The sequence below is a fragment of the Enterobacter sp. CC120223-11 genome (genome assembly GCF_900215375.1).
In the GTDB taxonomy this organism is placed as follows: Bacteria; Pseudomonadota; Gammaproteobacteria; order Enterobacterales; family Enterobacteriaceae; genus Scandinavium.
In genome coordinates this window covers 1-115,343 of the sequence record NZ_OBEF01000008.1, presented here as the reverse complement: position 1 = coordinate 115,343, position 115,343 = coordinate 1, and the positions used below count along the sequence as shown (strand labels likewise).

At 53.9% G+C, this 115,343-nt stretch carries 88 protein-coding genes and 5 pseudogenes (1 of these 93 running past the window's edge); 53 read left to right on the top strand and 40 right to left on the bottom strand.

Annotated features, from left to right (window positions below; genetic code table 11):
- From guaD to CRO87_RS22720, 8 genes are all read left to right on the top strand, one after another.
- Positions 1–439, top strand: partial view of a guanine deaminase gene (gene guaD / locus CRO87_RS11410; RefSeq protein ID WP_097163064.1) — the 3' end only. Its footprint begins 890 nt before the window's first position; the window shows 439 of its 1,329 coding nt (coding positions 891–1,329); its start codon lies beyond the left edge, outside the window; the stop codon is at positions 437–439.
- Positions 436–1,857, top strand: coding sequence for a xanthine dehydrogenase small subunit (xdhA, locus tag CRO87_RS11405; RefSeq protein ID WP_097163063.1), 1,422 nt, complete (start codon positions 436–438; stop codon positions 1,855–1,857). Before guaD ends, xdhA begins: the two co-directional genes overlap by 4 nt.
- A complete protein-coding gene (xdhB, locus tag CRO87_RS11400) occupies positions 1,847–4,213 on the top strand; it encodes a xanthine dehydrogenase molybdopterin binding subunit (protein WP_097163062.1) in 2,367 nt (788 codons plus the stop codon). The genes xdhA and xdhB overlap by 11 nt, the downstream gene beginning before the upstream one ends.
- A complete protein-coding gene (gene xdhC, locus CRO87_RS11395) occupies positions 4,197–4,964 on the top strand; it encodes a xanthine dehydrogenase accessory protein XdhC (RefSeq protein WP_097163061.1) in 768 nt (255 codons plus the stop codon). Before xdhB ends, xdhC begins: the two co-directional genes overlap by 17 nt.
- Positions 4,965–4,996: 32 nt before the next feature.
- Positions 4,997–7,042, top strand: coding sequence for a peptidyl-dipeptidase Dcp (gene dcp, locus CRO87_RS11390; RefSeq protein WP_097163060.1), 2,046 nt, complete (start codon positions 4,997–4,999; stop codon positions 7,040–7,042).
- Between the two features lie 441 nt (positions 7,043–7,483).
- Positions 7,484–7,900 (top strand): hypothetical protein, encoded by a 417-nt coding sequence (locus CRO87_RS11385; protein WP_141398693.1) that lies wholly within the window; start codon positions 7,484–7,486, stop codon positions 7,898–7,900.
- Between the two features lie 49 nt (positions 7,901–7,949).
- Complete coding sequence (locus tag CRO87_RS11380) at positions 7,950–8,351, top strand: Exc2 family lipoprotein (protein WP_097163058.1); 402 nt, start codon at positions 7,950–7,952, stop codon at positions 8,349–8,351.
- Between the two features lie 125 nt (positions 8,352–8,476).
- Entirely contained in the window at positions 8,477–8,629 is a 153-nt protein-coding gene (locus CRO87_RS22720; protein WP_176504302.1) for a hypothetical protein, read from the top strand.
- Positions 8,630–8,886: 257 nt separating this feature from the next.
- Here CRO87_RS22720 and mgtS read toward each other — a convergent pair whose 3' ends face one another.
- Positions 8,887–8,982: a protein MgtS gene (mgtS, locus tag CRO87_RS11375; protein WP_097163057.1), complete on the bottom strand. Its 96-nt coding sequence runs from the start codon at positions 8,980–8,982 to the stop codon at positions 8,887–8,889.
- A gap of 112 nt (positions 8,983–9,094) precedes the next feature.
- On the bottom strand, positions 9,095–10,081 hold the full coding sequence (ftrA, locus tag CRO87_RS11370) for a transcriptional regulator FtrA (protein WP_097163056.1): 987 nt from the start codon (positions 10,079–10,081) through the stop codon (positions 9,095–9,097).
- Positions 10,082–10,264: 183 nt separating this feature from the next.
- On the opposite strand from ftrA, the gene CRO87_RS11365 reads away from it, so the two are divergent.
- From CRO87_RS11365 to zinT, 9 genes are all read left to right on the top strand, one after another.
- On the top strand, positions 10,265–11,119 hold the full coding sequence (locus tag CRO87_RS11365; protein ID WP_097163055.1) for a 5'-methylthioadenosine/S-adenosylhomocysteine nucleosidase: 855 nt from the start codon (positions 10,265–10,267) through the stop codon (positions 11,117–11,119).
- 113 nt (positions 11,120–11,232) lie between these two features.
- Positions 11,233–11,628 carry a rhodanese-like domain-containing protein gene (locus CRO87_RS11360; protein ID WP_097163054.1) on the top strand — a complete coding sequence of 132 codons (396 nt, stop codon included), beginning with the start codon at positions 11,233–11,235 and terminating at the stop codon, positions 11,626–11,628.
- A 147-nt stretch (positions 11,629–11,775) separates the two neighbouring features.
- The gene (locus CRO87_RS11355) at positions 11,776–12,879 is read left to right on the top strand and encodes a cobalamin-independent methionine synthase II family protein (RefSeq protein ID WP_097163053.1); all 1,104 of its coding nucleotides are present in this window, start codon (positions 11,776–11,778) and stop codon (positions 12,877–12,879) included.
- A 204-nt stretch (positions 12,880–13,083) separates the two neighbouring features.
- Complete coding sequence (gene urtA / locus CRO87_RS11350; protein WP_097163052.1) at positions 13,084–14,355, top strand: urea ABC transporter substrate-binding protein; 1,272 nt, start codon at positions 13,084–13,086, stop codon at positions 14,353–14,355.
- A 199-nt stretch (positions 14,356–14,554) separates the two neighbouring features.
- Complete coding sequence (gene urtB, locus CRO87_RS11345) at positions 14,555–16,120, top strand: urea ABC transporter permease subunit UrtB (protein WP_097163051.1); 1,566 nt, start codon at positions 14,555–14,557, stop codon at positions 16,118–16,120.
- Entirely contained in the window at positions 16,120–17,193 is a 1,074-nt protein-coding gene (gene urtC / locus CRO87_RS11340) for an urea ABC transporter permease subunit UrtC (protein ID WP_097163050.1), read from the top strand. The genes urtB and urtC overlap by 1 nt, the downstream gene beginning before the upstream one ends.
- Positions 17,193–17,990, top strand: coding sequence for an urea ABC transporter ATP-binding protein UrtD (urtD, locus tag CRO87_RS11335; RefSeq protein WP_097163049.1), 798 nt, complete (start codon positions 17,193–17,195; stop codon positions 17,988–17,990). Before urtC ends, urtD begins: the two co-directional genes overlap by 1 nt.
- Before the next feature lie 9 nt (positions 17,991–17,999).
- Positions 18,000–18,698, top strand: a complete 699-nt coding sequence (gene urtE, locus CRO87_RS11330) for an urea ABC transporter ATP-binding subunit UrtE (RefSeq protein WP_097163048.1) — start codon at positions 18,000–18,002, stop codon at positions 18,696–18,698.
- 70 nt (positions 18,699–18,768) lie between these two features.
- Complete coding sequence (zinT, locus tag CRO87_RS11325) at positions 18,769–19,407, top strand: metal-binding protein ZinT (RefSeq protein ID WP_255252509.1); 639 nt, start codon at positions 18,769–18,771, stop codon at positions 19,405–19,407.
- 38 nt (positions 19,408–19,445) lie between these two features.
- On the opposite strand, the gene CRO87_RS11320 is transcribed toward zinT, so the two are convergent.
- Entirely contained in the window at positions 19,446–20,342 is an 897-nt protein-coding gene (locus CRO87_RS11320) for an SDR family oxidoreductase (RefSeq protein WP_097163046.1), read from the bottom strand.
- Between the two features lie 99 nt (positions 20,343–20,441).
- Between CRO87_RS11320 and CRO87_RS11315 the strand changes: the two genes are divergently transcribed.
- The gene (locus CRO87_RS11315) at positions 20,442–21,263 is read left to right on the top strand and encodes a helix-turn-helix transcriptional regulator (protein ID WP_097163045.1); all 822 of its coding nucleotides are present in this window, start codon (positions 20,442–20,444) and stop codon (positions 21,261–21,263) included.
- A 7-nt stretch (positions 21,264–21,270) separates the two neighbouring features.
- Here the strand turns inward: CRO87_RS11315 and ydeE are convergent, their stop codons facing one another.
- Positions 21,271–22,464 carry an efflux MFS transporter YdeE gene (gene ydeE, locus CRO87_RS11310; RefSeq protein ID WP_097163044.1) on the bottom strand — a complete coding sequence of 398 codons (1,194 nt, stop codon included), beginning with the start codon at positions 22,462–22,464 and terminating at the stop codon, positions 21,271–21,273.
- Between the two features lie 197 nt (positions 22,465–22,661).
- On the opposite strand from ydeE, the gene eamA reads away from it, so the two are divergent.
- Positions 22,662–23,561 carry an O-acetylserine/cysteine exporter gene (gene eamA / locus CRO87_RS11305; RefSeq protein WP_097163043.1) on the top strand — a complete coding sequence of 300 codons (900 nt, stop codon included), beginning with the start codon at positions 22,662–22,664 and terminating at the stop codon, positions 23,559–23,561.
- Positions 23,562–23,601: 40 nt separating this feature from the next.
- Here eamA and marB read toward each other — a convergent pair whose 3' ends face one another.
- Genes marB through marR form a run of 3 tightly spaced genes read right to left on the bottom strand, consistent with a single transcriptional unit; the run spans position 23,602 to position 24,689 of the window.
- Entirely contained in the window at positions 23,602–23,820 is a 219-nt protein-coding gene (marB, locus tag CRO87_RS11300) for a multiple antibiotic resistance protein MarB (protein WP_097163042.1), read from the bottom strand.
- Positions 23,821–23,849: 29 nt separating this feature from the next.
- Positions 23,850–24,233, bottom strand: coding sequence for an MDR efflux pump AcrAB transcriptional activator MarA (marA, locus tag CRO87_RS11295; protein WP_097163041.1), 384 nt, complete (start codon positions 24,231–24,233; stop codon positions 23,850–23,852).
- 21 nt (positions 24,234–24,254) lie between these two features.
- Positions 24,255–24,689, bottom strand: coding sequence for a multiple antibiotic resistance transcriptional regulator MarR (gene marR, locus CRO87_RS11290; RefSeq protein ID WP_097163040.1), 435 nt, complete (start codon positions 24,687–24,689; stop codon positions 24,255–24,257).
- Between the two features lie 259 nt (positions 24,690–24,948).
- Between marR and CRO87_RS11285 the strand changes: the two genes are divergently transcribed.
- On the top strand, positions 24,949–25,617 hold the full coding sequence (locus CRO87_RS11285; RefSeq protein WP_097163039.1) for a MarC family NAAT transporter: 669 nt from the start codon (positions 24,949–24,951) through the stop codon (positions 25,615–25,617).
- A gap of 87 nt (positions 25,618–25,704) precedes the next feature.
- Here the strand turns inward: CRO87_RS11285 and CRO87_RS11280 are convergent, their stop codons facing one another.
- Positions 25,705–26,898 carry a sugar transporter gene (locus CRO87_RS11280; RefSeq protein WP_097163038.1) on the bottom strand — a complete coding sequence of 398 codons (1,194 nt, stop codon included), beginning with the start codon at positions 26,896–26,898 and terminating at the stop codon, positions 25,705–25,707.
- A 203-nt stretch (positions 26,899–27,101) separates the two neighbouring features.
- On the opposite strand from CRO87_RS11280, the gene CRO87_RS11275 reads away from it, so the two are divergent.
- Complete coding sequence (locus CRO87_RS11275) at positions 27,102–27,905, top strand: PhzF family phenazine biosynthesis protein (RefSeq protein ID WP_097163037.1); 804 nt, start codon at positions 27,102–27,104, stop codon at positions 27,903–27,905.
- Positions 27,902–28,690 (top strand): PhzF family phenazine biosynthesis protein, encoded by a 789-nt coding sequence (locus CRO87_RS11270; protein WP_097163036.1) that lies wholly within the window; start codon positions 27,902–27,904, stop codon positions 28,688–28,690. Before CRO87_RS11275 ends, CRO87_RS11270 begins: the two co-directional genes overlap by 4 nt.
- Here CRO87_RS11270 and CRO87_RS11265 read toward each other — a convergent pair.
- Entirely contained in the window at positions 28,687–29,565 is an 879-nt protein-coding gene (locus tag CRO87_RS11265) for a LysR family transcriptional regulator (RefSeq protein ID WP_097163035.1), read from the bottom strand. The genes CRO87_RS11270 and CRO87_RS11265 overlap by 4 nt on opposite strands.
- A gap of 105 nt (positions 29,566–29,670) precedes the next feature.
- On the opposite strand from CRO87_RS11265, the gene sad reads away from it, so the two are divergent.
- From sad to CRO87_RS11225, 8 genes are all read left to right on the top strand, one after another.
- Positions 29,671–31,056: a succinate-semialdehyde dehydrogenase gene (gene sad, locus CRO87_RS11260; RefSeq protein WP_097163034.1), complete on the top strand. Its 1,386-nt coding sequence runs from the start codon at positions 29,671–29,673 to the stop codon at positions 31,054–31,056.
- A 100-nt stretch (positions 31,057–31,156) separates the two neighbouring features.
- A complete protein-coding gene (locus CRO87_RS11255) occupies positions 31,157–32,746 on the top strand; it encodes a methyl-accepting chemotaxis protein (protein WP_097163033.1) in 1,590 nt (529 codons plus the stop codon).
- 48 nt (positions 32,747–32,794) lie between these two features.
- Positions 32,795–33,721 (top strand): glutaminase B, encoded by a 927-nt coding sequence (gene glsB, locus CRO87_RS11250; RefSeq protein ID WP_097163032.1) that lies wholly within the window; start codon positions 32,795–32,797, stop codon positions 33,719–33,721.
- A 162-nt stretch (positions 33,722–33,883) separates the two neighbouring features.
- On the top strand, positions 33,884–35,320 hold the full coding sequence (locus CRO87_RS11245; RefSeq protein WP_097163031.1) for a GGDEF domain-containing protein: 1,437 nt from the start codon (positions 33,884–33,886) through the stop codon (positions 35,318–35,320).
- Positions 35,321–35,514: 194 nt separating this feature from the next.
- Positions 35,515–36,507 (top strand): diguanylate cyclase, encoded by a 993-nt coding sequence (locus CRO87_RS11240; protein WP_097163171.1) that lies wholly within the window; start codon positions 35,515–35,517, stop codon positions 36,505–36,507.
- Between the two features lie 66 nt (positions 36,508–36,573).
- Positions 36,574–37,554 (top strand): sensor domain-containing diguanylate cyclase, encoded by a 981-nt coding sequence (locus CRO87_RS11235; RefSeq protein ID WP_097163030.1) that lies wholly within the window; start codon positions 36,574–36,576, stop codon positions 37,552–37,554.
- Positions 37,555–37,626: 72 nt separating this feature from the next.
- A complete protein-coding gene (locus tag CRO87_RS11230) occupies positions 37,627–38,151 on the top strand; it encodes a GNAT family N-acetyltransferase (RefSeq protein ID WP_097163029.1) in 525 nt (174 codons plus the stop codon).
- A 115-nt stretch (positions 38,152–38,266) separates the two neighbouring features.
- Positions 38,267–39,718: a tagaturonate reductase gene (locus CRO87_RS11225; protein ID WP_097163028.1), complete on the top strand. Its 1,452-nt coding sequence runs from the start codon at positions 38,267–38,269 to the stop codon at positions 39,716–39,718.
- A 177-nt stretch (positions 39,719–39,895) separates the two neighbouring features.
- On the opposite strand, the gene CRO87_RS11220 is transcribed toward CRO87_RS11225, so the two are convergent.
- Entirely contained in the window at positions 39,896–41,020 is a 1,125-nt protein-coding gene (locus CRO87_RS11220) for a Fic family protein (protein ID WP_097163027.1), read from the bottom strand.
- Between the two features lie 166 nt (positions 41,021–41,186).
- Between CRO87_RS11220 and CRO87_RS11215 the strand changes: the two genes are divergently transcribed.
- Positions 41,187–42,101 carry a bestrophin family protein gene (locus CRO87_RS11215; RefSeq protein ID WP_097163026.1) on the top strand — a complete coding sequence of 305 codons (915 nt, stop codon included), beginning with the start codon at positions 41,187–41,189 and terminating at the stop codon, positions 42,099–42,101.
- Positions 42,102–42,110: 9 nt separating this feature from the next.
- Complete coding sequence (locus tag CRO87_RS11210; protein ID WP_097163025.1) at positions 42,111–42,566, top strand: GNAT family N-acetyltransferase; 456 nt, start codon at positions 42,111–42,113, stop codon at positions 42,564–42,566.
- A gap of 143 nt (positions 42,567–42,709) precedes the next feature.
- Here CRO87_RS11210 and tam read toward each other — a convergent pair whose 3' ends face one another.
- On the bottom strand, positions 42,710–43,471 hold the full coding sequence (gene tam, locus CRO87_RS11200; protein WP_097163023.1) for a trans-aconitate 2-methyltransferase: 762 nt from the start codon (positions 43,469–43,471) through the stop codon (positions 42,710–42,712).
- A gap of 109 nt (positions 43,472–43,580) precedes the next feature.
- Here tam and CRO87_RS11195 point away from each other — a divergent pair, with 109 nt between their 5' ends.
- A complete protein-coding gene (locus CRO87_RS11195) occupies positions 43,581–43,880 on the top strand; it encodes a hypothetical protein (RefSeq protein WP_097163022.1) in 300 nt (99 codons plus the stop codon).
- 85 nt (positions 43,881–43,965) lie between these two features.
- Positions 43,966–44,580, top strand: coding sequence for a DapH/DapD/GlmU-related protein (locus CRO87_RS11190; RefSeq protein WP_097163021.1), 615 nt, complete (start codon positions 43,966–43,968; stop codon positions 44,578–44,580).
- Positions 44,581–44,631: 51 nt separating this feature from the next.
- Here the strand turns inward: CRO87_RS11190 and CRO87_RS11185 are convergent, their stop codons facing one another.
- The 3 genes from CRO87_RS11185 to CRO87_RS11175 form a co-directional block, all read right to left on the bottom strand.
- Complete coding sequence (locus CRO87_RS11185) at positions 44,632–45,906, bottom strand: Glu/Leu/Phe/Val dehydrogenase (protein ID WP_097163020.1); 1,275 nt, start codon at positions 45,904–45,906, stop codon at positions 44,632–44,634.
- A 635-nt stretch (positions 45,907–46,541) separates the two neighbouring features.
- The gene (locus CRO87_RS11180) at positions 46,542–47,180 is read right to left on the bottom strand and encodes a TetR/AcrR family transcriptional regulator (protein ID WP_097163019.1); all 639 of its coding nucleotides are present in this window, start codon (positions 47,178–47,180) and stop codon (positions 46,542–46,544) included.
- Positions 47,177–48,388, bottom strand: coding sequence for a TCR/Tet family MFS transporter (locus tag CRO87_RS11175; RefSeq protein WP_097163018.1), 1,212 nt, complete (start codon positions 48,386–48,388; stop codon positions 47,177–47,179). The genes CRO87_RS11180 and CRO87_RS11175 overlap by 4 nt, the downstream gene beginning before the upstream one ends.
- 165 nt (positions 48,389–48,553) lie before the next feature.
- Between CRO87_RS11175 and CRO87_RS22895 the strand changes: the two are divergent.
- Positions 48,554–48,709 (top strand): annotated as a pseudogene (locus tag CRO87_RS22895) (SAM-dependent methyltransferase); the annotation flags it as partial.
- Positions 48,710–48,740: 31 nt separating this feature from the next.
- Here CRO87_RS22895 and fhuE read toward each other — a convergent pair.
- Positions 48,741–50,915: a ferric-rhodotorulic acid/ferric-coprogen receptor FhuE gene (gene fhuE / locus CRO87_RS11165; RefSeq protein WP_097163017.1), complete on the bottom strand. Its 2,175-nt coding sequence runs from the start codon at positions 50,913–50,915 to the stop codon at positions 48,741–48,743.
- 293 nt (positions 50,916–51,208) lie between these two features.
- Here fhuE and CRO87_RS11160 point away from each other — a divergent pair, with 293 nt between their 5' ends.
- From CRO87_RS11160 to CRO87_RS11140, 5 genes are all read left to right on the top strand, one after another.
- Complete coding sequence (locus tag CRO87_RS11160; protein WP_097163016.1) at positions 51,209–52,264, top strand: YncE family protein; 1,056 nt, start codon at positions 51,209–51,211, stop codon at positions 52,262–52,264.
- A 117-nt stretch (positions 52,265–52,381) separates the two neighbouring features.
- Positions 52,382–53,566: a PLP-dependent aminotransferase family protein gene (locus CRO87_RS11155; protein WP_097163015.1), complete on the top strand. Its 1,185-nt coding sequence runs from the start codon at positions 52,382–52,384 to the stop codon at positions 53,564–53,566.
- A gap of 113 nt (positions 53,567–53,679) precedes the next feature.
- Positions 53,680–55,422: a cytochrome c biogenesis protein DipZ gene (locus CRO87_RS11150; protein ID WP_097163014.1), complete on the top strand. Its 1,743-nt coding sequence runs from the start codon at positions 53,680–53,682 to the stop codon at positions 55,420–55,422.
- A gap of 16 nt (positions 55,423–55,438) precedes the next feature.
- Positions 55,439–56,119, top strand: coding sequence for a peptide-methionine (S)-S-oxide reductase MsrA (gene msrA, locus CRO87_RS11145; RefSeq protein WP_097163013.1), 681 nt, complete (start codon positions 55,439–55,441; stop codon positions 56,117–56,119).
- Positions 56,120–56,217: 98 nt separating this feature from the next.
- A complete protein-coding gene (locus tag CRO87_RS11140) occupies positions 56,218–57,741 on the top strand; it encodes a lytic transglycosylase F (protein ID WP_097163012.1) in 1,524 nt (507 codons plus the stop codon).
- Between the two features lie 33 nt (positions 57,742–57,774).
- On the opposite strand, the gene CRO87_RS11135 is transcribed toward CRO87_RS11140, so the two are convergent.
- The 10 genes from CRO87_RS11135 to CRO87_RS11090 all read right to left on the bottom strand — a co-directional run bounded on the left by CRO87_RS11135 (position 57,775) and on the right by CRO87_RS11090 (position 66,070).
- Positions 57,775–58,020, bottom strand: a complete 246-nt coding sequence (locus CRO87_RS11135; RefSeq protein ID WP_097163011.1) for a DUF2543 family protein — start codon at positions 58,018–58,020, stop codon at positions 57,775–57,777.
- 249 nt (positions 58,021–58,269) lie between these two features.
- A complete protein-coding gene (locus CRO87_RS11130) occupies positions 58,270–59,157 on the bottom strand; it encodes a hypothetical protein (protein WP_097163010.1) in 888 nt (295 codons plus the stop codon).
- Between the two features lie 95 nt (positions 59,158–59,252).
- Positions 59,253–59,768 carry a fimbrial protein gene (locus CRO87_RS11125; RefSeq protein WP_097163009.1) on the bottom strand — a complete coding sequence of 172 codons (516 nt, stop codon included), beginning with the start codon at positions 59,766–59,768 and terminating at the stop codon, positions 59,253–59,255.
- An 11-nt stretch (positions 59,769–59,779) separates the two neighbouring features.
- Positions 59,780–60,289: a fimbrial protein gene (locus CRO87_RS11120; protein WP_097163008.1), complete on the bottom strand. Its 510-nt coding sequence runs from the start codon at positions 60,287–60,289 to the stop codon at positions 59,780–59,782.
- Positions 60,290–60,317: 28 nt separating this feature from the next.
- The gene (locus tag CRO87_RS11115) at positions 60,318–61,076 is read right to left on the bottom strand and encodes a molecular chaperone (protein WP_097163007.1); all 759 of its coding nucleotides are present in this window, start codon (positions 61,074–61,076) and stop codon (positions 60,318–60,320) included.
- A gap of 20 nt (positions 61,077–61,096) precedes the next feature.
- Positions 61,097–61,690 carry a fimbrial protein gene (locus CRO87_RS11110; RefSeq protein ID WP_097163006.1) on the bottom strand — a complete coding sequence of 198 codons (594 nt, stop codon included), beginning with the start codon at positions 61,688–61,690 and terminating at the stop codon, positions 61,097–61,099.
- Positions 61,691–61,712: 22 nt separating this feature from the next.
- Positions 61,713–62,432 (bottom strand): molecular chaperone, encoded by a 720-nt coding sequence (locus CRO87_RS11105; RefSeq protein WP_097163005.1) that lies wholly within the window; start codon positions 62,430–62,432, stop codon positions 61,713–61,715.
- Between the two features lie 23 nt (positions 62,433–62,455).
- Positions 62,456–64,927, bottom strand: coding sequence for a fimbria/pilus outer membrane usher protein (locus tag CRO87_RS11100; protein ID WP_097163004.1), 2,472 nt, complete (start codon positions 64,925–64,927; stop codon positions 62,456–62,458).
- 30 nt (positions 64,928–64,957) lie between these two features.
- Entirely contained in the window at positions 64,958–65,497 is a 540-nt protein-coding gene (locus tag CRO87_RS11095; RefSeq protein ID WP_097163003.1) for a fimbrial protein, read from the bottom strand.
- 27 nt (positions 65,498–65,524) lie between these two features.
- Positions 65,525–66,070 carry a fimbrial protein gene (locus CRO87_RS11090; protein WP_176504300.1) on the bottom strand — a complete coding sequence of 182 codons (546 nt, stop codon included), beginning with the start codon at positions 66,068–66,070 and terminating at the stop codon, positions 65,525–65,527.
- A 464-nt stretch (positions 66,071–66,534) separates the two neighbouring features.
- On the opposite strand from CRO87_RS11090, the gene CRO87_RS11085 reads away from it, so the two are divergent.
- Positions 66,535–67,329, top strand: coding sequence for a winged helix-turn-helix domain-containing protein (locus CRO87_RS11085; RefSeq protein WP_097163001.1), 795 nt, complete (start codon positions 66,535–66,537; stop codon positions 67,327–67,329).
- Positions 67,330–67,343: 14 nt separating this feature from the next.
- Positions 67,344–67,820 carry a hypothetical protein gene (locus CRO87_RS11080; protein WP_097163000.1) on the top strand — a complete coding sequence of 159 codons (477 nt, stop codon included), beginning with the start codon at positions 67,344–67,346 and terminating at the stop codon, positions 67,818–67,820.
- Positions 67,821–67,860: 40 nt separating this feature from the next.
- Here CRO87_RS11080 and CRO87_RS22560 read toward each other — a convergent pair whose 3' ends face one another.
- The 5 genes from CRO87_RS22560 to CRO87_RS22555 all read right to left on the bottom strand — a co-directional run bounded on the left by CRO87_RS22560 (position 67,861) and on the right by CRO87_RS22555 (position 73,891).
- Complete coding sequence (locus CRO87_RS22560; RefSeq protein ID WP_141398692.1) at positions 67,861–69,114, bottom strand: hypothetical protein; 1,254 nt, start codon at positions 69,112–69,114, stop codon at positions 67,861–67,863.
- Positions 69,115–69,139: 25 nt separating this feature from the next.
- Positions 69,140–71,530, bottom strand: coding sequence for a TcfC E-set like domain-containing protein (locus tag CRO87_RS11070; RefSeq protein ID WP_097162998.1), 2,391 nt, complete (start codon positions 71,528–71,530; stop codon positions 69,140–69,142).
- 80 nt (positions 71,531–71,610) lie between these two features.
- Entirely contained in the window at positions 71,611–72,141 is a 531-nt protein-coding gene (locus tag CRO87_RS11065) for a CS1 type fimbrial major subunit (protein ID WP_097162997.1), read from the bottom strand.
- A gap of 68 nt (positions 72,142–72,209) precedes the next feature.
- Complete coding sequence (locus CRO87_RS11060) at positions 72,210–72,956, bottom strand: hypothetical protein (RefSeq protein WP_097162996.1); 747 nt, start codon at positions 72,954–72,956, stop codon at positions 72,210–72,212.
- 548 nt (positions 72,957–73,504) lie between these two features.
- The gene (locus CRO87_RS22555) at positions 73,505–73,891 is read right to left on the bottom strand and encodes a hypothetical protein (RefSeq protein WP_141398691.1); all 387 of its coding nucleotides are present in this window, start codon (positions 73,889–73,891) and stop codon (positions 73,505–73,507) included.
- A 282-nt stretch (positions 73,892–74,173) separates the two neighbouring features.
- On the opposite strand from CRO87_RS22555, the gene CRO87_RS11055 reads away from it, so the two are divergent.
- Entirely contained in the window at positions 74,174–74,368 is a 195-nt protein-coding gene (locus CRO87_RS11055; RefSeq protein ID WP_097162995.1) for a hypothetical protein, read from the top strand.
- Between the two features lie 260 nt (positions 74,369–74,628).
- A pseudogene (locus CRO87_RS22890) lies at positions 74,629–74,811 on the top strand (hypothetical protein); the annotation flags it as partial.
- Between the two features lie 629 nt (positions 74,812–75,440).
- On the opposite strand, the gene CRO87_RS11040 reads toward CRO87_RS22890, so the two are convergent.
- The 3 genes from CRO87_RS11040 to CRO87_RS11030 form a co-directional block, all read right to left on the bottom strand.
- The gene (locus tag CRO87_RS11040; RefSeq protein ID WP_097162993.1) at positions 75,441–76,523 is read right to left on the bottom strand and encodes a porin; all 1,083 of its coding nucleotides are present in this window, start codon (positions 76,521–76,523) and stop codon (positions 75,441–75,443) included.
- A 49-nt stretch (positions 76,524–76,572) separates the two neighbouring features.
- Positions 76,573–77,940 (bottom strand): magnesium transporter, encoded by a 1,368-nt coding sequence (gene mgtE, locus CRO87_RS11035; RefSeq protein WP_097162992.1) that lies wholly within the window; start codon positions 77,938–77,940, stop codon positions 76,573–76,575.
- Positions 77,941–78,664: 724 nt separating this feature from the next.
- Entirely contained in the window at positions 78,665–79,219 is a 555-nt protein-coding gene (locus CRO87_RS11030) for a LuxR C-terminal-related transcriptional regulator (RefSeq protein ID WP_176504299.1), read from the bottom strand.
- Between the two features lie 333 nt (positions 79,220–79,552).
- On the opposite strand from CRO87_RS11030, the gene CRO87_RS11025 reads away from it, so the two are divergent.
- From CRO87_RS11025 to CRO87_RS11015, 3 genes are all read left to right on the top strand, one after another.
- Complete coding sequence (locus CRO87_RS11025) at positions 79,553–86,029, top strand: Ig-like domain-containing protein (protein WP_176504298.1); 6,477 nt, start codon at positions 79,553–79,555, stop codon at positions 86,027–86,029.
- Between the two features lie 227 nt (positions 86,030–86,256).
- Positions 86,257–91,500 (top strand): Ig-like domain-containing protein, encoded by a 5,244-nt coding sequence (locus CRO87_RS11020; protein ID WP_176504297.1) that lies wholly within the window; start codon positions 86,257–86,259, stop codon positions 91,498–91,500.
- A gap of 64 nt (positions 91,501–91,564) precedes the next feature.
- Positions 91,565–92,083: a hypothetical protein gene (locus CRO87_RS11015; RefSeq protein ID WP_097162988.1), complete on the top strand. Its 519-nt coding sequence runs from the start codon at positions 91,565–91,567 to the stop codon at positions 92,081–92,083.
- Between the two features lie 96 nt (positions 92,084–92,179).
- Here the strand turns inward: CRO87_RS11015 and CRO87_RS11010 are convergent, their stop codons facing one another.
- Positions 92,180–92,824 carry a response regulator transcription factor gene (locus tag CRO87_RS11010; protein ID WP_097162987.1) on the bottom strand — a complete coding sequence of 215 codons (645 nt, stop codon included), beginning with the start codon at positions 92,822–92,824 and terminating at the stop codon, positions 92,180–92,182.
- 390 nt (positions 92,825–93,214) lie between these two features.
- Here CRO87_RS11010 and CRO87_RS11005 point away from each other — a divergent pair, with 390 nt between their 5' ends.
- Positions 93,215–96,043: a response regulator gene (locus tag CRO87_RS11005; RefSeq protein ID WP_176504296.1), complete on the top strand. Its 2,829-nt coding sequence runs from the start codon at positions 93,215–93,217 to the stop codon at positions 96,041–96,043.
- A gap of 22 nt (positions 96,044–96,065) precedes the next feature.
- On the opposite strand, the gene CRO87_RS11000 is transcribed toward CRO87_RS11005, so the two are convergent.
- The 4 genes from CRO87_RS11000 to CRO87_RS10985 all read right to left on the bottom strand — a co-directional run bounded on the left by CRO87_RS11000 (position 96,066) and on the right by CRO87_RS10985 (position 101,887).
- Positions 96,066–96,716 (bottom strand): response regulator transcription factor, encoded by a 651-nt coding sequence (locus tag CRO87_RS11000; RefSeq protein WP_097162985.1) that lies wholly within the window; start codon positions 96,714–96,716, stop codon positions 96,066–96,068.
- Between the two features lie 85 nt (positions 96,717–96,801).
- A complete protein-coding gene (locus CRO87_RS10995) occupies positions 96,802–98,340 on the bottom strand; it encodes a TolC family protein (protein ID WP_097162984.1) in 1,539 nt (512 codons plus the stop codon).
- Between the two features lie 6 nt (positions 98,341–98,346).
- Entirely contained in the window at positions 98,347–99,600 is a 1,254-nt protein-coding gene (locus CRO87_RS10990; RefSeq protein WP_097162983.1) for an HlyD family type I secretion periplasmic adaptor subunit, read from the bottom strand.
- Between the two features lie 79 nt (positions 99,601–99,679).
- Positions 99,680–101,887 (bottom strand): type I secretion system permease/ATPase, encoded by a 2,208-nt coding sequence (locus tag CRO87_RS10985; RefSeq protein ID WP_097162982.1) that lies wholly within the window; start codon positions 101,885–101,887, stop codon positions 99,680–99,682.
- A gap of 480 nt (positions 101,888–102,367) precedes the next feature.
- Between CRO87_RS10985 and CRO87_RS10980 the strand changes: the two genes are divergently transcribed.
- Entirely contained in the window at positions 102,368–105,877 is a 3,510-nt protein-coding gene (locus tag CRO87_RS10980; protein WP_097162981.1) for an ATP-binding protein, read from the top strand.
- Positions 105,878–105,967: 90 nt separating this feature from the next.
- On the opposite strand, the gene CRO87_RS10975 is transcribed toward CRO87_RS10980, so the two are convergent.
- Positions 105,968–111,037, bottom strand: a complete 5,070-nt coding sequence (locus CRO87_RS10975) for an Ig-like domain-containing protein (protein ID WP_097162980.1) — start codon at positions 111,035–111,037, stop codon at positions 105,968–105,970.
- A 496-nt stretch (positions 111,038–111,533) separates the two neighbouring features.
- Here CRO87_RS10975 and CRO87_RS10970 point away from each other — a divergent pair, with 496 nt between their 5' ends.
- Together CRO87_RS10970 and CRO87_RS22775 are read left to right on the top strand one after the other, a co-directional pair.
- Positions 111,534–112,043, top strand: a complete 510-nt coding sequence (locus tag CRO87_RS10970; RefSeq protein WP_097162979.1) for an NlpC/P60 family protein — start codon at positions 111,534–111,536, stop codon at positions 112,041–112,043.
- 459 nt (positions 112,044–112,502) lie between these two features.
- Positions 112,503–112,733 (top strand): annotated as a pseudogene (locus CRO87_RS22775) (hypothetical protein); the annotation flags it as partial.
- 205 nt (positions 112,734–112,938) lie between these two features.
- Here the strand turns inward: CRO87_RS22775 and CRO87_RS10960 are convergent.
- Complete coding sequence (locus tag CRO87_RS10960) at positions 112,939–114,090, bottom strand: fimbrial protein (protein WP_176504295.1); 1,152 nt, start codon at positions 114,088–114,090, stop codon at positions 112,939–112,941.
- A 202-nt stretch (positions 114,091–114,292) separates the two neighbouring features.
- Here CRO87_RS10960 and CRO87_RS22330 point away from each other — a divergent pair.
- Both CRO87_RS22330 and CRO87_RS22885 read left to right on the top strand, forming a co-directional pair.
- Positions 114,293–114,370: pseudogene (locus CRO87_RS22330) on the top strand (IS66 family insertion sequence element accessory protein TnpB); the annotation flags it as partial.
- A 429-nt stretch (positions 114,371–114,799) separates the two neighbouring features.
- Positions 114,800–115,166: pseudogene (locus tag CRO87_RS22885) on the top strand (hypothetical protein); the annotation flags it as partial.
- Between the last annotated feature and the right edge of the window lie 177 nt (positions 115,167–115,343).

Below are 115,343 nucleotides of genomic sequence, written 5' to 3'. Positions count from 1 at the left end.
CTCAAACCTGTTCCTCGGCAGCGGCCTGTTCCGGCTGCACACCTGCTGGCATAAGCAGGTAAAAATGGGCATCGGTACCGACGTCGGCGCGGGAACCACCTTCAGCATGCTGCGCACGCTCGGCGAGGCCTACAAAATCGGCCAGTTGCAAAGCTATAAGCTTTGCGCGAGCGAAGCGTTCTATCACGCGACCCTTGGCGGGGCACGAGCGCTCTGCCTTGACGATAAGATTGGCAATTTCGCGGCCGGTAAAGAGGCGGATTTTGTGGTGCTCGATCCAGCTGTTTCCCCTTTGCAGCAACTGCGGGACGCGCGCTGCCACGACATCTACGAACGCCTGTTTATGCTGATGACGCTCGGGGACGATCGTAACATCGCTCAGACGTGGATTAACGGCGAATGTGCCTGGCGGCGCGATACGCTGGAGGTGGCCGCATGACGCAATTTTTGCTTAACCAGCACGTTATTTCGATTGAAAACGTCGACCCAAATCTCACCGTCCTGAACTGGCTGCGCAACGACCAGCGGCGCTGCGGGACCAAAGAGGGCTGCGCCTCTGGTGACTGCGGGGCCTGCACGGTGGTCGTCGGCACGGCTGAAGAGGGAAAAATTCGCTACAGCAGCGCCAACGCGTGTCTGCTGCTGGTCGGCCAGCTGCACGGCAAGCAGTTGCTGACGGTTGAGGACCTGGCACACCACGGCGAACTGCATCCTGTGCAGCAGACTCTTGCCTGCGGGCACGCTTCGCAATGCGGTTTTTGCACGCCTGGCATTGTGATGTCTACCTTTGTGATGTGTAAGCATGCTCCTCAAGCCGACAGCGCCACCGTGGCGCACCATCTGGGTGGTAACCTTTGTCGCTGCACGGGCTACCGGCCCATCGTTGAAGCAGCGATGCAGCTTCTGAAGTCGCCTGTCACAGATTCGTTCCCCGAACATGAGGCAGAAACCGTGCAGCGCCTGCAGGGCATTGGCGCGCAATCCAGTGAGAATTTGCTGATGCCGGAATCGCTGGACGCGCTGGCGGCGGCATATCTGCACTACCCGCAGGCGCGGCTGCTGGCGGGCGGCACCGATCTTAATCTGCTGATTACTCAGGCGCATCAGCGTCACGCAAGGCTGATATCACTGGCGCGCGTCAGCGAACTGAACGACATCGAATTGCAGGGCAATCGACTGACTATCGGGGCAATGACCTCGCTCGATCGTTGCCAGCGTGAACTGAAAACAAGCCTTCCGGCATTCAGCGAAATGCTGGATCGCTTTGCCTCCTGGCAGATTCGCCAGCAGGGCACGCTCGGGGGGAATCTTGCCAACGCCTCACCGATTGGCGACTGTGCCCCGGCGCTGCTGGCGATGGAGGCAAGACTCCGCCTGCGCTGTGGCTCACAGACGCGCGAAGTACCGCTGGCAGAATTTTTCACAGGCTACCGACAGACGCTGCTTCAGGCGGGTGAGTTCATCACGCATATTCTGATTGATGACGTGACGTTGTCACGAGGCTTGCGCCTGTGGAAAGTCTCCAAACGTCGGGAGGATGACATTTCTGCCGTGTTTGCGGCCATCAATCTTGATGTTGAAAGGGGCGTCATCGTCCGCGCAAGAATCGCCTTCGGAGGCATGGCGGCCACGCCCGCAAGGGCTTACCGCTGCGAAGCGGCTTTAACAGGACAGCCGCTAAACCAGGAAACCTTCACCTCAGCTGCAAAAGCGCTGACGGCAGAGTTTTCACCCCTGAGCGACTTCCGTGCCAGCGCAGATTACCGTCTGCAGGTCGCACAAAACCTGCTGAAACGCTATCTCCTGCAAATGACAACGACGGCGCACGCCGTGGAGGTGAAAGACTATGTCCGTTAAACCCCCGGTGGTTTCAGAAGAGGTGCTGAAGGCGCAGTTTCAGGCTCAGATGGCGGGCACGGCGGGAAAGTCGCGCGTCCATGAAAGCGCCGAACGCCACGTCAGCGGCGAGGCGGAGTATATCGACGATAAAACGTCGCTGGCCGGTATGCTGCACCTCTGTCCGGTCCTGAGCGACTGCGCCCATGGCCGCATTCTGAGCATCGATACCGCTGCTTGCCTGGCCGTACCCGGCGTGGTTCGCGTGCTTGGCTGGCAGGATGTGCCCGGCGAGCTGGATATTGGCCCGCTGGCGCCCGGCGATCCCCTTTTTGCCAGAGATATCGTCGAATACCATGGCCAGGTGATGCTGATGGTGGTGGCGCATTCGCCGGAAGCCGCACGTGCCGGAGCCTGCGCCGTCAGCGTTGAATTTGAGCCACTGGAAGCCATCCTGGACGTGGAAGAGGCACTGGCGAAAGGCCATTTTGTCGAGCAGCCGCACGTGCAGCAGCGCGGCGATGCGGATGCGGCGCTGGCCCATGCTCCACACCGTTTGCAGGGGCAGTTCCACATTGGCGGCCAGGAGCATTTCTACCTGGAAGGCCAGGTGGCGCTGGCACTGCCCGGTGAAGATGCCACGATGCAGATCTGGTCCTCCACGCAACATCCCACTGAAGTGCAAAAACTGGTGGCCTCGGTTCTCGGCGTGACGCAGAGCAAAATCACTGTAGATGTACGGCGCATGGGTGGCGGCTTCGGCGGGAAAGAAACCCAGGCGGCGGGCATTGCCTGCCATGCGGCGCTGGCGGCGCGGCTGACCGGTCGCCCGGCAAAGCTGCGGCTGTCGCGGCGGGACGATATGCGCCTCACCGGCAAGCGCCATCCATTCTTTGTCCGCTACGACGTGGGGTTCAACGCCGAGGGCGTACTGCAGGGCGTGGTTATCGATCTGGCAGCTAACTGCGGCTATTCGCTCGATTTGTCGGGATCCATTTGCGACCGGGCAATGTTTCATGCCGATAACGCTTATTACCTCGGTGATACGCGAGTGACCGGCTACCGCTGCCGCACCAATCTGGCCTCTAATACCGCGTTTCGCGGCTTTGGCGGGCCGCAGGGAATGGTCGCCATCGAGCAAATCATGGATGCCATTGCACGCCATTTGCATCTCGATCCGCTGGTCGTGCGGCAGCGGAATTTTTATACGGACGAAGGACGCAACGTTACCCATTACCATCAGACTGTGAAGCAAAACCTGGCGCAGACGGTGACGGGTCAACTGGCCGACAGCGCAGAATACAGCACGCGGCGGGCGGAAATTGCCGAATATAACGCGCAAAGCCCGGTGCTCAAGCGCGGGCTGGCGCTGACGCCGGTGAAGTTCGGCATCTCTTTCACCTCCAGTTTTCTGAATCAGGCGGGCGCGCTGATCCTGATTTACAGCGATGGCACGGTGCAGCTCAATCACGGCGGCACGGAGATGGGCCAGGGCCTGAATACCAAAGTGGCGCAGGTGGTTGCCAGCGTGCTGCAAATTCCGCTGGAGACGATTCAGGTGACGGCCACCAGCACAGGGAAAGTGCCCAACACTTCGCCCACAGCCGCGTCCTCAGGGGCCGATTTAAACGGTAAGGCGGCGGAGATTGCCGCCCTGACGCTTCGCCAGAGGCTGACCGACATGCTCTGCCAGCAGCATGACTGTGCGCCTGAGCAGGTCGTCTTCTCCGGCGGGATCGTGCAGGTAAAATCACAATACTTCAGCTTTGCTCAGGTGGCGATGCAGGCCTGGCTGAACCAGGTGCCGCTCTCCGCAACGGGCTTCTACAAAGTGCCAGGCATTCACTATGACCGTCAGGCCGGACGCGGCGAGCCGTTTTATTATTTCGCCTGGGGCGCGGCCTGCTCAGAGGTGATTGTCGACACGCTGACTGGCGAATATCGCCTGCTGCGCACCGACATTCTGCACGACGTGGGCCAGTCGCTGAACCCGGCCCTTGATATCGGGCAAATCGAGGGCGGATTTATGCAGGGCGCAGGCTGGCTCACTACCGAGGAACTCCGCTGGGACAACAAGGGACGGCTGCTGACCGACGGACCGATGAGCTACAAAATTCCGGCGGTGAACGATATGCCAGAGATTTTCAATGTCTCCCTGCTGGAGGCCCATGCCAATAGCGAGGAGACGGTGTATCGCTCAAAGGCGGTGGGCGAACCGCCGTTTATGCTCGGCATTTCCGTCTGGTGTGCACTTCAGGACGCGATTGCGTCGGTGGCGGATTATCGCGTGCACCCGCATCTCGATACCCCCGCGACGCCGGAGCGCGTGCTGGCTGGCGTGAGCAGGCTGGAGGTGTGGGATGGACGACTGGCTTGATGTGCTGCTGCACCTGAGAGCGCGGCGGGTGCCCGCGGTGATCCTGACGCTGTTGCAGGACAAGGGCTCGGTGCCGCGTGAAGCGGGCACCAAAATGGTCGTAAGTCAGGATGACAGCTGGCTCACCATCGGCGGCGGCAACCTGGAATTTCAGTGCATGGCGATTGCGCGAGAGATGCTGGCGAGTGGCGTCAGCACGCCCCGACAGGAGACCTTTGCCCTGGGGGCGCGCACCGGGCAATGCTGCGGCGGTATGACGCAGGTGCTGTTCGAACCCTGGGGACGCGCGCTGCCGGAGATCTTCGTTTTCGGTGCCGGGCACGTCGGCCAGGCGCTGGTGGCTATTCTTGCCACGCTGCCTTGCAGAGTAAACTGGGTGGATGAACGGCAGTCGCAGTTTGGCAGCCCCCCGGCGGGCGTGAACTGCATTCACACGGATGACCCGTGCGAAGTAGCGAGCCACGCCCCGGTTAACAGCCTGTTTGTCGTCATGACTCATCATCACCCGCTCGATCTTGCGCTGGCAGAAACGCTGCTGCGTCGGGGGAGCTACCGCTATCTCGGCGTGATTGGCTCACAGACCAAACGCCAGCGCTTTGATTATTTGCTCGAAGGCAAAGGGATTGGCCGCGACAGGCTGCAAACCATGCGCTGCCCAATGGGGCTGCCGGATGTGAAGGGCAAACTCCCTGCGGAGATTGCCGTGGCGGTGGCGGGTGAAATCATTGCGGTTTATCAAGGGGTTGCCTAATCTAAGGAAAATCACGCGTTCTGGAGTAAAAAATGTACTCTGAAAATCCTTTTTTGACCGTCAGCCTGCTGCCGTACCAGGCACCCCGTTTCGATCTGATTGAGGACGAGCACTATCGTCCGGCGTTTGATGCAGGCCTGCGCCGCAAGCGCGAAGAGATTGCCGCCATTGCCGGGAGCGCGCAGCCAGCCACTTTTGAGAATACCTTTGTGGCGCTGGAGAAAAGCGGGGCATTGCTCAATCGCGTGACCTCCGTTTTCTTCGCGATGACCAACGCTCACACCAATGACCGACTTCAGCAGCTTGATGAGCAGTTCTCCGCCGAACTGGCGGGGCTTGCCAATGATATTTACCTCAATGATGCGTTGTTCGCACGCGTCGATGAACTGTGGAACAAGCGTGACGCTCTGGGGCTGGATGCCGAATCGCTGCGCCTGATAGAGGTTGTGCATCAGCGTTTTATCCTTTCCGGGGCGAAGCTCAACGCAGAGCAAAAAGCGCAGCTGCGAGAGCTGAACACCGAAGCCGCCACGCTCAGCACCCGGTTTAATCAGAGCCTGCTGGCTGCCGCCAAATCCGGTGGGCTGGTACTCGATTATCGTCATCAGCTTGATGGCCTGACCGAAGAGGAGATTGCCGCCGCGGCCAGCGCTGCGCAAGAGAAGGGATTGACCGACCGCTGGCTGATTCCGTTGCTGAACTTCACTCAGCATCCGGCGCTGGCCCAGCTTCGCGACCGCCAGACCCGCGAGAATCTGTTTAAAATGGGCTGGGTGCGCAACGAGCAGGGTGACAGGCACGACACCCGGACGACGGTCCTGCGCCTGGCGGCCATCCGCGCCCGGCAGGCCGCGCTGCTCGGCTATCCTGATTACGCCAGCTGGAGCATGGCTGACCAGATGGCGAAAACACCTGAGGCCGCCTTTACCTTTATGCGCAAAATTGCGCCTGCGGCGCGCGCGCGTGCCGAGCGTGAACTGGCAGATATTCAGCATGTTATCGACGAACAGCAGGGTGGGTTTACCGCGCAGGCCTGGGACTGGGCCCGCTACGCCGAGCAGGTACGGCTGGCACGATTCGCGCTAGATGAAGCCAAAATCAAACCTTATCTGGAACTGAACAACGTCCTGACGGAGGGCGTATTCTGGACGGCTTCCGAGCTTTTTGGCATTCGCTTCGTTGAGCGTTTTGATATTCCCGTTTACCACCCGGACGTGCGAGTGTGGGAAATTTTTGATGCGAACGGTGAAGGGCTGGCGCTGTTCTATGGCGATTTCTTCGCCCGCGATTCAAAGGGCGGCGGCGCGTGGATGGACAACTTTGTGCCGCAGTCGACGCTGCTGGAGCAGCAACCGGTCATCTACAACGTCTGTAATTATCCGAAACCGACGGCGGGGAATCCTGCGTTGCTCAGCTGGGATGACGTGGTGACGCTGTTCCACGAATTTGGTCATACCCTGCACGGGCTGTTTGCGACCCAGCGCTATCCGCGTCTGTCTGGCACAAATACGCCCCGTGATTTTGTCGAGTTTCCTTCGCAAATCAACGAACATTGGGCGCGGCACCCGGACGTTTTCGCGCGTTTTGCTCGCCATTATCACAGCGGAGAAGCCATGCCCGAAGCGCTACGCGACAGCATGATGCGCGCGGCGACCTTCAACAAAGGCTACGACATGACCGAGCTGGTGAGCTCTGCAATGCTCGATATGCACTGGCACAGCCTGAACCCGGAGACGGTGCCGGACGATGTCGATGCGTTTGAATCAGAAGCCATCAGGGCCGAAGGACTCGATCTCGCCGCTGTTCCGCCACGCTACCGCAGTAGCTACTTTGCGCATATTTTTGGCGGCGGCTATGCGGCGGGCTATTACGCCTATGTCTGGACGCAGATGCTGGCGGACGACGGCTACCAGTGGTTCGTGGAGCAGGGTGGCCTGAGCCGTGAAAACGGCCAGCGTTTTCGCGAGGCGATATTATCGCGCGGCAACAGCAGCGATCTTGAGGCGCTCTACCGCGACTGGCGCGGGCACGATCCGCGCCCAGAGCCGATGCTAAAAAATCGTGGACTGAGTGAATAGCATCGAGTCCTTGCGTAAGGATGAATAAAAAGACCCTGTGGGGTCTTTTTTTATGTCCGGAATAGTTTGCCTGCTCGCGAATAATATTTTTAATTATGGCTGAACGTCTCAGTGATTTTCATTCGAAACTGGTGGGTGAATTATTTGTTATTCTCCGGTATTGTACGGCAGGTCATTGAAACAGGTCATGTGATGTTTATCTTTACTCCACAAACAGAGTGAAAACAATGAATCAACAAAATGGCGGGGGAAATAAAAACTCATTTAAAAACAAAGCCATAAAAACATATATTTCGCTGGGATATTAACTGGTTATTCATGTGTGAACTCAATATGCTGCATTCAGCCAATGCAGGCTGAAGCATTTCCTTGCGCCATAAAAAGGATAGATAAATATTACTGGATTGACAGGCGCACTATTTTAATAAAGCTCAGGGTTAAATGATGAATAAAACGTTAATGATGTTAGCCACAACCGCGCTCGTGGGCGGCATGTTTTCTTTACCCGCATCTGCCATCAGTGAAGCCTATCGTGCCCAGCTGGAAAAATCGGGCTGCACACAGGTTAGTGATGCTAACGGGACGTGTAACACACACCATTCAAAGAAACAAAATCAGCACGCACAATCACAGGCCGATCATAGAAATGGCCCTGCTGAACCGCAGGCCGCCCGGGAAGTGGCCCGTATCATGGACTCGCATATTGCCGGAAAAAATCAGGGGCAAGCCGTCGATTATATGCATACCGGCGGCTGGCGCCCTCTTAATGAAGAAGAAACACGCTGGGAAAAATCTGGATTTATTGCAGAGTTTGATCTGACGTCAAAAGGCAAAGTGACGGGGGTTGCAGTTCGTTAATTATCCGAACAGAATTGCAACGTGTAATTTCACACAAGGAAAAATAATAATGAAAAAGTTGATGACAATAGTCGTGGCTCTCAGCCTGGCTGGCTGTGCGGCAAAGAGCGCGCCGGAAAAACATGCCTGGTATTTTAGCCAGCACACGACCGGTACGCTGAACGGTAATTTTGTTACGCCGCGTAATAAAATCTACAGCATGAATTTGCCGCAGTTTAAGACGCAGTATCAACAAGGGGTGGCGGATAAAGCCAGCGGTAAAGATCAGGCTTATGCCAACGCCTTTGCGGCATCGATCCGCAAAGAGGCAGAAAAACCGCATCAGGTGGACGTGACGTTTGCCAGTAATACCAGCGATAAATGGCAAAGCACTGTTGAATACAAAGACGCCCAGCTGTGGTTCGATGAACTGGCGAAAACTTACCTGGACGGTTACAACGGCGTTCAGTAAGTCTCATCTTTTTCAGGCGCACGCTTTGTGCGCCTGCTCTCATGCTCTTTACACTCGCTGCCAATCTTTGACATAACAAGGCAAACTACTGGCTATAATCTCCCGGCAACTTGTTGAAATAATAGATGAAGACAACTACTGCCGGAGGATGTAATGAAGACGATGACGGGTTTACGCCGCACGACCAGGCGCTGGACAAATCAGCCTGCCGCACAGGATATACAAGAGAATTTAGCGCGACGCTGCTGGCCAGGACAGCGCGTCAGCCAGAGCAATAAAAAAGCGTGGAAAAGCGCGTGAGAGCCATAAGATAGCTCGTTTAGTCTTTATTGAAGTAGTGCGTGGTAATCTCGCTTCACGATGCTGGCAGGCAAGGAATAGCCTGATAGCTGACTAACCAAAACACAAATCTATCCATGCAAGCATTTACCGCCACACCGTTGGCGGTTTTTTTTCGCCTTTTTTCCGGCAAACAAAAAGCCCCTTGCGCAATATGCAGCAAGGGGCTGTTAAGGGTGGGGATTGTCAGTGTTCATCAGTCATCCCATTTGTGGCTGAAATATGCAGCAAGAAAACCCGAAAATACGATGATTCCTAACACTGCAATAAAGACATGCATATTACCCAGCATGGTAAACCTCCATTAAAAGTTAAATTAAACGATAAATCCTCACTTACCTGTTTTTAGCCGCGATGGACACAGAATAACCGGATGAACCTAAACGAATCGTTAATTATGTGAACTATTTTGTTAATTGCGTAAATTTTTTGCGAAAGGCCAGAGGGCTAATGGCGAACTGCTGTTGAAAATGATGGCGCAAGGCGCTGGCGCTGCCAAACCCGTTATTCAACGCTATCTGTTCAATGCTGAGGCGGCTCTCGCCGAGCGCCTGCTGAGCGCGCTGTAACCGTTCATTGAGCAGCCAGCGGGCAGGCGTGATGCCTGTGGCCTCCCGGAAACGACGCAGCAGCGTGCGAGGGCTCATGCCCACGCGCAGGGCGAGCGATTCCAGCGTGTGCGTTTCGGCAAGATGCAGATGCAGCCAGTCGAATAGCTGGCCGAGGCGTTCACTTTCACGGCTGCGGGCCACCGGACGTTCGAGGTGCTGAGTCTGGCTGCCGTCCCGGTGCGGCTGAACCACCAGCCTGCGCGCCACGCTGTTGGCGACCTCCACCCCGAAATCTTCCCGCACCACGTGCAGGCACAGATCGATCCCCGCCGCACTTCCCGCGGAGGTCAGCAGCCCGGCATCGCCAACGTACAAAACATCTTCCACAACCTGAATCGCAGGGTAGCGATGTTGAAGTTCTTCGGTATATCGCCAGTGGGTAGTGGCCTGTCTTCCATTCAGCAGGCCGCTGGCGGCGAGCACAAAAACGCCCGAACAAATCGACATCACCCGGCAACCACGCTGGTGAGCCACACGTAGCGCTTCGCAGAGCGCTTCGGGCACCGGCATGTTCGCCCCGCGCCAGCCGGGAATGACAATTGTGTCGGCCTGTGCAAGCAACTCATAACCGCCGTCGGTCATCAGCCGGATCCCACCCGTTGCCCGCAATTCTCCTTCATCGACCGCTGCCACCGCGAAGCGATACCAGCGTTCGCCCAGCTCCGGGCGCGGCAGGCCAAAGATCTCCACGGCGACGCCAAATTCAAAGGTGCAAAGGCCGTCGTAGGCCAGCGCCACAACCAGCGGGCGGGATTCAGAAGCAGGTGCGATCATCAGCATGAGGTTATCCAGAGAGAGGGAAATAAAGAGGTAGCACGGCAATGAATGTACGGCAAGCTAAAGCGCAGGCCTGCATCCGCAGCGATGAATAAACCAGCAACCCCTTCATTCAGCGCAGGAAAAACGTACCTATGCATCGTAGTTTTGGTTAAAGTAAACGTTTGCGTATGAAGGATGACCTTAATGACCCCGAAAAAAGTACTTTGGCAGGCGCTCTCCGTCTGCTGCCTGGCGCTGCCGGCTTTCAGCTTTGCACAATCTGTGGAGAAAGGCCCGATTGTGGTGCAGGGCGCGATGCCGATTGAAGCGGAACACTTCGCCGCACGGCTTGATAACCCGAAAGAAGAGCAGATTGGCGGCTGGCGCTTCTGGCGCGGCACAATCGATGGCTACCCGGTGGTGGTCTCTGAAACGCTGAAGGGCATGTCCAACTCCGCCGCGGCAACGGCTATCGCGGCAACGCAGTTCAAGCCAGCGGCGTTCATTAACCAGGGCACAGCGGGCGGGCACGATCCTGCGCTGAACGTCTACGACATTGTGCTGGGGAAATATTCCGTCAATCTTGGCGCATTCAAAACGCCGCATAAGCTAAAAGGCGAAGGCAGCGATTCCACCCAGTGGAAACCGATGGATCTGCTGGCCTCCAAGGGCAGCGCCGGGGAAGACAAAAACCCGCACACGATCCGCAAATTCCCGGCGGACCCGCAGCTGCTGTCAGTCGCTGAAAGCGTGAAGGGCACTTACGGCAAAGGCAAAGTGGTTCAAGGGGGGATTGGCTCGGCGGACATCTGGGACAGCGAACTTGACCGTATCAGCCACTTCCACAACGAGTACCAGACCTCTGCGGAAGAGATGGAAACGGCTTCGGCGGCGCAGGTCGCTGCTCAGTTCAATGTTCCGTTTATCGGCATCCGTGTGCTCTCCAACAACATCACCAATAATGGCAAGTACGATCCGAAAACCGGACTCGCCTGCCAGGACTACGTTTATCAGGTGGTGAAGGCTTATATCGCTAAGATTGAATCCGCCAAAAAGTAACGCTCCCGCCAGGATTGTCACGATCCTGGCGATTTTTGTCAGAGATGCGGGCGGCATCCGGCTCTGGTTAATGGTGTGATGACAGCAAGCAAACACACCTGAAAGGAAAGACCATGAGCTACGTGACTGACATTCCCGCCGCTGTATCTAAAGACGCCATTGCCCATTTTCAGCGCCGCTTAAGCGTCGAAACCGACTGTGCAGACGTGCATTCTGCTTATCAAAGCCAGGACGTGGACTTCGTGCTGCTGCACGTGGTGGGGCCTGAGCAGGCCTTCGCCCGCCGACATATTCCCGGAGCCCTTCATCTGCCGCATCGCCTCATAAACAGCGAACGGATGAGCGAATGGCCGCCAGAAACCCTGTTCGTTGTTTATTGTGCAGGCCCGCACTGCAATGGGGCGGACCGGGCCGCACTGAAGCTTGCGCAGCTCGGCAGACCCGTAAAAATCATGATTGGTGGGCTGACGGGTTGGGAAGATGAAGGCCTGCCGTTTGTTACATCATGAATTTTTCTCACGCTTCATGAAATTTTCTCGTTTGTCGAGGCCTCTCCCGCATGGCAAGTTGAATATATATAGCCATCCAGAAGTCTAAGCATTGATTTCGTTAATTATCACGTCAGGCAATCAGTTGCCTGACGGCAAGGAGAGAGCATGACCCAGCACACAGCCCCTTATCGCGCCGATATCGTTGGCAGTTTCCTGCGCCCGGACAGCATCAAACACGCCCGCCAGCAGTTCGCCGATGGCGCGATTGATGCAAGCACGCTTCGCGCAGTAGAAGACGAAGCCATCCTGCGTGTCGTCCAGCAGCAGTGCGACTGCGGTCTGCACGTGGTGACCGATGGCGAGTTTCGTCGGGCGTGGTGGCATTTCGACTTTTTCGATGGTTTGCAGGGCGTGGAGCGCTACGACTCTGACAAGGGGATCCAGTTCAACGGCGTTCAGACGAAAGCCCACGGCGTGCGCGTCACCGGCAAGCTGAGCTTCGGCGATCACCCGATGTTAGAAGATTTTCGCTACCTGAAAAGCATCAGCGGCAGTGCGCAGCCTAAGATGACCATTCCGAGCCCAAGCGTGCTGCATTTCCGTGGTGGCCGTAAAGATATTGATGCGAGTGTTTATCCCGAACTGGCCGATTATTTCGACGATCTCGCCACCACCTGGCGCGATGCGATTCGTGCTTTCTACGACGCAGGCTGCCGTTACCTGCAACTGGACGACACCGTCTGGGCCTACCTGTGTTCCGACGAGCAGCGCCAGCAGGTGCGCGAGCGCGGCGACGATCCGGATGAGCTGGCTAAGACTTACGCCCGCGTGCTGAACAAAGCCCTGGAAGGCAAGCCGGACGATTTAACCATTGGGCTGCACGTCTGCCGCGGTAATTTCCGTTCCACCTGGATCTCCTCCGGCGGCTATGAACCCGTGGCAGAAGTGCTGTTTGGCAGCGTCAACGTCGATGCGTTCTTCCTCGAATACGACAACGATCGCTCAGGTGATTTCCAGCCACTGCGCTTTGTGCGCCCGGGCCATCAGCAGGTCGTCCTGGGGCTAATCACCACCAAAAACGGCGAGCTGGAAAACCTGGCAGGGGTGAAAGCACGCCTTGAAGAGGCCGCGCAGTATGTCGCAAAATCGCAGATTTGCCTCAGCCCGCAATGTGGCTTTGCCTCTACGGAAGAAGGCAACAGCCTCAGCGAGGCCGAACAGTGGCGGAAGGTGCGTCTGGTGACGGAGATCGCCGCCCAAGTCTGGTAATTCCCATCCAAAAGGGCAGCGCTGCACCGTTTTAAGGCAGCGTTGCCTCTGAATCTGGCGTTCCACGCTGCAACAAAAGTTCTACTCCGCCTCGCAAAGCGCCTGTTTTCCCGCCATTTTATAACCTGGCACCTTTCTTGCCTTACTCCTGATGACTACACAGAGGTTGTTAATCCTTGTTGCTTTCATCTTCAGGAGTGAATCATGCGCCGTCGAACTTTGCTTAAAGCTTTTGCTCTCTCTGCCTCAACGATTGCCCTGGGTTTCAGCGTCAGCGTCTATGCCGCTGACACCATCAAAGTGGGGATCATGCATTCGCTCTCCGGCACCATGGCGATATCGGAAACGCCGCTGAAGAACGTCGCGTTAATGACCATTGATGAAATTAACGCCAAAGGCGGGGTGCTCGGTAAAAAGCTGGAGCCTGTGGTGGTGGATCCCGCTTCTAACTGGCCATTGTTTGCGGAAAAATCTCGCCAACTGCTGACCCAGGACAAAGTGGCGGTCGTCTTTGGCTGCTGGACATCGGTGTCGCGAAAATCGGCCCTGCCGGTATTTGAGGAGCTGAACGGCTTGCTGTTCTACCCGGTGCAGTACGAAGGGGAAGAGATGTCGCCGAACGTCTTCTACACGGGGGCTGCGCCTAACCAGCAGGCTATCCCGGCGGTGGAATATCTGATGAGCGAAGATGGCGGGGCCGCAAAACGCTTCTTCCTGCTTGGGACTGATTACGTCTACCCACGCACAACCAACAAAATTCTTCGTGCCTATCTGCACTCCAAAGGTGTTCAGGATAAGGACATTGAAGAGGTCTACACGCCGTTTGGCTACAGCGATTACCAGACCATCGTCGCCAATATCAAGAAATTCTCCGCAGGCGGCAAAACCGCAGTGGTGTCTACCATCAACGGTGACTCCAACGTTCCCTTCTACAAAGAGCTTGCCAACCAGGGCGTAAAAGCCACCGACGTGCCGGTGGTGGCGTTCTCCGTGGGTGAAGAAGAGCTGCGCGGCATCGATACCAAACCGCTGGTCGGCAACCTGGCGGCCTGGAACTACTTCGAGTCCGTCGATAACCCTACCAACCAGAGCTTTGTGGCGGACTACCGTGCATATGCGAAAGCGCACAAGTTGCCGAACGCCGATACCGTTGTGACCAACGATCCGATGGAGGCCACCTACGTCGGTATCCATATGTGGGCGCAGGCGGTGGAAAAAGCCGGGACGACGGACGTGGATAAAGTCCGCGCGGCGATGGCAGGTCAGAGCTTCAAGGCACCGTCCGGCTTTACGCTGACGATGGATGCCACCAACCACCATCTGCACAAGCCGGTGATGATCGGCGAAATTGAAAGCAACGGCCAGTTCAACGTGGTGTGGCAGACCGACAAACCGGTTCGCGCCCAGCCGTGGAGCCCGTACATCCAGGGTAACGATAAAAAGTCCGATCAGCCGATGAAAACGGCGAGTAACTGATTGGCGAACGGGGGAGCAAAGGTTATTGGCCCTGCATTCCCCCTCTCCCTGACCCTCTCCCATAGGGAGAGGGAAATGTTCAGGTGCGCTCTGTAGCTGAAGTGCTGTGGTTTTCTCCCTCTCCCTTAGGGAGAGGGTTGGGGTGAGGGTGAGCGCAGTGGATTCCTCGTTAAAAATGAATCGTTCAAAGGAGGCGACCATGACATTGATTCGCAGGCTGCTTATCGTTGCCTGGCTGCTGCCGTGTTTTGCCCATGCAGGTGACGCGGATGACTTTGTGGCCGCGAACCGCAGCCAGCAGTCGGCGATGCTGGAGAAGTGGGCCGCCGACCCGCAGCCGCAGCGGCTGCCCTTATTGCAGGCGCTGAGCACCGAGACGCTGCGTAGTGACAGCGCCCGCCATGCTTTTGCCGTTGATAACGGTGAACCTCACGCGCTGGATTCCACGGCGAAGCCGGAGGGAGAATTAAAACCGGTGCGTTTGACCAACCGCCTGCGCAATCTGGTGGCGGGCGCGCTGGCAACACATCAGCTTGTAAGTGACAGTGTCACTCAGCGTTTGGCAGCGGCGAAAACACTCCAGCGAGATGCTTCGCCCGATCTGCTGCCGATGCTGCAAAAACGTCTGGCCGCAGAAACGGACGAAGGCGTTAAGCAGCAGCTGGAACTGGCGCTCGCCAATTTGCAGCTCACCAGTCCGGATGCCGCGGTGCGCAGGCAGGCAATGACGCTGCTCGGCCACTCGGCAGATCCTGAAACCGAAGCCCGACTTCAGCCTTACATCGATGCACAACACGAGCCGGATGCCAGCGTGCGCGCGGCGGCGGCGGAGAGCCTGAAGCAGATTCAGCATCGTCTGTTCTGGGGCGATATTCTCGGCCAGGCGTTTATGGGCATCTCTCTGGGCTCGATTCTGCTGTTAGCGGCGCTGGGGCTCGCCATCACCTATGGCCTGCTTGGCGTTATCAATATGGCCCACGGCGAAATGCTGATGCTCGGGGCGTACAGCACCTGGCTTATGCAGCAGGCGCTGAGCCAGTTTGCGCCGCAGTGGCTGGCCTTTTACCCGCTGCTGGCGCTGCCGGTCGCCTTTGTGGTAACCGGCGGCATTGGCATGCTGCTGGAGCGCACGGTTATTCGCCACCTTTATGGTCGTCCGCTGGAAACGCTGCTGGCCACCTGGGGCATCAGCCTGATGCTTATCCAACTGGTGCGCATGCTGTTCGGCGCGCAGAACGTTGAAGTGGCCAACCCCGCCTGGCTTTCCGGCGGCATTCAGGCGCTGCCGAATCTGATCCTGCCGTGGAATCGCATCGTGGTGATTGGCTTTGTGCTGCTGGTGCTGTTCTTCACCTGGCTCATTCTCAACAAAACCCGTCTTGGGCTACGCGTGCGGGCAGTGACGCAAAACCGTGCGATGGCCGCCTGCTGCGGCGTGCCGACCGGGCGCGTCGACATGCTGGCCTTCGGGCTCGGCTCCGGTATCGCCGGGCTCGGCGGGGTGGCGCTTTCTCAGTTGGGCAACGTCGGGCCAGAGCTTGGACAGGGGTACATTATTGACTCCTTCCTGGTGGTGGTGCTCGGCGGCGTCGGCCAACTGGCAGGCAGCGTGGCGGCGGCATTCGGGCTTGGGATCTTCAATAAAATCCTCGAGCCGCAAATGGGCGCGGTGCTCGGCAAAATTTTGATTCTGGTGCTGATTATTCTGTTTATTCAGAAACGTCCGCAGGGGCTGTTTGCGCTGAAAGGGAGGGTCATTGACTGATGAGCCAGCCATTAACCTTAACGCTTGCCCGCCGGGCTCCGCGCCCGCTGCGCTGGATTGGCGGGCTGATTTGCCTGGCGCTGCTGCTGATGCCGTTTCTGGCGCTGCTGCCCGCCTCGCATCCGCTGGCGGTGTCCACCTGGACGCTGACGCTGGTGGGGAAAATTCTCTGCTATGCGGTGGTGGCCGTTGCGCTCGATTTAGTGTGGGGCTACGCCGGGATGCTGTCGCTGGGGCACGGACTCTTCTTTGCGCTCGGTGGCTATGCGATGGGGATGTACCTGATGCGTCAGGCTGCGGGCGACGGTCTGCCCGCGTTTATGTCCTTCCTGTCGTGGAACGAAATGCCGTGGTTCTGGTGGGGTACGCAGCACTTTGCGTGGGCCATGCTGCTGGTGGTGCTGGTACCCGGCCTGCTGGCGCTGATTTTTGGCTGGTTTGCCTTCCGTTCGAAAATCAAAGGCGTCTATTTCTCCATCATGACTCAGGCGCTGACCTACGCGGGCATGCTGCTGTTTTTCCGCAATGAAACCGGATTCGGCGGCAATAACGGCTTTACTGGCTTCACCACCATTCTGGGCTTCCCGGTGACCGCCACAGGCACGCGGGCCGCACTGTTTCTGGCGACCGTCATTCTGCTGCTGGCGACGCTGGCCGTCGGCATGTTGCTTGCCCGCAGCAAGTTTGGCCGCATTCTTACGGCGGTGCGCGATGCGGAAAACCGCCTGATGTTCTGCGGCTACGACCCGCGCGGCTTCAAGCTGCTGGTCTGGACGCTGTCCGCCGTGCTGTGCGGCCTGGCTGGGGCGCTGTACGTGCCGCAGGTCGGCATTATCAACCCTGGCGAAATGTCGCCGACCAACTCGATTGAGGCCGCTATCTGGGTGGCGCTCGGCGGGCGCGGCACGCTGATAGGGCCGATTTTAGGTGCCGGACTGGTGAACGGTGCGAAGAGCTTGTTCACCGTGGCGATGCCGGAATACTGGCAGCTGTTTCTCGGCCTGATATTCATCGTGGTGACGCTGTTTCTGCCACGTGGCGTCATCGGCCTGCTGCGTAAAGGAGACAAATAATGCAACCCGATGAAGGGCTTTTTACCCGCCAGCTGCCGGGCGACCGCTATCGAGAGCAGACCGATCCTGTGCTGCAACTGGAGCAAATCAACGTCAATTTTGACGGTTTTCAGGCGCTGACCAACCTCTCATTGCAGATTGGCGTGGGCGAGCTGCGCTGCGTGATTGGCCCCAACGGCGCAGGCAAAACCACGCTAATGGACGTGATTACTGGCAAAACGCGGCCCCAGAGTGGCAGGGCGATATACGATCAGTCCGTGGATCTGATGACGCTGAGCCCCATTGCCATCGCCCGCCGGGGGATCGGGCGAAAATTCCAGAAGCCAACAGTGTTTGAAGCTCTGACGGTGGCGGAGAACCTCGAACTGGCAATGCACGGCGACAAATCTGTGTGGGCGAGTCTGCGGGCAAAGCTCAGCGGCGAGCAGCAGGACAAAATCGACGAAACCCTGCAACTGCTGCGTCTGGAAGGGGATCGTGCCCGCCGGGCAGGTCTACTGTCTCACGGGCAAAAACAGTTTCTGGAAATTGGCATGCTGCTGGTGCAGGAGCCGCACCTGCTGCTGCTCGATGAACCGGCAGCGGGCATGACCGATGCAGAAACGGAGTACACTGCCGAGCTGTTTCGCACGCTTTCCGGGCGGCACTCGCTGATGGTGGTTGAGCACGACATGGGGTTTGTTGAAACCATCGCCGACCGCGTCACGGTACTGCATCAGGGTCAGGTGCTTGCCGAAGGATCGCTTCGCGAAGTGCAGGCCAACGAACAGGTGATCGAGGTCTATCTTGGGCGCTAAGGAGTATGCATGTTAGAGATTCAGGAACTGCATCAGTATTACAGCGGGAGCCATATTCTGCGTGGCGTGAGCTTTACCGCGAAACCAGGCGAAATCACCTGTCTGCTGGGGCGCAACGGCGCCGGAAAAACAACTTTGCTGAAGTGCCTGATGGGGCTGATTCCGGCCCGCAGCGGCACGGTGAATTGGCAAAATGCCAATATCACTCAGCGTAAACCGCACCAGCGCGTGCAGGCCGGTATGGCGTATGTGCCGCAGGGGCGTGAGATCTTCCCGCGGCTGACGGTGGAGGAAAATCTGCTGTTGGGAATGTCCCGTTTCTCTGCGCGCGACTCGGGCAAGGTGCCGGAGGATATTTATCAGCTTTTCCCTGTGCTGCGGGAAATGAAGCAGCGTCGCGGCGGCGACCTGTCGGGCGGCCAGCAGCAACAGCTGGCCATTGGGCGGGCGCTGGCGAGTCGGCCACAGCTGCTGATCCTTGATGAACCCACGGAGGGTATTCAGCCGTCGGTCATCAAGGAGATTGGCGAGGTTATTCGGGAGCTGGCGCGACGTGGGGATATGGCTATTTTGCTGGTGGAGCAGTTCTACGATTTTGCCGCCGGACTTGCCGATCAGTATCTGGTGATGTCGCGCGGGACCATTGTCCAGCAGGGCCGTGGCGAAAACATGGAAAGCGACGGTGTGCGAGGGATGGTGACGATTTGATGCGATCGGGTTGCCGTATTTAATGTTATATTATAACATTGCATTTTTACTTCAACCCGAAGGAACTCTCGTGGTCATTAAACATTTTGCTGTTACTTTTCTGGGGCTGCTCATCAGCGGCAGCGCACTGGCGCATTCGCATGGACATTCGCTCTCAGAGGCCGAACAAAAAGCGGCGGAAGGCATATTCGCTGACGCAGACGTGAAGGATCGCCCGCTTTCCGACTGGGATGGGATCTGGCAGTCAGTGTATCCGTTATGGAAAAGCGGCGACCTGGACCCGGTTTTCCGTAAAAAAGCAGAGAAAGATCGCAGTAAAACTTTTGAACAAATCAAGGCCTATTACCAGACGGGATACCAGACAACCATCGGGAAAATCGAGATTGAAAACAACGTGATGGCATTTTACGAGGAAGGCAAGAAACCGGCTTCCTGCGAATACCGCTACGACGGCTATAAAATTCTGACTTATGCCTCCGGAAAGAAGGGCGTTCGTTACCTTTTCACCTGCACCGACAGCAATAGCGCTGCGCCAAAATTCGTGCAGTTCAGCGATCACACTATCGCGCCGCGTCACGCTGAACATTTCCACATCTTCACTGCAAACACATCGCAGGCTGAACTGCTGAAAGAGATGGATAACTGGCCTACTTACTACCCTGAGCAGCTTCATGCGCATCAGGTGGTGGACGAGATGTTACATCACTGATTCATCAGGCGGCCTGAGCGATCGGGCCGCCTCTGCGATCATGACCGGGCTGTGTAATCCATTCGGCTTAAATCCTCGATAAGCCCCTGGCCTTCAGGCTGCCAGCCGAGCTGCTGGCGCGTCCACTCGCCGCTGGCACGTAAATCTATCGTGGCGAAGGCGGCGAACCAGCCGAAATGGTCTGCCGCCTGTTCCTGACTCAGCGAGATAGCAGGGATGTTTAGACCTTCAGCAACGGTTTGCGCAATCAGCTTAGAGGCAATGCTTTCCTCCGCTACTGCATGGTAACGTTTCCCACGTTCGCCATGTGCCAGCACCTTCACATACAGATCCGCCACGTCGTCCACGTGCGCCGCACACCAGGCGTTTTCACCTTCACCTATGTAGGCCGCCACACCTTTGTCACGCGCAAGCGAGATGTAATAGCTGATTAAGCCCTGGCGCTCCGTGTTGTGAACCTGTGGAAGTCGAACCACGCGTACGTCGATGCCGGAGTCCAGAAGCTGATTGCCCTCAAGCTCCGACGCCACGCGTGGGTTGGGGTGGGCTGGATTAAAATGCTGCTCAAGGGCTGGCTGGCCGTCGCCGTTATCGCCCATCCCGGTGCCGGAGGTTATGAGCAAAGGGCGCTGGCTGCCCTGCAACACGGAGCCCATCGCGCGAATGACGCGGCGGTCTTTCTCACAATTTTCCACGAAACGGCTGAAGTCATGATCGAAGGCGGTGTGGATCACCGCATCGCAGTTATCAATACCTGGCAGCCACGCCTGCGGGTCTTCCAGCGTGCCGCGCTGAGCGGTAGCACCTTTGTCGGCCAGCTGCCTGGCGGCTTCTTCCGAACGGACAAGTCCCGTCACCTGATAGCCTCGCGTCAGCAGGGCTGATACGACGCGTGAGCCAATAAAGCCTGTCGCACCCGTTACAAAAATACGCATAGCCTGTCTCCTGAGTGATTTACCACGACAGCGTAGGCCCGATTCACATACTATTAAAGTAGGGACTTTATCAGGGTATAAACATTAACAGGCTAATCTATGACTCTGCTTTCTGATAATCCGCTGGGTGAGTTTTTACGGGCCCGCCGACTGGGGCTGGACCCGGCCTCGTTTGGTTTTATGCCCGGCCGCAGACGTACGCCGGGTCTGCGGCGTGAAGAGGTGGCCCAGCTCGCCAGCATAAGCCCCACCTGGTACACCTGGCTTGAACAGGGCCGCGGGGGCGCGCCGTCGCGTGAGGTGCTGAACCGCATTGCTGCCGGGCTGCGGCTAACGTCGCCGGAACGCGATCATCTGTTTATCCTCGCTTTTGGTCATCCGCCGGAAAACCGCGTGAGTCTGTCCGACAGCATCACGCCAAGGCTGCAGCGCGTGCTGGAGAGCCTGACCATTCCTGCAATCATTAAAACCGCCACCTGGGATGTGGTGGCGTGGAATCACCCGGCGGCGGTGGTGCTGAAGGATTACGGGCAGCTTCCGCCGCAGAGGCGCAACATTCTGCGCCTGTTGTTTACCGATCCAGAGGCCCGGGAAATGCAGGAAGACTGGGAAGGTGTTGCCCGACTCGTCGTTAATGCATTTCGGGCGGACGCCGCGCGCCTTGGGGCTTCTGCAGAAATCGATCGGCTGGTAGAGGAGCTTACCGCGCAGAGTGACGACTTCGCCCGCTACTGGCGCAATAACGACGTAGCCGGGCATGGAGAAGGCGTAAAGCGGCTGCGTCATCCACAAATCGGGTCGATTGCCCTGGAGTTTTCCACCTTTGCGGTCGAAGGCCGGCCGGATCTGACGATGATGGTTTTCAATCCGGCAAACGCTGAGAGCAAAGCCAAAATCGAGCACTGGATTGCTTCTGGCTGAAGCGTTATCAGGCGGTTTTCAGTTCTGCATCCCACGTTTTGACGCTCATTCCGCGCAGGATCATCAGCCAGGCCAGGACGATGGCGAGCATCATGATGGCGAACAGCGTCCAGGCAGGCAGTGACGTGAGAATGATCCCGGTGATCATCGGGTTAGCCGCGGCACCCAGCCAGCCCAGCGCCTGAGCGGAAAAATAGCTCGCCTTCATTCCCGGCGGGGCGATGTTGTCGATAAGCATGTATTCGCCTGGCGCGTAGATGATCTCCCCGATGGTAAATACGGCGGCGGCAATGCCCCAGTACACCAGGTTCTCACCGGAGAAAATAAATCCGCCAAGACCCAGCAGGAAGCACAGCGTGCCCACGACCATCAGCGGGCGAATGTTACCGGGCGTGATTTTACGGCCAACAATATATTGCAGGCTGACCACGACCACGGCGTTGACTGGCAGCACCACAGAAACAACCTTTTGCGCGAAATCGGCGTTATCCGCCACCGTCAGCACGTACTGTGAGATGCAGGTGGCGAACGACCCACCGACGTAGGAGGCCAGCAGCCCGGAAAGCGTAAACCAGAACAGCGCTTTATCTTTCAGCAGCACCGAAGGCTGCCAGACGGGGGTGACTTTCTCTTCACCACTCACCACTGTGCGCTGAACGTAAAACTGAATAAACACCAGCGGGAAGGCGGCGCACACGGCGGCAAGCCAGAAGGGCAATTGCAGGCTGTACATCACAAGCCAGGTGCCAATTGGCGGCCCCACGGTCCAGCCGATATTCAGAAAACTGTAGTTGAGCGAGAAAATGCGCGCCTTCTCGCCGATGCTCAGCACGTCGGCAAACCAGGCTTTTAGCACGGTAGAAAACACCGAGTAGGCGCAGTTAATCAGCGAGAAGAAAAACACCACCAGCGTGACGTTGTTGACCAGGGGGATCGCTGCAAATCCTGCGATAAAGGCCAGAATGGCGACGATCATATAGCGTTTTTTGTCGAACTTATCCGCCAGGATGCCAAAGCCCAGGCTGAAGAAAACCCCGACGGTCAGGGCTATTGTCAGCGCATAGCCGATGGCTTCGACGCTCATGCCGTACTGGCGCGTCAGGTAGATGGTCATAAACGGCAGCGTGGCGCCGCGGCCGATGGTTAACAGCAACGACGACGCCAGCAACGCTGAGGTTGAACGTTTAACAGAGGGATTCATTTTTCCTGCCCGACATGTGCTTTTATGATTATGGTGTTGTGCCGTATCAGGATTATCACGCCATAAGGGGGCTTGTATAGATCCCAATTTATCCATCAGTGCCTTGACTGCCTGCCAGAAATAATGATCTGTTCTCCGCGCATTTTTTTCGTTACCTTGAATCTGTTTACAAAAATTTAATAATTCAGAGGCAGGGTATGACGCGGAAAGACGGGTTGTTGGCGCTGTTGGTGGTGGTAGTCTGGGGACTCAATTTTGTGGTCATTAAAGTCGGGCTGCACAATATGCCGCCGCTGATGCTGGCCGGTTTGCGCTTTATGCTGGTTGCCATTCCTGCCATTTTCTTTGTCGCACGCCCAAAGATTCCACTCTCATTGCTGCTTGGCTATGGTCTTACCATCAGCTTCGGCCAGTTCGCGTTCCTGTTCAGTGCGATTAAGTTTGGCATGCCTGCCGGGCTCGCCTCTCTGGTGCTTCAGGCGCAGGCGTTCTTCACAATCATTCTTGGCGCGTTTGTCTTTGGTGAACGTTTGCAGGGCAAGCAACTGGCGGGTATTACGCTTGCCGTCTTTGGCGTGCTGGTGCTGATTGAAGCCAGCCTCAACGGACAGCATGTGGCGATGCTCGGCTTCTTCCTGACCCTGGCAGCAGCGTTTAGCTGGGCCTGCGGCAACATATTCAACAAGAAAATTATGCAGCATGAAACGCGCCCGGCGGTGATGTCGCTGGTGGTGTGGAGCGCGCTGATCCCCATCCTGCCGTTCATGCTCGCCTCTTATCTGCTGGATGGGCCCGAGGCCATGGTTCAGAGCCTCGTAAACATCGATCTCACCACGATTTTGTCGCTGGTCTATCTCGCGTTTGTGGCGACGATTATCGGTTACGGCATCTGGGGTTCGCTGCTGGGACGCTATGAAACCTGGCGCGTGGCGCCGCTCTCTTTGCTGGTGCCGGTGGTTGGCATTGCTAGTGCGGCATTGCTGCTGGGTGAAACGCTTTCAACATTACAGCTGCTGGGCGCAGTGCTGATTATGGGCGGGCTTTATATCAACGTGTTTGGCTTGCGTATTCGGCGGGCGAAGGCGGTGCAGGGATAGCGCGAACAGAAAAAAGCCCCGCAAAAGCGGGGCAAAAAATTTACTGGGAGTTTCCGTTATAGTAAGGCACGCCCAGTTCGTCGGATTTGTCACTGCCGGAACCCATGTGGTTGAAGTCATACGGAGACTTGTCCTGGATTGCTGGCATTATCATGGTGTCATGGGCACCGTGATTATTGGGTAGCGTGGATTGCTCCGCAAAACTCTGGCCGGAGACCAGCACCAACAGGGTGAGGGCGGCGGAGGCGAACAGTTTCATTTTTTCCTCGATACGTCTTGTGCAGGCGATTAACAGTTACAGTGGTTGAGTGGCATCAGATAGCGAGACTCGCCGGGCATGTTGGTCATGCGATACTTGTGCGGCGGCACGTCAAAATAGTTCTTAAAGGTGCGCGTCAGCGTCTGTTGGGATTCAAAGCCGTAGCGCTCAGCCAGATACAGAATTGGCTCGTTGCTCTGCTTAAGCTTCTGTGCAATTTCAGTCAGCTTACGGCTGCGAATATACTGACCCAGCGAATGTCCGGTCTCTTTCTTGAACATCCGTTGCAGGTGCCATTTCGAATAACCTGAACGTTCTGACACCTTTTCCAGCGACAGCGGCGACTCCAGGTTGCTCTCGATCCAGTCCAAAATGCTATGAATAGTGATAGCGTCAGTATTACGTCTGGACATCGTCTTACCCCTTTGTTCTGTTTACGGCAGGATTTTCTTGAGCAAAAGCTCAAGGGCTGCGACCTCGTCCGCCGTTAAGTTTTTTGTTAATTCCTGATGCAGGTCTTGTCCCACCAACTGGTGGCATTTCTCACATATTGCCGTGCCGTCCGGTGTCAGCTTCACCAGCACCCCGCGCTTATCATTCGGGTTTGGCAGGCGTTCAATCCAGCCTTTGCACACCAGGCGATCGAGCATACGTGTCAGGGCACCGAGATCGACAGATAAGGCCTTTTTTAGCTCTACTGGCGTGATACAGACGGCGCAACGAATCGAACACAGCGTTTTGAACTGTGAGGCAGTGATATCCATTGGCGACAGATAGTCGTTCAGTAAACGATCTTTTTTCTGATTGACCATATGGATCAAGCGACCAAGTGGAATGATTTCGTTGAACAGGTCACTGGTGCTTTTCACAAAGGTTGCCCTGGCAAGTAGTTTAGTTGCTGGCGATATTATTGCCCAGGCAACCATAAGTCAACTGAATGAATAAGCTTATGACACGAATTGCTAAAGTAAGATGCGTCACACTTTTAAGGGTTATTTCGCATCTTTAATAACCTTTTGTTATGTAATTACGACAGAGAATCGTCGATAAAATTTTGCCGTAGCCTGGTTTGCAAGAATGCTCTTATACTCTGCCGGCAGCTAACTGCTATCACAGGAGTGTTTTTCCATGCTGGAATTGTTTAAAGCCATTGGCCTCGGGCTGGTGGTGATTTTGCCGCTGGCGAACCCGTTGACCACCGTCGCCTTGTTCCTCGGCCTTGCCGGAAACATGAATAATGCGGAGCGCAACCGTCAATCGCTGATGGCTTCGGTGTACGTGTTCGCGATCATGATGGTGGCGTATTACGCCGGACAGGTGGTGATGAACACCTTTGGGATTTCGATCCCCGGCCTGCGTATCGCGGGCGGTCTGATTGTGGCCTTCATCGGCTTCCGCATGTTGTTCCCACAGCAGAAAGCGCACGACTCGCCGGAAGCGCGGCACAAGTCGGAAGAGCTGGAAGAAGAGCCGACCGCCAATATCGCCTTCGTGCCGCTGGCTATGCCGAGCACCGCAGGGCCGGGCACCATTGCGATGATCATCAGTTCGGCTTCCACCGTTAAACACGGGGTTGATTTTCCTGACTGGGTTGTGTGGATCGCGCCACCGCTGATTTTCCTCTCGGTGGCGGTGATTCTGTGGGGCTGTCTGCGCAGTTCTGGCGCAATTATGCGTCTGGTGGGCAAGGGCGGTATCGAGGCGATCTCTCGCCTGATGGGCTTCCTGCTGGTCTGTATGGGCGTGCAGTTTATTATCAACGGCGTGCTGGAAATTATTACGACTTATCACGCGTAGTTTATTGCCCGGTGGCGGCTATGCCTTACCGGGCCTACACGATCGCTGTTTCCGTAGGCCCGTGTCAGCGAAGCGCCACCGGGCAGACTAATTCTGCGTTTGCTCTTCAAGCGACACAGGCCAGCGGCGGAAAATAATCACCGACCAGACCAGCGCGGCAAGGGCGGGTACCGCGCCGATATAACCAATATCCGCCATCGACAGATGCAGGCTTATCTGATTCCCCGCCAGGGCACCCGCGCCAATCCCGATATTAAAGATGCCTGAAAACAGCGCCATCGCAACGTCCGTGGCGTCAGGGGCAATGGCCAGCACCTTCACCTGCATGCCAAGACCGATCACCATAATGGCAATTCCCCAGACAATGCTCAGAATCGCCAGGCTCAGTTCGCTTTGCGCCGCCGTCAGCAACAGCGCCAGGCACACCGTCATCAATGCGATAGCCCCGCTCACCAGCGTTGATGCGTGGCGGTTGCCCAGCTTGCCGAAGACCACCGAACCTAAGATCCCCGCGCCGCCAAGCACCAGCAGCAGCAGCGTGGCAAAATTGGCATCGAACCCTGCAACGTTAATCACAAAGGGTTCTATATAGCTGTAGGCCGTGTAGTGGGCAGTGACGACCACTACCGTCAGCAGATAAAGGCTCATCAGCGCCGGACGGCGAAACAGCAGCGGCAGGCTTTTCAGTGAACCCGAATGTTCGCTCGGCAGCTTAGGCAGCAGCTTCATCAGCGCAACCAGCGTCACCAGTGCGCCAAGCCCGATAATAAAGAACGTGGTTCTCCAGCCAAAATACTGCCCGACGACGCGGCCAATCGGCAAGCCGAGCACCATCGCCAGCGCGGTACCCGTGGCAATCAGGCTGAGTGCCTGAGCGCGTTTTCCCGCCGGGGCGAGACGAATGGCCAGCGATGCGGTAATCGACCAGAACACTGCGTGCGCGAACGCAATCCCGATACGGCTTATGACCAGCACGGTGAAATTCCACGCCAGGAACGAAAGCACATGGCTGGCGATAAACAGCACAAACAGGCCTATCAGCAGCTTACGGCGCTCCATCTGGCTGGTAAGCAGCATAAACGGCAGGGACATCAGCGCCACGACCCAGGCGTAGATGGTCAGCATGATGCCAACCTGCGCCGTTTCCATTGAGAAACTACGGGCGATATCAGACAGCAGTCCAACCGGGACAAACTCCGTGGTGTTGAAAATAAAAGCGGCGATGGCAAGGGTAACCACGCGCAGCCACGCGACCTTGCGGGAGACTGTGTTTGTTGTCATAGCACTTGTCTTGATGGATTGCGGGAGGAAGAGAAGGCGATCTTAAAACCATCGTTGTGCAAAACACAATCGTTTTGTGACTAAGATCGCATAACGGAAGCTTATGAACGAAGATGCGTCATCCTCTAAAAGGGGGCTCGTATTTTGCGGGCAAAAGCGCTATTAATGTTGCTAAGTCGTTATAAAAACAAAGGATAGAGACTATGCAGGAAATTCCGTTTTACATGGTAGATGCCTTCAGCGACCGGACCTTTGGCGGCAATGCGGCGGCGGTTTGCCCGCTTGTCGAATGGCTGCCGGATGCGACCCTGCTGAAAATGGCGCAGGAGCATAACCAGTCCGAGACCGCCTTCTTCGTCAGAACGGACAGCGGCTTCGAGCTGCGCTGGTTCACCACTCAGGGTGAAATCAATTTGTGCGGCCACGCCACCCTTGCCAGCGCCCACGTTATTTTTGAGTTTCTGGATTACCCGCATTCAGAGATTCGCTTCTCCACTCGCTTTGTCGGCGAACTGACCGTCACCCGGAGCGGAGACTGGCTGACGCTCAATTTCCCGGCGTGGCGATCTGAACCGACAGAACCCCCGGCGCTACTGCTCAGCGCGCTCGGCATTGAGGAGTACGAAGAGGTTCGCGTGGCCCGCGATTACCTGGTGGTACTGAAGGATCAGCAGCAGGTGGAGGCGATCACGCCCGACATTCACGCCATGCTGCCGCTCGGCAAGATGGTGTGCGTCACGGCCCCTGGCGATAAGCATGATTTTGTCAGCCGCTTTTTCTGCCCTGGCGAAGGCGTGGCTGAAGATCCTGTGACGGGCTCTGCGCACAGCATGCTTATCCCTTACTGGGGTGAGAAGCTGTCGAAAACGCAGATGCAGGCCCGGCAGGTTTCTGCGAGAGGCGGCGAGCTGCGCTGCGAATGGCTGGGCGAGCGTGTGCTTATTGGCGGCCAGGCGACGACCTACATTATTGGCAGCATTCTTCTGCGCGAAGGAGGCCTGGGATGAAAACCGTTCCAGTCTGGCAGGTGGATGCATTCAGCGACAAAAATTTTGGCGGTAACCCTGCGGCGGTCTGCGCGCTGGAGCAGTGGCTGCCTGACGAGCAGCTGCTGCAAATGACGCAGCAGCATAATCAGTCGGAAACGGCTTTTTTTGTCCCTGCAAAAGATGGCTTCGAACTGCGCTGGTTTACCTCGCTGGTGGAGGTGAATCTGTGCGGCCACGCCACGCTTGCCACCGCGCATGTGATTTTTACTCATCTCGACTATCCCGATGCCCGCATTCATTTTGATACGGCCTCGGGTCGGCTGACGGTGAGCCGCGAAGGCGAGTGGCTGACGCTGGATTTCCCCGCAGGACAGACCACCGAGCAGACACCGCCGCCTGAAATGCTGCGAGCGCTGGGCATTACGCATTATCGCCATGCCCGCAAAGGGCGCGCGTGGCTGATTGAGTTGGATAGTCGTGAACAGGTTGCCGCACTTACGCCTGATTTTGCCGCCATGATCCCGGGCGAACACAAAGCCTGCGTGACGGCGAAGGGCGATGATAAGTACGATTTTGTCAGCCGCTTCTTCTCGCCGGGCGTGGCCGTACCGGAAGATCCTGTGACGGGCTCGGCGCACACGATGCTGATCCCCTACTGGAGTGAGAAACTTGGCAAAACTCAGATGCTTGCGCGCCAGATTTCAGCGCGCGGCGGTGATGTGCGCTGTGAGCTTCAGGGAAACCGCGTGCTGATGAGCGGCACGGCGGTCACCTGGATGCAGGGTAAGATCCTGCTGCGTTAAACCGTTTCGCCAGAGGGAGGTGCTTCATCCAGCAGGCTGATAAACGCCTCCAGCTGGCGGGTCATGCCGCCGCGTCGCCAGACGAGCCAGGTGGTCAGCCAGCGCCATTTTTCGGCCAGCGGCCAGGCGTCCACCTGATGATGCCCAGGCATACTTTCCAGCATACTGCGGGGGATCATCGCGAGTCCTGCACCGGCAATCACGCAGGCCAGCATGCCGTGATAGGACTCCATCTCATGAATGCGGCCCGGCGTGGCGCGGTCGGCATGAAACCAGCTCTCGAAATGACGACGGTAGGAGCAGTTTGCGCGAAAAGCGTAGATGCTGGTGCCGTTAACGTCGCTGGCCCGGGTGACCTGCGAATGGCCCTTTGGCGTCACAATCATCATCTCTTCCTGATAAACCGGCACGCCTTCGAGTCCCGGGTGCATCACCGGCCCGTCAACGAAAGCGGCGCTCAGTCTACCTTCGGTTACACCGTCAATCATGGTGCCCGACGGGCCCGTCGCCAGATCGAACTGAATCTTCGGGTAGCGCTGGTTATATAACGCCAGCGTCGGCGGAATGCGCACTGCGGCGGTACTTTCCAGCGATCCCAGGGAGAACAATCCCTGCGGTTCATCACCGGCAACGACCATCCTTGCCTCATCCACCAGCGCCAAAATTTGCTGGCTGTAACGCAAAAAGCTGTGCCCGGCGGGCGAAAGGCGCAGTCGCTGATTTTCACGGATGAACAGCTCAACGCCCAGATCGGCCTCCAGCTGACGGATGCGCGTCGTCAGGTTGGAAGGCACGCGATGCACTTTTTGCGCGGCCTGGGTAATGCTGCCAGTCTGCGCGACGGCGTTGAACATCTCAAGCTGTGTCAGATCCATGGTGTTCTCGTATCGTGAATGAGGTGGTTAATATTATTCATTATTCATAAATAGCAGAGTGGGGCAGTATCAGGCAACAGCCTCACTGAACAGAGAGAACAAAACATGACATCACCTGCAACTCACGCCATCTCCCTGAACCCTGCCACGGGGGAAACCCTGTCAACGCTGCCATGGGCCACGAGCGAAGAGGTCAATCAGGCAGTGGCGCTTGCCGATTCGGGCTATCGCCAGTGGAAACGCACCACCGTGGCGGAAAGAGCCGATGCACTGCGCAAAGTTGGTGCCGTTTTACGCCAGCATGCCGAAGAGATGGCGCTGCTGATCAGCCGTGAAATTGGTAAGCCGATTGCTCAGGCGCGTGGGGAAGTCACCAAGTCTGCCAATCTGTGCGACTGGTATGCCGAACACGGCCCGGCAATGCTTGCCACCGAAGCGACCCAGGTTGAGCAAAATAAGGCGGTGATTGAGTATCGTCCGCTGGGCCCGATTATGGCGGTGATGCCGTGGAACTTCCCGCTGTGGCAGGTTATGCGCGGTGCGGTGCCTATTCTGCTGGCGGGCAATAGCTACCTGCTGAAGCATGCCCCGAACGTGATGGGCAGCGCGAAACTGATTGGTGACATCTTCACAAAGGCAGGCATTCCTGCGGGCGTGTTCGGCTGGGTGAATGCCACCAACGACGGCGTGTCGCAGATGATCAATGACCCACGTATTGCCGCCGTGACCCTGACCGGAAGCATGCGCGCCGGGAAAGCGATTGGCGCTCAGGCCGGTGCCGCGCTGAAAAAATGCGTGCTGGAACTGGGCGGCTCCGATCCGTTTATCGTCCTTAACGATGCGGATATTGATGAAGCGGTGAAAGCGGCCGTGATTGGGCGCTATCAGAATACCGGGCAGGTCTGTGCGGCGGCGAAGCGCTTTATCGTGGAAGCCGGGATCGCCGATGCCTTTACCGAGAAGTTCGTGGCGGCGGCGGCGAAGCTCAAGATGGGCAACCCGGAAGATGAGCAAAACTACCTGGGGCCGATGGCGCGTTACGACCTGCGTGATGAGCTGCACAATCAGGTCACTGCCACGCTTGAAGAGGGTGCGACCCTGCTGCTCGGCGGCGAGAAGATCGCCGGGAAGGGCAACTACTATGCGGCTACCGTGTTAGGCAACGTCACGCCATCCATGACCGCTTTCCGTCAGGAGATGTTTGGCCCGGTGGCGGCGATTACCGTTGCCCGCGATGCTGACCACGCTCTGGCACTGGCCAACGACAGCGACTTTGGTCTGTCGGCGACCGTGTACACCGCCGATGAAAAACAGGCGCAGCGCTTTGCCGACGAGCTGGAGTGCGGCGGTGTCTTCATCAACGGCTACAGCGCCTCCGATGCCCGCGTGGCGTTTGGCGGCGTGAAGAAAAGCGGCTTTGGCCGCGAACTGTCTCACTTCGGCCTGCGCGAATTCTGTAACGTGCAGACCGTGTGGAAAGATCGCCACTAGTTTTCCCCCTCTTATTGAGCGCCCTGCGGGGCGCTTTGTCATGGTTCTGTCATTTTCACTCCGTACACTCGCGGCTAACGTGTTGTTATAGATGAAAATTATGAACTTAATGCAAATTCCTCGTCGTTTTGTACGCCGTTTTTTCCCACAGCAGTTTGGTTTGCTCGCCGGTGTGTTCACCATCGTTGGACTGTTCTGCGCGCTGCAGATTGCCTCTTCATTTATGCTCTCCTGGTCGCTGCATAACGCGCGCCTGAACGAGCAGCATAACCAGCGGGCGCATATGCAACAGCTGGAGGCCGATCGGGCGCGGGTCAATCTGCTCGCCGCAAGCGATCTGCTCAATCGTGCTGGCGTCTATTTTATGCAGGATAGGGAGACGGGTTCGGTTGGCAGCTCCGAGGGACTGCTTCAGGATGCCCGTGCCAGCCTTGTACTGTCGCAGAAAGCCTGGCAGGCGTGGCTGGCAATGACTCCGCCGCGGGATGAGGCATTGATCAACAGCTATCAGCAGTTTTATGGCGCGATTGAAGAACAGCTCAACGGCCTGCAAAAGAGCCAGTCCATTGATGCGTTTTTTGCGGTGCCCGTCCAGGCCTTCCAGGCGGATTTCAATGATAACTACGCGCGCTTTCAGGCCGCCAGTGAATCGCTTGCCGGGAAAGGACGCGAATCGCTGATGGCCAGCCTGGCGGGATTACAGCAGCTTTTTATGCTGGCGCCGGTGGCGTTGCTTATTGTCGCACTCCTGGTGTGGCGCGGCATGTCCCATTGGGTCATCGTGCCGCTGCGTCGGCTGATTGACCATATCCGTACTATGGCGGAAGGCGATCTTTCTCAGCCGCTGCCGCAGGTGTCACGCCGGAACCGTGAGGTGGCGCAGATAGGCGCAACCCTTGCGGAGATGCAGGTGGGGCTGCAACAGCTGGTCGCCGAGGTCAGCGAAGCCACGGGTTCAATCACCGGCAATATCACAAGACTGGCGCAGAGTAATGAAGAGCTTTCGCGCCAGGCGCATAAGCAGACGCAGGAGCTGGAGGACGTCACCCGTCACATTACTTCCCTTGAGTCACATGTGGAAGGCAATGCGGGCTATGCGGGCCTCGCCCGTGAACGGGCGGAAGAGGCAAGCCTGGCGGCGGCGGGCGGCGACAGGATGATGCTCACGGTGAATGCATCCATGCAGGCTATCGTGGCGCGTTCAGCAGAGATGCGTGGGATCGTCGCGATGATCGACAGCGTGGCGTTCCAGACCAATATTCTGGCGCTCAATGCTGCCATTGAGGCGGCACATGCGGGCAATCAGGGACGCGGTTTCGCGGTGGTGGCGAAAGAAGTGGGGCTGCTGGCGCGGCAGAGCAGTGAATCGACTCAGACGATTCAGGGGCTTATCAACCATTCATTGCAGGGGATAGAAGAGGGATCGCAGGCCGTTGGGCGGCTGGAGGATAACCTGCAAAAGGTGACGAATCTTGTGACCAATTTGAGTGCGTTACTGACGGAGATTTCGCAGGCCACCCTGAATCAGGGGGAAAATATTCATCAGATGACGCAACAGCTGCACTCCCTGAATCAGGTTGCCGGGAAAACGGGGGAACTGGTCAGCGCCAGTGCGGCCTCTTCGCGTCATCTGGAGAGCAGCGCCGGGCTGCTGATGCAGGCGGTAATGCGCTTTCGTCTGCCCGCCTGACGCTGGTATACTCGCAGGCCGAAATGAGCCTGCGGGCAAGGAGCAACAGTGGCAACGGTCATCAATAACAGCATGCTGGCATCGATTCTGGCAGAGGTAAAACCGCTGATTGGGCAGGGCAAAGTGGCGGATTATATTCCGGCCCTGGCCTGCGTTGATGGCACTAAGCTCGGGATTGCCATCAGTACCGTAGACGGCCAACAATTCTTTGCCGGAGACGCTCAGGAGCGTTTTTCCGTGCAGTCGATCTCCAAAGTGCTCAGCCTGGTGGTGGCGATGAATCACTACGAGGAGGAGGAGATCTGGCAGCGGGTGGGCAAAGATCCCTCGGGGCAGCCGTTTAACTCGCTGTTGCAGCTTGAGATTGAACAGGGCATCCCACGCAACCCGTTTATCAATGCCGGGGCGCTGGTGGTGTGCGATATGCTGCAAAGCCGCCTCAGTGCACCGCGTCAGCGCATGCTGGAGATTGTCCGTAAGCTTTCTGGAATGGATGATATCGCCTATGACGCCGTGGTGGCCCGTTCCGAGTTCGACCATGCGGCGCGGAACGCCGCCATTGCCTGGCTGATGAAATCCTTCGGCAACTTCCACAACGATGTCACCACCGTGTTGCAGAATTACTTCCATTACTGCGCCCTAAAGATGAGCTGTACCGAGCTGGCGCAAACCTTCCTGTTTCTTGCCAACCAGGGTCATATCCCCGGGGGAGAGCGAGCCATCATCACGCCGCTTCAGACCCGACAGGTGAATGCCCTGATGGCGACCAGCGGTATGTATCAGAACGCCGGAGAGTTTGCCTGGCGCGTCGGGCTGCCTGCTAAATCGGGCGTGGGCGGCGGGATAGTGGCGATAGTGCCGCACGAAATGACGATTGCCGTCTGGAGTCCGCAGCTGGATGCCGCGGGCAATTCTCTCGCCGGTATTGCGGTGCTGGAAAAACTCGCCCAGCGACTGGGGCGTTCTATTTACTGATGGCTCATCCCAACGGCGGGTTGGTCGCGCAAATGAACAACAAATAAATAACAGAGAGAATTGTTAATACGCGCGTTGTGATCAATAGTAGATACTATTCCCGATCATTTACCCGTAATTCCCTGAATAATTGCAACTTGCGATTATATGGAAAGATAATTAATGCGTTCGATTTCAGTTCCCCGGTGTACCGTATTCAGTGAAGCGCACGTTCTGCGCAATGCCTTTTTCCTGTTTATTATCACCACGTTATTTTATGGCGTGGGGGCGATGCTGCGACTGGTGCAGGAGCTGTCGTTATTCTGGCCGCTGAATGCGGTCATGGCGGCGATATTTGCCCGCTATGTCTGGCTGAACCGGCTGCACTATTACGCTATTTGCTACGGGGCCATGCTGCTTTACGACGTGTTCACCACCCAATGGGGAATGGTATCGCTGGTGATTAACGCCTCCAATATGGTGTTTATCGTCATGGTGGCGCAGCTGGTGATGCGCGATAAGCGTCGTGCAGGGTCGGATCCTGGGCCGATTAACGCGCTCAGGCTGTTCTATTATTGCCTTATTTCTGCAATCTTTTGCGCGCTGCTTGGCGCAGTCGGATCTGTCGGAATCGATCGGCAAAGCTTTATGCCGCTGGTGGCGGACTGGTTCAGCGAGCAGTTTTCCACAGGCGTGCTGATTTTGCCCTGCGTGATGACCCTGACGCTGCCTCATGAAATTCCACGAATCCGCTGGAAACAGCTGCTTCCGGCCCTGACGCTGGTACTCTCAATATTGGCTGCTATTGCGGTTGGCGGTGCGGGGAGTCTGGCGTTTCCGCTTCCGGCGCTTATCTGGTGTGCCATACGCTACCCGCTGCCGGTGACCTGTGCATTAACGCTGATCGCCGGGGCCAGTGAGATCATTCTCGTTGCCAACGCCGTTATTAACCTTGCCGTAAGCGGGCCGCTGCAAATCGATCAGCTGTTCTCCACGCGTCTGGGCATTGCGACGCTTGCAATAAGTCCGGTGATTGTGTCGACCAGCGTCGCCGCCATTAATAACCTGATCCGTCAGGTATCGCTGCGTGCCGACTTCGATTTTCTGACCCGTGTTTATTCACGCTCCGGTCTGTATGAAGCCCTGAAGAATCAGCCAGGGGATGCGGATCGGCACCTGACGGTCATGCTGCTGGATATCGATTTCTTCAAAAGCGTTAACGACAATTATGGTCATGAATGCGGCGACTATGTGCTTGCCGCGTTTGCCCGTCAGGTGCATGACGTGGTGGGCGAGCAAGGGCTGGTGGCGCGTATTGGCGGCGAGGAGTTTGTAGTGGCTGCCTGGACTCGCGATCCGTTGAACGGTTTTCAGCTGGCAGAGACCATCCGCCAGCGCATTGAATCTCACGTATTCCAGTGGCGGCAGCAGCCTTTGCAAGTCACGGTCAGTATCGGCACGGGAAGCGGTACGCAGGGCGGTAAAGCTGTCATTGATGTTTTTAATGAATTGCTGGCGGAGGCGGACGAATACCTGTATCGCGCCAAAAAGGCCGGACGCAACAAAACCTGTGCTAAATCACTGGCGGAAAAGGGTGTACTGGATTCCGTTGCGCTGTAGCTCAGGTGACATTGTCACTTTTTTCTGTCTGTTTATGAGTAAAAACATTCAGCTATCTTAATTGATAGCTTGCGGGGGCTCGCCAAAGAAAATAGGATAACTCTGCCCCTGCATCGGAAAAATTGTATTTAATGAACGGTTTCGACCAACAAAAAACGAACGATAAGGTCCCGGGACTGCGGTTCGTTCGCCGTATGTATCTGATGCGCATTCTCGGCACATTTCTCTGTTTTTTCCCCATTCTCTCTGTGCTGGACGAACTCGATCGTCCTCTGTGGCTGCGTGCGCTACTGGCCATCAATGCCTTCGTGTGGCCAACCGTGGCCTGGCTTCGCGCCCGCAACGCCCGTGCTCCGCTGGTGGCTGAACATCAGAACCTGGTGATAGATGCCGGGGCTGGTGGCTTCTGGATTGCCATCATCGCACTTAATCCGCTGCCTTCAGTGGTGATCGCCACGATTCTGCTCGCCGATCGTCTGGCGGCGGGTGGCGTGGTGCTGATGCGTAAAGCGGTGGCGGCCATGCTGTGCACGTTTGCCATCGCCTGGCTTTGCACGGGGATGGAAATTCGCACCGGCGTTTCGCAAAGAACGATGTTTGCCACGCTGCCGCTGATTGCTATCTATCTGCTGGCGCTGTGCGTACTGACGGATATTCTGGCGGTCAAGCTCAGACGAAAAAGCCACGAACTGGAGCGGATCGCGATGAAGGATCCGCTGCTGGACATCGCCAACCGTCGGCTGCTGGAAAAGCACATCGCCTGGGAGCTGAGCCGCCTGCAAAACGCCTGCGGCGATTCGGCGTTGGTGTTTATCGATCTGGATAATTTTAAGGACGTGAACGATCGTTACGGCCATAAAGTGGGGGATGCGATGCTGGAAACGGTGTCGCAAATTTTGCACGTCGCCACCCGCTCCACTGATACGCCCGCGCGCCTCGGCGGCGACGAATTTGTGATTTTACTTCCTGATACCTCCCGGGACGAGGCCGTGATGATTGCTCATCGCATTATGGAAGCCACGGCGGTGATTACCGCTTTGCCGGACAGCGAACTGTCACCGACGCTCAGTATCGGGGTGGCCTGTGCTCGCCCTGATATGGAAGACGTTGCGGCCTGGCTGAAAGCGGCCGATGATGCGCTTTACGAAGCCAAAAGGCGTGGTAAAAACCAAATCTTCGCGCACTAACCTTCTGCGCACGTAAACCCCGAAAATCCAGGCTAAGCTGTTAATACTTCTGAATGAGGAGAGATGATGAAGAGTCCCGATATCCCGGCAAATGAAGCCCAGCGCCTGACGTCGCTGCGTGAATCAGGCATTCTGACTGCCGGAGAACCTGCCCGCTTCGATCGTCTCACGCGCCTTGCTCGTCACCTTTTTAACGTGCCGGTCGCGATCGTAAGCCTGGTGGATGCCGAATCGTTGGTGTTTAAGTCCTGCAACGGCCTGCATTATGTCACCCAGCCGCGCCGGGTTTCATTTTGCGGGCACGTGATCCTGAGCGATAAGCCGCTGATTGTGCCAGATGCAAAGCAGGACTCACGCTTTAGCGACAATCCGCTGGTGCTCGGTGAGCCACATATTCGTTTTTACGCTGGACATCCACTGCGCCTGCCGGATGGGGCGATGGTGGGGTCGTTTTGCCTGCTTGACCACAACACGCGCACTTTCGGCCCCCAGGAACAAGCGCTACTGCAGGATCTGGCCGCCATCGTTGAGGGTGAATTTGCGACGATAAGTGAAGCGACCACCGATTCCCTGACCGGGCTTTTAAACCGCAGGGGCTTTGAGCATCTGGCGAACTTTGCTATTGCCTCAGCCCAGCGCCGTGCCGAACCTCTCACGCTCGGCTGGCTCGACCTCGATAAATTTAAGCAGATCAACGACAGCTTCGGTCATGCTGAAGGGGATTGCGCGCTGCGTGAAATGACCCACCTGCTGAACCGGGCATTTCGCGATACTGATTTGCTGGTGCGCCACGGTGGCGATGAGTTCGGCATTCTGTTCTCCAACACCGATGAAAACGGGGCGTGGATTGCGATGCAGCACCTGGTCGAGGAAGCCAACGCCTTCAATCTCACCTCCGGCAAACCCTGGAAACTCAGCTTTTCCTGGGGGGTGATTGAGTTTAATCATGAAGATTTTCACGATCTCTCCGGCTGGCTGGGGGCCGCGGATAAACGCATGTATGCCATGAAAATGCAGCACGATGCCGACGGGCGGATGAATAAGTAAAGCCTATGAGCAGACTGTTGTGTAAACAGTCTGTTAAGCAGATAGTGTGGGGGTTTGCCAAAGGAGCCCCCAATGACCTCGCCAGTGGATCTGATTTCCCTTTCTCCACAAGATATCGCACAGCGCCTTCCTGAATTGACCGACATCCTGGTCGACAGCGTGAACGGCGGTGCCTCAGTGAGCTTCATGCTGCCTTTCCATCCCGATAAAGCCGTGGCTTTCTGGCAAAAAGTTGCCCTCAGCGTGGCCGCTGGCGAGCGTACTGTGCTGGCCGCCGTGCAGGATGGCCGCCTGATCGGCACCGTCCAGTTGATTACCGATCTGCCGGAAAACCAGCCGCATCGGGGGGAAGTGGCAAAGTTGTTGGTCCACTCCTGCGCTCGTCGCCAGGGCATTGCTCGCCTGCTGATGGAGGCGCTTGAGGGGGAGGCGAAGCAGCAGGGGAAAACGGTGCTGGTCCTGGATACGGCGACCGGCAGCGGAGCTGAAACCTTTTACCGCCGCTGCGGCTGGGAAAAGGCCGGTGAAATCCCTCGTTATGCACTTATGCCGGAGGGTGCGCTGACGGCTACCTCTGTATTTTACAAATTTGTCTGAGTGCCTGAAAAAGCTGCTCGCACTTGATCCAGACAGGGTTTCCTGGTTTTAAAGTCTGATAAGTTATTGGACCAATAACGAAGGCTGTATGACCAATAACTAAGGGAAACCCATAATGAAAACTTTAAACCGTCTCGATTTTCCCGGCGCTCAGTACCCTGAACGCATTATCCAGTTTGGCGAGGGCAACTTCCTCCGTGCCTTTGTCGACTGGCAAATTGACCTTCTGAATGAACATACCGATCTGAACGCTGGCGTGGTGATTGTTCGCCCAATCGACAGCGATTTCCCGCCGTCGCTGAGCACGCAGGATGGCCTCTACACCACCATTATTCGTGGTCTGAACGAGCAGGGCGAGGCGGTCAGCGAAGCGCGTCTGATTCGCTCCGTTAACCGCGAAATCAGCGCTTACCGCGACTATCAGGCCTTCCTCGAACTGGCTCACAATCCGGACATGCGTTTTGTGTTTTCCAACACGACCGAGGCGGGTATCAGCTACCACGCGGGCGATAAATTCGATGACGCTCCGGCCGTCAGCTACCCGGCAAAACTGACCCGTTTGTTGTTCGAACGCTACAGCCATTTCAACGGCGCGGCGGATAAAGGCTGGGTCATCATTCCTTGTGAACTGATCGATTACAACGGCGATGCGCTGCGGGAGCTGGTATTACGTTATGCGCAGGAGTGGGCATTACCGGCGGCCTTCGTCACCTGGCTGAACACCGCGAACGCATTTTGCTCTACGCTGGTCGACAGAATCGTAACGGGCTATCCACGTGATGAAGCCGCGCAGCTGGAAGCGGACCTCGGTTATAAAGACGCCTTCCTCGACACCGCAGAACACTTCTATTTGTTCGTCATTCAGGGGCCGAAAACGCTGGCGAGCGAGCTGCGTCTGGATAAGTTGCCGCTGAATGTGCTGATTGTCGACGACATCAAACCGTATAAAGAGCGCAAAGTAGCGATTCTTAACGGCGCGCACACGGCGCTGGTACCGGTGGCTTATCAGGCCGGGCTGGATACCGTCGGTGAAGCGATGAATGACGCGGAAGTGTGCGCCTTTGTGGAAAAGGCTATCTATCAGGAAATCATCCCGGTACTGGATTTGCCGCATGACGAACTGGAATCTTTTGCCAGTGCGGTGACGGGGCGCTTCCGCAATCCGTACATCAAGCATCAGCTGCTGTCGATTGCGCTGAACGGGATGACCAAGTTCCGCACCCGTATTCTGCCGCAACTGCTGGCAGGGCAGGACGCGAACGGTAAGTTACCGCCCCGTCTGACCGTTGCCCTGGCGGCGCTGATTGCGTTTTACCGTGCAGAGCGCAACGGTGAAAGCTATCCCGTACAGGACGACGCGCACTGGATCGAACGCTATCAGCAACTGTGGACGCTGCATCATGACAAGCAGATCAGCACCTCGTCGCTGGTTGAGTCGGTTCTGTCTGTGAAAGATCACTGGGAGCAGGATTTAACGCAGGTGAATGGCCTGGTGCAGCAGGTCACGAAGGACCTCGATGCGATTCTGACGCAGGGCATGCGCGAAGCCGTTAAGCCACTGTGCTGATAAGGAACCCGGCGAGCAGCCGGGTTTTAAATAATAGGCATTAGTTACAACATACATATTGGTAATGTTAAACCTGAAAGTTCAACTCCTCTGCGATGAATCACGCCTTGCAGAAAGTGAGCCGAATGCCAACTATATTCGGCTCATCAGGTGAGCTGATTTCCGCAGCGTTTTGGCTCATTCACCGTGGGCGATCTGATACCGGGTGTTGCGCCCACCGCCGGGCAGTTTCTCCAGCAGGCCATGCTCCAGCAGCCAGGCCAGATGACGCGTCGCGGTGGCTTTACTCACTTTCGCGACCTTCTGATACTGGCTGGCGCTGATCCCTTCGGCAAAACCGGCCTCACCACCGTCCAGCAGGCGATTGATGACCTTCAGCTGTTCTGCGCTCAGCTCATGGCGCAGGGCGTCATTTTGCTTCCAGAAGCGACTTTTTGCCAGCGTGCTATCGATGCCAGACAGTGCATTTTCCAGCGTGACATCAAGCGTTTGCAGAAACCATATCAGCCATCCGGTGATGTCCGTTTCGCCTTTTTGTGTCTGCTCGAGGATCTGGTAATACTGGCTGCGTTGCTCAAGAATCGACACCGACATTGCATACAGCCGCACGCTTTGGTTGTCGGCCTGCGCGAGGGCTAAGTCCGTGAGTGCCCGGGTCAGACGGCCGTTACCGTCATCGAAAGGGTGCAGCGTGACGAACCACAAATGCGCGATGGCCGCCCTTAAAATGGGATCGACCAGCGGGTCATTTTGGCTCTGATTAAACCAGAGGATAAAAGCATCCAGCCGCGCGTCGAGGCCTTCCCGGGGAGGCGCTTCAAAATGTACGACAGGGTTGTCTATGCGCCCGGAAACCACCTGCATTGGCTCGCCTCCGCGTAACTCGCCCGCGCGAACCGCGTGCATTGCCCAGGGATCGTGCGGAAACAGCCAGCGGTGCCATTGCAGCAGGCGGGGCAGAGAAAGCGGCTCATGTCGGTTATCGATGGCATCAAGCATAATCGACGCCACGCCTTCGGAACGCTCGGATACCGGGAAAGGCGTTTCATCGTCAACCCCCAGACGACGGGCCAGGGAAGACCGCACCGACTGCGCGTTCAGTCGCTCCTCTTCAATGGCGGAAGAGGCCAGAATGTTCGACAGCAGCGCATCCAGCGTTTGCCGGTCTTCATCCTGCATCTCGCTGCGGCCGATAAGCACACCTGATTTACGCTGCAGCTGGCGCAGCAAAGGCAGAACGGACTCTCCCTGCCAGTGAAAAACAGGCCAGTCCGGTTGTTGCCAGATCCATTGCGTCATGATCGCCCCTGAGCCGAAAAAAAGATTAATTGGCTCACATTATGAGCCGAATAAGAGGCGAAGTAAAACCGCTTTTTGTTATGAAGATGTAGCCAATAATCGCAATAAACTTGAAAGAGTGATTTGGATCACGTTAAAGTGAGCGCCTCTTCTCTAAAGAACGTCACTCATGATTGTAAGACCTCACGAACACTGGCTGTCGCGCATTTTTGTCTGGCACGGCTCGGTGTTACCAAAGATTTTCTCCCGGTTGCTGCTCAATTTCCTGCTATCCGTCGCCGTGATTGTGATGCTGCCCTGGTACACCTCGCTCGGCGTGAAGCTGACCGTTGCGCCGTTTAGCATTCTTGGCGTGGCGATCGCCATTTTCCTCGGGTTTAGAAACAACGCCTGCTACGCGCGTTATGTGGAAGCTCGCCTGCTGTGGGGTCAGTTGATGATCGCCTCACGTTCGCTGCTGCGTGAAGTGAAGAATACGCTACCGGCTGACACGGATTTCAGGCCGTTTGTCAGGCTGCAAATTGCCTTCGTTCATTCGTTGCGCATGCAGCTGAGGCGCTTGCCTCAAGAGGATAAGCTCGCGAAATATCTGACTGCGGAACAGCTCGGGCAGGTTCTGGCCGTTCAGTCGCCCGCCAACCGCATATTGCTGCTGATGGGCAACTGGCTGGCGGAATACCGTCAGCAGGGCACGCTGTCGGATATTCTGTTCCACAGCCTTAACAACCGTCTGAATGATATGTCTGGCGTGCTGGCAGGCTGCGAACGCATTGCGAATACGCCAGTGCCGTTTGCCTACTCGCTCATCCTGCATCGCACGGTGTATCTGTTCTGTATCATGCTGCCATTCGCCCTGGTGAGCGATCTGCATTACATGACGCCGTTCGTTTCAATGCTGATTTCCTACACTTTTATCTCTCTTGACGTGCTGGCAGAAGAGCTTGAAGAACCGTTCGGGGTGGAAAATAATGATCTGCCGCTCGATGCCATCAGCAACGCCATCGAAACCGATCTGTTGCAGATGAACGACGAAAGCGAGATCCCGGCGAAAATCCTGCCCGACAAATGCTATCAACTGACCTGAGGAATTCTGATGGACGTGACGATTCGCGAAATACAGACCGCAGACAAGGCCCAGTGGCGCGAGCTGTGGAATGGCTATAACCAGTTTTATGAATCGAGCGTCAGCGAAGCCGTCACTGAAAAAACCTGGCAACGAATGCTGAGCGAACACTCGTCTATTGAAGGGCGCGTCGCGGTGGTGAACGGGGAAGTTAAAGGCTTTGCTCACATTGTGCTGCATGAAGGCACCTGGGAACTCGCCCCGATTTGCTATCTGGAAGATCTTTTTGTTGCGCCGGATATGCGCGGCAACGGCCTTGCGCGTCGGTTAATTCAGTCACTGGTTGACGAAGGTAAAGCGAAGGGCTGGTCGCGTCTGTACTGGCATACCCGTGAAAATAACCCGGCCAGAAAGCTGTACGACCAGTTCACGGACGTTGAGGATTTCGTGCTTTATCGGATGAATCTGTCTGGCCGTGGCGTTTAAGAAATCATTAAGATTTTCCCTGTGTAATGGTCAGCAGGCCATCAGGAGAACGATCATGGAAAAGAAAATAGAAACCGCCGTAAACATCATCATTTTTGTTTCCCTGTTTGCGACGGCCTGGGATCTCTCGCTAGTGCGCGACTTCAGCTGGTAGCGCGGCGGGCAATAATAAACAGGCGCGGAAAGGCCAGCAGGATCTGTCCGTTCTGCTGGCGAGGGTAGTTTTCTTCCAGCAGCTGCAAATAGCGGTTGAGAAATGCCTGCTGGCTGACGCTGTCCAGATCCTGCAGGTAAGGGCGCAGCCCGGTGGCGCTCAGCCAGTCAACAATCGCCTGATGCGAGGCCATCGGGTGAAAATAGGTCGTCCGCCAGATATCCACCTCACAGCCGTTCTCACTCAGTAAATCGTAATAGGTTTGTACGCTCTCCAGCGGGACTCTGCCGCGCGGCGGATGCCCCAGCTCGCTGGCTGTCTGGCGCATCGAGGCGTGCGACGGCTCCTGCCAGTTATCCGGCATCTGCACGGCCAGCACACCTTCTTCCGCCAGCAGCGAAGCGAGGTGAGGGAGCAGCTTCTGATGACCGCTTATCCATTGCAGAGACGCGTTAGCGTACAGCACATCCAGCGGCTGCTCGGGCTGCCACTGGCCGATGTCTGCATTAACGAACCGGCAATCCGGCAGCGCCTTTTGCGCTTTTTCCAGCATCGCCGGGGAGTTATCCACGCCGGTGATTACCGCCTCAGGCCAGGCCGCACGCAGCAGTTCAGTGCTGTTACCCGGGCCGCAGCCTAAGTCCGCCACATACTTAGCAGAAGGTTTCGCAATGCGGGCGAGCAATTCTGCCGCCGGGCGGGTACGTTCAGATGCAAACTGCAAATACAGGGAAGGGTTCCAGTCGGCCATATTGGTTCCTCGGGGTTTGTTGAGACAACGTAGAGGCTAGTCCAGCTATGCTTTGAATCAGCAGTAAAGAGTGTAAAACTTCGCATTACTTTTACCAAAGGAGTGATATATGGAACAGACTTTTACGCCGCAACAGGAAGCATTTTTATCTCAGCTGGTTGAGGGTGCCATTGAGCAAATGATGAGTGAAATCATCACCGTTATTGATCAAACGCAGGCAAAGGCCGACGCCGAAATCGCCCGCGAAGGCATTGTCATTTCCAGTCATTCTCCGGCAAATTCAGATTTTTTGACCGCCGTTGCCCTTGAGCGCTTGTTCGGCAGATTGCACCGCGGCGATCTGCAACTTGCCCAAAGAATTCTGACCATGCAGGCGAAACAAACCGGTATCAGCCTGCACGTCGATTAAGGCCAGGCCAAACCCGCCGCTCCGTCATTCTCCGTTAATAAATGCGCATTAGAGTGCTTCTATTTATTAACGGAGTGACCCTAATATGAAAACCGTAAAACTGGCTGAAACGTCCATCGACAGCAGCGTTCGTTTGCGTGAGTGCCGCATTGGCCAACAGTGCGAAGTGCTGGCGCACAGCGTAATGGAATATGCGTCATTAGGGGATTTTTCGTATGTCGGGGAGTACTGCACCATTGCCGATGCGCAGATTGGCCGCTTTGTGGCAATTGCCAACCAGGTGCGTATCGGCGCGCCTAACCATCCGATGCAGCGCGCTTCGCAGCACCGCATCACCTATTGCCCGGAATACTATTCTGCAGATGCCACACGTGACCACGACTTCTTTGCCGCACGACGTCAGGACAGCGTTGTGATTGGGCATGACGTCTGGATTGGTCACGGGGTGATTGTTCTGCCAGGCATTACGGTGGGTGATGGCGCCGTGCTTGCGGCGGGCGCGGTGGTAACCAAAGACGTGGCACCTTACAGCATCGTGGGCGGAGTTCCGGCCAGGCCACTGCGTAAGCGATTTTCTGATGAGATAGCGAGAGAGCTGCAGCGTATCGCCTGGTGGGACTGGCCGCTGGAAACCATTCTCGGACGACTGGCTGATTTTCAGCAGGAGGACATGGCGCTGTTTTGCGAGAAGTATCGTTGAGCATCAAAAAGAAAAGACGGTGAGCCGCGAAGGCCCACCGCCGCACTGGCCTCAGCCCGGATAGATACCGCGATCTTTACGTGCCAGCAGAATACGTTCGCAGGCTACGATGTAAGCGGCAGTACGCAGGGAGCAGGATTTTTCCTCTGCTTTTTCCCAGACGTGAACCATCGCGTCGGTCATGATTTTGTCCATACGGGCGTTGATCTCTTCTTCACTCCAGAAGAAGCTCGCCATGTCCTGAACCCATTCAAAGTAGCTGACGGTTACGCCACCGGCGTTACAGACCACGTCTGGTACCACGATGATGCCACGGCTTGCCAGCACGTCGTCGGCATCCGGATAGGTCGGGCCGTTCGCGCCTTCAAGGATCAATTTACATTTCAGCACTTCGGCACGGTGACGGGTAATCTGGCCTTCCAGCGCGGCCGGAATGAAAATGTCCATATCCACGTCCCAGAAAGCTTCGCTGGCGATGGTCTCGGCACCTGGGAATCCGGCGATTTGCTTGTGCTCGATCTGCCATGCGGTGAGGGCGTTCATGTCGATGCCCATGCCGTTAAACAGCGTTGCAGTGTGGTCCTGAATGGCCACCACGCGAGCACCGGAGGCGGCAAACAGGCGGGCCGCTTCGCTACCCACGTTACCGAAACCTTGCACCGCTACACGAGCACCTTCCACAGGGATATTGGCCCGACGAGCCACTTCGCGACCGCTGATCCACACGCCGCGACCGGTGGCTTTTTCACGCCCCAGCGAGCCGCCAAGATGGATCGGTTTACCGGTTACCACGCCAGTGATGGTGGTGCCGTGGTTCATGGAGTACGTGTCCATCATCCACGCCATGACTTTGCCGTTGGTGCCGACGTCCGGCGCAGGAATATCTTTTTGCGGCCCGATAATAATGCCAATTTCGCTGGTATAGCGGCGGGTCAGACGCTCCAGTTCACCCTCAGAGAGCTTGAACGGATCGACGCGGATGCCGCCTTTTGCGCCGCCGTAAGGCAGGTTCAGCGCCGCACATTTGATGGTCATCCAGGCTGACAGCGCCATAACTTCGTTCAGATCCACATCCGGGTGATAGCGCACGCCACCTTTGCCCGGGCCACGTGAGAGGTTGTGCTGCACGCGATACCCCTCAAAGTGACGAATGGTGCCATCGTCCATTTGCACAGGAATATCGACAATCAGGGCGCGCTTAGGATGACGAAGAGTATCAACCCAGCGGGAGAGTTCGCCGAGGTAGGGGGCAACGCGCTCGATTTGTTGCAGGTAGGTATTCCAGGCAGATGTGTTGCTATCTGAAGCGTAAGATAACTTATCCATGATGAACCTTAGTTTTGTAAGTAATATGTTCTTAATTAGCCGTGGAGCATAGTGTTACTCACTATGTGAGTATAAATTTAACACTTTTTTAAAATTTAGCATCAGGCGAAACGCGGAATTGAGAGGGAGTGGAAGTAATTTTTAACAGTGAAACTGAATAGTTATCCATGATGAAATGCGGTGGCATGGGCCTTTAAGGGCTGAAATCATTCATTTTAAGTGCATAATAAACGCTCTGGGCTATTTGCCAGAAGTATGATGCAGCTCTAAAAGTAAATATTATGATAATAAAGCGTGTTGACTTTGTTGCTTTGATTGAGGGGTGCGCAGCATCCTTTATACCCTGATTCCATCGCCGATAAACCGCCTGATCCTCCTTTCATTAAAAACAGCTGCTGTTCAATATTTCAGACAGTTGTTTGATTCAGTCGCGGTGTCTTGCCGCTGCTCATGGCTAGCTCCTGGCAACAGGAAGAGAGCGTGAACTTCCCCGTATAATGCGGCCTGCAGCCTTATTTTATTCTCATTCAACGACGGAACGCTGAGATGCCATCGTTCAAAATAAAATACGCCTTCTTCGTGATGCGATGGCAGATCGTGCTGCTGAGGCCCGGCCGCTGCACTGGACCCTTGACTCAGACGTAGGGCGTTCCTGCCAAAGCCGCTTTTTGCCCGACTGCGCCCTTATCCACCAGCGACAGAAAAATGGCGGCAGACTGCTCTGCATCCAGGGTCTGCGCATACTCCTCGTGGGCACGGATCAGCGCCACACTCCATGTTGCCAGCAGAAGTGACGCGGCAAGGGCCGCGTCGGCATCGGAATCTTCGCGGCCTGCGCTGCGGGCAAGTTCCACTGCAACACCGTTCGCCACTTCATCACGGATTGCGCGGGCGCGTGCTTTCAGGGTTTCGCTGGCTTTGATAGTTGCAATAAACCCCCGGCTCTCCGGCGAAAATTGCAGGTAAGGGCGCTGCTCGCTGATCAGGCGATGCGCCAGCAGACGCAGTGATTCAATCGGTGACTCCGCAGGGTCACGCTGCCGGAGCGCCTCGGCAAGCGTGGTCCGAATCTCATCGTCACGGTCAAAAAACATATCTTCCTTGCGGGGAAAATGATTGAACACCGTCATGCGCCCGACATCGGCCTCGGCGGCGATTTCATCTATGGTGACGTTGTCGAAGCCTTTTTCCGCAAACAGCCCGGTGGCAGCCCATGAGATGGCACGGCGGGTTTCCTGACGCTTTCTGGCGCGGCGATCGGCGAGGTCTGTCATGAGTTTTCCTTCTGCTGTGCAAGCTCTGTCGCTTGATCATGTTTGCGGGTGCCAAAGATAATTAACGGAACAGCCAGCACGTAGATGGCGACCACGGAGAGCCAGATAGCGCCGGGCCAGCTCTGCTGAACCATAAAATAGATGGCCGAAAAACCAAGCGGGGCGATGATGGACGCGAGGCTGATGGCTGAGCCTAATACGCCCTGGAACTGCCCCTGACGGTTGACCTCAACCTGGCGGGTGGCAAGGGCCTGCAAAGCGGGCGTGCCGATTCCACCCAGCGCGAACAGCGGCATAATGGCAAACACAATCCAGCTTTGCTGCGTAAAGGCGAGGATCGTCAGCGCCACGCAGGAGCAGGCGACGCCGACCAAAACGGCACCTCGTTCACCAAACAACCGTGCCGCAGGGCCCGGCAGAAAAATCTGCACCAGCGACTGGCAAAGACCAAACGCACACAGTGAAAGGCCAATCCACATGCCGTTCCACTGGAAGGTATCGTTGCCCCACAGCGCCCAGCAGATGCCATACACTTCACCGATGCCGCTAAGAATGAAGAACACGGCCACGATGGGCAGCAGCTTTTTCATAGAAAACGCCCAGCGCAGCGGTTTCAGAGGATTAAAAGCCGCCAGATGCAGGCGCTGATGAGTAGGCGTTCTGGATTCAGGCAGGACAAAAAGCGCCATCAGAAGGTTGACGCCAGTCAGCACGGCGGCAACCAGAAACGGCAGGCGTACCCAGAGATCGCCCAAAACACCGCCCAACACCGGGCCGATGATAAAGCCGATGCCAAACATAGCGTTAAACAGCCCGAAGCGGCGTGCACGTTGATCTGGCGGGGTGATATCCGTGATATACGCGGTGGCAACGGACATATTGGCGCTGGTCAGCCCGGCAATGGCGCGGCCGATAAACAGGATCCACAGCTGCGGTGAAAGAGCCAGAATCAGGTAATTCACCGCTGCACCCGCCAGTGAAACCAGCAGAACAGGGCGACGGCCATGGGTATCGCTTAGTGCCCCCAAAACCGGAGCAAAAATAAACTGCATCACGGCATACAGCGCCGTCATAATGCCCATCCAGAGAGCGACGTGGCTGTCATGCACCACATCTTCCAGCAGACGGGGAAGGATCGGAATGATGAGGCCAATGCCGACCGCATCAAGACAGATTGTTGTGAAGATAACAATCAGGGATTTATTCATAGATTTCTCGAAAAGAGTGGAAAGGTATACCCGGAACATAATTGTACTGAGTACATGTTTATTTTGTGCGATCGTTGACCGCCTGTCAACGCGTCACTGAAAAGGGCTAATAATGGAACACGATCATCCGTCAGCAGAGAGCATCATCGCGCTGTACCACGAAGGGGCCGAAGCCTGGGCCAGCCGCTGTATCACGCGAGCCTTGCTCATGACGAATATCGACAGCTACTGGCAGACAACGGTTTTAGGGTGGTGAAGCAGGTGACGGAAGATCCCGACTGCGGCGGGCACACCATCTGGCTGGCGCAGCGGGAAGGGTGAAATAGCCCCGGACATGACCGGGGCGGAGTCATCAGAAGGCGTAGCCCACGCTGACCGAGACGTTACGCGGCTCGCCGTAAACGGCTGAATCGCCGAGCCAGCTGTAGTAGCTGCGGTCAAACAGGTTGTTGACGTTCGCCTGAACCGCCACCTGCTTGCTGACCTGGTAGCGTGCGAAAAGGCTCGCCAGCGGGAAGCTGCCCTGGTAAACGCGCTGCGTTTCGCCATCCGGGCCGACGACGTCCTGGAAGGTTTTATTCTGCCAGGTCAGACCGCCGCCGAGCGTCAGGCTGGACAACGCAGGCACCTGATAGCGGGTAAACAGCTTGAAGGTGGTTTGCGGCATATTGCTGCTGTAGCGGCCATCCTTATCCGTGGCGACATAGCGGGTGGCACCAAACGTCATTTGCAGATTCTCGGTGACCGCGCCGTTCAGTTCGAATTCAGCCCCTTTGCTGACCGCGCCTTTCGCCGGGCGATAGGCCTGCTCGCTGCTGCCGTTCACAAATTCGCCTTCCACTTCCTGGCCGACGTTATCCTGCTCGATTCGGAAGAGGGCGACGGTGGCGGTCAGGCTGCCGTTAAACCAGTCAGATTTGAGGCCCGTTTCGTAGTTTTTGCCGGTGATCGGCGACAAATATTGTCCGCTGGCGTCGCGTTTGGTTTGCGGCTGAAAGATGGAGGTATAGCTGGCGTACGCCGACCAGGTGTCATCGATGTCGTAGACCAGGCCGCCGTATGGCGTGACGTTATTTTTGCTCATGTCTCCGCTGCTGCCGTAAGTGCTCCATTGGGTGTAGCGTGCGCCAAGGATCAGCGACAGCGGGTCAGCCAGCGACAGGCGCGCAGCGGTATAGGCCGATTTTTGCCGCACAATATCGTCTGCGTTCTGATACCAGTCACCCCATTGTGGGTCGATAACGTTCCCCGTCCAGCCGTTGTTAAACGGACCCATCTGGTCACTGTCAATAGGGCCATCTGCGCTGTAGGTGGCGTTATGCTGACGGCTGTAGCTGACGCCCGCCACCAGCTGATGCTGGCGACCAAGCAGCTCAAACGGACCGCTGGCGAAGGCGTCCACGGAATCCAGATGGCGTTCACCACGATCTTTACTGCCAAAACCGGAGGTGCCTTCGCCGGTCTCCTCGTCCGGGTAGCCCATCACATACAGCAGCTTGTCGTTGAACGTTTGTTCAGCGTGGGTACCATTTACCTTTACCAGCCAGCCGTTGTCGAAGTTATGCGTAATATCGGCAAACACCTTGCGCGAATTCAGGCTGTAGCGCGTCCAGTCGGCGGCGGTGTTCAGGCTGCGGTCGTAATGGGTGCGAGTGCCGTTGCTGTACCAGGTGGGCAGGCCGCCCCAGGTCGGGTTGCCGGTGTTACTCTCCTGATAGTCATAACCCAGAGAAAAACGGGTATTGTCGGTGACGTCGGCGTCCATCACGCCGTAGAGGAATTTTTTGGTTTTATGGTAGCGGTCGAGCCAGCCGTCCTGATCCTGATAGCCTGCGATCGCCCTGGCGCGCACGGATCCCGATTCGTTAAGCGGCGCGGAGACATCGGCCACGTAGCGCTGACTGTTCCAGCTGCCGTAGCTTGCGCTGAGGTTGCCGCTAGCCACTTTGCTGTCCGCATGCTTGCGCACCATATTCACGGAAGCCGCAGGGCTACCGGCGCCGGTCATCAGGCCCGTTGCGCCGCGAACCACTTCAATTCGGTCATAAATGGCGGTATCGGAGGCGGCATCGCCGTAGTTCCAGACGTCACTGACCGAAGTGGGAATATCGTCATAGGTGTAGTTGCTGATTTCAAAGCCGCGCGAGAAATAGCTGGAGCGTTCGCTGTCGATAACCTGCGCTGAAATGCCTGTGGTGTTGGTCAGAACATCGCCCACGTTTTGCAGATCCTGATCCTTCATACGCTGTTCAGTGACCACGCTAAAGGATTGCGGTAAGTCGCGCGGGGCAAGCTTCATTTTCGTGCCTGCGTTTGTCGATTTTACGGCGTAGTTGTGCTCTGACTGGCTGTTTGCCGGCGTGTCGCCTTCAACAATCATCGTCTGCGTTATAGCAGCATCATCTGCCGAGAATGCCTGTGGGGCGTAGAGCAGGGCCTGAATGGCGGAGGCGAGCAGTGAAACGGTTAAAAACGTTTTGCCAGACGTGCGGGGGCCGCAGCTGGCTTCCTTGCTGATAAAAGACATAAAAGTTCCTGTCAGGATTGTTGTTATGTGGAGCAGTGCCGTTCTGTGCGGTTCGGATCTCTGCGGATCGGTTGGGAAGGGCACAGGGCAAATTAACGAGAACGCTAATAATAATTATTTGCTTTTGCGTCTCAATGGAAAAGTTCAGCGTGAAATGTAACAAACTGTGAAAGCCGAAGCGCCTGATAACCCTCGTATTTGGCGGGTTTACACCCATAACGCTAATGCGTATGCTTCTCATTCATATAAAAATCAGGTTGTTTTTTTACTTCTCAGGCAAGGTTGGATATCAGATGCACTTTCCGTTTACCCAGTCCAGAAAGGCCATGGCGCTCGCCATCGTCGCAGCAGTTTCTCTCTCCACGCTGAGCGTCCAGGCGCAAACGCATCAGCCTGGCGTTACTGAGCAAGTCCTCGGCGATGGCCTGTATGAAATGGTCTATTTACCGGGGGCGAAATCGCTCTACGTCGCCAGCGCGCAGGGCTTCAAAGATGTAAACGGCGGGGTGCTGTACCGTCTTGACCCGAGCACGTTGAAGAAAACCGGTGAAACCTTTACCGACTACAAAAATTTCGGCATGGCGATGGATCCGGACGGTAAGGTGTTTTACACCACCAACACCCTGGACGGCGGTGTGTCTAAAGTCGATGCGCAAAGCGGGAAGGTGCTACAGCGCCTGATGTTTGAAGGAAAAGACAAAGACGGTGACCCGGTCGGCGCCCGTGAAATTCTCTGGCATAACGGAACGCTGTACATCGGTGGCGTGGCTGACCCTGGCTTCATTTCCGTGGTGGATGCCAAAACCCTGACCCTGAAAACTCGCATCGAGAACGCCGGGAAATGGGTGACAGGGATGATTTATTCGCCGGTGACCCAGCGCATTTACGCGGCCAACGGCGGAGGAGAAATCCTGGTTATCAACCCGCAAAATAACAAAATTGAGCAGCGCTGGACGCCAGGCGACGGTAAGAGCTACCTGTTCCTGAACATGGCCGAAGACGCAAAAACCGGACGCCTGTTTGTTACCGATGACTCCAAAGCCAAAACCACGCTGGTCTTTGACGAACATACCGGTAAGGTCATTAAGCAAATTGCAGGCGATGCGTTGGGCATTAAATTTAACGACAAGCGAAATGAGATCTACATCAGTCAGCGAGAATCGCGCAAAGTGCTGCAGCTGGATGCCACAAGTTACAGCGTGAAAAAGAGCTGGGCATTCGACGCTCACCCGAACAGCCTTCTGGTTTCCCCTGACGGGGAGGCGCTGTACGTCACCGTGAAGCAGGATTTCAACGAAGACAACAGCACCAAAGGCCCGGACAGCATCGTTAAAATTGCGCTGAACTGAGTTTCTGCAAGGAAAAACCACGCGAGGCGTGGTTTTTTGCTTTTGTTGGTCAAAGGCATTGCTTATTCATTTGCGGGCTATGTATATTTCATGTGAATAAAAATCAGAGAAAACAACATGAGCAAGAGCAACCACCTCGCAGACCGCATCCAGCAGCTTCAACCTTCCGCCATCCGTGAACTACTGAAACACAGCAAAATGCCTGGCGTGATTTCGCTGGCCGGCGGCATTCCATCCGGCGAATTATTCGATAAAGAAGGGCTGGCGCAGGCCACGCAGAGCGTCCTTGAGGAGAGCTTCGGCGACGCGTTCCAGTACGGATTGACTGAAGGCAACGTCGAATTGCGCGAGCAGCTTGTCGGGCTGTGCAAAGCGCGCGGCATCACGACTTCCGTCGATCGTTTGCTGATCACTTCCGGCTCGCAGCAGGCGCTGGATTTGCTGATTCGTTCCCTCGCCAATCCGGGCGATGTGTTTGTTGTCGAGCGCCCGACTTATCTGGCGACCCTGCAAATTCTGAGCCTGACTGAGGCCACCGTGCAGTCTGTAGGCAGCGATGCCGACGGCATGATCGTCGATGAACTGGAAGCGTTGCTCGCGACCACGCGCATCAAAGCGGTGTACATTGTGCCAACCTTCGGCAATCCGAGCGGCACCACATTAAGCGCCGAACGTCGTCAAAAACTGGTGAAACTGGCGGCAAAACACGACTTCGTGATTATTGAAGACGACCCGTACGGTGCCATCAGCTTCAACGAAGAACGTCAGAAAACATTGTTCCAGACCGCCGCGGAAATGGGCGATCATGAGAGCGTCGTCTACACCTCGACCTTCTCAAAAATTCTGGCTCCGGGCCTGCGCGTTGGCTGGATTGTGCTGCCGGAATGGATGCAGCAGAAAGTGGCCATCGTGAAGCAGGCCACCGATCTTCATGCCAACTCCTTCACGCAGTCTCTGGTGGCGGCCTACCTGAAAACGGAGCGTCTCGATCCGCAAATCGCGCTGATTCGCGAAGCCTATAAGCAAAAATGCCTGGCGTTGTCGAAATTCCTGAAAGCTGAACTCGACGAACACATTAGCTTCAACCAGCCGCAGGGCGGAATGTTCCTGTGGGCGCAGTTCCGTTATGAGTTTGATACCACCCAATGGCTCCAGCAGACGCTGGAAAAGGGCGTGGTTTATGTGCCGGGCGAGTTCTTCTTCAGCGATCGCGCTGACAAGAAAACGCTGCGTTTCTCCTACGCAACCGCCACCGAAGAACAGCTCTTTGAGGCCGTGAAGCGCCTGAAATCTGCGCTGTAACACCCTGGTGTCTTCGCCAGTTATCACAAAAATGTGATGATTTGGCGAGGATCCCGTAATCCTTTCCTGGCTACAGTCGGTTATCGCTTTTCATCCTGACTGAGGCCAATCCCATGCTGGTCATTCTCCTTGCTTATCTTGGCGGTCTGTTGACCATTGCCAGCCCGTGCATTCTGCCCGTACTGCCGTTCGTTTTTGCCCGTTCAGACCAGCCGTTTCGCCGCTCCGGCCTGCCGCTACTGCTTGGCATGGCGCTGACGTTTACGCTGTTTGCCACGCTTGCCGCCGTGGGCGGAGGTTGGGTGGTTGCCGCCAACCAATACGGGCGCATCGCCGCCCTGGTTCTGATGGCCGTGTTTGGCGTGACGCTCCTGTTCCCACGCATAGGTGAACGGCTGATGCATCCGCTGGTCAATGCCGGTAACTCTCTTTCCGAAAAGATCGCCGCAAATCGTTCTGCGGGGCCGGGCAGTTCGCTGCTGTTGGGCGTGGCGACCGGGCTGTTATGGGCGCCGTGTGCCGGGCCAATTCTGGGGCTTGTACTAACGGGCGCTGCGCTTCAGGGCGCGAACGTTGGGTCGACGCTGCTGTTACTGGCCTATGCCGCAGGCGCGGTGACTTCGCTGGCGCTGGCGTTGCTGATTGGCGGGAAGGTGTTCAGCGCCATGAAGCGCTCGTTGGGCATCGGGGAATGGATTCGTCGCGGGCTCGGTGCGGCCATGCTGCTCGGCGTGGCGGCCATTTCGCTGGGCCTCGATACCGGCGTGTTGGCCCGTTTGTCTACCGTATCCACCGGCGGTATCGAACAGTCGCTGGTACAAAAACTGAAACCCGAAAGCGCAATTTCATCGCTCGTTTCGCTTGCTGCGGCAAGTGCTGATATGCCGAAACTGGTTGATGCAGGCGTGATGCCCCCGCTGACCGGGGCCGTTCAGTGGCTGAATTCTCCACCGCTGACGGCGGAATCGCTGCGGGGCAAAGTGGTGCTCGTCGATTTTTGGACTTACTCGTGCATCAACTGCCTGCGCACGCTGCCTTACGTTAAAGCCTGGGCAGAGAAGTACCGCGACCAGGGCCTGGTGGTGATTGGTGTGCATTCCCCTGAATTTGCCTTCGAACGTGATATCAGCAACGTCACTAAAGAAGCGAAAAAGCTCGGCGTGACGTATCCGATTGCCATCGATAACAACTTCAGCATCTGGCAGGCGTTCAACAATCAGTACTGGCCTGCGCACTACTTTATCGACGCCAGCGGGCATATTCGCTATATGCATTTTGGCGAAGGCAACTACGCCGAATCTGAACGCGTGATTCAGGAACTGCTGCGCCAGGCCGGGGCTAAAAACGTCAATGATGGCCTGGCAAGCGTGGCGGGCAAGGGCGTGGAGCAGGCGGCGAGCGGGATGAATGACATCTCACCTGAAACCTATCTTGGTTATCAGCGCGCGGAAAACTTCGCCTCCGGCAGCGTCAGCCAGGATCAACCGGCTGATTATCATTACCCGATGGCGCTGCCGCTGAATGCGTGGGGCCTGGAAGGGCGTTGGAGCATCGGTGGGGAGCATATTACGCTTGCCGGGCAGAAAGGGCGGATTGTGTATCAGTTCCGCGCCCGCGATTTGCACCTGGTTTTAGGCCCGGGTGACGACGGACAACCCGTCAATTTTAAGGTCCTGCTGGATGGCAAACCACCGCAGGCGCTACACGGCAGTGACGTTGCCCCGGACGGCAGCGGCACCATCACCGACCAGCGTTTATATCAGCTTATCCGTCAGACCGACGGCGCAGGCGAGCACACCTTCAGCATTGAGTTTGATAAGCCCGGGGCGACGGCATTCGCCTTCACGTTCGGTTAATAAAGGGGACAAACAGATGAAACTGAAAAACCTGAGTACCGCGGCGTTGCTGGTTGCTACCGTCGTCTTTCAAAATGCAGGCTGGTCACAATCGCAAGTTCTCCCACTGCCTGCTCAGGATGAAACGCTGGCTAAGTCAGGGCTTGAGAAGGCCGTTTTTGCAGGCGGGTGTTTCTGGGGAGTGCAGGGCGTTTTCCAACACGTCCAGGGCGTGAGCAGCGCAGTGTCTGGCTATGCGGGCGGTAAGGCGAGGACGGCGAATTATCCGACCGTCAGCACCGGCATGACAGGCCACGCCGAATCCGTCAGCGTCACGTTCGACCCAACAAAGGTCACCTATGGTCAGCTGTTACAAATTTTCTTCTCCGTCGTCCATGACCCGACCGAACTGAATAAGCAAGGTCCTGACTATGGTACTCAGTATCGCAGCGCTTTGTTTGTGCAGAGCGCGGAACAGGAGAAAGTGGCGAGGGCTTATATCGCTCAGCTCGGCGCCGGGCACTATTTTTCAGCACCTATCGTGACCCGCATTGAGGATAAGACCGCCTTTTACCCGGCAGAAAAGTATCACCAAAATTTCCTGCACGATAATCCAACTAACCCTTACATAGAGATCAACGACCAGCCCAAAGTGCAGGCGCTGAAAAAGGACTTTCCTGCTATCTGGCAGGCCGAACCGGTACTGGTAAAAGAGTAGGAGATCGCCGCCAGGGAAGGCATTTCGACACTTAAATTTTCAGTACTCATCTTTAAGTCGAACTAAAATTAAAGGATGCATCTGCGGAGTAAGCCGCCATGAATGCCTCTTATCGACAACGACGTTACGCTTGGCCACTGGGACTGGTGGCCGGTTGTCTTATGTTTGCCGCACAGGCCGCCGCGCAGCCTGAAAACGCCCTCACCATCAACCTTAACGATATGCAAAAACCTTGGGTGGGCGATCTGCCTGGCATGTATGACCGCCGGGTGATCCGCGTTCTCACCACCTACAGCAAAACTTTCTTCTTTATTACTAAGGGCACGCAGCGCGGGCTGACCCATGACATATTCATCGAGTTTGAACGTGACCTGAACCAGCAGTTGGCGAAGGAGGAGAAACTCACTCATCGTCATCTTAAGGTAAGGATCCTGTTTGTGCCTGTGACCCGCGAACAGCTGCTTCCGGCGCTGAATGAAGGGAAGGGCGACATTGCCGCCGCCAATCTGACCGTGACGCCGGAGCGTGAAAAGCTTGTGGCATTTACCGACCCGCTGTACTCCAACGCGAAAGAGCTGCTGGTTTCTGGCCCGTCGTCACCTAAAGTGGAAAGCCTCGAGCAGCTGTCAGGGAAAACCGTGATGGTGCGTAAATCGTCAAGCTATTATGAAAGCCTGCAGACGCTCAATCAGCATTTCGCACAGGAATCGCTGCCGCCAGTAACCATAGAACCCGCCCCGGAATCGCTTGAGGATGAGGATCTGATTGAGATGCTCAGCGCGGGGCTTATTCCTTTAATTGTGGTGGACCAGCACATTGCCGTTTTCTGGAAGCAAGTTTTCCCAAAAATTGAGGTCCATGAAAATGTCGTCCTGCGCGATAACGGCCACATTGCCTGGGCGGTGCGCAAAGACAGCCCACAGCTGCGGGCGCTGCTGAACGGCTATGTGAATGAGAATAAAATTGGCAGCAAGCTCGGTAATACGCTGCTGTTGCGCTATCTGAAAAGCGCCAAATACGTCAAAGATGCTTCCTCCGAAGCCGAACGCCGTAAATTTTTGGCCATCGTGGATCTCTTTAGAAAATACGGCGAACAGTATAACGTCGACTGGCTGCTGATGGCCGCCCAGGGTTATCAGGAGTCGCGGCTCAATCAGTCCGTGCGCAGCCCGGTGGGCGCCATTGGCGTGATGCAGGTTATGCCTAAGACGGGCAAAGAGCTTAACGTTGGAGACATCCGCAAGCTGGAGCCCAACATTAATGGGGGCATCAAATATATGCGCTGGATGATTGACCACTATTATGGCGATGAGCCGATGACGCAGCTGAACAAAGCGCTGTTTTCCTTTGCCTCATACAATGCAGGGCCCGCGCGGATTGCACGCTTACGTGCTGACACCAAAGCGCGTGGGTTTGATCCCAACGTCTGGTTTGGCAACGTCGAAAACCTGGCGGCAGAGAAAATTGGGGCAGAAACAGTGACCTATGTAAGTAATATCTATAAATATTACATTGCGTATCGGCTGATTTTGGATGAGATTGCCCGCAAACAGAAGGCGCTAAAAGCGGCCCAGCCCGGGAGTGAAGCGGTAAATGCCCAGTCCGAAGCCGCGAAACCATAGCAGTAGCGCCTGGGCATTCAGGATGCTTAACGATTACTCATTTCCCCATTGATTCAGGAAGTTAGCAATATCGTCAATGCGGAAATCGGCAATGCCTGCCTCGTGAGCCAGCTCACCCTGGGTTTCTTCGCTGATTTCTTCATTGTTGTTCAGGCGGGTAATCAACGCCTGAAAGTAGTGCGCCAGCGGGTCGCGCTCAGCGTCTTTAACGGGTATGGACGTTTCGCTCGAATACTCATCGACGATGTCGTAAAACTTCAGTGGGATAGCGTTGTTCATTATCGCGTCCTTTTTGGGCAATTCAGCGGATTAACACGGCATTTTAGCATTGTTATCAGGGCTGCATCATCCGGCAAATGAAAAGAGCAGGGCTATCTTGCGTGGACGCGGACGAGCGACTTATTGGGCTGAAAGCTCTCTGCGCCAACCATCACTTTTTCTGCGAATCAGCTATCACTATACGAGAAAGAGCACCTTATAAAATGCTCTTTCTAAAACGGCATATAGACGCATTGAGAAAAATTGCATTTAATTAAACTCCATAACCAGATAGCCATCCCCCTTAAAATCCCCTAATTTCGTTGGTTTTCCAGAAAGCGTGGCAGAAACGGCAAGATTGTGATTTTGTGTGGCATTGTTAATAATGAAATTACCGCTACCGTTGCTAGAGTTGATTTTTTTGTCGTCGATATAAATAGTCGCCTCAGTTCCATTATCTAGTGGGATACCGTCCCCGCTTTTTAATTTTATTCTATAGGAAGCGCCAGAGTATCCAGACCCAACCCCTTCAACATAGACACATTTTACGGGCAATGTTGAAGTAGCCTTTGCAGCATTTATCTCAGAAAGATTAATATTCCCAAAACTAAGTTTAAGTGGGCCTAATATCCCAGCCTTGCAGGGGATATAATTTGGCACATAAGTTCCACAAGACATATCAGAATCGCCGAAGTTTATATCAGTTCCATCAACTCTTTTGGGCCTTCCATCTGAAGTAATGTTACTCTGACTTGTATAGGAAGAATACCCAAACCCAATGCAATAACTCGTATAGCTGGAGAATTTTTGTGACACTATGCTCGTTTTATTTTTAAATTGGTCCACAGCCGCCGAGAAACCCTGAATCGACTTGTATGCCTCAACATATGAAGTGTCAAGAAATTTCCATTCGCCCGCGTTGTTTGTATTTGAACGCATCATAATAAAATAACCAATATAGCGCCTGGCGATCTCATTGCTAATTCCCCACTCCATACTATATGTAACGGGGCTTAAAGAGAATATGAACTTGCTGTTGTTATTCCCTCCTACGTCCGAGATTACATTTGGTCTTATCCATCGAAGTGATTCAGATGCTGATATATTGCTATAAAAAACAGTAAAAACAAGTGCAAGCAAAGAGAGTTTCTTGGTCATTAAATACCCCGTTCTTTCATATTTTACAAAACCTTGTTGCTATATGCGGAATGCATTTAGTATCAGTCACACATGTAGTATATTCAATGCATAACTTATTGATAATGGATGATTATATTTGCCGAGCCGGTGAAAACACCCGCATCGATGATATCAGAGTCGTCAGTACTAGATACTAACATGGAATAAATATCAGGTGCTCCGCCACTTGGTGTGTTATTGCTATAGATAAATTTTACCGTGTCACCTTGTTTTATCGGCGTGCTATTATTAAAGAGTTGGATACCAAGCCCTGTCATTGATGTTTTTATGTAATCTCCGTTAAATCCTGCTGAATCCCCCTGAATGGATAGTGTCATGTTGTTCTGGATAAAATCGGAGCAATTGACTTCGATTGGTATCTTTTCTTTATATATTTGCTGCTGGATCTTCTTTTTGACGATTTTGTCACCAAAGTCAACTACTATATGATTTTGTGTATTCACCGTACAAATCGGTACCGCTCTTTTAACCGTTCCGCTGATTGAAATTGATGCATCTGCACGTAAAGAATCAACCGGCAAAGCTATACCGATCATACACAACATTAAAAGTTTTAATTTTGCAGTCATTATGATCCTCCTTACTCAAAGGAAATAACCAGGGAGGCATTAGCGGCAAACGCATCCTGTTGGTTAAGCTGTTGGTTGTTAGCCACCGGAGAGACGCTAATTTGTGGCGGCTGCGCCGAGGAACTCCAAGTGTAAGAGACCCCTTTGTTAACGGCTATTTTTGTATCACCCGAGTAAAATTGGATAGCGACATTGCTGCTGTTTGTCAGCAGTAGACCACTGCCGAATGTTGCTTCCGACCCCGAAATTTTAATCGTTACTTTTGTTTCTGCATTGCACTCAAACGAACCAATGATATTTTGCTTGTAATTATCACCTGTCATATTCATAGTAATTAAATCTTTCCATTCAACATTTATCTTATTATCACTGTTAACTGTACAGATTCGGTTATCATTTAACGTGCCTGAAACGCTAAGTTGCATCAAATTATCACCGGAACTTACCCCATAATTTCCTTCTATAGAATATGCAGGGGGGCAGGTAAGTAGTGCAATGATGTATAAGACAAAATTTTTCATATAAAAGCCTGTAAAATCGTCGATTTCTTTACTGAATTGAAAGATCTGAAACGACGTTAATTGCGTTACAGTGCGTCTGAGAACATCTAAACGTCAGGCGCAAAGTGCCGCCGTAGTCATCAATCATCATCAGAACGGGCGATGTGTGGGGGAATTGCCCCTTCAGATCTAACTCAGTAGTGGATTTTGGTGAGACCATCACCGGATCAAACCCCGGAAGGGCAACCCCTTTTTGAGAATCGCGAATCGCTGTGAATGTCAGGTAATAGGGGGTCGGGTTGACCAATGTATAGCCACTGTCTTTCTTTTTTAACGTCACTGCCTCAATGCCCGGATAATGACCCTCTACGTGAGTGATTTTTAACGCAGATGGGCGGTAGAACATTTTCAGGCGCAACTGTAACGCCAGCGTCAAAGCATTTTCTTTGTTGTCTTTTGTTGGGATTTCCCGAATATTTAGGTAATAAAGACTTTCTCTATCCTGCGGAAGTGTGGACAGATCGGGCAATGCCTGTAAGCGAATCGATGTCTTACTGTCAGGTTCAATACGTTGTAGCGGAGGTAATACCGTGAATTTTCCTTTTATTTTATTTTCATGTTCATCTTCCAGCCATCCTTGCGCAAGATAAGGTAATTCCTTGTTGTTATTCGTGATTTCCATACTCACCGACTTATCGCCTTCGTTAAAAATAAGGCGTGAGCGATCAACTGACAAAGCTGCCAGGGTCTGACTGGCGGTCAAGCTAAACACCAATGCAAGTAAAGTATTATATACAGATGTGCGCATACTGTTCCTTATTGATTTTATTAATGATATTCAACGGCAACGTTTATCCTGGACCAAAATGCCCCTAGTCGAACAGGGCCTGCCGATGTTTTTTCCAGGAAACTTGTCAGGATAAATTCATTCCTTCCAGGATTTAAGTTAAACACTTTACTTTTTACACCAGGTATTAAACGAACTGCTTCTGGGCCTTCGATGCGTAAACCAACCCCCGCAACATCGCCGTGCAGCCGGAAAAGGGCTTTGTCCGCGATGTCATGCTCGGAATCTAACTGCACATAAACCGATGGCTGATCGTTTATGTAGTCTAGTGCCCCATCCTGATGGGCATTTCTCAATAAGGTACCCGGCATGCAGTCATCAAAGATAAATTTGATCTCAGCTGGTTGAGAAATATCACCCACTTTCCTGAACTCACGTAATGACACAGAGGCGAGCATTGCATCTTGATTCAACATTTCTATGGAGAGATTACACGGCGTTTCTACAATGTTTGCATTAACACTCAGCACACCATTTAGTCCATCGACAGGGGCTGAATCCTGATTTTGGGAAGCACTGGCTGGCAGATATAAGACAGTGCATATCGAAATCGCAGCCCATAGTGTTTTTTTCATAAGTGTTTTCTTGATCCCGAACTTATTGTTTTTTGGCTTTGCAGATTTCACCAGTACAGTGAAATGCCAGTGTCGGTTTCCCGCCGAAATCATTTATTGTCGTGAGGTGAGGCTCTTTAAAGTGCTCACTGTCAATATGTCCGCTCGATTTTGGTGCAATCATGGTGGATTGAAAACCTTTAGCCCCTGCGTCTTTGTCCGCCCCACGAATCGCAATGATAGTCATAAAGTACGGCGTCGGATTATCAACGGTATAGCCTTTGTTCGTGCGCGTTAAAATCAATTGGTCGTCCCAACGACTAAATTTTGGGGGAATAATGGCAGTCGGGCGATAAAACATTTTTATTCTTGTTTGCAACGCTATCTGCATGACATTTGATCGCTCACTTTTCGGCGGTATCTCTTTCACATTCAGCCAAAATACAGACTCTCGATCTTGCGGTAAGCCAATTGCAGCGCTAACAGGGTTAATACGAATCATGCTCCGATGACTCGGCTCAATACGTTGCAGCGCGGGTGTTACTACAAGTGGTAAATTGTTTTTATTTCCTCGCTCATCTTCAAGCCAGGATTGAGCAAGGTAGGGGTTATGTGCATTATCATTACTGAGTGTTAATGACATACTATTAGCATTACCGGTATAAATAACACGGGTTCGGTCAAGTGCAATTGCTGCATCCGCCGTGATAGAAAATGACAACAAGCTCACTGCAGCCATCATTATCTTAAATTTCTTGTGCATCTCTGTTATACCTTTACTGGTTGTTATGACTTTGAATAGTTACAGGGTAAAAGGAGCGTGTCGGTGTTAAGCTTCTGAGGTAATACGACAGTGCATTGATTTTTGCCTCCCCAGTGTACCGCCAGCGATTTACCTTCTTTTAGCCCCGTCAACCAGACCATGCCATCATCACCAACAATGCCTAATTCTCGATTGGCCTCATCATGCACCGTTGCGCCAAAAGGAGGATGTTCTCCATGGCTGTTTCTTATTGCTGCCATTCGTTTTTCCCCCTCAATTAAATCAAATTTCCGATAACCGATTGCACCTTCAGTTAAAACAAACTCTTTAACTGGTGCACTACGATGTTCAACATCGTCTGGAAGATCATTGACGTCTATGGATGCAGCCACTTTGTAGTAACTTGATACATCAGAAATGACGGCCAGACCGCTTTTATTTGTTCTGGCAGATGACGAGAAAGGAACGCCGCTAATACCATCAGTATCTACCATAATACGCGTGCCACCATTGCTGCCCCGGTGTAAAGCAACACCGTGTGTTGTTGCGGTGAGGCCTCCGCTCAACGACAATCCGGCAGCGCTATAGCTACTTTCCTGCCAGGTTGCATTTAAATTTAAATCTGAAACATTACCATTGTACGAATAGAAACCGCTCGCGTTTGTTGTGGCACTGGTATCTGCATTATTCTCATATCCCGCTCTTAGCATATAGCTGCTGTTTTCATCCAAACGTTGATTCCAGCCAATCGCATGGGTATTTCTTCCATTACCATATCCGCTGTTATAATTAACATTTCCATTTCGCATCGGAATATTGATGCTGATATAAGCATATCGGTCCTTACTCCCCATATAGCCGTTTTGGGTTACGTTCACCGATGCAGATAAGTTACGTATTTTGCCGATGTCAAAATAGCGGCTGGTTGAAAAACTATAGCGATCTGACTCATTATGATCCCAATAGGTCTGATGACTCCAACTCAGATAGGTTGTTATCCGATAGTCGGGGAAACTTTTATTGGCAGTAATAGTATAGAGTTCTTTATTATTGCCGCTTTGGATATTGTGGTATCTGGCACCAAGATATTCCCCCATTGAGAGGAAGTCGCGTTCGGAGAAACGATACCCTGCAAAGGTAACTTCACTGTTAAGATCATCAAAACGCTTTGAATAGCTAAGACGCCAGGATTTGCCTTGCTTGCGTTCTCCGTCAATACTGGCAATAGATTGTGTGACATCAGCGGCAACGGCACCAAAACTCAGTAAATCCCGACCGATGCCGACTGCCAGCGCATTATAGTTTTCACTGATAATATTTCCGCCATAAAGAGAATAGGCATTGTTGATTCCCCAGGAAAACTCACCAGTGCCGAAAATATCCCCTTCGAATTTATGGTCAAAGTCGCTAGGTTTACCTACGGCAAATTTATAGCGAAGTTGACCTGGCCGGGTTAAATAGGGGATGGATGCGGTATCCACCTGATAGTTTTGTTCTGTGCCATCTTGTTCGCTGACCTTAACATCCAGCTTTCCATTTACGGCGCTGTTTAAATCCTCAATCAAAAAAGGGCCTGTCGCTACTGTCGTTTCATAAATAACCCGACCTTGCTGCGAAATAGTCACAGTGGCATTGGTTCTCGCGATCCCTGAAATAGAGGGCGCATATCCCCGAAGATTAGGAGGAAGCATGCGGTCGTCACTCACGATAGAGGCACCGGTATAGCGCCAACTATCGAAAATATCCGACGTCAAATAGGATTCCCCAGCCGTGATTTTTGCACCGATATTTTTAAGTGCCCGATAAGCGTAGAATCGAGACCAGTCAAAATTATTTTTAGTGTAGCCTGCTTTGTGTTGATAGTTTGATTGCCAGTCTGCTCGAACACGCCAGGCTCCCACATTTATGCCTGTTATGCCCGTGCCGCTTACATCCTTTGTCGTATCTGTATTTACGTTTCGTGTCAGGCCTGCGTTAACATTGTAATCAAAAAAATAACCGTTAGTTCCTTCTTCCCAATGTGTCGGAGGCAGCCAGTTAGCATCCTGATATTCCAACCATGCCTGAGGTATTGAGATAATCAATGCGGATTCAGATAAGTTTCCTGTTGCCGACATCCCGGACAATTGACTAAAATCCGCGCATTGTTGATTATGCCACCAGGTGATTTTCTCTTTGGCTTCAGGTTTAAGCCCCAGCATATCAATGATGTCGTTATCCAGACAGGGGGCAACGCTTTTAGAGTGTTGATCATATTCAAAAAAGTGCACATCTCTCTCAGAAAGAGTGAACTCATTGATTCTTACTTTGAGAAGATAAGCGCCGGGCATAATGTAACCAGCTTCTGAAAAGCGGGATAAATCAATATTGTCTTTTTCTTCGCCGAGCAAATCCATATTGAACTCAATGGCATATACATTCTCTGAATGTAATGCCAGAGCTGCGAACATGAATAACCCACGCTTTTTTATACTTGTTTTTTTTAACGAAAACATTATTGATTTACATCCTGTATAAAGAAAAACTTATTGGTACTCAATAGTGAATTTTATTGTGGTGGATAAATTCCCTAACAGCAGTTGTGTACCATTGCTTACTAGCTTAATTTTAAAATACAATCCTGTTTGCCCATTTTCAACTTTAGCAATATTGACCCTGTTGCCTGGCGATATTTGCTGGCCGTTTGTATCTTTAATTTGTACAGCAACGCCAGAGCCTTCTCCTGACATTAAGAATAAATTACCATTCTGGCGATCGGGTATGCCGTCAAACGATATATGCACAGAATCCCACAATGTATCTGTACTTCTGTCCACAGAGCAATTAATCAACCGAATGGTAAAATCTTTAGCCTTATCCTCATCATCGTTGACAATATGACTAACTTTTACATTGTCAAAAGTCAGCGACTGGAAGATATCGTCCAGATGAATATTGCATGCTGATTCCTGAATTTGACCATTCACACTCACTTCACCTTTCTCATGGTCTTTAGCAACAGAGGAGAGTGAAAGGAGTAATAACACCAGAACTGTTTTTTTCATATTGACTGGGTGTGATTTCATTAATCACACCCTCCATATTTTTATTGATTAATCGTAATCAAGCGTGAAGCTGGCATTCGAAGTAAATTCACCGGCGGTGATGTTCTTGGCTGCACCTTTAAGGTAGGCATAAAACTTGATGTTATTGGTACCCTGAGTCAATGCACCCAGCGGAGTTGCTTCCCCCAGGGAGATAACTTTTTGCATACCATCGGTGAGTACTACACCAGCACCTTCAGCCGCGCCATCCAGTGCCAGCAAGCTTTTATCAGTTTCATCCTGTCGACCATTGAAGGTAATGCTTACGCCATTATTCAGTCGTGAACTTTCCGCGTCGTCTTCAAAAGCGCAGTTTTCAAGTTTGATCGTAAAGGCTGTCGGCGTGGACGAACCGTTGTTCTCAAGCATGGATTGAGAAATTGCGCCCAGTTCGACATCCTGGCGGACAGTATCAGCTGATATGGAGCAGGGAGCATCAATGATGCTGCCAGTGAAGTTCACTTCACCCACGTTATTTTCAACCTGCGCGAAGGTAACAAAAGATGCCAGGCCTAACGATAAGAGGGTGGTAGCAGTAATCTTGTTAAATTTCACAGAAAATCCCTTAGTATCTGAAGTTATACAGTTAGTGAATTACCAACGTCATTTCAACACATACGTTGACCTGTAATTTTTTATCATGCTTACCTGGCAGGTGGTTCATTGCATCGCAAAATCATCGTTTATAATCATAAATTCTAATTTATATGGATAATATAGATTTATACTCCGCTCTGGGTCGTCACTTTTCAAGTTACGGGAAAGCGGAAGGGGGCTTGCGAGAAATGAGGGCAGGGAGATGGCTGAGATCGATGCGAAATTGGGGGCAGGTCAATTCCGGCGCTGCCCGGCGAGTCAGCAGCGGACATCAGTATCCGGTGGTAAGTTCCAAGCGATGACCGCTACGGTGCCGAGCATTTCATCCGACAATAAAACATACAGGCCGCAATGATTCGCCAGCATGGAAAAAAAGTATTAAAATTCTGATTTCTTAAGGTTGGCTAACATCAGGATGAGTGATGAAGTACATCATTGAAGACAGGATTATTTTTCGCCCCGATGACGGCACATTCTGGATGACAGAAAGGGAAGGCGAGAAAGTCATCCTGCCTCCGATTATGGCGCGGTTAATGACTTTACTTCTGGAAGAGCAGGGAGAGGTGCTGACGCGTGATGAAATAATGGATCGTGTGTGGACGATTCATGGTCTGGAGCCATCCGGGAACAGTCTTAATCAATATATCTCGAATATCCGACGTAACTTTCAGAACGTTGGCCTTGGCGATGAGGTGATAAAAACAATTCCTCGCATTGGGTTTGTCTTAAGCAGCGAGATAAAAATTGAGAAGGATGATCGCGTAGTTCCGGTATCAGAAACTGCACCTGACATTCAGCAACGGGAACCGACACAAGAAACCGGGTCCCGGTCGGTCACTCGAAAATCGTTCTGTTTCCCATTATTTGCAGTGTTTATAGCGGCGATGACGGTCACTCCTTTTATTTTGAAAGCTGGAATAAACCAGATTAACGACAGAAGCCTGATAACCGTTCCTGTTGATATTGGAAAAATAAACGAATGTGATGTAAAGACATTGAAAATGGATAATGCCAGCCATCATCCGGAAGTTCGTTCGGTCGCACAGCGAATTTTTGATACTGAAGATATTCGTTGCGCTAATGGCGAAGCGGCTTTTTTATTCATTCAGAGCAGTGTTTTTTATAACCAGCCAGGACGGATATTTGTTTCCGTGTGCAGAGAAAATCACGGTGAACTTGTTTCCTGCAAGAGCCATTCATTCAACAACTGGCTGTAATCATGAGACGGCTGATGACGAAGAAAAAGAAAGCGATTCTGGCGATGGCCGCAGTGGCGATGGCCGCCAATGCCATTTACTTTTATGCTCGCTACCACTCAACCTATGATATCAAGTGTGATGCCTATGTTTCCTATCAGGCCAAACAGGATGATTTTGGCTATGACGTGGTCATTACAATGGATTTACTTAACGATGCGAGCGGCTTGTTTGGCATTGAAGGTACCATGAGGAAAGGGACCAACAGCTGGACCCTCAACCGGGATGTGGCGTTCAACTATCAGCACCTGCAAACGCATGACATCAGATTGGATGAGGTACGCATTATCAAACATGGCCGGGATAATTCCCCTGATGAGATTTTCGACAGAAACTTTATCTCACTGAAGGATGATGCGAGCAGAACAATTTCGTTAGCCAAAGTGATGAATGGTTATGTGGTGGGTACGCTCCGGGCCCCCGTATTTACCTGTCTTACACATTCACGTTGATATAAAAAAAGCGCCTTAAATGGCGCTTTTTTGTGACGATTTACCAGACTTGCGGATCAAAAATTACTGTCACCACGCCTGTGTATTCATCCGGCGCGTTTTTCCTCATCTGGGCGACATCCTGCTTATCGACTTCAAAGTGAAATTTCCCTTCGCCTCCCGGCTCAAACTGAGCAGTGTTGAACAAGGCATAACCGGTATCTTTCACATTTTTCATCAGCATATTACGTACCGCCGATCCGGATCCCGTCTGGACATTGCCGGGGAGGGTAAGCAAGGTTTTTACCGGTACAACGTCGCCCGTTTTAACACTTTTGAGCCCACAATGTTCCCCCACATTCGACTCGCAACTCAGATAAGTGGTGAAGGAGCCAGATGAGGTCATTTCGAAATGGCTTTCCGCAGTCAACACCGGTGGGATATTGGTCACGGTGGCTTTCTCCCAGTTGATTTTATTTTCAGCAGCGGTGCAGATTTTACCCGATTGGCAGGCATGAAGTTCCACCGTTCCTGTATCAACAGGCCTGACGCTCATTTCATGAGTGACAGTCAGCTCAAAGTTTATCGTTATCTGGTCATCGGTAGTTTGATACTTTGGGCCGCCAATATTTATGTCCGCACCACTCCCGGCCACGCTATAGCTGATTTGCCCTTCGTAAACACCATCGTCCATCTCTAGCGGATTCGGAGTGGTCAGTAAATACATGAAATTCACTCTGCCCAGATTTGGGAAACTTCCTCGATCCACATCTGTACGTTTAGCGCACACGGTCGTACTATTGCGATTTGGCCAGCGCCAGAACCAGTCATAGAAATCATTATTTCCCAAACCATATCCTGAACCAGTACAACCGGAGGGTTGGCTCACCCACGATGAAGAATTCCCCCCCGACCATTGTGAATTGACCCCCGTAGCGGAGCCACCGTAACCACTGTTTCTGGCACCCAGTCCAATAATGGCAAACGTGACTACTTTCTGAGCGCCTGTCACTCTGTTAGTGACTACAACATTTTTATTGGTAGAGTCAATGTTAAATGAAACGTTATCCTGGCTCATAATAGGCTCTGCAGCATTAGCGCCAATACCCAGGCCAACAGTAAACCAGTTGTTATTTGCGCAGTGGGTAGCGAAGGTGCCTTCACAATATCCATAAGCAGGCGTTGTGTTAGTGAATTTGTTATTCGTAGGCGAGGTTACAGATGGGGTGAAATCTGCGGTGATTGTTATATTTTTCGCTATCAGGTTATTAATGGATAACAGCATCAGTGCTAATCCAAATACTATTCTTGTCATGTATTCCTCTACCTGTCTGCTTGTGCTATTTGCAGGAAACGTCATTGAGATACAGAATCTCTTCTTTTGCTGAAATATTCTGTGGCAGGGTGCACGTCAGTTTTCTTGTTCCGTGACTGGCTTTCAGGGTTCTTGTGTCTGCCGCGATGCTCATCGTCAGGACGCCCTCATTATTTACAAGCCCTTTTTCATCTCCCGCTGTAACCGCACTATCCGGAATTGTCTTGCCGTTGCTATCGCGAAGGACGGCAATGAGTGTCTGCATCTGTACGCTCTTAACTTTTACATACCCCACGCTGCCACTATTCATCTGAAAACTGATGCGTTCCGGGGTGACTGAGGCACTGTGATCGGCAGAAGTAAACTGCACGGTATCGCGCTTCCAGAGATTTACAGGGATCACATTGCGTCCGGCTGACAGTTTTGTATCGGACAGACTTCCGCTGGCAACAACGCCCGTACCGTTCTCATCTTCGACATCAACAATCATTACCGCGTCATGGCCATTCAAATTACGCGAAGTTGCTGCTTTCCATTCACCTACGGCCAGTGTTTGATTCAGGTTGATCCCCGCCGTGGTGTTATTAACTGAAGTGGTGTGTTGGATAAAACCATCCGCATTCACATACCGGGTATCCACCGCACCGTTCCCGGAGAAGGTGGTTGAGCTGCCAGAATGCGATATTCCCGCGCCAAGCCAACTGATCGTATTTCCTTGATCTGGCGCCCACTGATAACTTGCATTGGTGTAAGCATGACCGTCGTCAACACCAACGGCGGCAGAAACGGTATGTCGCGAATCAGAAGGGAACAGGGACATGGTTAAATTAATGGCCGCCCCGCGATTCCGGCTTTCACCACGATAACCGTTTCGGTCATATCCGCTGATGCGAACATCTGCGTCACGGCCGTACCAGCGATGTCGAGTCGTTAATGAGACATCGGCATCCACACCTTTTTGCCAGGGGCTGTCACGGTACTCGATTCGCGTGGTGAGCCTGGCGCCATTTCCCAGATACGCACTAAGCGATCCACCCCAGGTGTCGCTTTGGTGAGTTTCAGATTTCCATTCTCGGGCCTCGGTACGCGTGTTGCGCCAGTAGAGACTCCCGCTTAGCTCGGAAGTCATGTTTCGATAATAGCGCGCGTCCGTACCTGCATAATCCCTAAGGCCGGAAGAGGTGCGCGTGTGCTGAAGGAACAGGGAGTCTGAACTGCTCAACGTGATATCGCTTCTCAAACGTATCCAATGATCGTCGTTATCAAGCGCACTGGCGCTTACGCCGAGGATCCCGCCCGTCCAGGCAAGCACGTCGAGGCTTCCGCCCAGCGCAGTGCGGCCATTTTGCTCGTCATCATACTGACGTGAAGAAACTTTTTGCTGCTGACCCGCCCAGAGATTCGCCCGCCAGTGGCGGCTGGTATCACGCCAGCTATTAGGTTTATAAATCTGCGCAGCCTGGGTATCGACAACCTGACCATTTTCAATAATACGAATGCTGATGTCGTAGATGCCTCCAGGCAGGCGACGGGTATCCAGCGCCTGAATGCCATCCTGCAACTGTTGTGTATGAAGTAAACGACCGTCACGCCATACCTCGGCAACTGACTGATTACGGCCTGTAACGTACACGGGCCAGGCACTGACGCTTTCGCTATTTTGCAGCAAACTATCAGAGGTTCCCCACATTGCGCCGACAATCGTGTCATAGCCAAAGCTACTGGTCTGGACATTCCCGCTGTCGTTGCCCGGGGTGAAAAAGCCGACGCGCACAAAATTACCCGCCAGTTCTTTCTGACTATAAAGGTTGTAGAGATCGGTGAGGTTGTAACCGTATTCGCCAGTGACATGCGTCGATTGAAACGACAGATTGTGACTCCATCCGGCAAGAGAGGCTGTCCATTCCGATGTCAGGCTCATCCGCTTATCGGCTGATGAACTTTGAATTGCGGAAAAGTCATTATTCACGATCAGACCGGCCGGGAAACTTTCAGGAAGTTCGATATAGTCGCCCTGAACGCGCTCTTTTTCGTATTGCAATGTCAGAAGACGCAGGGTTGAGTTATCCAGACTGTAATCTGCAGAAATCAGTCCTTCAGGGCAGTGATTGGTACAACTGCCGCTCATGACACCTTTGCGCAATACAGATACCCAACGATCCTGTGTTTCCGGGGATAGGGCGTCATCATGGGTGATGACTTCCGCAAGCATCATTGCGCCGTCTTCCGTCATCCTCATCGATGCCTCAAAAAGCGGTTTATCATTTAAATAGACCTGGACAGGCAACTCTGATTGAAAAAAATATGACCTGAAATCTTCTGGCATATTGTTAAGGCCAGCGAGAAGCATTCCTGTGGATGTGGCAATAGCAACCCCTGGAACTAAACCAGAGAAAAGAAAAATAGATCGTTTCATATTATTCAGTCAGAAGGCCTGTATCCGTTGAACCCTGCATGAAGCAGGGTCCTTTTGCTTTTCAATTATGTATGTGGGACTTACTCTGCTGTGGAAACTACTGGTTCAAAAATCACAGATACCGTACCGGTATATTCCCCTGCATAAGTATCTAACTTAAGTGGGGTATCGTTTTTCATCGAAATCTTAAGGTTGGTACGTCCACCGGTATTGGCATCCGTTTCTGAAACAACCGTTTTCGCCGTAGTGGATACCGCTGTATTATTAAACGTGACGTTTAATGGGATGTTCTGCGAACCGTTGAACAGAAGAGGGCTGTTATCTGTACCTACGCTGGAAGGATCCAGATGAGCCTGAATAGCGCCCGCGGTGTTTTTATACTGGAATGTTTTCTCAATCGGCCTCAGACGATTGGTGGCAATATCAAATTCCATATCCTGCACCTGATCGATCCAGCCTGATTCAACAGGACGAACATGGAACTCATCAGACGGAATGGAAGCCTTGAGTTTAATATCATAACTTTCCGTATCTGCGGCATAGGCCTGACCCATCATCATTGCGAACAGAGTTGCGCCAGCCATCAGAGATTTGGAGAATTTCATTTTCATAACAAGTTCCTTAATTTGCATATAATAACGACATGGGTAAAAAATAACTACAAGGGTAAAAAAGAGAATCAGTAATTTATTGGTCGGCGTTGACTACCTTCCTGCAAAGAAAAACTAATGCTGCCTCCACCCTGTTTTTTAATGGTGTAGGTTTGTCCCGGTAGAACAAAAGCACGAGTAGAGGCGTCGCACTGGTTCATGTTTGTTTTACAAATTTTAATATCTTCAGCAATCACTGTTGCATTGCCCATATTGGCAATCTCAATGCTATTTTTCTGCTGAGTCATTCGAGTATTAAACTTAGGGTTGCTGGGTTGAACAATAACTACGGTGCCATAGCCTGCAAGGACATTCACACCAGCCTGAACCGTTTTATTGCGATAATCTTTAATCTCTTTGTCATCAAGACCAAAGCCATCATTCGTCACCGGAAGGACAGGGGTGTAGCGAACACGGTAATATTGCTCGATATCTCTTTGGCCGGACCAAAGAATACGTGATGTCTGAAAATTATTCGGTGGAATAATCATCCTCATTGGAGTCACTAAAAGACGATCTTTTACCAATTCGGCATCTTTAAGTGTTTTAACCGGCGTCTCACTGTCTTTCACAGTGGGATTAATCTGCATAACATCTACACGCACATATGCGTTAGTATCGCCATTGTTATATACACGCTTAGCCAAACTACGCTGATCGCTATTCAGTACTTCGTACATACTTCCGATACTAATCAGCGGCCCGGCACTAGTCAGAGTTGATGAAAAGAGGCTCATCGCTGCCAGGGTGATGGCCATGTTCTTTGCTATATTCATTGAGTATTAAACTCCTTCGTTAATACCCGTCACCATTTCGGCCGGCATTGTGCTGTTATTCAGAAAAGCTAGAGCATCTGGCTTGCTGATTCGATGGAGTGAATGGTAATGCCTCGCAGCAGGCCTTGAAACCATATATCGTCATGGTGTGTTTTATAGCATTAAACTCTGTAATATAACGTTTATACAGGTTTATAATTCAGATAGACACCAGGTTGTGACAACTGAGGGCTTGGCATCAAGCAGGAAACGGGTCATTGCGTAATGCGGAAAGTGATATGGGTGAGATGCAAGAGTATTGATTTGTCACTCATCCAGCCTGAACCCAGCAAGACTTAGCAGGGCGTGCAGGTATAAATTTTTGGGCGTGTTGAATTGCTGACAAATTTAAGCTGAGCATAACTACCGCTTGGTTTTATCAGAATACTTACAATCTCAACAATAGGCTGCACGGCCCAATAGGAAAACGTTAAATCTACACGATCTGGAGTGTGCAAGCTTTAACCTGTTAGATATTGCTTGTGAAGGTGAGGGGACTGAAATTCCCTTTAAACATTTACACCACGTGGGTTTGCTGGTGATTTTTTTCTCAATGTAAAACCAATCAAAGATTTACACCCACCGCAAACTTGAGAATTTCCCTTTATCAAGTCTAAATCAATATGTTTAGGATCGATGGCTCGAGTCACAAACGTCGCTGAAACTTGGCCATTATCAGTCATGCAACCAAAGTCATCTTTAATTTGGTTCCATTCAGCCAGTGAGATTCTCATCTGAGATGTTGAGCGTTCTGCTGTTTTGGAAGATATTGCAGTGCATATTTCATTTGGTTTAAATGAATCATGAATTTTTAGGCTCAGCCTTGTGCTGATAAATGTGAGGATTGAACCCATGCCAAATTGACTGACAGGATGGGTATCGCAATCTTTATTCATGCCGAGTGAGTCAGCTCTGGCCTGACATCTCAGCAGAAGAAAGGATGCAGACGCCACAATGGCAACAGTAGCGAGAAGTTATTTCATAAACATCTCCTGAAGAAAATCCATCAGGGACTGAAATATCCATGAAGGCCGCAAGACATTTTAATCATTATGGGTACTACGTAGATAAAGACAATGACCAGCCAAGGATGGCCACAGCACGCCATATTATGCCTATGGCATCCTGACAGGGTTCGCCGCGGAATCTTATGAGCGACAATAATCGAGGAAAACGGAATGGCACGAGCAGTGGAACAAAATGAGCATCAGCTTATGCACGCCCGGCGTGAACGAGATGCCTGGCAAAAGAATCGTGGCGGTAGTCATCATTATAAAATGGCGAGCTTGCTGGTATCAGCGCTGGAGAAAGAGCTTTCAGAGGCCATCAGCAACCAGGCCAACGATGCCCACAAAACGGCGGATTCTCCCTGACTTCATATATTGGTGCGCATAATGTATATTATGTTAAATCATATTGATTGTTAACTTGCTTCATGAACCTGGATGGTTTGCATAAAATCATAGGGTTAAGTCCCTCCTTCATCTATCATTTGCTGACATTATGTTTAAGAGCTATTTTCTTCATATCCACGAACTTCTCTGAGGATGTCTCAGATGTATGTACTCGACCAGTTGAGCGTTGCTCCAAACCGGCGACTTTGGACATTAGTTGACAACACTACTCATTAGTAATACTGCAATTTGTATCCGATGATCGTTACACCAGTCAGACTAATTTGACCCGGAAGCCTCGGGAAACAACCGCTTTAAAACAAAAAGACAGGCTGGATGATACGGCCACTGATGGTGAAGATGTACTGATTACCATTAGAGGGTTCCTCAATATCGTGTCATTAATCCAGCGAGTCGAAAACAGTACTGAAAATTTTCGCTACACAGTCACAACAGCCAGGGATTTCAAAGTCTGTCTGGCACAATGGTGCTCAGCCTGTATGGGATGATAGCACCCTCTTCTGCCCAAAAGCATAATCCACTAAACGACAGCGCCATTATGCCTCGCCAGATTTTAATGGGCTCTCCGGTTTTATTCCAGCGAGTAGCAATTGTGCCAACCTCAAGAATGAGCAACGGCCACTTAGCTGATTACTCAAACCATGTTAGTTCGCTACTGTTTGATAGGGGTAGCAATGAGGTTATGGTTGGATTTGGTCATGGGCTGATGTTTAATCAACCGTCAGAAATGCCCATAAGAAGCTCATCTTCTCCTAGTTCATGAACTTATCTGAAATTCATCTGAAGCTTATATTACAATTAGTTATTTAAAACAAGGAGATATAAAGCATTAAATTGATGAACTGGATTCTCGCTCAACATAAGTTAAATAGAGTTGATTCTTCATGAATCTAGATGGTACGCATAAAATCATAGTTAACTCCCCTCCGCATCTTTCATTAAGCTTCCATCTGTATGGATACATTCCATCTGAAGGCCCGCTTCAGGCACCAATCCAGAAGCGGGAAATTTAAAGCATCAAGCACACAGGTCAGAACGTATAGGCCATCCCCACTGCCATAATATTATCAGTGCTTAACCCGAACTCTTTTACCGCATCATCCCCGGTGCGCAGCATATTGACCTTGTAGTCCGCAAAAAGTGTGAAGTTATCGTTGAGATCGTAAAAGAGCGCCAGATCGAGATATTTTACCCGATCAAAGCGTTTGTGCTCTTCCGTATCGGCGACAGATTGTAGCCATGCAATGGACGGACGTAATCCTGAATCAAACTGATATTGAGTGACAACTTCAACGTTACGCGTTTTCGACGCCACTTCCTCGTCAATTGCGGTCATATTGTGCGTTTCACCCCAGGTTGCGGCAAAATACAGTGATGATCCTTCATATTTAAGCAATGTCGCCCAGGCGTCTGCCCTGGATGCCTGATTGGACAGTGTGTTTTTCTGTTCATCCGTTCGGTCAGATCTCACATAAACCGCGCCTACAGAAAGCCCAAAATCGGTTGCATAATTGACGGAAGTTCCCCATCCATGACCATTCTGGCGTTGAGGATCGCCTGGCCTGGTATTCTTCCCCTGGTATTGAACGGCAAAATCGAGTCCTTCAACCATCCACAGACCTTCGAGCGTGCGCAGCGTGACGAGGTTCCCGGCCCGGCCAGCCATGAAATTATCCGTTTCGGTATAAGTATCATTACCAAACACCGGCAGCACGTCGGTTCCCGCTGCTGTGTCATAAAGTAGCCCTTCATTTCTGCCATAATCGACAGATATGCGTGAATCCCATGTTATCCCAGCGAACGCTAATTCTGTTGTCAGCCCGTCATTATCCTCTGCGCCATAGGCATGGATTTTATATTCCACCTCGCCATACCCTGCCAGGCTCTCTGTTAATGGCGTTTCTCCGATCAGCGCAAAGCGGGCAAAGCTGTCATCACCCTCTTCTTCCCTGTCGGAAGTAAACAGGCGCTGACCATTTATCTCTCCCAATAACTCCATCCGTGTATTTTCTCGATGATAAAGCTCTGCGGCATAAAGCTCGTAGGGCGATAATAACAGGGATAAAAATGCAGCAGGCTTTACTGCCCTTCCTTTTTGAATGAAAGCAGACATTGTGATTTCCTTTTTTAATTATGCTGTTATAAATGTGTCGTGGTGATTCTCAGGCAGCCTGAGTCAGCAATTCACCCAAAAAAAGCCAGGCGAAACCGAAATAAATAAAGACCCCCAACAAATCCATAATTGACGTAATGAGCGGCGAAGAAAGTGTTGCCGGATCGGTGCCGATACGCCGGGCGATAAACGGCAGTAGCACGCCGATAACCCCGCCAAAAATGGTGCAAACCAGCATGCTGAGCCCCACCACCATCATCACGTCCACGCCAACGCCTTTGGAGAACTGGGCCAGCACCACTTCGAGTAGCGCGATAACCACCCCAAGCACCAACACCACCGGCAACTCGCGGCGCACTACCAGCCAAACGTAGCGCCACTTCATTTTTACGTCACCAAGTGCCATGGCGCGAATCACCAGAGTTGCTGACTGGCTCCCGGTGTTGCCGCCCATATCGATAACCGGCGCGAGGAACGCGGCCAGAATCACCACTTCAGAGAGGATCTCTTCCTGCGCCGCCACAAAGTTACTGGTAACCACGCCGAAAACGGTCAGCAAGGCCAGCCAGAACACACGAACCTTGAACATTTTGCTGAACGATGAAGAGAGGATATCGAGATCGCCGTTGCCGCCAAAACGCACCAGCTTGCGGGTATCTTCTTCCCTTTCGATATCCATCGCGTCGTCAACGGTGACGATGCCAACCATCTCCTGCTTGCCATTAATCACCGGTAGCGCCAGCAGATCGTAATGGTGGATTAGCTCTGCAGCCTGCTCTCGCGGCCAGCTGAGTTCGGCGAAAAACGGTACAGGACGCATGATGTCCTGCACGGTTTGCTGTTCAGGTGCCAGCACCAGTTCACGCAGAGAGAGCGTGCCGATCAGGCGTTGCAAAGTATCGAGCACATAAATGACGTAGATCGTTTCTTTCTCTGAGGCCGTGGTGCGAATGTGTTGCAGGGCATCCGTTACGCACATATCGCTGGCGAGCGCCACGAAATCAGAAGTCATCTCAGCGCCCACGGTGCCTTCCGGGTAGGAGGACATCCGCAACATGTCTTCGCGCTCCGTCTGCCCAAGCGTCGGCAGCAGAGCCTGGCGACTCTGCTCGTTCATGCGTTTGTACACATCCGCCCTTTCATCGGAAGCCATGTGTTCAAACAGTGTCGCCATCACGTCACGCGACATCGCCTGCAACAGCAGATCCTGGCGTTCAGCGGGTAAATGCGTAAAGACGTTGGCGCGGCTATGGGGATCGAGTTGACCTAATAGCGACAAGATAATACTGGCGCTGAGTTCACTCAGTATTTCGGCTAAGTCGGTGGGATGGAGTTTTTTGATGATGCTGGAAACGCCTTGCAGTTCTGATGGGTGTTTGGCGTTGCGAAGTTGCGCAATAACTTTTGCTTTATTCATTTCTTTCCCTAATCCCCTGTGGTTGGGGAGGAACACTTCTGTTCTTATTCAACCGACGAGCAGAAATCCGACGGTAATCGACGTCGTCATTCTCTCCTGTAAAGAAAGGCCGGCAGCTTATAACCATAATAATCATTGGTCGGATAGACGTTAAAACACTCGGGGTCCATGAAATCCTCATTCCTGTTATTGATGCCCTCACTGCTGTGCGGGTTATAGCGTCAGAAAACAACTATTTCTGAACTCGGACATCACGCTAACAGAACGAATCTGAATGAAAGATAAACGAGTCCGGCCGTTATAAATAATATTTTCTGGATTTATCGTTGCCAGGCTAGACCAATTCTCTGGCATTAACAAATCACGGGAAAAATCTGATCGCGCCTGAATGACAACACCGATGATGACCCCCCCTACTTTGAGTGTTGTTATTTAGCGGCGAAATCAGCCATTTGCATCTTCCTGATGAATGGTTGGAAGTGAAATGCTATATTGACAAATAAATTGAGTGGCAATAATAATGATTGTAGCGCTACTGATTGAATGGCATTAATTATTCTGCATTTCAGGATATTTCCCGCTTATTAAGCCATGCTATTTACACTATTACTGTGTATATTAAACGGGCAGTGTAAGCATACACCACTGCATCAGAGTCCGAATAATAAGCAATGTGTTTTTCATGCTGCCGTCATCGCTGACGGCTTTTTTTTATTACACGTTTTTACAGCTCGCTGTTAAACGAATGGCTGTAGGGCACAATCTCCCAGACTTTATCAATGCCCAGTTTTCGGCAGGCACTTTTACGGTTGTGATAGATGGTTTTCTCTTTGATTCCGCTCTCTTTGGCGATGTCCTGCACGCTGAGCCCCTTCATCGACTCCAGCAGAACATACCTCTCCTTGATGCTCAGGTGTGTTCGACAGAACAAAGGCTGATTTTTTTCCACCAGGATTTTTAATAACCCGGTGCGGAAATTCGCCAGCGATAGCCTGGAATTAAGCACCCAGGACGAAGGATATAACATCCGGAAATTGACCTCTTTGAATTTATCACTATTCAAAAAGACAATTTTTAAGTCATGCGAATAGCGCGAAGCCATTTGCAGAATGGAGTTAAAAGCAAGATGGGGATCAATCATTAATACATCCCCTTCCATCATGCTTTCGGCAGCACAACGGTCATATTCATCCACCGTTACGGTTTCAACCAGCAGTGGGTACAAAGCAGCGTTTACACCCTGCTTCAGGAAAATATTCTCAGTAAAGAGATAAATCATAGACAGCCTCATAGCAGCAGGTACAGCGGAATCTTTGCGAGGGGCCGTTTATATCTGGTTTTTCGCTCTAAATTAAGTCGCTCTAAAGGTTTTCGTACGCGACTGTCAGGAGACCTTAAGAATTCATACCAATCAGAAAGACATTTCCCTGGCCAAACTGTTCAATAGCGACTCTCGGGAATGACTCATTTGCGTTGTGTCTCAACGCCTCCCAGGACTCTGTTTAGTAAGACTAAACATTTTATTTTGATTGTTACATTTACGTTGATTGCAACGGCAGCATGTAGCGGTTGTTCTGTTAGATATTGAATTAAGTAGGAATCCTATATGGTTATGCGCCCAACGACCCTTATTCTGATGGATGGGAAAAACATTCGCCAGGAAGTGTCTTTAACAGCTAAACACTCTGGTTCGCCGAAGAAGATTAAAGCTATCGAGAATGGTAAGTTTATTCTGGCGGATAAAGAAACCGGTTTTGGCCCGGAAAACATTACGGTCAAACGCGTCGGTAAAGATCTGCATATCTGCCTCGAAGGCGATTCGCTGGATAATCCCACGGTTATTATCGAAGATTATTTCCAGCAGAATGCGCAACTGATTGGCCTGGCTGAAAACGGGACTTATTACCCGTATATTTCCTCTGAGGGTGAAAACAGCACCGCTCTGGCGGCCATGCTGGAAGACGGCGAAACCTCCCCGCTGGTGCTCGGCGGTGAAGAAGAGTCCAACCACTACTTATTTCCACTGTTTGCCGCGCTGGGGATTTTTGGCGCAGGCTTCGGTACCCTCGCCGCACTGGCGATGAAAAATCATTCCGATAAAAAAGACAATAGCGATTCTGCGCCGTCAGAATCACCTGATTCCTCTGCTCCTGCGGCTACTGTTGTTACGCCAAAATTAGGTCTGGTTATCGATAACCAGGGTTCCGTGCAGGGCGCCATCGCCAACGGCACTGCAACCGACGACAACACCCCAACCTTCTCCGGTAATGGCGGCACTCCAGGTAACACCGTTATTATTTATGACAATGGCAAAGCCATTGGCGAAACCGTCGTGGGTAAAGATGGCCGTTGGTCATTTACGCCAGAGAAGCCGCTGGCCGACGGTTCTCACAGCATTACACTGGTAGAAAAGGCTGCCGATGGCACCACCAGTTCCCCTTCCGGCTCCTTTGAATTCACCGTGGATACCGTAGCACCTGCTGTGCCTACTATTTCCGGGATCTATGACGATGCGGGAAGCGAAACCGGCTGGCTGAAATCTGGCGATCGCACCGACGACTTCCAGCCCACGCTGCAAGGCCGCGCGGAGCCAGGCACCAAAATTGAAATTTTCGACAACGGCAAGAAAATTGGCGAAGCACAAACCAATGCCAAAGGCGAATGGTCCTTCACCCCTTCTGCTGAATTAAACGAAGGCACCCACAGCTTCACCGTGCGCGCAACCGACACCGCCGGTAACATTTCTGCGCCTTCCAAACCCTGGGATATCACGATCGGTGCCGCGGAAATTCAGCAGCCCCTCGACCCAAATGAAGATGAGCGCGTTTCAGGCCCAATCGACGAAATCATCGACAACGAAGGCCCGGTTAAAGGCCCTATCGGCAACGGCGGCACCACTGACGACACCACCCCCACCCTGAACGGGAAAGGTGAGCCAGGCGACACGGTCATTATCACCGACGGCGGCGAGCCGATCGGCGAAGTGGTTGTTGGTGACGACGGCACCTGGACCTTCACCCCGGAAGAAGAACTGGGCGAAGGTGAGCACGACATCAGCGTTATTATCAAAGATAAAGATGGCAACGAAAGCGACCCGTCCGATCCGTGGGTTGTGATTGTCGACACCACTGCGCCAGATGCACCGGTTATCGGCAACGTCATTGATGACGTGGGCGCAGTTCAGGGCAATCTGAACAGCGGCGATATCACCGACGACGTTCAGCCAACGCTGAAAGGCACCGCTGAGCCAGGCTCTGTGGTCACCATTTACGACGGCAGCAACGAACTTGGCAAAGCTATCACCGACAAAGACGGTAACTGGACGTTCACCCCAGAAGCGCCGCTGGTCGAAGGTTCTCACAGCCTGACCACCACCGCCACCGACGCCGCGGGCAACACCTCTGCGCCATCCGCGCCGTGGGAACTGGTTATCGACACCACGGCACCAGATCAGCCAGGTATTGACGGCGACGGCCCAGGTCTTGGCGACGTCACTGACAACAAAGGTCCGATCATCGGCTCCGTTGAGAACGGCGGCACCACCGATGACAACACCCCAACCTTCAGCGGTAAGGGCGAACCGGGCGACACCGTGATCGTCACCGACGGCGGCGAGCCGATTGGCGAAGTCATTGTCGACGAAAACGGCGAGTGGGAGTTCACCCCGGAAGAGCCAGGTCTGGTGGATGGCGAGCACGAAATCAGCGTCATTATCCAGGATCCGGCGGGCAACCAGTCCAAACCGTCCGACCCGTGGATCGTGATTGTCGATGCCACCGCGCCAGACGCACCGGTTATCGGCAGTATCTCTGACGACGTGGGAGCTAAGCAGGGCAATCTGATCAATGGTGAAAGCACCGACGACACTCAGCCAGAGCTGAAAGGCACCGCAGAGCCAGGTTCCGTGGTCGCGATTTATGACGGCAGCACCAAACTTGGTGAAACCACCGCAGACAAAGACGGTAACTGGACGTTCACGCCAGATGCGCCGCTGGCTGAAGGCCCACACAGCCTGACCACCACCGCCACCGACGCGGCGGGCAACACCTCGGCACCTTCTGCACCGTGGGAACTGGTTATCGACACCACTGCCCCGGCTCAGCCAGGTATTGACGGCGACGGCCCAGGTCTTGGCGACGTCACTGACAACAAAGGTCCGATCACCGGCTCCGTTGAGAACGGCGGTACCACCGATGACAACACCCCAACCTTCAGCGGTAAGGGTGAACCGGGCGACACCGTGATCGTCACCGACGGCGGTGAGCCGATTGGCGAAGTCATTGTCGACGAAAACGGCGACTGGGAATTCACCCCGGAAGAGCCTGGTCTTGCTGATGGCGAGCATGAAATCAGCGTCATTATCCAGGATCCGGCAGGCAACCAGTCTGAGCCGTCTGACCCGTGGATCGTGATTGTTGACGCCACTGCGCCAAATGCGCCGGTTATCGGCAGTATCTCTGACGACGTAGGTGCGAAACAGGGTTCCCTGATTAACGGTGAAACCACCGACGACACCCAGCCAGAGCTGAAAGGCACGGCGGAGCCAGGTTCAGTGGTCGCAATTTATGACGGCAGCACCAAACTCGGCGAAACCACCGCAGACAAAGACGGTAGCTGGACGTTCACCCCAGAAACGCCGCTGGCTGAAGGCCCACACAGCCTGACTGTCACCGCGACGGATGCCGTGGGTAATACCTCTGCGCCATCTGCGCCGTGGGAACTGGTTATCGACACCACTGCCCCAGGTCAGCCTGGTATTGATGGTGACGGCCCAGGTCTTGGTGACGTCACTGACAACAAAGGTCCGATCACTGGTTCCGTTGAGAACGGCGGCACCACCGACGACAACACCCCAACCTTCAGCGGCAAGGGTGAGCCAGGCGACACGGTCATTATCACCGACGGCGGCGAGCCAATTGGCGAAGTCACCATCGATGAAAACGGCGACTGGGAATTCACCCCGGAAGAGCCTGGTCTTGCTGATGGCGAGCATGAAATCAGCGTGATTATCCAGGATCCAGCGGGCAATCAGTCCGAGCCATCCGATCCGTGGATTGTGAATGTCGACACCATCGCGCCAGACGCGCCAGTAATCAGCGTGGTTATCGATGATGTGGGCGCTGAAACAGGCAATCTGAATAACGGTGACCATACTGACGACACGCAGCCGACGTTGAAAGGCACCGCGGAAGCCGATTCTGTGATCACGATTTACGACGGCAGCAACCTGCTTGGCAAAACTACCGCCGACAAAGACGGTAACTGGGAGTTCACGCCGACTACTCCTCTGAACGGCGGCGAACATAGCCTGACCGTGACTGCGACCGATGCGGCGGGTAACACCTCCGCGCCGTCTGCGCCGTGGACGCTCGATATCACAGACACCACTGCGCCAGACGCACCGGTTATCGGCAGCATCGCAGATGACGTTGGCGTTAAACAAGGCGACCTGACTAACGGTGAAACCACTGATGACGCTCAGCCGACGCTGAAAGGCACCGCGGAGCCAGGTTCTGTGGTAGCAATTTTCGACGGCGAAACTAAACTCGGCGAAGCCCTGACCAACGAAGACGGTGAGTGGCAATTCACCCCGGAAGCACCGCTGGCTGAAGGCCCGCACAGCCTGACCACCACCGCGACCGATGCGGCGGGTAACACCTCTGCGCCTTCCGCGCCGTGGGAACTGGTTATCGACACCACGGCCCCGGGTCAGCCAGGCATTGACGGCGACGGCCCAGGTCTTGGCGACGTTACCGACAACAAAGGCCCGATCACCGGCTCCGTAGAGAACGGTGGCACCACCGACGACAACACCCCGACCTTCAGCGGCAAGGGTGAGCCAGGCGACACCGTGATCATCACCGATGGCGGCGAACCGATTGGCGAAGTCATCATCGACGAAAACGGCGAGTGGGAGTTCACCCCGGAAGAGCCAGGCCTGGGTGATGGCGAGCACGAAATCAGCGTCATTATCCAGGATCCGGCGGGCAATCAGTCTGAGCCATCTGACCCGTGGATCGTGATTGTTGATGCCACTGCGCCAGACGCACCGGTTATCGGCAGCATCGCAGATGATGTTGGCGTCAAACAAGGCGACCTGACTAACGGTGAAACCACCGACGATACCCAGCCAGAGCTGAAAGGCACGGCGGAGCCAGGTTCAGTGGTCGCAATTTACGACGGCAGCACCAAACTCGGCGAAACCACCGCAGACAAAGACGGTAACTGGACGTTCACGCCAGAAACGCCGCTGGCTGAAGGCCCACACAGCCTGACTGTCACCGCGACGGATGCCGTGGGTAATACCTCTGCGCCATCTGCACCGTGGGAACTGGTTATCGACACCACTGCCCCGGCTCAGCCTGGCATTGACGGCGACGGCCCAGGTCTAGGCGACGTTACCGACGACAAAGGTCCGATCACCGGCTCTGTGGAAAACGGCGGCACGACCGATGACAACACCCCAACCTTCAGCGGTAAGGGTGAGCCAGGCGACACCGTGATCGTCACAGACGGTGGCCAACCGATTGGCGAAGTCATCATCGATGAAAACGGCGACTGGGAATTCACCCCGGAAGAACCGGGTCTGGATGACGGCGAGCACGAAATCAGCGTCATTATCCAGGATCCGGCAGGCAATCAGTCTGAGCCGTCCGACCCGTGGATTGTGAATGTCGACACCACCGCGCCAGACGCGCCGACGATTGACAGCATCTATGACGATGTCGGCAGCAAGCAAGGTGAGCTGGAACCAGGTGATTACACCGACGACCGTCAGCCTGTGTTAACTGGCCGTGCTGAAGCAGGTTCAACCGTGAAGATCTTCGACAAAGGCAGCGAAATCGGAAGCGTTCAGGCACAAGCCGATGGCAGCTGGACCTTCGAAGTGCCAACCGAGCTGATTGATGGGGCACATAACTTTAGCGCCGTGGCGGTAGACAAAGCGGGCAATCAGTCCGAGCCATCCGAAGCGTTCGACATCAACGTCTCCGAAGGTGATATCCCGACGCAGGTCGTGCGTCTTTCCCATATGGGCAAAGACTCCGGTCACGACGGTCAGGACTTTGTTACCGACAACGGCGGCTTCGGACGTCTGATGCACGGCACGCTCAGCGCACAGCTGAGCGCCGGTGAAGAGCTGCAAATCTCTGTTGATGGTGGTCAAACCTGGCAAAAAGCGATGGTCGACGGCACCCAATGGGCCGCGCAGGACCTGAACATGCATACCGCAAACTGGAGCATCCAGGCTCGCGTCTTTGATACCTCAACCGGCAAATCCGGCGTGGTCATGGAACAGGCGGTCACGCTGGATACCACTGCGGCCAATGCTCCTGGTTCAGTGCGTCTTGATGGCACTAACCTGGTGGTTGAATTTAACCCGAACGGCATTGCGGCGGGCGACCGTATCAGCGTAGTGACGGACAACGGAGCGCATCGCTTCGAGCACACCCTGACGGCGGAAGACGTGGCGGCGGGCTCCGTGACGCTGGATGTCGGTGCGGCCACCACCGCAAGTGCGGCGCTGGTAGACCAGGCAGGCAACCTGTCTAACTTCACCACCACCTCCGGCCTGACGCCGGGCGTCAACATGAACGTGACGGGCGATGTCTCTGAGGTTTATGGCCAGAACCGCGACAACATCTTCTCTGTCTCCGATGTGAGCCAGCTGGATAACGTCAAGGTGATTGAAGGCAACAACGGCATCGATACGCTGAAGCTGACCGGCGCCGACCAGGTGCTGGATCTCTCCGGCTGGCAGGGACGTCTGAGCTCGGTTGAGATCATCGACATCACCGGCTCTGGCGACAACACGCTGAAGATCTCATTAGGCGATGTGCTGGACCAGGGCTACAAGAACGCTTTCAGCGCCGCTGACGAAACCGAAATTGGCAATGTTCAGTTGGCCGTTAAAGGCAACAAGGGCGACGTGGTGGTCCTCAGCGACCTGCTGCCAAACGGTATGGACGTCGGCCATTGGGAAAACCTCGGCGAAGTGACCGCCGCAGGCATCAAATATGACCTCTACCAGCACTCAGGTATGAATGCTGACATTCTGATTCAACAGGACGTTGATGTGCAGTTCCATTAATTCTTAATACCCGGAATTAAAGGAACGCTTTACCAAAGCGAGCCGAATTGGCGGCTCGCTTTCTCTTAAATAATACTTTGGATAATTAAAGAATGAATTTCTCTTATTTAAACGATAGAGATGAATTATTTTTCCTTCCAGTAGAAGAAGCCGCTGAGCCGTATTTTACTGTGCAGGCAATGCCGGGCTCTCGTTATATTATTTCTGATAACAGCGATACGGATATTATGAGCCAGGTTTCCCCTGAGCGTCAGGATAACGATCTGCACATCACCCTTTCATCTGCTTCTGCCACTCCGTCAGTGGTCGTGATTAAAGATTTTTACCAACACAATGGTAAAGTTTTTACTCTCAATGAAAAAGGCGACTATCAGCAGCATCTGAGCGCTGAACAGAATCCTCCGCAGGGCCTGGTTGCGCTGGCGTCCCAGCCGGTCAGCACGGTTGAAGCGCAGCCTGACGTCGCATCGCTGAAAGTGCTTCAGCGCGTGGAAATTGTGCAGTCGCTGGAAAAAACAGCCGCCTCCCTGGACAATGAAAGCAGTCACGCCGCGGCACAGCCGCAGCTGCAGTTAACCGCGCTGGAAGAACCCACTTCCTTCGTGAAGCCTGCGATCACCAAAATGACTGACGACGTCGGTACCGAACAGCCGCTGTTCAATGGCAACGTCACCGACGATAAAGAGCCACTGATCGAAGGTGTCGGCGAGCCAGGCGCCACGCTGGAGTTTTTCCTCAACGGTGAGCTGATTGGCTATACCGAAGTCAGCCAGGCGGGCACATGGCAGTTTAGCTTTGACATCCCTCTGGAAGAAGGCGGTCAGCTGTTCCAGGTTCGCGATCAGGCCACCGGTCTGAAGTCCGGTAACGTCGTGTTGATCATCGACACCGTTGCGCCTGCGCGTGCAGCCCTGTCTTCCGTAAGCGCCGACAACAGCGGTGCAGCGGTCGCGCTCGGTCAGAATGACTATACCAGCGACAACACCCCAACCTTCTCCGGCAGAGCGGAAGCCAACAGCATGGTCGCGATTTACAACGACAAAACGCTGATCGGCACCACCTATGCCAGACCTGACGGCTCCTGGACCTTCACCCCGCCTTACGGCCTGCCGGACGGCGTCTACGCGGCACGTGCCGTAGCTATCGACTTCTCAGGTAACACAGGGCTGTCTTCGACGAAATTTAATTTCATCATCGACACCGTACCGCCGGCGCAGCCGCAAATTGTCGAAATTATCGATAATGAAGGCGCGATTACCGGGCCTGTGGCTAACGGTGCTGGCACCGACGACACTACGCCAACTCTGAAGGGCCGTGCCGAGCCGGGCACCGTTGTTTCGGTCTTCGACAACGGCGTAAAAATCGCTGAAGTGAAGGCTAACGCTTCCGGCGACTGGATATTTGAACCAGCCACCGACATGTTACTTGGCCCGCACACCTTTACCGCCATCGCCAAAGATCCGGCGGGGAACGTCTCTGCGGAGTCTCTGCCGTGGACCATCACTATCGCTACCGGCGTGCCTGATGCGCCAGTGGTTGATGCAGTGTATGACGATCGCGGTGAAACCGCCCTGTCCTTAGAGTCTGGTGAAACCACCGCAGACAATACGCCTGTGATTAAAGGCACCGCTGAAGCGGACTCCGTGGTCATCATTTATGACAAAGGTGAAGAAATCGCTCGCGTAAACAGCGACGACGAAGGCAACTGGAGCTTCACGCCAGAAGCCTTAGTCGACGGTGAACACAGCTTCACGTTCGTGACTCAAAACCCGGCAGGCACGCAGTCCGAAGAGTCTGCGCCATGGGTTGTGGTTGTTGACGCAACTGCGCCAAACGCACCGGTTATCGGCAGCCTCGCGGATGACGTCGGCGTTAAGCAAGGTGACCTGGCTAACGGCGCTAGCACCGACGATACCCAGCCAGAGCTGAAAGGCACCGCGGAAGCCGGTTCAGTGGTCAGCATTTACGACGGCAGCACTAAACTCGGCGAAGCCATTGTCGGCGAAGACGGCACCTGGACATTCACGCCAGCAGAAGCTCTGGGCGAAGGCTCACACAGCCTGACCACCACTGCGACAGATGCCGCGGGCAACACCTCTGCGCCTTCTGCGCCGTGGGTGGTTGTTATCGACGTGACCGCACCAGACCAGCCAGGCATTGACGGCGAAGGCCCGGGCCTCAGCGGCGTCACCGACAACAAAGAGCCTACCACTGGCGAAATTGCCAACGGCGGCACCACTGACGACAGCAAACCGACCTTCAACGGTACCGGCACGCCGGGCGACACCGTGATCATCACCGACGGCGGTGAGCCGATTGGTGAAGTCATTATCGACGAGAACGGCGACTGGACGTTTACGCCGGATGAAGAGCTGGGCGACGGTGAACACGAAATCAGCGTGATTATCCAGGATCAGGCGGGCAACCAGTCTGACCCTTCCGACCCGTGGATTGTGATTGTCGATGCCACCGCGCCAGACGCACCGGTTATCGGTAGCCTCGCTGATGATGTCGGCGTGAAAAAAGGTGACCTGATTAACGGCGAAACCACCGACGACACTCAGCCAGAGCTGAAAGGCACGGCGGAAGCCGGTTCTGTGGTCAGCATTTACGACGGCGAAACCAAACTCGGCGAAGCCATTGTCGCTGAAGACGGCACCTGGACATTCACGCCAGCAGAACCGCTGGGCGAAGGCTCCCACAGCCTGACCGCCACTGCGACTGATGCCGTAGGCAACACCTCTGCGCCTTCTGCGCCGTGGGTCGTGGTTATCGACGTGACCGCACCAGACCAGCCAGCTATTGACGGCGAAGGCCCGGGGATCAGCGGCGTGACCGATAACAAAGAGCCAACCGTTGGTGCCATTGAAAACGGCGGCAACACCAATGACAGCAAGCCGACCTTCAACGGTACCGGCAAGCCAGGCGACACCATCATCATCACCGATGGCGACACGCCGATTGGCGAAGTTCCGGTTAATGGAGACGGCACCTGGGAGTTCACCCCAACCACCGATCTTGGTGACGGTGAGCATGAAATCAGCGTGATCATTCAGGATCCGGCGGGTAATCAGTCAGCCCCTTCCGACCCGTGGATTGTGATTGTCGACACCATCGCACCAGACGCGCCGGTTATCGGCAGCCTCGCTGATGATGTGGGCGTGAAACAAGGCGACCTGGCTAACGGCGCTATCACCGACGACACCCAGCCAGAGCTGAAAGGCACGGCGGAAGCCGGTTCTGTGGTCGCGATTTACGACGGCGAAACCAAACTGGGTGAAGCGATTGCAAACAAAGCCGGCATCTGGACATTCACGCCAGCAGAGCCGCTGGCCGAAGGCCCACATAGCCTGACCACCACCGCGACGGACGCCGTGGGCAACACCTCTGCGCCATCTGCACCGTGGGTGGTGGTTATCGACGTGACTGCACCAGACCAGCCAGCTGTTGACGGCGAAGGCCCTGGGATCAGCGGCGTGACCGACAACGAAGGTCCGTTCACCGGCCCAATCGAAAACGGTGGCACCACTGACGACAAGAAACCGACCTTCAACGGTACAGGTAAACCGGGTGACACTATTGTCATCACCGATGGCGGCGAGCCGATTGGCGAAGCGCCGGTTAAAGAAGACGGCACCTGGGATTTCACCCCAACCGAAGATCTTGGCGACGGCGAGCATCAAATCAGCGTCATTATTCAGGATCCGGCGGGCAACCAGTCTGCCCCTTCCGACCCGTGGATTGTGAACGTTGATGCCACTGCGCCAGACGCCCCGGTTATCAGCTCTCTCGTCGATGGCGTGGGCGTGAAACAGGGTGACCTGACTAACGGCGAAAGCACTGACGACCTGCGTCCGACGCTGAAAGGCACGGCGGAAGCCAACTCTGTGGTGAGCATTTACGACGGCGAAACGAAACTCGGCGAGGCCATCGCGAATGAAAACGGCGAGTGGAGCTTCCAGCCAGAAGCTGAGCTGGACAGCGGCCCACACAGCTTTAGCGCCACCGCTCAGGATAAAGCGGGCAATACATCCGGGTCCTCTGAGGCCTGGAACACCAACATCGTGGTGGAACTGCCTGATGCACCGGTGATTACGGGCGTTGAGGACAATGTGGGCTCGCTGCAGGGCGCACTGAAGTCCGGGGATCTGACCGACGATCGTCGTCCGGAGATCAAAGGTGAAAGCCAACCAAATGCCACCGTCATTATATATGACCGAGGCGTAGAAATTGGCCGCACTCAGGCAAACACCGACGGCAAATGGAGCATGACGCCAGCAGCCGATCTGAACGATGGCGTGTACGAGTTCACCGCCGTGGTGCAGGACGACGCGGGCAACACCAGCCCTACTTCCGAAGCCTTTGAGGTGATTATCTTCAGCGGTGAAGGCCCAACGCAGATCGCTCGTCTCGGCCATATGGGTAAAGACTCCGGCACCGACGGGAATGACTTTGTTACCGACAGCGGCGACGCGGGCCGCCTGATGTACGGCACGCTCAGCGCTGAACTGACCGCAGGGCAAAAACTGCAAGTCTCCGTTGACGGCGGCCGTACCTGGTCTGAAGCGATGGTAGACGGCCAGAAATGGGCCGCACAGGACATGAGCGAACACTTTGCGAGCTGGAATGTGCTGACCCGCGTGGTGGATGGCGCCAACAGTGGCTTCGTGATGCAACAAGCTGTCACGCTGGATACTTCAGCGCCTCGCGTCCCTGCTGCGGTGCACCTGAACGGTACCAGCGTGGTGGTGGACTTCGCGCAGTCAGGCCTGGCTGCGGGCGATCGTATCAGCGTCGTCACTGACGGCGGTGCGCATCGCTTCGAACATATCCTGACCGCAGAAGAGATTTCGGCGGGCTCCGCAAGCGTTGAAGTCGGGGCTGCCAGCACGGCAAGCGCCGCGATTATCGACCAGGCCGGGAATCAGTCGAACTATGTTGCCACTTCTGGCCTGACGCCGGGCGTCAATATGCAGGTGAACGGCGATGTGACGGAACTGTATGGTCAGGGCCGCGATAATGTCTTCTCGGTGGCGGATGTCAGCGCACTGGACAACGTGAAGCTCATTGAGGGCAACGGCGGTATCGACACCCTGAAACTGACCGGGGCCAATCAGGTGCTGGATCTCTCCGCCTGGCAGGGTCGCCTGAGCTCCATCGAAGCCATCGATATCACGGGGTCCGGCAACAACACCCTCAAGATTTCTCTGGGTGATGTGCTCGACCAGGGCCATACCAGCGCGTTTATTTCGGCTGGCGAAGGGGAAATTGCCACCGTCCAGATGGCCGTTAAAGGGAACGCGGGCGACGTGGTGGTGCTGAGCGACCTGCTGCCAAACGGGATGCAGGCCGGTGAGTGGGACAACCTGGGCGAAGTGACCGCCGCCGGGGTGGCCTACGACGTCTACCGCAACGAAGGGCTGAACGCAGACCTGCTTATCCAGGTTGGCGTGACGGTTGATTACCACTAAGTAAGGCTCAGAGGCCCGCACGGCGGGCCTCTGAATCAACAAGATTTTTCATGAGAGAAGTAAAATGTTATTGCGTAAAGTTTTTGCCGTCGGCGGCATCTCCCTGCTGCTGACCTCCATGGCCTTCGCCAAAATCTCCACCGACGAAGCCAACAAACACCTGTTTGGTAAACCGTACCAGACCGCAGCGGCCCCGGCCGCGGACCGTGCCAATATCGTGTACTACTGGGCAGGTCCGGCTGTAAACAACAACAACGGCGCCAACGTCTATATCGACGGTCGTTTCCACACCGCACTACAGGCGGGTGGCTACAGCGAGTTTTGCCTGGTGCCGGGCAACCATACTCTGGGCGCTTATCAGCACGATGCCCCGCTCTACCCGGGTAAAACCGAAGAGCTGTATCGCGTAAAACTGGAAGCAGGCAAAACCTATTTCATCAAAGTGGCAAGTTCAGGCGCGGCTGCACCGATGCCCGTTCTGCGCGCTAAAGCTGAGAAGGAATTGCAGGGAACGCATTTGCAGAAGCACGCGATTTCTCGTGCGCTGATTGTGGATTGTGTTCCGCCGGTGGCGAAGAAGTAATAGGGCAAATTTGCCCGGCTGCGATGCCTTACCGGACCTACTACACCCTTGAAACCCGTAGGTCCGGCAAGTTTACGCCGCCGGGAAATCCCCCTCCTATTGCCCTGCCGACATCCCCGATTCAAACGCATAGCGGAACAAATCGGCATCGCGGGTGATCCCAAGTTTGCGCATCGCTGCCGCTTTTTGCGAGCTGATAGTCTGTTTGGTCCGGTTTAGCTGGGAAGCAATCTCATTGACCGACATCCCGGAAATGTACAGGCGCAGGACCTCCATCTCCCTCTTGGTCAACGTGACCTTTTCGGAAGGATTCTGGCTGATGCCGCTGTGTCCGGTGGTGAGGTCATGGGTCGGGAAATAGTTGGATCCGGCATAAATGGCGTGAATCGCTGAAATTAACTGGCTGGTATGCTGCGTTTTACCCAGCACCCCGTTGACGCCGAGCTTAGCCAGCTCCTGGGTCAGCGCCGGGTTATCAAGCGTAGTGAAGACCAGCGTTTTCAGCTTCGGCCTGGCCCGGCGGATGTAAGCCAGCAGACCCATGCCGTCGCCATATTTGCCACCTGGCATCACGTAATCGGTGACCAACACATCCGCTTCCGTGGTATTGATTAACTCCACCAGCGAGTCCGAATCCTCTGCCGTACCGACTATCTCCAGCGTCGGCAGTTTGGCGAGTTCATGAGTCAGTCCTGCGAGCAAGGCAGGATGGTCGTCGGCCAGTATGATGCGAATTTTCATGGTCTTACAGCGTCCTTTTGCAGGTCATTATTTTTAATTATGGCGTAAAAAAGTCCAGGCGCTACAGCAATGGCTCGCGACTCCACCCCAATAGTTCTCACTGAACGACTCTGGCGGCTCCTATATAGCCCGGAGCTATATAAGACAGGGTTAACGGTAATAAAAAAATCATTCGGGTCTGATTTCAGCCTCTGTTTTTATCGGACGAGTTCGATTGTCTTTATCGTCGATTTTTTCTCCAGCGGACTTCCGCCATACTTTATTTCTTTTATGAGGGCGAACGGAAAAACGTTCGTGAATGTTGTGTTGACTGCGCAAATAAAATCACTGGCTCGCTTTCGGGCATATCAGCGGCTGTTAATTTTTGGCAGCGGCATTTTTGCCACTCTTATGTTGCTTATTATTCTGCTGACCAATGCCCGAATGGCGATGGTGAGTCATATAGAAGTGCTGCGCCAACGCTTTGTTTCTGAGCACGCATTGTTGGTGCAAAATATCGGCGAACGCAAAAACAGTTTCCAGAATATATTAACCGGCTTAGATATTATGCTAAGCGAAAGGGATAAGCTGCGAGACATCGAGCCGTCTGCGAGCAGTACAGATAGCCCCCTGACCTTTCACAAACGTTTAGCGGATCCGGCCTCGCGGGCCTTCTATTTACCGGAAGATATTCAGAGCAACAGCGCGGACAGCCGGATGTTTCAGGATCTGGCAGGCTGGATAGCGCGCTTTATGACCAGTGACGACACCACGCAGCACAGCGGCGCCCTCTCCGGCTGCCTTTATCACCCCGATTACGGGGTGATAGATATTCTTGCCAGCAACAGCAAAACCGCGCACTTCACCCTCAACCAGATTGGCGACGACATTGACGGCATCAGCACACTCAGCAACGATCCGCTGGCCGCGCGGATCGTCTGGCTGCGGGCTCCCGAAAATGAACAAGTGCTGCGCCTGGCGGCCCCGGTTATGCTCAACGCCCGCCCCTTTGCCACGCTGGTGATGACGTTTCCCTTCCCTGCGATCTCCTCGCCCGCGATTCACAGTGAACAGTTCGGCACGATGAGTATCCAGGCCGCCAGCGGTGAAATCATTACCGGATTCAGCAACGCCCCAGCCGACCATTCGCTGCTTGCGGCGCTGGCGTCTGTTGCTATCGCATGGCCAGGTAGTGAAATCTTAGAGCGTGATTCAGAAAGCGGGATCGTCTTCCTCGAACCGCTCGCAGACAGCGGCTGGCTGCTGCGGTTTGAGGTTTCATGGGGCGAGGTTGCCGCCGTCGTCGGCAGCCAGATCCGCGAAGCTACGCTTGCGACAGCGGGCCTGCTGCTGCTGATTTGGGGCTTTTTGCTCTACTTTAAGCTGCGGATCTTCCGCCCACTGATCCAGCACTCGCGCCATATTTACGAAAGCGAACAGCTGAACCGGACGCTGATCGACACGGCCCCGCTGGGGATTGGCATTTTGAGCGTGGAACGGCGGGCCTTTCTGCTGTGCAGTCCGGTACTGAAACAGACTGAAGAGAGGCTCTGTTCTGGCGATGAGACGCTGGCCGAGACGCTGGTGCGCAGTTACCTGCAGCAAACCAGCACGGGCCGTGGGCTGGCACAGTTTGAGAAAAAGCTGGCGATGTCCGACGGTCAGCAGATTGATTTTGCCATCAGCATGGCGCCGGGCCGTTATCAGGGCGACGACGTGTTGGTGGTGGCGTTTACCGATATCACCAACAAACAGCGGCTGGAGGAACAGCTGATGGCGGCCCGCGTGGCGGCGGACAACGCCAGCGCAGCGAAATCAGCGTTTCTCGCCGCCATGAGCCATGAAATCCGCACCCCGCTGAACGCCATTCTCGGCAATCTGGAGCTGCTTTCGCATTCCGCCTCGCAGACGCAGCGGGAAAGGCTGGATATTATTCAGCGCGCCTCGGACAGCCTGCTGCTGACGATCAGCGACATCCTGGATTTTTCGAAAATCGAAGCGGGCGAACTGCGCCCGGAAACCGTGCCGTTCGATTTGTATGCGGTTACGGCGGATGTGCTGGCGATTTTCGCGCCGCTTGCCGCCGCTAAAGACATTGAGCTGCACGGTGAAACCGGGGGAAACAAAAGTCTGCCGATGCGCGGCGACCCAACCTGCCTGCGTCAGGTGCTGAACAATCTGCTCGCCAACGCGCTGAAATTTACCGAAAAGGGACAGATTAGGCTAAGCGTCAACTTGAACGCAGAAAGCGCACAGGCAGAGATCGCCATTACCGATACGGGGATTGGCATGAGTCCCGCGCAGCTGAAACATGTTTTCCACGCGTTTCGCCAGGCGGATGACACCATCCATCGCCGCTATGGCGGCAGTGGGCTCGGTCTGGCGTTGTGTTCCGGCCTGGTGAAAGCGATGTCCGGCACCCTTTCCGCCAGCAGCGAATTGGGTAAAGGAAGCATTTTCCGGGTGTCGCTGCCACTGGGCGAGATCATCCCAGACGAAGCACTACCGCCCTTCAATTCCCAGCCCATCGCCCTGCCCGAACATGCGCCAAAGCCGCTGTCAGCCACGCTGCGCGTTCTGGTGGTGGAGGATAACCCGGTTAATCGCCGGTTATTAGAAGAGCAATTGCAGCTGCTGGGCTGTCAGGTCATTTTAGCCAGGGAAGGTGAAGAGGCGTTGGCGCTATTGCGGCAGCAAACCGTCGATATCGTGCTGACCGACCTTTCGATGCCAGGGATGGACGGCTACGAACTGGCGAAAAATCTTCGCGAAAACTGGCCCGAACTGCCCGTGGTGGCGGTCAGCGCGAACGTCACCCAACAGGAGTACGAGGCGTGTTATGCCGTCGGAATGATCAAAGTGCTGGCCAAACCGCTGCTGTTGAACGAGCTTGGACAAACCCTGGTTGAAATCTGCCCTTCCCAACCCGTACAGGCGGCAACTGCCTCAGCTTTTGGCCTACTGGGCGGCAAACCGCTGCCCGACGAAGTACGCGACCTGTTTGAACAGACCTGCGCTGACTCGGTGGCACTTATCAGAGAAGCCATTGAAAACCAGAGTCCGACGGTTATTTTAAGCGAGCTGCACTCGCTGAAAGGCGCGTTCGGAGTATTCGGTATGAAGGAGCTTAAAGCGCAAACGGCGGAAATCAGCGAAAAGATTAAGCAATCTGGCGTGATACCTGCACTGCCGCAGTTGGTCCTTTTTTGTGATGCGCTGGAGAAAAGTAAGGCACCCTGAAGATCACAAGGTGCCGACGTGATTAACCAATGCTGGTCATGCCCGTCTCGAAAGCAAAACGGAAGAGATCCGCATCGCGGGTAATTTGCAGCTTGCGCATCGCGCTGGACTTCTGCGAGCTGACGGTCTGTTTGGTTCTTTTGAGCTGACTGGCGATATCGTTAACGGACAGGCCCGACACATACAGGCGAATCACTTCCGCCTCGCGGCGCGTCAGCTTGCTGTGCGACGGACGCGCCGTTTCGGTACTGCCCAGCACGTGGGCGACGGAGTTGAAATGGGGCGAAATGTAAGTCGCACCGGCATACACCGCATGGATCGCCGAAATCAGGTGGCCAATATCCTCGCCTTTGTTCAGCACCGAACCGATCCCGAGCTTCAGTAGCTCCGCCACAATGGCCGGATTATCGATGATCGTGAAAACAATAATCTTCAGGTTCGGGTAGTGACGGCGCAAAAAAGAGAACATGGCGATGCCGTCCCCCGCCGAACCACCCGGCATCACGTAGTCAGAAATAAGCACATCGCAGTTGGACTGATTCAGGATATCAATGATCTCAGTAGAATCTTTGGCCTTACCTACGATATTTAACGTACGAATGGTGGACAGTTCATAGGCAATGCCTGAAAGAATTGCCGGATGGTCATCTGCAATAGCAATATTAATATTCATAATATGTCGAATCTCGAATAAGACATCCGGCACTTCGGGAACGTCGACGTGCCGGAGTCACTTTATCTCACTGAATATCAGCAGATTACTGAACATCACCCAACAACCAGCGGCTCAACATGCCGGTGCTGCCATACGCCTTAAGCACCGCCAGGTAGCTGTCAAAACGATAAGAGACTTCATTAATCCGGTTATTGTTGTAATCACTTTCGGCAATTAACACATCCAGTAAAGTCCTGCGTCCGAGGTGATACCACTGGTCGAAGAAGGCTTCTTTCACTGCACCAGTTTCCTTAATAAGCCCGGTATACAAATCGGCCCGGGCCAGTAAGGTTTTCGCATCCTGCACCGCCGCGCGGGTTTCAAACTCCAGTTCCAACTGCTGGTTTTCTTTATTCTGATAACCGGCTTCGGCTCTGAGCGTGGCAGCCTCGCGGGCGGCTTGCGCCGAACCACCGCGGAAAATCGGCCAGCTCACGGTCACCATGGTCTGCCACGGATCTTCACGGCCATACTCATTGTTGCCTACCGATTTGGTCACCACCCAGTTCAGCTGCGGTTTCTCTCCTGCGCGCAGGGCTTCCGCCTGTAAGCGGGTGGCTTTCGCCTCGGCTTCGGCCTGCAACAGCGCCGGGTGGTTTTTGGCTACCTTCAGCAGTTTATCGAGGTCCGTCTGCGGCAGCGTCCACTGAATATTCTTCGGCATGGTCAACGCCGCGTCGCCAATCAGTTTGCGCAGTTTGATTTCCGTATCGCGCTCTTTGGCGAGCCAGTTATCGCGGCTTGCTTCCGCTTCCATCAGGCGGGCCTGAGCCTGCACCAGTTCGCTCGCACGTCCCCGGTCGGTCATCACGATGCTTTCCAGCATCCCCACCAGCTGCTTCATGCGCTCAACGTATTGTTGACTGATAATGCTGGCGCGGCGGGCTTTCTCTTTTTCAACAATGGCGTTCGAAACGTCCTGCGCCAGCACTTCCAGGTTTACCAGATACTTCTGGCTCGCCGCTTCGCCGAGCGCCTTTTGGCTGTCGATGGTTTTTTCCGTTCTGCCCCAGTCAAACACATTGGTGGTCATATTGACGCTGAGCGAGTGCGGCGTTTCATCCCGGGTTTTGCTGCCGCCGAAAGAGGCCGAACGGGAGTTAGCGTTCACATCCACCTGTGGCCAGCGCTGACCTTCCGCTTCACGGATATCCGCATTAGCGGCACCCAGTTCGGCATTGGCCTGCTTCAGCGACGGGCTGCGGTTTTCGGCCATTTTCAGCGCCGTCGCCAGCACCGTTTTCAGGCTGAGATTGCCCTGCGCCACGCGCTCGCTGCTCTCATTTTTGGCAGGCAGGCTGTCGTAAGAGAAGTTCTTCCGCGCCGCAGGCTTACCTTCTGGCTGACTGCTGCGCGTTTTGGGTGCGCTGGAGCTTGCGGTTTTAACTTGCTGCGCCTGTTGTTTCGGCGCAGCGACAACACGGTTCTCATCTTCAGCGGCAAAAAGATTAACTTCTGTCACTTTTGGGCTGGCGTAGGCGACGGCGGTGGCACAAGCCCAGACACAAACTATTTTGCTAAGCGATCCTTTCAAAGCAGAAAAATGAAACTGGCTATTCAACTTAACGTTATTCGACTTCATCACTCATTATCTCTCGCGGAATGCTTCTCTGGCTTTAAACACAGGTTTCAGCAAATAATCTAAAATGGTTTTTTCACCGGTACGTATTTCTACCGTTGCAGTCATCCCTGGAATAATTGGCAGTCGCTTTCCGCCGGATTCTAACCAACTGGTGTCGGTTAAAACCTGTACCCGATAATAAATAGCGTCCGGGCGTCCTGCAGCGAGTTTCTTTTCATCCTGTAAGGTGTCCGGACTAATAAGAACAACCGTTCCTTTCAGTCCGCCATAAATACCGTAATCGTAAGCGGATACTTTTACCGTCGCCGGTAAACCTGGACGTAAAAATGCGACGTCCTGCGGTTTAATTTGCCCCTCAACAATCAGCTGATCTTCCAGCGGGACAATTTCCATAATATCTTCACCTGGCTGGATAACGCCGCCGATGGTGCTGATCCTGACGTTTTTCACCGTGCCGTAAACCGGGGCGGTAATGGTGGTTCGCTCAAGCACATCTTTGCGTCCAACCAGGCTTTCCGTAAGCTGCGCAACTTCCAGCTCCGCTTTGGTCAACTCCGTGTTAGCCTCACCCTGATAACGGTTCTGCCGTTCAACCATCTGGATTTCCAGGTCGTTGGCCTGACGGCGCATTCTCAACAACTCAACTTCTGAAATCAGCCCTCGCGCGGCCAGCGGCTCGGTCATCGCTAACTCTTTGAGTATCAACTTACGGCTGGCCTGTAAGGCATTAAGGCTGTCCTCCAGCAATTTCTTACGCGACTCATACACCTTCTTTTCCTGGGCAATCAGCGCCGGATAGTCCTTAAGGTCTTCCGGGAAAACCAGCGGCGACTGGTACGCCTCTGACTGCAAACGTGCAATCATCGCTTTCATCCCCATCAGCTTGGCGTTCATTTCCTGATAGGTGGAACTGGCTCGCGTCGGGTTAATTTTTAATAACGGCTGTCCTTTCTGAACAATATCCCCTTCACGCACTAACATTTCATCAATAATGCCAGCCTCTAAACTTTCAATGACCTGTTCGCGGCTTTTGGAAATGATTTTTCCTTCCCCATGAGTTATTTCCTCAACGTTGGCGAAATGCGCCCAACTAATACCAACCACAAGAATAACAAACAAAATATACAACACTGCACGAGAACCTGGTGTGGACTGAATAAGCAGTGATTCGCGTAAATCACTCATAAAGGCGGCATCGCCAGCCTTTAAATGCGCGGCCTTAGGGTTGCGCCTGAAGAGGCGCATAAATTTACTCAACATACTTAATACCTTTAATACGTTCCGCTTGAGGTCGGAGTCATTAATCGGGCAGCGAATAGCGATGCTGCGGGCAATTCAATCAGGCGGCAGAGGCCTTTTCTCCGGGATTGACGCTCAGCGCGGCAATAATGTCTTTCTTTGGCCCGTCGGCAACGACTCGCCCTTCATCCACAATCAGAATCCTGTCCACCAGGTTCAGCAGCGAAGTCCTGTGGGTGACCAGAATCAGCGTCTGGCCCTGGGTCGCGTTATGCAATCGCTGCATAAAAATCGCTTCGGTCTGGGTGTCCATCGCGCTGGTCGGCTCGTCGAGCAGCAGGATTTGCGGCCTTGCCAGCAAACTGCGCGCCAGAGAAACCAGCTGGCGCTGCCCGCCGGATAGCCCTTCCCCCATCTCGCCAATCGGCAGATTGATACCCATCGGATGCTTTTGCGCTACATGGTCCAGCCCGGTCAGTTGCAATACCCGCAACAGTTCATCAGTCGAGGCATCCGGGCGGCCAATCATGACGTTTTCCCGTAGCGTGCCGTAAAACAGTCGCGCATCCTGGCCCACATATCCGACCGTCTTGCGCCAGTCCGCAGGGTCAACCTGCGCCACGTCGATGCCGCCTATCAGCATCTGCCCTTCCGTTGGCTGGTACAGCCGGGCTATCAGACGCAGCAGCGTCGATTTTCCGCTACCGATTTTGCCAAGAATCGCCACTCGCTCATTCGGCTGGATGGTCACGTTGACGTTATCCAGCACCGGCGGATTCGGTTTATCCGGCGGCGACGGGTAGGCAAATTTCATCCCCTTCAGCTCTAGACTGCCGCGCAGCGACGGCATCGGCAGATACTTCTTATCAACTTCACGATCCAGCGGCATTGCCATCAGACGGTTAAGCGAAGTGAGCGCCGCTTTGGCCTGCTGGAAACGTACTGCCAGACCTGCCACCTGCGTCAGCGGCGCAGTAGCGCGGCTTGCCAACATCACGGTCCCAATCAGCGCGCCCTGAGACAGCGAACCTGCGCCAATCAAATACACACCTACAACCACCAGAACCACTGTCTGAAGCTGCTGCAGGAACGTCACCAGATTCAGCGCGCTGCTGCTAAGCTGACGCGATTTCATCGAGGTGCTGGCGGCGGCGGCGCTGAACGCTTCCCAGCGGCGGGTCATATACGCTTCGCCACTCACCGACTTCAGGGTTTCCATCCCTTCCACAGACTCTAATAACACGCCCTGCTTGAGCGAAGATTCGCGCAGGTTTTCGCGCATCGTTCTTGCTAGTGGCCACTGTATGCCGACGCTAATCAAAATGATGCACGGGATCATCAGCAGCGGTATCCAGCCAAGCGGCCCGCCAATCATGAAAATCACCCCAACAAACAGCAGTACAAACGGTAAGTCTGTAATGGCTGCAAGCGTCGCGGAAGTGAAGAAATCACGCACCGATTCAAACTCTCGCAGCTGGTTAGCAAAGGCACCTGCCGAAGAAGGCTTATGCTCCATCCGCACGCCTAACGCCTGGCGGAATAGCCGCGACCCTAGCACCAGGTCTGCTTTTTTCGCCGCCACATCCAGCAACCGGGCGCGAATAAAGCGGGTGATGGCTTCAAAGCCCATCGCAATCGCCACCCCAATTGCCAGTGACCACAGCGTGACATACGCCTGATTGGGCACCACCCGGTCATACACATTCATGGTAAAAAAGATGCTCGCCAGCGCCAAAATATTCACAATAACGGCGGCTAATGCCGCGCTGCGGTAATAGCTGCGGTAGCGCCATAATGTGCTGAACAACCAATGGCCCGGGCCGTGCGGCGTTTCTTCCCCGGCGCGGCTATCTATTTTTGCGCCCGGTTTAACTAAAATAGCGTGTTCGGAATACCATTCGGCCAATTCTTCGTGACTAATTTCAACGGGCTTTTCCAGACTCAGCTCAGGCATTAACACCTGAAAAAATAACTTTCCTTTTTCATCCCGGCGGCTGGAAAGTAAAATAACGGCCCCGCGATCTTTTCTTAATAATATAATTGGCATTAAATGTGCCGAAAATTCATGGGCGCGGCGTCGAACCATTCCGGCAGTCAGATTTGCGTTGCCGAGTGCGCTTATCGCCTGCGAGGGCGTCAGCAGATTGCCTTTCGGAATCCCTGCACAGAAGCTTTCTGCGCTGCGTGGCGCGCTCTGGTACTGGCACATCCACATACTACATTCCAGAAGGGTATCGACTATCCGCTCTGGCGCAGGCAGCGATAACGCCTCTTCCTGCTCATTTAATGCATTTTGTTCTAATGACATCTGTTCGTATTTCCTGTGGTGTCAAAAATGGCTCAGACTTTTTATGCTGAGAGCAGAAATTAATTCCTGCTAACCCGTCGTCTATAGGTCAGTACTTTAATCTCGAACTTCACCTGCGTCTGTCAGGCTTGTTCGAATTTGAATTAGGTGTGATAGGACGGGTACTAAAGATGATTTTAATTGTTTCTGGTCACGGTCATCGCCATGAAAAGCTGATTGTCCATGGCAAATACCCTTACAGATCATACTTATTAAGTGTGTGGGGGAATTGGCTAACTCTTTTCGGTTATTCGTACAAGTCATTAAGACTTTATTTAAATAGCGTAATTTTAAGGAGTTTTATTACGGCAAAAGCGCGCCTTAGTTTTAGTATGCCTTTCCCTGTGTTTTTCATTAAAAACATGCCGTTTGCCAGCCGCTATTTCTGCACGTTGGTATACGCTAAACGAATAGCGCGCGCTGCCTAAGAGTCTGCCCCCTATGATGAATCTGCAAAAAGAGAGTGTGTTAAACCGCCTGAGTCGCCATCATTATCTGCTGATCAACGGCGGCGGCATGGTCATTACCCTTTGCGTATTGCTCGCATTCGGGCTGGAAGTCTGGGCGCTGTTCCGTGATTACCAGACCAAAATTCAGCAGGAAACTGCGGCGGAAGTAGCGCAAATCTCAGACCTGCGAACCAAAACCACCGCCACACTGCGTAACGGCATTCAGAACATCGAACTGTTTCTCAATACCCCCACTCAGACGCAGCCCGGGCCGTTACAGGCGTTCAAAAACAATAACGGTAATCTGCTGGTGCAGGTGTCTCCGGAAGCCCAGCCGGTGCTGGTGATGTCCACGCAGCCTGAAGCGTTACTGGATGACGCCGGGCCTGCCCTCGCGCTGGCAAATAACGTTTCACCGATGGCCGCGAAGATCCGTGACCGCAATTCCGGGGAACTTTTCAGCACATATATCTACAGCAGCGATGGCAAATATCTGCTGACGTCGGTTGCCCCCTGGACTGCGGCGCTGCATAACCGGCTGCTGGCGCAGCAGTACAAGATGAATCTCGTTCAGCAAAGCCTGGATATTGAAAACACCCTGCGGGCAAGCAACGAAAATGCTCGCCCTGATATCCCTGTCCTGCACTGGTTCCCGGCTGGTAAAAGCGCCCTTACGCAAAAATCCGTTTTCCGTATTGCCGCCACGCTCTGGCAGTCAAACACTCAGCGTTTTGGCACACTGGTGGTCGAACTACCTAGCGACAGAGTGGAGAGGCTGCTGCCGACGATCGGTCAGGATGCGGAATGTCTGATCCTCGATCGCTACGGCAATCTGATCCTGCCCTGTAGCCCGCACTCAGCGCAGCGTTTGATGCCGCTGGTACGGGAGGTCGAGCAGGAAAAAGTGGGGCAAAACCGGTGGGTGGATTATCAGGGCGACCGCATTCTGCGAGGCTGGCAGCTCAATAACGGTGACTGGTCGGTGGTTTACGCGCAGTCGTGGAAAGATATTCTGGATGACAACCGCAAGGCGCTGGTGGTGCTCTTCCTCTCCTCGTGCCTGATTATTTTTATGACCTGGTTTTTACTGCTGACGGTGAAACGGCGGGTGCTGCTGCCCGCCGTGCGCCAGTCTGAACAGGTGTTTGAAAGCGAACAACTTAGCCGCACGCTTATCGACACCGCCCCGGTCGGGCTGGGCCTGCTCGGCATGAACAACGGCAAGATGCACTTGCGCAGCCCGGTGATGTATCAGATGCAAAGCCGCCTGCAAATGCGCGGCTTTAATCTGCCCGCCGAACTGATTCGCCGCTATCAGCGTCAGTCTTTGCCTCCTCTCGTCAGCGTGGAAAAACGTCTGAATGATGAAGACGTCACTTTCGACGATCAATTTGGATCCCCGACCAGCCTGTCGGTTTCGGCGACGCCCGTTCGTTATCGCGGGGAGGATACTCTGGTGGTGGCCTTTATCGACGTGACGGCGAAAAAGCAGCTGGCGCAGCAGTTGCTGTCGGCAAAGGAAGCCGCCGACCGCGCCAGCGCGGCGAAATCAGCGTTTCTGGCGACGATGAGCCATGAGATCCGCACGCCGCTCAACGCTATCCTCGGCAACCTTGAGCTGCTGGAGTATTCTGCGCTGGATTCGCAGCGCGATCGCCTCGCCGTGATCCGCCACGCCTCCGATAACCTGCTCGCCACCATCAGCGACGTGCTGGATTTCTCTAAAATTGAAGCGGGCGAGCTGCATATCGAAAACATCAGCTTTGATCTTGTGGATATCGCCACACGCTCACTGGAGATTTTCGCCCCCGTCGCTCAGGCCAAAGGCATTCAGCTTGTGGGCGAGCTGGGCAACACGCTGACGCTGCCGGTGATGGGCGACCCTACCTGCATGCAGCAGGTGCTCAATAACCTGCTGTCCAATGCGCTGAAATTTACCGAGCGCGGCCAGGTCACGCTGCGCCTGCGGGCTGATGAAGCGGCAGGTAAACTGCATATCGACGTCGAAGACAGCGGGATTGGCATGACGCCGGCGCAGCAGGCGCAGATTTTTAATCCGTTCAGCCAGGCCGACGAGAGCATTAATCGCCGCTACGGCGGTACCGGCCTGGGGCTGGCGCTGTGTATGCGTCTGGTGAATACCATGGGGGGCGAGATTTCGGTCAGCAGTCAACCGGACCAGGGCAGCGTGTTCAGCCTTTGCTTCCCGCTCCCGGCGCTGGCGGACGAAGCGGAACGCCCGAAGTTCGACGGTCAGAAGGTGTTTCTCGTCTGCGCCAGTCCGCAGAGCCGATGCTATCTGGCTCATGCGCTGCGCGCCTGGGGGCTCGAAGTGAATGAGTTTCAGCACCCGATACAGCTCGACGTCAACGCACAGCCCGAATTAACCACGCTTATCCTGTGGGGCGATCGCAGCACGTGGCATCCCGACGATGAAAACCGACTGGTGGAAGACGCAAACAGGGTCATTGACTGTCAGGCTGGCGGCCCGCCAACGCCGTTAAAAACAGGGCGGCTGCTAAGCACCTCGGTTTATGGCCTGAAAGGCCTGGCGCAGGCCTTGGGCAATGTGCTCCAGGGCATGGCGCTGCCCGGCAGAGAGCAGCAGCAATCACATCTGACTCACGAGCTGCGCGTCCTGGTGGCGGAAGATAACCCGGTCAACGCCCGGCTGTTCGAGGAACAGCTTCAGCTGTTGGGCTGCCACGCCACGCTGGTGCCGGAGGGCGAAGAAGCGCTACTTCAATTGCAAAATGAGCGTTTTGATATTCTGCTCACCGATTTATCGATGCCTGGAATGGATGGCTACACCCTCGCGAAACGGGTAAAAGCGCAGTGGCCCGATCTTCCGGTGATGGCCGTCACCGCGAACGCCACAGAGCAGGAGTATCAGGCCTGCGAAGCCGCCGGGATGTCGCGGGTGCTGACCAAACCGCTGCTGCTGGCGGAGCTGAAAGAGGCGCTGTTCGGGCTACTGGACGACGAGGAACATGCGCCCGTTCCCGCGCACACAGAACCCCTGCCTCTGTATATTCCTCCGCGCCCTGCTCCCACGCTGGGTTTTCTCGGCGGCAACAGCCTTCCCGATGACGTCAAAATCATCTTTGAAAAAACCTGCGCCGACTCGCTGCTCGCCATCCGGCAAGCCCGGCATGACGAGGATGCAGACATCATTTTCCAGCAAATGCATTCACTCAGCGGCGCGTTTGGCGTGTTTGAGATGCAGAGCATGATTGATTTGGTAAATGAGGCGGCGCACGCCGTCAAAACGTCAGGCGTTCGCGCGGCAGAGATGCAGTTGGAAGCACTCTGTCAGGCGCTGGCGAAAGTCGCGAAGGGGGAAAGCGTCGAGGCGCAGCACGGCATGCCGGAGGCTTACCTGCTGCTGGAGCAGCTTGTGGCGCTGGCGAATTCTGCCGCCGTGCCTGAAGTCCGCGCGCAGATAGCCGTGCTGGAGCAAAGAATGCGGCTGTTGTTGGCTGTTAATTCCCGGACGGATTAAGCACAAAAAAACGGTAACCCGTTTGGCGGATTACCGTTTTATGCATACTGCCGGATAGCTCTTTGCCCTACCCGGCATACAAACCACGAGTTACATCACCGTAACGTGAATGTTCTGCTCGACCAGCACTTCCGTCTGCCCGGAAACCCAGGTGTGGTAAACCACGCCGCCGACTTCCGCTTCGCCGGTTTCCGTCCAGCTTTCGCTGTGGGTATCGACCAGCTTCAGGCTGTTGGAGCCATCACCGTTGATCACGAACTGGTTTTTACCGTCGGTAACCATCAGATCCTGCTGACCCAGCCCTTCCAGCGCGTTGGCGCTCAGGCTCAGGCTGTTGGCATTGCCCTGGCCAAGATCGATCTTCTCGATGCCGGTGATATGGCTGACCAGCGCGTCCAGATCCAGCGACATGTTTTTGCCGTCCAGCAGCAGGGTATCAATGCCGTCACCGCCGTCAATGGAGGTAAACGCCGTGCTGGAGATACCGATTACGTCATCACCCGCACCGCCGCGCACCGCAGTGAGCGATTCGTTGCTGAGCAGCAGACCAGACTGTGAACCGTCGTCAAACAGCATCCACAGATCGCCATGAGCCGCGTTATCCATCAGGCTGAACGCTTCAATGCCTGCTGGAGTAGCGTTCTGATCCGGCGTCACTTCCAGGCCGAGCGTGGTGTCGAGGTCGAGAATGCGTCCTTTCACCGCAGAGCCGCTGCCGTCGCCCACGCCGCTGTCAGTCCAGCTAACAAACAAACGTCCGTCTTCAAGGAATGTCGCATCAGGACTGACCTGGTCACCTTTCTGCAGCTGATGAACGCGAATTTCCTGACCGATACGATGGCCCGCATCATCGAAGAACTGCGCATAGACGCCGTAAGTACCATTCCCTGGCGCAATATCAGCCTGCGAATTATACAGGGTCACGAATCCACCACCCGGACGGTAAATAGTGACCGGCTGCTGCTGATGAAGCGGTGTGAATGAGTTGACGAGAAACTCATTGCTGACCGGCTCGCCCTGTGGGTTATAAATACGCCCCCAGGTGCTACGGCCAGACTGATCTGGTCCACTGTTATCTGAGGAATCCCAGTTCACGACAAAGTTGCCGTTAGCCAGCTTCGCGACGCTCGGTGTGCCCTGACTGCCGATGGTTGTCTGGTTAGCACGGATCTCTGCGCTGTACGTATGAGTATTAGCATCATAAATTCGGAAATAGATATCACCGTCGGTCGTCTCTTTCGCGTAAGTTACCACGACCACACCGCCGTCCAGAGTAGTCACTGTCGCTTTCGACGGTGTATTAGACGATGAGCCGTAGCCCATTGACCCTACCGACGTTTCACTTCCGGCCACCATTGTACCGTTGGCATCGTATTGCGCACTCAGGACCTGCCAGGCGGCAGTGCCATTGTTTGTGCCCTGCCAGACCACCATGTAGCCGCCATCATCCAGCGCCGTGAGTTGAACATTACGGTTGATACTCAGACCACTGTGCGTGAGCTTATTTTCAGCCCCAATCTTCTCTGTTCCGGTGATGTTCCCGGCACCATCGTAGGTATAGCCATAGTGCTGCAAACGCACGACATCACTGCCTTCGAAGCTGTGATACCCCACCAGGAAAGTCCCATCGCTCAGCGTGATAACATCCGGCTGCCCCTGGAAATCAGCAGTCACAGCATTGACGCGGAACTCACCGCCAACAGGCATCCCGGACGAATCGAACAGCTGCGCGATGATATCCTCATTGCCGTTTTGGGAGGACTGCCAGACCACGACAAAGCCACCACCCGGCAGAGAGGTCGTTGAGGAGAATCGCTGTTCGCCATACGTTGAGCTATTGATCTGGAACTCTGAATAGAAACTCGCATCGATATCAATGGTCACACCTTCGATACCAAAGCCATCGGTATCAATTTTATCGCTGTGCCAGGTGATAAAGACATCGCCGTTATCCAGCAGCGTCGCATCCAGAATGTGTTTCAGATCGACGTCGTCCCAGCCTGAACCCTGGTTACCTGCAATTGTCGGGTTAACCAGGAACTCGTGGCCCACCTTGTTGCTGCTGGCGTCAAAGCGCTGGGCGTAAATCGCCGAGCCGTCGCCATCGCCGCCCTCAGAACCCCAGATCAGCAGGTAGCCACCGTCATCCAGCGCCACGCCGACCGGCTTGTACTGCTTGCCCAGGCGGTAATCGTTGACGATGAAATCGCCGGTGCTCTTCGCGCCCACCATGCCGGTAACAGGATCGAAGGTGTAGTGAATGGCACGAATATCAGAACCATTGGCTTGCGAATCATCGCTATCCCAGAACACCACAAAACTACCGTCCTTCAGCGTAATCGCATCCGGGTAATTCTGGCTTTTGTCCTGTGTCGTGTTCAGCGTCAAAATTGGGCCTGCGGAAGTGCCATCCGTTTTGCGCATCTGACCGAACACGCCGGTGCCGTTACTGTCCATGCCGTTCCATACGGTCAGGTACCAGCCGACGGAAGGCCCGTGTTCAAACAGTATCATCTCGGGCCCGCCTACAGTGCCGATTGCCGGACCAACAACAAATTCATTACTCACAGGGTTATCGTTCGCGTCGTAAATCCGCTGCATGGCATTACCATAACTCTGATCGCTGTACCACGAGACAATGTAGCCGCCATCCGGCAGGCCGAGGATGGCTGGTATGCGCTGTGCACCTAACGTGGTCTGGTTCACCAGGAACTCGTCGGTCTGCGCCGCACCGTTGGCATCATAGCGGCGGGCAAATACCCCATCACCACTATTGTCTGGCAGTGTAAGAGGGTTGCCCTCCCAGGCAATAACAAACCCGCCGTCGGCCAGCGCGGTCACCGATGGGCTGTCCTGGTTATTGATATTGCGCTGGTTAACAAACTGTTCGGTACCAATTTTATGTGTCCCCGTCGGGTCCATCATTTGCATGACCACGTCGTAGCCATTGGCGCCACCCGCCACGTTCTGCTGCCAAACCACGATCAGGTTGCCGTTCGCCAGCTTGGTGACCTGTGGGTTGTTCTGGTTGCCGATCACGGTAGTATTGATCAGGTTACCGGCGTTCTGGCTGGCACTGATGTCGTAACCGCCTACCGCATCCTGAGTGGTCACGGTCACGGAATAGCCTGCGCTTGGGTCGGTGGTATTTCCGGCCGCATCGACGGCAACTGCCGTAAAGGTGCTCATGCCATAGCTGAGTGAACCGCTGACCTGCAAGGACCAGTGCCCGTCGCTGCCTACCTGCACGCGCCCTGCTTCACGCTTGCCGTCTGCCTCGGTGACATAAACCACAAGGGTTTCGCCCGCAGGGCCGGTGCCATTAATAACCGGGGAACGATCGTCGGTACGACCGCCAGATGCCACATTACCCTGTACGCTGCCGACGTCGTCATATACGCCAGTAATGCGCAGGTTGGAAGCGTCCGGCGGGGTGAGATCCAGCTCCAGCTCAAAGGCAGGTGTCATCAGACTTGGCGAGTTAGTGCCGTTTTGCGCCTGAGCCTGAAGAGAGTGATGCCCTTCGGTCAGCGCCGGGTCCGGCTTGTACTGCCAGTCGCCGTTGGTATCCGCCACGGTCGCGCCAATCAGTTTGCCGTTATCAAAGATCTTAATAACCGCGCCCGCCTGCGCTTTGCCGCGCAGCACCGGAGAGGCTTCATCGGTCACGTCGCCGCTGTGCAACATGCCCTGAACAGCACCCGTGGTGTCGCTTACGCTGCCAAGGGTTGGCGCTGGCGTGCGGTCTTCGCCGACCAGCAGGGTGAAGTTGTCGCTGATGGTGCTCTGGTTGCCCGCTGGGTCCCGCGCCATTGCATTGAACTGATGCTCGCCGTTAACCAGATCCGCAGGCGTGGTGAAGGACCAGTCGCCGCTGGCATTGGCCGTGGTGGTGCCCAGCAGTTTGACACCGTCGTAAACGAAGATGGTCATGCCCGCTTCGGCTTTACCAATAATCTTCGGCGTGCGGTCGTCGGTCAGGTCGCCATTAGCGAGGCTGCCTTTAACCGCACCAAAGTCGTCTTCTGCGGTCAGGATCGTCGGCACCGCAGGAGGAATGGTGTCGATAGTAATTTTGTAAGCCGCTGACGCCAGGCCGACGTTACCGGAGAAGTCCATCGCTCGCGCGGTCAGGGTGTAGACGTTGTCCGGGAAGACGAACGGCGTGGTAAAGGTCCATTTGCCGCTGGCATCCGCGAAGGTGGTGCCAAGCATCGTTTTACCATTGTAAATGGCGACCATGCTGAAGGCTTCGCCGCGACCATTGATCACCGGCGTGTTGTCGTTCGTGTGCTGGTTGTTGCCCACCACTACGCCGCCTGCCTCTTCGTTAACAATGCTGTCGATATAGGCGCGCGCAGGTGCAGTTGAGTCGATGATCAGGGAGAAAGTCGGCGACGTTTCACCGCTGGCAGTATCCACCACGGTGAACACGTGACCGCCGTCGCCCATGTTGCCCTCCGGGATAAACGCCCAGCGGCCGTTGTTATCAGCCTGAACCTGAGCAATCACTTCTCCGTTATCCACGATATTGAGGATAGTCCCCGCGCTGGCGGTCCCGTGCAGTTCGGCTTTTTGATCGTCGGTGACGCTACCGGATGGCAGGTCGCCCTGTTTACTGCCAAGGCCGTCAACGGCTTTGGTGATTTTTGGCGTTTCAGAGACGCCGAGCGAGGTCATCATTAATGCCGGGATCGCGGGCTGCGCTTCCGGTTCTACGGTGACTTCTGGCTCAGCGGCAAACAGCGCATTGCTGAGAGTGTCCACCGCCTGCGGCAGTTCGACAGGTGCGTCAACAACGGGTTGTGCGTCAAAAATTACGCTGCCCTGCTGAGGATAATCCTGCGCGGCAACGATACGAACAACTTCTGCGTCCGGACGTGCCAGATACAGCTGGCCGTTGCCTGTGAAGAAGTTTTCGATGTTCAGCGCGCTGTTCCACTGCGTGGAGGTAACAACCAGGTTGTCGCCCACGCGTTCAGCTTTAAGGATTTCATCAATCGCACGGCCATCTGCCTGATGGATAACGTAAACGCTTGAGGAAGAGTGCATCAGATTTTGCTCAGAACCCGCCTGATTTGCGTCCAGAGAATAAGCCTGAATGAGTGATTCTTCAGTGATAACTGAAAAGTAGAGAGAACTGTCAGTAATGTTTTTCATTTAAATACATATCATCAGATAATAAATAAAGGAGCTTCTAAGATGGCCAGCAAAAACCATAAATTTTTCCCCAGTGGAATTGCCTGTAGTCATACGGCGTGAGCAATACCAAAGAAAAATACATCAATACTCTTACCGTTTTTTCAGGCCTACCGGGCTGAGGCTGCTTAGAAAATGTCGCGACTTGGCGCGGTGAGAAGATTACGAGGAGTGGCCTGAAATAAATACCTGACCAGTTCGAATTTGTATCGGCAGGATGCCTTACCGGGAATGATTTTCACCGTAAGTCCCATAAACAGGCCTCTTCCGGCACTTCACAGCAGTTGAGAAAGGCCGATCCTCGCCGAAAAATGAATATCTCCTTATCCTCACGCTTCGATTATTTCTTAGCGTGCAGAGTCGCCATTTTTAGTACTAGTAACATTGTCTCCCCTTTCACAATAGATTACTTTTTGCGCTGTTCATTATTTCATCAACACTTATTATTTTATTGCTTATGTATTCTCATATTTCTGTTTTTATTTCTTTATTAGCGGCCTGCGTACTATTCATTGCGGAGGCCCGTTCCTCTACCTTTTATATTAACGTTGAAAGAGCTCATTCCAGTCCTGCGCTTAATGAAGAGGATATTCGTCATAAAATACTCTCGCAGTACGCCCGGTGGCAGGGGGTAAAATATAAATTTGGTGGCACCACCTCCAAAGGCATCGATTGCTCGTCATTAATGCAGCAAATTTTCCATGCTGCCTTCCCGGAAACCTCGCGTAGCCGCCTGCCCCGCACTACCGCAGAGCAGATAAAACAAGGGACGCACGCCAGCGCTGTGGCACTAAAACCGGGCGATCTGCTGTTCTTTCAGATGTCGACCAATGAGCGCCACGTGGGGGTTTATATCGGCAATCAACAATTCATTCATGCCTCTACCAGCAAAGGCGTGATGATTTCAGATCTGAAAAATGATTACTGGAAGACGCGATTTACGGTCGCCCGCAGAGTCATTTCATAATAGAAATTCACCGGCTGACGTCGGTGCCAGGAGAGAGTAGGAAAGAAGTATTAAAGTAAATTGTTCAAACAGACAATCGGATACCCCTGACAATTGAAGCAGAATCCTTGCACAATTTCCCGTCCCTGTAATTGGCAATGTACTCTTCTGGCACTTAGTGGACGGAGAGCAAGCTCACTTGGTCAGGGACCAGGAACGGCGAAGCGACATTCATCAAAAAAGTACTGTAAGCGATTATTTGGGGTTAGTTCATGAAGTAAATTTCTGACGAAATAGTTATCGGTTATAAAAATCAACTAAAAACAATGAACTATGAAAGTTTCGTTTGTGAACCAGGTTTTCACTCAACATAAGTTAAATCTTATTCGCCGTTCATTTAGTTCATAACCGGCCGCAGACTACGATTATCATACACTTACCCATCCCCCATCTACTTCTTGCATGACGTTATGTGACGTTTTGCTTCAGTTACAACATCAACCTGACTACCAGGCCAAACAGGCTGACATCGAACAACGGTTACAACAACTCGAAACAATGCAAGCACAGTGGCTGCATCGTACTGAGGCTCAGCGACTGGTTGCTACGGAGAATGTACTGTCTGTTGAAATAAATGCTGAGGGTGAAATCCGCACATTGGCTCAGCTTTTTGCCCTTGAATACCAAAAATTAATACAGGAGAACGACTGATGCGCGGCAAGGAACTGGATACGCTGATTGAACACGAACTACAACTGATGCTGCTCGAAGGCTTTGACAAATCCCCTATTTCCGCCAAAGCGCTGCATATCCGACTCAAGTAGCCGAACTGCTGCCATGGAACGTAGATCTCACCCACAAATAACTGTCAATACGACACTCACTTAACGCTTACGGAGATGGCGGGTCAAGAACATCATTTATAATCGATATTGAAGATAACTTTTGCATTTGCTTTACCTGGGGTCGCATGGCTCGCATTCTGGATATAGCGGGCAGCGAGTGGAATTTTAACCGTGCTACGGCCATCAGAAGGGGCGGTGACATCCCAGGTTGTCCCTGAGGTCCAGAGTGTTTGTGGCATTGTCGCGTCGGCATCTGTATCCGTTGAATAACCCAGTTGGATACCTACACCGGTCGCGGCATCCGTACCGGGATCTAACCCTACGATGTCGTCCGTCACTGAGTTCGTTGGTTGCAAAGATACGGAAAAGGTGGTGGCGGTAACATTGCCACCCGATGCGGTATTGTTGCCAGTTACCGATTGCGCGCTATCCAGGCTGTGATAGCCAGAAAATGATGGGCAGTCTTGCAGGATAATGGATGAATCCACCCAATCCGTTGTTGAGCCCACGCCAGTAAATTTGTCTGCTATTTCATGTGTGCCCATTGATACATTTACGTCAGAAGTGGTACAGGTTCGGGTGATAAACTGAATCGTACCGGTGTAGCTAATGCTTGCTAAATGAACAGGTAGCCCCGTATATCCACTCGTGTTGGGGATGTCCCAGCTCAGATGAGGGAAGGAACTGGCGTTGACTGTGGCACCGGAAGCAATGGGGCCTGTTTTAATCAGCGAAATGTCAATCAGCAGTGTTTGTCCATTATCGCCAGCGGAACCCACGGAGAACACACCGTATTCGGCCGGCGTTCCCGAAAAGCGCTTGTCGTTTCCCCACGGGATCACTCCGACGCCAGAGACGTTTGTCGGATAGACATACACCGTGCCATAGGCTGATGTACTCATCAACGTTGGTGCACCCGACGGCATATCACTGACAACCATCTCTGCTTTTAAATTAAAAGACGCATCGCAACTCACTCCCGTCATGCCGGATCCATTAACATGCGAGTCATAAATTGTGCTGCCTAAAGGAAGGTCATTTCCTGCATAAGACGTAGTATTAATATTGGGAATAAGCGTTTCTGCCGGATAAGCGGTGGATGCTTTGCAGGTCACCATTGCTTCAGCACTGGTGCTTATTCCCAATATTACTGCCAACAGCAATACCAACTCTCCTGCTTTTGCAAGGGTAAAAAGTAGGATGGATCTCAATTTTCTATTCATAGTCATTCTTTGAGTATTAGGAGTGAATGGCACTAACATCTGAAAAAAGATAAAGCGACACCCTGACGAAATGTAAGCGTAAACCCAGCGCCGTATGTAGCCATTAAGTCTGTACTGATACTTAGACGCCCACATGTTACACGCGGACATCTAAATATGGAATTCCAATCTTGGCGAAAAAAAAACCGTAAAAATTATCCCAATGACTTCAAGCATATCCCTTCCGTCAGGCACCCGTATTTGGCTGGTTGCCGGCGTCACTGATATGCGTAAGACCTTCTATTACGGTCATTTTTGTATTAGCTTTACCCGGAGTGATGGTATTACCTGTCTGGTAATAACGTGCAGCCAGGGGAATACTGACCGTATTACGGCTATCCGTTGGAGCAGTAAGATCCCAACTCGTACCCGCTGTCCATAGATTTTGAGGGGGAGTTGCCGCCGCATCCACGCTGGTCGAATAGCCCATTTGCACACCTACACCTGTTGCCGCATCAGCTCCGGAATCTAAGCTAATAATATTTGCACGCCCCGCTTCTGCCCCGCGGCCACAGGCATCAGGTGATAGCGTATCTGGCATACACCTGACGAACCTTTACCCCAACGTATTCTGAGTGCGCCCTGCTCATCTCCACGTCATCACTCACGCCTTTCGGATCCAGTGTGATGTCATTCATCTGGTACGGATCAAGGTACGTAGGCCACGACTCAACGTCGTACAAACGTCAGGCATGTACATGCGGTTATTCGTTTTATCAGATATTTAATTAACACGTATATCTCGCCGAGATATATAGATGGCTCTCCCAAAGAACTAACACGACTTGCCATGCAGTTAACGGGACGGTTATCAATACATAAAGCAGAATTTCGCACTCTTACCTATTCTAGGCAGATGAACAATGGCATGCCCCATAAGCGCTTTCGAAGTCTGACTGCTGAGATGGTCATGGCTTTTTACCAAATCATTACACTCAGTTCAATTTCAAAGAAAAACCCGCTTAATCCCTTCCCCGCTGGTGAAATCCAGTTACGCAATTTGCCGATTGCTTTTAAATTATGATTCGGGAGTTACATAAGTCGTCATAATGCTGACATAGGAGTATTTCGCCAACAGCATCCCGGTTGTCGGCGGAATGCTAGTTGTAATTTTTCAGCAAAGGGAGTGGACGATTTCTTTCTGTCATTATGCATATTGCTCCAACCGGTAGTTGGAGCAATATGCATAATTCCGCCGGTATTATTCATTTTTT

Coding starts and splice junctions, on each gene's coding strand:
- CRO87_RS11100 (WP_097163004.1), bottom strand. CDS start 64,927: ATGTTTTCGTTAAAAAAAACAAGTATAAAAAAGCGTGGGTTATTCATG.
- CRO87_RS11080 (WP_097163000.1), top strand. CDS start 67,344: ATGACGAAGAAAAAGAAAGCGATTCTGGCGATGGCCGCAGTGGCGATG.
- CRO87_RS11355 (WP_097163053.1), top strand. CDS start 11,776: ATGACCCAGCACACAGCCCCTTATCGCGCCGATATCGTTGGCAGTTTC.
- CRO87_RS11065 (WP_097162997.1), bottom strand. CDS start 72,141: ATGAAAATGAAATTCTCCAAATCTCTGATGGCTGGCGCAACTCTGTTC.
- CRO87_RS11160 (WP_097163016.1), top strand. CDS start 51,209: ATGCACTTTCCGTTTACCCAGTCCAGAAAGGCCATGGCGCTCGCCATC.
- dcp (WP_097163060.1), top strand. CDS start 4,997: ATGTACTCTGAAAATCCTTTTTTGACCGTCAGCCTGCTGCCGTACCAG.
- CRO87_RS22555 (WP_141398691.1), bottom strand. CDS start 73,891: ATGAATAAAGATTGCGATACCCATCCTGTCAGTCAATTTGGCATGGGT.
- CRO87_RS11155 (WP_097163015.1), top strand. CDS start 52,382: ATGAGCAAGAGCAACCACCTCGCAGACCGCATCCAGCAGCTTCAACCT.
- CRO87_RS11360 (WP_097163054.1), top strand. CDS start 11,233: ATGAGCTACGTGACTGACATTCCCGCCGCTGTATCTAAAGACGCCATT.
- CRO87_RS11070 (WP_097162998.1), bottom strand. CDS start 71,530: ATGAAACGATCTATTTTTCTTTTCTCTGGTTTAGTTCCAGGGGTTGCT.
- CRO87_RS11020 (WP_176504297.1), top strand. CDS start 86,257: ATGAGCCAGGTTTCCCCTGAGCGTCAGGATAACGATCTGCACATCACC.
- CRO87_RS11270 (WP_097163036.1), top strand. CDS start 27,902: ATGAAAACCGTTCCAGTCTGGCAGGTGGATGCATTCAGCGACAAAAAT.
- CRO87_RS11235 (WP_097163030.1), top strand. CDS start 36,574: ATGAAGAGTCCCGATATCCCGGCAAATGAAGCCCAGCGCCTGACGTCG.
- CRO87_RS11255 (WP_097163033.1), top strand. CDS start 31,157: ATGAACTTAATGCAAATTCCTCGTCGTTTTGTACGCCGTTTTTTCCCA.
- CRO87_RS11130 (WP_097163010.1), bottom strand. CDS start 59,157: ATGACCAAGAAACTCTCTTTGCTTGCACTTGTTTTTACTGTTTTTTAT.
- CRO87_RS11085 (WP_097163001.1), top strand. CDS start 66,535: ATGAAGTACATCATTGAAGACAGGATTATTTTTCGCCCCGATGACGGC.
- urtB (WP_097163051.1), top strand. CDS start 14,555: ATGACATTGATTCGCAGGCTGCTTATCGTTGCCTGGCTGCTGCCGTGT.
- CRO87_RS11125 (WP_097163009.1), bottom strand. CDS start 59,768: ATGACTGCAAAATTAAAACTTTTAATGTTGTGTATGATCGGTATAGCT.
- CRO87_RS11110 (WP_097163006.1), bottom strand. CDS start 61,690: ATGAAAAAAACACTATGGGCTGCGATTTCGATATGCACTGTCTTATAT.
- xdhC (WP_097163061.1), top strand. CDS start 4,197: ATGGACGACTGGCTTGATGTGCTGCTGCACCTGAGAGCGCGGCGGGTG.
- CRO87_RS11320 (WP_097163046.1), bottom strand. CDS start 20,342: ATGCGTATTTTTGTAACGGGTGCGACAGGCTTTATTGGCTCACGCGTC.
- CRO87_RS11245 (WP_097163031.1), top strand. CDS start 33,884: ATGCGTTCGATTTCAGTTCCCCGGTGTACCGTATTCAGTGAAGCGCAC.
- CRO87_RS11210 (WP_097163025.1), top strand. CDS start 42,111: ATGGACGTGACGATTCGCGAAATACAGACCGCAGACAAGGCCCAGTGG.
- ydeE (WP_097163044.1), bottom strand. CDS start 22,464: ATGAATCCCTCTGTTAAACGTTCAACCTCAGCGTTGCTGGCGTCGTCG.
- CRO87_RS11175 (WP_097163018.1), bottom strand. CDS start 48,388: ATGAATAAATCCCTGATTGTTATCTTCACAACAATCTGTCTTGATGCG.
- CRO87_RS11095 (WP_097163003.1), bottom strand. CDS start 65,497: ATGAAATCACACCCAGTCAATATGAAAAAAACAGTTCTGGTGTTATTA.
- xdhB (WP_097163062.1), top strand. CDS start 1,847: ATGTCCGTTAAACCCCCGGTGGTTTCAGAAGAGGTGCTGAAGGCGCAG.
- CRO87_RS11195 (WP_097163022.1), top strand. CDS start 43,581: ATGGAACAGACTTTTACGCCGCAACAGGAAGCATTTTTATCTCAGCTG.
- CRO87_RS10970 (WP_097162979.1), top strand. CDS start 111,534: ATGTATTCTCATATTTCTGTTTTTATTTCTTTATTAGCGGCCTGCGTA.
- urtA (WP_097163052.1), top strand. CDS start 13,084: ATGCGCCGTCGAACTTTGCTTAAAGCTTTTGCTCTCTCTGCCTCAACG.
- CRO87_RS11000 (WP_097162985.1), bottom strand. CDS start 96,716: ATGAATATTAATATTGCTATTGCAGATGACCATCCGGCAATTCTTTCA.
- CRO87_RS11275 (WP_097163037.1), top strand. CDS start 27,102: ATGCAGGAAATTCCGTTTTACATGGTAGATGCCTTCAGCGACCGGACC.
- CRO87_RS22560 (WP_141398692.1), bottom strand. CDS start 69,114: ATGACAAGAATAGTATTTGGATTAGCACTGATGCTGTTATCCATTAAT.
- CRO87_RS10980 (WP_097162981.1), top strand. CDS start 102,368: ATGATGAATCTGCAAAAAGAGAGTGTGTTAAACCGCCTGAGTCGCCAT.
- ftrA (WP_097163056.1), bottom strand. CDS start 10,081: ATGCTGATGATCGCACCTGCTTCTGAATCCCGCCCGCTGGTTGTGGCG.
- CRO87_RS11120 (WP_097163008.1), bottom strand. CDS start 60,289: ATGAAAAATTTTGTCTTATACATCATTGCACTACTTACCTGCCCCCCT.
- CRO87_RS11315 (WP_097163045.1), top strand. CDS start 20,442: ATGACTCTGCTTTCTGATAATCCGCTGGGTGAGTTTTTACGGGCCCGC.
- CRO87_RS11280 (WP_097163038.1), bottom strand. CDS start 26,898: ATGACAACAAACACAGTCTCCCGCAAGGTCGCGTGGCTGCGCGTGGTT.
- CRO87_RS11005 (WP_176504296.1), top strand. CDS start 93,215: ATGTTGCTTATTATTCTGCTGACCAATGCCCGAATGGCGATGGTGAGT.
- CRO87_RS11365 (WP_097163055.1), top strand. CDS start 10,265: ATGACCCCGAAAAAAGTACTTTGGCAGGCGCTCTCCGTCTGCTGCCTG.
- CRO87_RS10995 (WP_097162984.1), bottom strand. CDS start 98,340: ATGAAGTCGAATAACGTTAAGTTGAATAGCCAGTTTCATTTTTCTGCT.
- urtD (WP_097163049.1), top strand. CDS start 17,193: ATGCAACCCGATGAAGGGCTTTTTACCCGCCAGCTGCCGGGCGACCGC.
- marB (WP_097163042.1), bottom strand. CDS start 23,820: ATGAAACTGTTCGCCTCCGCCGCCCTCACCCTGTTGGTGCTGGTCTCC.
- CRO87_RS11140 (WP_097163012.1), top strand. CDS start 56,218: ATGAATGCCTCTTATCGACAACGACGTTACGCTTGGCCACTGGGACTG.
- CRO87_RS10975 (WP_097162980.1), bottom strand. CDS start 111,037: ATGAAAAACATTACTGACAGTTCTCTCTACTTTTCAGTTATCACTGAA.
- urtC (WP_097163050.1), top strand. CDS start 16,120: ATGAGCCAGCCATTAACCTTAACGCTTGCCCGCCGGGCTCCGCGCCCG.
- CRO87_RS11185 (WP_097163020.1), bottom strand. CDS start 45,906: ATGGATAAGTTATCTTACGCTTCAGATAGCAACACATCTGCCTGGAAT.
- CRO87_RS10990 (WP_097162983.1), bottom strand. CDS start 99,600: ATGTTGAGTAAATTTATGCGCCTCTTCAGGCGCAACCCTAAGGCCGCG.
- CRO87_RS11215 (WP_097163026.1), top strand. CDS start 41,187: ATGATTGTAAGACCTCACGAACACTGGCTGTCGCGCATTTTTGTCTGG.
- CRO87_RS11030 (WP_176504299.1), bottom strand. CDS start 79,219: ATGATTTATCTCTTTACTGAGAATATTTTCCTGAAGCAGGGTGTAAAC.
- CRO87_RS11135 (WP_097163011.1), bottom strand. CDS start 58,020: ATGAACAACGCTATCCCACTGAAGTTTTACGACATCGTCGATGAGTAT.
- CRO87_RS11380 (WP_097163058.1), top strand. CDS start 7,950: ATGAAAAAGTTGATGACAATAGTCGTGGCTCTCAGCCTGGCTGGCTGT.
- fhuE (WP_097163017.1), bottom strand. CDS start 50,915: ATGTCTTTTATCAGCAAGGAAGCCAGCTGCGGCCCCCGCACGTCTGGC.
- CRO87_RS11015 (WP_097162988.1), top strand. CDS start 91,565: ATGTTATTGCGTAAAGTTTTTGCCGTCGGCGGCATCTCCCTGCTGCTG.
- CRO87_RS11230 (WP_097163029.1), top strand. CDS start 37,627: ATGACCTCGCCAGTGGATCTGATTTCCCTTTCTCCACAAGATATCGCA.
- CRO87_RS10960 (WP_176504295.1), bottom strand. CDS start 114,090: ATGAATAGAAAATTGAGATCCATCCTACTTTTTACCCTTGCAAAAGCA.
- CRO87_RS11150 (WP_097163014.1), top strand. CDS start 53,680: ATGCTGGTCATTCTCCTTGCTTATCTTGGCGGTCTGTTGACCATTGCC.
- urtE (WP_097163048.1), top strand. CDS start 18,000: ATGTTAGAGATTCAGGAACTGCATCAGTATTACAGCGGGAGCCATATT.
- CRO87_RS11115 (WP_097163007.1), bottom strand. CDS start 61,076: ATGCGCACATCTGTATATAATACTTTACTTGCATTGGTGTTTAGCTTG.
- CRO87_RS10985 (WP_097162982.1), bottom strand. CDS start 101,887: ATGTCATTAGAACAAAATGCATTAAATGAGCAGGAAGAGGCGTTATCG.
- CRO87_RS11240 (WP_097163171.1), top strand. CDS start 35,515: ATGTATCTGATGCGCATTCTCGGCACATTTCTCTGTTTTTTCCCCATT.
- CRO87_RS11010 (WP_097162987.1), bottom strand. CDS start 92,824: ATGAAAATTCGCATCATACTGGCCGACGACCATCCTGCCTTGCTCGCA.
- sad (WP_097163034.1), top strand. CDS start 29,671: ATGACATCACCTGCAACTCACGCCATCTCCCTGAACCCTGCCACGGGG.
- CRO87_RS11385 (WP_141398693.1), top strand. CDS start 7,484: ATGATGAATAAAACGTTAATGATGTTAGCCACAACCGCGCTCGTGGGC.
- CRO87_RS11055 (WP_097162995.1), top strand. CDS start 74,174: ATGGCACGAGCAGTGGAACAAAATGAGCATCAGCTTATGCACGCCCGG.
- mgtS (WP_097163057.1), bottom strand. CDS start 8,982: ATGCTGGGTAATATGCATGTCTTTATTGCAGTGTTAGGAATCATCGTA.
- CRO87_RS11060 (WP_097162996.1), bottom strand. CDS start 72,956: ATGAATATAGCAAAGAACATGGCCATCACCCTGGCAGCGATGAGCCTC.
- CRO87_RS11265 (WP_097163035.1), bottom strand. CDS start 29,565: ATGGATCTGACACAGCTTGAGATGTTCAACGCCGTCGCGCAGACTGGC.
- CRO87_RS11190 (WP_097163021.1), top strand. CDS start 43,966: ATGAAAACCGTAAAACTGGCTGAAACGTCCATCGACAGCAGCGTTCGT.
- CRO87_RS11180 (WP_097163019.1), bottom strand. CDS start 47,180: ATGACAGACCTCGCCGATCGCCGCGCCAGAAAGCGTCAGGAAACCCGC.
- tam (WP_097163023.1), bottom strand. CDS start 43,471: ATGGCCGACTGGAACCCTTCCCTGTATTTGCAGTTTGCATCTGAACGT.
- mgtE (WP_097162992.1), bottom strand. CDS start 77,940: ATGAATAAAGCAAAAGTTATTGCGCAACTTCGCAACGCCAAACACCCA.
- eamA (WP_097163043.1), top strand. CDS start 22,662: ATGACGCGGAAAGACGGGTTGTTGGCGCTGTTGGTGGTGGTAGTCTGG.
- xdhA (WP_097163063.1), top strand. CDS start 436: ATGACGCAATTTTTGCTTAACCAGCACGTTATTTCGATTGAAAACGTC.
- CRO87_RS11040 (WP_097162993.1), bottom strand. CDS start 76,523: ATGTCTGCTTTCATTCAAAAAGGAAGGGCAGTAAAGCCTGCTGCATTT.
- CRO87_RS11285 (WP_097163039.1), top strand. CDS start 24,949: ATGCTGGAATTGTTTAAAGCCATTGGCCTCGGGCTGGTGGTGATTTTG.
- CRO87_RS11105 (WP_097163005.1), bottom strand. CDS start 62,432: ATGCACAAGAAATTTAAGATAATGATGGCTGCAGTGAGCTTGTTGTCA.
- CRO87_RS11025 (WP_176504298.1), top strand. CDS start 79,553: ATGCGCCCAACGACCCTTATTCTGATGGATGGGAAAAACATTCGCCAG.
- msrA (WP_097163013.1), top strand. CDS start 55,439: ATGAAACTGAAAAACCTGAGTACCGCGGCGTTGCTGGTTGCTACCGTC.
- CRO87_RS22720 (WP_176504302.1), top strand. CDS start 8,477: ATGAAGACAACTACTGCCGGAGGATGTAATGAAGACGATGACGGGTTT.
- marA (WP_097163041.1), bottom strand. CDS start 24,233: ATGTCCAGACGTAATACTGACGCTATCACTATTCATAGCATTTTGGAC.
- CRO87_RS11225 (WP_097163028.1), top strand. CDS start 38,267: ATGAAAACTTTAAACCGTCTCGATTTTCCCGGCGCTCAGTACCCTGAA.